Source organism: Bacillus sp. NPDC057893 (assembly GCF_042796455.1).
GTDB lineage: Bacteria > Bacillota > Bacilli > Bacillales > Bacillaceae_G > Bacillus_A.
Window position 1 is genome coordinate 952,328 of record NZ_JBHVNG010000001.1, and the last position, 115,343, is coordinate 1,067,670.

Consider the following 115,343-nt stretch of genomic DNA (forward strand, 5'->3'; position numbering starts at 1 on the left):
AAGAAGAAGTAGCGCCAGAAATTCTTTCTTTATTTCAAGGGAAGGAAACGATAGATTGGGAAGCTATCGAAGCGCAGCCGCACCTATATCGCACTATTCAACAAGAAATTAAAAATGGTACGATTGAAGTGGTTTATCAAGTAAAGGATAAAGTGCAGAAGAAGAAACAAAGAGTAGTTCAACCGGAGTTGCCGGCAAATAAATTGGAATTAGCAGCATACGAACTGAAAAGTAAAAAACAACAAGACGTACTCTATTATTTTGTAGAAAACTACAAAAGTGTATCGTTAAAAAATTTAACAGAAGAATTACAAATAACAGATGCTCCAATAAAAGCACTTGTTAAAAAGGGTCTAATCTCAGAAAAATATGTAGAAGTATACCGGAATCCGTATGACGATGATGATTTTGAACAAACAAAACCATTTCCGCTTACTGAGGAACAAAAACAAGTAATTACACCGATTTTGTCATCAATTACAAATGAAACTTACAATCCATTTTTACTATATGGTGTTACAGGAAGTGGTAAGACTGAAGTGTATTTACAATCTATAGCAGCGGTGCTCGAGAAAGGAAAAGAAGCAATTGTGCTTGTTCCTGAAATTGCGCTAACGCCCCAGATGGTAGATCGCTTTAAAGGTAGGTTCGGTTCGCAAGTTGCAGTTCTTCACAGTGCGCTTTCTGTTGGCGAGAAATATGATGAATGGCGAAAAATATTAAGAAAAGAAGTGAAAGTTGTAGTTGGTGCGCGTTCAGCTATTTTTGCTCCATTTGAAAATTTAGGAATCATTATTATTGATGAAGAGCATGAATCAAGTTATAAGCAAGAGGATAACCCAAAGTATCATGCAAGAGATGTAGCAGTGTGGAGAGGACAATACCATAAGTGTCCAATCGTTCTCGGAAGTGCAACGCCGACACTTGAATCGTTTGCTAGAGCGAAAAAAGGTGTCTATGGGTTGCTTACAATGGAAAAACGTATGAACAAACAAGCTTTGCCGACTGTAGAAATTGTTGATATGCGTGAAGAGCTTCGTGATGGAAATCGCTCAATGTTTTCAAAGGAACTGCATGAAAAAATAGCAGATCGATTAGAAAAGAAAGAGCAAATGGTTCTCTTTTTAAATAGAAGGGGTCATTCTACGTTTGTGATGTGCCGTGATTGTGGGTATGTCGTACAATGTCCGCATTGTGATATTTCGTTGACATATCACAAAATGAACCATCGTTTAAAATGTCATTATTGTAGTCATGAGGAAAATATGCCAACGGAGTGTCCTGCTTGTAATAGTACGTATATTCGTTTCTTTGGTACAGGGACGCAAAAGGTTGAAGAAGAAATCACAAAACTATTTCCTGAGGCGCGGGTCATTCGAATGGATGTGGATACAACAAGCCGTAAAGGAATGCATGAAAAATTATTAAAGGCATTTGGTGAAGAGAAAGCAGATATATTACTTGGGACACAAATGATTGCAAAAGGGCTTGATTTTCCGAAGGTGACGCTTGTTGGGGTTTTAACGGCGGATACGATGCTTCATCTACCTGATTTTCGGGCGAGTGAAAAGACGTATCAGCTATTGACACAAGTGAGTGGACGTGCAGGAAGACATGAATTGCCAGGGGAAGTTGTAATTCAAACGTATACGCCGGAACATTACAGTGTAGAATTAGCAAAGAATCAACAATATGATGTATTTTATGAGCAAGAAATGCAAATGAGGCGAATGAGACAATATCCGCCATATTACTACATTGTACTTGTAACTGTCTCTCATCCGGAATTATTAAAGGCAGTCCAAGTGACGGAAAAAATTGTCGGTCATTTACGAACGCATTGTTCAAGGCAAACAATGGTGTTAGGGCCGGTTGCTTCAGCAATTCCAAGGATAAAAGATAGATATCGTTACCAATGCATGATAAAATACAAACGGGAACCAAACTTAAAGAACGTGCTCAAAATGGTAAATGAACATTATCAAGCAGAAATGCAAAAAGAGCTACAAATCTCAATTGATTTTAATCCAACAATGTTAATGTAGCGGAGGGAAATATGGCAGTTTTAGAAATTGTAAAGCATCCAAATGAAGTGTTAGAAACACCATGCGAAAGAGTAATTAACTTTGATAAAAAGTTAGTGAAATTGTTGAAAGATATGCATGAAACAATGTTAATTGCAGACGGCGTTGGTCTAGCTGCGCCACAAGTAGGTGTAAGCTTACAAGTTGCTGTTGTTGATATAGGTGATGATACGGGGAAAATTGAATTAATTAATCCTGTTATTTTAGAAAAACGTGGTGAACAAGTAGGTCCCGAAGGCTGCTTAAGCTTTCCGGGACTTTATGGTGAAGTGGAGCGTGCAGATTACATTAAAGTACGTGCACAAAATCGTCGCGGTAAAATATTTTTATTAGAAGCGGATGACTTCTTAGCGCGTGCAATTCAGCATGAAATCGATCATTTACACGGTGTTTTATTTACATCTAAAGTGAAAAGATATTATGAAGCAGGCGAATTAGAATAGGTTTAAAAGGAGCGGTTTTTGAATGATGAAAGTAGTATTTATGGGGACACCGGACTTTTCTGTGCCGGTGCTTCGTCGTCTTATCGAGGACGGATATGACGTAGTTGGTGTTGTAACGCAACCTGATCGTCCAGTTGGTAGAAAAAAGGTTTTAACACCTACTCCTGTTAAAGTAGAAGCGGAGAAACATGGTATTCCAGTATTACAGCCGTTAAAAATTCGTGAAAAAGACGAATATGAAAAAGTATTAGCACTAGAGCCAGACTTAATTGTAACAGCGGCATTTGGACAAATCGTACCGAATGAAATTTTAGAAGCACCAAAGTATGGATGTATTAATGTCCACGCGTCATTACTTCCAGAACTTCGCGGTGGTGCACCAATTCATTATGCGATCATGAAAGGTAAAGAGAAAACAGGTATTACAATTATGTATATGGTAGAAAAATTAGATGCTGGCGATATATTAACGCAAGTAGAAGTAGAAATTGAAGAGCGTGAAACAACAGGTTCATTATTTGATAAGTTAAGCGAAGCAGGAGCACACCTTTTATCTAAAACGGTTCCTTTATTAATTCAGGGTAAACTAGAACCAATTAAACAAAGTGAAGCTGAAGTGACGTTTGCATATAATATTAAACGTGAGCAAGAGATAATTGATTGGACAAAAACAGGTGAAGAAGTATACAATCACATTCGCGGATTGAATCCATGGCCAGTTGCTTATACGACTTTGGCAGGACAAGTTATTAAAGTATGGTGGGGAGAGAAGGTCTCTATTACAGAGAAAGCTGAACCAGGTACAATAGTAGCTCTTGAAGAAGATGGATTTGTTGTTGCAACAGGGAATGAGACAGGCGTTAAAATCACTGAATTGCAACCATCTGGTAAAAAGCGTATGAGTTGTTCACAATTTTTACGTGGAACAAAACCTGAAATTGGTACGAAGTTAGGAGAAAATGAATGAGACAAAATGTTCGTGAGTTAGCTCTGGATGGCTTAATTCAAGTAGAAAAAAGTGGTGCATATAGCAACTTACTTTTAAATAATCTGATTGAAAAAAATACAATTGACAGAAAAGATATTGGTTTATTAACTGAAATGGTATATGGAACAATTCAACGTCGTGACACACTAGATTATTATTTACAACCATTTTTAAGAAAAAAGGTTGAAGCGTGGGTAAGAGTGTTGCTTCGCCTATCTTTATATCAAATGCTATATTTAGACCGAGTTCCCGAAAGAGCGGCTATTCATGAAGCAGTTGAGATTGCAAAGCGTCGTGGGCATAAAGGGATTTCAGGCATGGTGAACGGAGTATTGCGTTCAATTCAGCGAGAAGGTGTACCTTCGTTAGAAGAAATCGAAAATCCAGTAGAACGTCTTGCAATTGCAACGAGTCATCCAATGTGGCTTGTACAAGAATGGGCATCCGAATATGGTTTAGAGACAGCAGAGAAAATGTGTGAAGTGAATATGTTGCCACCTGTACCAACAGCACGTGTAAATGTTGATAAAGTAACGGTAGAAGAAGCGGTTGCGTTATTAGCTGATGAGGGGATAGAAGCAAAACGTGGCGAATTGTCAGAGGATGCAATTCAAATTGAAAGAGGAAATGTCGCACATACAGAAGCGTTCAAAAAAGGTTTCCTTTCTATTCAAGATGAAAGCTCAATGCTTGTAGCACGTGCTTTAGAACCGAATAAAGGAGATGCAGTTCTAGATAGTTGTGCTGCTCCTGGCGGAAAAACAACTCATATTGCAGAGCGTTTGGACGGAACTGGTAAGGTAATGTCGCTTGATTTACACGCACATAAAGTACGTTTAATTGAACAACAGGCGAAGAGACTTGGTTTAGAAAATGTAGAAACGATGGCTTTAGATGCTAGAAAAGTTCAAGAGCATTTTGCAAATGAATCTTTTGACAAAATATTAGTAGATGCACCATGTTCTGGATTTGGTGTTATTAGACGTAAACCTGATATTAAGTTAGGTAAAGATAAGGGTGATAGTGAAAGGTTATCAACGATTCAACTTGCGATACTAGAAAAAATAGCACCATTGTTAAAACAAGGTGGTCGCCTTGTTTATAGTACGTGCACAATTGAAAAAATAGAAAATGAACAAGTAATAAAGCAATTTTTACAAGAGCATCCTGAATTTGAATGGGATACTACGATAAAAGATCGTATGCCAGAAAAGTTAAATCCGTATATTGATGAAGGTCAAGTACGAATTTTACCGCATTATTTTGCAACAGATGGCTTTTATATTGCTTGTTTAAGAAAGAAGGTGTAGCATCATGGAAACGACTGTAAAAAAACAAAAGAAAAATCTAGAGACAAAGAAACCATCAATTTATTCTTTACAACTTCATGAAATGCAAGATTGGTTAAAGGAACAAGGAGAACCTAAGTTCCGTGCAGGACAAATTTTTGATTGGCTATATAAAAAACGTGTAAAAAATTATGAGGATATGTCAAACCTTGCTAAAGGATTGCGCGATAAATTGTCGAATTCCTTTGATATTACTACTTTAAGCACTTTAGTAAAACAAACGTCTTCGGATGGAACGATTAAATTCCTATTCCAGTTATACGATGGGTACTCTATTGAAACTGTACTAATGCGACATGAGTATGGAAATTCTATTTGTGTAACAACACAGGTGGGTTGCCGCATTGGCTGTACGTTCTGTGCATCTACACTTGGTGGGTTAAAACGAAACTTAGAGGCTGGAGAAATTGTAGCGCAAGTAGTAGAAGTTCAGCGTGCGCTTGATGAAACAGAAGAACGTGTAAGTTCTCTTGTTGTTATGGGAATTGGAGAACCATTTGATAATTATGATAACTTAATGTCATTCTTACGCATTGTAAATCATGAAAAAGGAATTCATATTGGTGCAAGACATATGACAGTTTCAACAAGTGGAATTGTTCCAAAAATTTATAAGTTCGCTGAAGAAGATATGCAAATCAATTTTGCGATTTCATTGCATGCTGCAAATACAGAGATACGTTCAAAATTAATGCCGATTAACCGTGCTTATAAGCTACCTGATTTAATGGAAGCTGTTAAATACTATGTAAATAGAACAGGGCGTCGTATTACATTTGAATATGGCTTATTTGGAGGAGAAAATGACCAAGTTGAGCACGCTGAAGAACTTGCTGCGCTCTTAAAAGGTGTAAAATGTCATGTAAACTTAATTCCGGTAAACTACGTGCCAGAACGTGATTATGTACGTACGCCACGAGAGCAAATTTTCTTATTTGAAAAGACGCTAAAAGATCGTGGAGTGAATGTAACAATTCGCCGTGAACAAGGTCATGATATTGATGCAGCCTGCGGTCAGTTGCGTGCAAAGGAGCGCAAAGAAGAGACGAGGTGACGAGATGAAAGCCGTGTTTCTATCGGATAAAGGGAAAGTTCGTCAACATAATGAAGATAGTGCAGGAGTTTTTCGCAATTTAGATGGAAATATTTTAGCGGTAGTAGCAGATGGAATGGGAGGTCATCGAGCTGGCGATGTAGCTAGCTCGATGGCTATTCAATTATTCCATGATTATTGGAAGCAAACGCATAATATGAATGAACCTAAAAAGGTAGAAAAGTGGTTACATACTAACGTTGGAATTATTAATGAGCGCATATATGCTTACTCCCAGCAGCATGTAGAATGTAATGGCATGGGAACAACGGTTATCGTGGCGATTTGCACACCTAGTTTTGTAACAATAGGTCATATAGGAGATAGTCGTTGTTATATGGTATCAGAGGGAGAAATATCGCTTGTAACGGAAGATCACTCACTTGTAAATGAACTTGTTAGGCACGGTGAAATTTCAAAAGAAGATGCAGAATATCACCCGAAAAAGAATGTTCTGTTAAGAGCGTTAGGAACAGAAGAAAAAGTCGGACTAGATGTTAAAACATTGGTGCTCGAAGAAGACGATCAATTGCTTCTTTGCTCTGATGGATTGTCTAACAAAGTCCCTATGGCTGATATGCAACAAATTTTACAATTGAATGAACAGCTCGAGGCGAAGGGAGAGCATCTCATTCAATTAGCAAATGATCGTGGTGGAGAAGATAATATCACCCTCGTTATTATTGATTATGCGGATTCGACAAACGAAAGTAGGTGAAGTGCAACGTGCTGATTGGAAAACGCTTAAATGACCGTTATAAGCTGCTGAAAATGATTGGCGGTGGAGGAATGGCCAATGTATATTTAGCTCATGATGATATACTTGGCCGAGATGTAGCGGTAAAAATATTAAGACTCGACTATTCAAATAATGAAGAGTTTATTAAACGTTTCCATCGAGAAGCGCAATCTGTTACAACGTTGTCGCATCCAAATATTGTGAATATGTATGATGTTGGGGAAGAGGATGGTATATATTATCTTGTAATGGAATATGTACCTGGACGAACATTGAAGCAATACATAATTGATCGAGGGATGTTACCGATAGGAGAAGCTCTTGATATAATGGAGCAGTTAACGTCCGCTATGGCACACGCCCATCATTTTGAGATTGTACATCGTGATATTAAACCGCACAATATTTTGATTCGAGATGACGGAGTGATAAAAGTAACAGACTTTGGAATTGCGACAGCTACAAGTGCAGCAACGATTACACATACAAATTCGGTGCTTGGTTCGGTGCATTATTTATCACCAGAACAAGCGCGCGGCGGTATAGCGAATAAACAATCAGATATTTATTCACTTGGGATTGTTATGTTTGAATTGTTAACAGGAAGACAACCGTTTTCTGGTGAATCTGCTGTTGCAATTGCGTTAAAACATTTACAAAATGAAATGCCATCTCCAAAAAGATGGAATGAAAATATTCCACAAAGTGTTGAAAATATTATATTAAAGGCGACTGCGAAAGATCCATTCCATCGATATCAATCTGCTAACGCGATGAAACGAGATATTGAAACAGCACTATACCCAGAACGAATAAATGAACAACCATTTTACATACCAGAAGATATGGAAGCAACGAAAGCGATTCCAATTATTCAACAAGAACAACTATTTCAAAATGTAAGTGATGAAACGATTGTATTAAAAGGAAGTAAAGTGGATGAACAAGTAAGAAAAGAAGAGACCAAATCAGGTAAGAAGAAAAAACGAAGTAATAAATGGCTGAAAGTTTTAATTACAACATTTTTACTTTTAGCAATAGGGATAACCTTAGCACTTACTGTTATTCCAGGCTTCTTTATTCCGAAAGATGTGAAGGTTCCTGATGTGGCTGGTATGAAATATACGACAGCTGTAAATACATTAGTTGAAAAAGGGTTTGAAGTTACTGAACCTAATCTTGTATATACAGATGATGTTGAAGCTGGAAAAGTGATAAAAACAGATCCTATAGCAGGAAGAGTAGTGAAAGAAAACTCTAAAATTACTATCTATCAATCAGGTGGGAAAAAGAAAAGTAAGATGCGTGATTTGACAGGAAAAGATTTCGATAGTATAAGAGCTGAGTTAGAAGAAAAATATAAACAAGTTACAATAAATTATATTGAAAATGATAAGCCGAAAGGTGAAATTGTAGAGCAAATACCAACACCTGATCAAATGGTTATAGAAGCTGAACAAGAACTGAAAGTTTGGGTAAGTAAAGGACCTTATCAAATAAGACCAGGTGATTTTTCAGGGTGGACTGAAAATAGTGTAAAAGGTTATTTAAATGAAAGAAAGCTCGTCTCTGATATAAAAAGAGAGTATTCAGATACGGTTGATAAAGGCCTTGTTATTTCACAGTTACCAAAGCCTGGGACACCTTTAAAAGAAGGAGATAAAGTATCGATTGTTATCTCCGATGGTCCGAAGCCTAAAGTGACGAAAACGGTAAAAGTGGATAACATTTCTATCCCATATGAAGCTTCTGCAACAGGTGATAAAAAGCCGCAAACAATAGAAATTTATAAAGAAGATATGCAGCAAAAAATGGATAAACCAGTTGAAACGAGAACAATTACTGAGTCAGCGATTATTTCTTTAGAATTTGTAATTCAAGAAGGTGCAAAGGGACACTATAAGATTGTCCGAGATGGAGTAACGATTATGGACAAGGAAGTACCATATCCAGCTCAATAATAGTGAATTCCATCGTCCTTATATAGAAGATGGAATTCATTACTCTTGCCTGTTATGCTGTCTACATCGTGGACTGTATAACAGGCAAAAATATATGATTCAAAAAGCTGTAAAAGTGATACTGTTGTAAATAATATTTCAAATTTGATGGTAGATTAAATATATGAACCTGGATATATATTTGGTGGGCTTTGAAATAATTGTTTAAAGAACTCTAGTCTATTCATATTTAATTGCAGTGTCATTTTATACAAAATAAAGGAGAATTATATGCCAGAAGGAAAAATTGTAAAAGCTCTAAGTGGGTTTTATTATGTGCAGAATGAGGAAGGGATTACACAATGTCGAGGGCGTGGTGTATTTAGAAAGAATAAAATTACACCACTTGTAGGAGACCAAGTTGTTTTTCAAGCGGATAATCCGAATGAAGGTTATGTGTTAGAAGTATTTGATCGAAAAAATGAACTTGTTAGACCTCCTATTGCTAATGTTGATCAAGCTATTCTTGTTTTCTCTGCAGTAGAACCAGATTTTAATCCAGGACTGTTAGATCGATTTTTAGTATTGATTGAATATCATAACATTAAACCGATTATTTGTATTAGTAAGATGGATTTAGTAGATGAAAAAATGAGAGAAACTGTTGAATCTTATGCAAATGATTATCGTGAAATGGGTTATGATGTGTTGTTTACTTCTATAAATACATCGGAAAGTATTGATATTCTGAAACCATTCTTAGAAGGTTGTATTTCCGTCGTTGCAGGCCAATCTGGTGTTGGGAAATCTTCAATGCTAAACGTATTACGTCCAGATTTAGAATTGAAAACTAATGATATTTCTTCACATTTAGGACGTGGAAAGCATACGACAAGACACGTGGAATTAATTACAGTTGGAAGCGGACTTGTTGCGGATACACCTGGTTTTAGTTCGCTTGATTTCATAGATATAGAGGTAGAAGATCTTACATATTGTTTTCCAGAATTGAAAGAAGCGAGCCAATACTGTAAATTTAGAGGGTGTACACACCTTGCTGAACCGAAATGCGCGGTGAAAGCTGCGGTTGAAGAAGGAAAGATTACCGAATATCGTTATAAGAATTACAAACAATTCGTAGAAGAAATTAGAGAGAGAAAGCCGAGGTATTAGTCATGATTAAAATTGCACCATCGATTTTATCAGCAGATTTTTCAAGATTAGGGGAAGAGATTAAAGATGTAGAAAAAGGTGGAGCTGACTACATTCACGTCGATGTAATGGATGGACATTTCGTACCAAATATTACGATTGGACCATTAATTGTAGAAGCAATCCGTCCGATTACATCATTACCGTTAGATGTACATTTAATGATTGAAAATCCTGATAACTATATCCCAACTTTCGCAAAAGCGGGAGCTGATATTATTACTGTCCATGTAGAAGCTTGTCCACATCTACATCGTACAATTCAGTTAATTAAATCTCATGACATTAAAGCGGGAGTTGTATTAAATCCACATACTCCAGTTTCAACAATTGAGCATGTATTAGAAGATATAGACATGGTATTACTTATGACAGTAAATCCTGGATTTGGCGGACAGAAATTTATTCATTCTGTATTACCGAAAATCAAACAAGTTGCAGAAATGGTTAAAGAGCGAAATCTACAAGTGGAAATTGAAGTTGATGGTGGTGTCAACGTTGAAACGGCAAGACTTTGTATTGAAGCAGGAGCGAATGTTCTTGTAGCTGGATCAGCAGTATACAATCAAAAAGACCGCGGTGAAGCAATTCGTGTAATTCGCGGATAAAGAATGAACCTTTATCCTAGTGAAGCTTCTAGTTCATTAAGACTTCACTATTTATACATGTTAGAGTGGCAAATAAGGAGAAAGGCAATCTACCGAATGGCAGATTGCCTTTTTACAATAGAAGGGGAAAGAAAAATGATTATTCATATTTTAGCGGGAGGACCTGCAGAATACTGCGCAGATTTTTCTCGGTATGAAAATGAAGAAGTAGTTTGGGCGGCCGTTGATAGAGGAGTGTACCGTTTGTTGAAAAGAGGAATCACTCCGGCTGTTGCGTTTGGGGATTATGATTCAGTTACTAATGAGGAATTAGCATGGATGAGGCAGCAAACAAATGAATTACATATTGTCCCACGAGAAAAAGATCAAACAGATTTAGAAATTGCAATTAGCTGGGCTTTAGAACAGAAACCAAAGTTAATTCGTATTTTTGGTGCTACTGGTGGAAGACTTGATCATGGTTTAGCAAATATTCAGATGCTTTTAAAGGGATTAGAAGTAAACATAGAAATGTGTATTGTGGACAATAAAAATGAAATAATGGTGAAAAAGTTTGGTATGTATATAATTGAAGGAAACGAACATTTTCCATACGTATCATTTGTACCAGTTACTGAAAGGGTAGAAGGTATTACACTTCACGGTTTTAAGTACCCTCTTACTAATAAAACAATAGAGTGGGGATCGACACTTTGTATTAGTAATGAACTCATTGAGGAAAAAGGTAATTTTTCATTTACTTCTGGCATATTAATGATGATAAGAAGCACTGATTGAAGAAACAATTTTGCTCCTTGCATCATATAGTGAACAAGTGGAGTAATGGGGATTAGGAGGGAAACCATGAGATTTTATACAATTAAGTTACCTAAATTTCTTGGTGGAATTGTTCGTGCGATGTTAAATACCTTCAAAAAAGACTAAAAAAAGCACCTATTACCGGTGCTTTTTCCATTGGTATAATAAAAAAAGAGCCTAGCGGCTCTTTTTTTTATTATTAAACACGTTCGATTTTGCCAGATTTTAATGCTCTAGCAGAAACGTAAACACGTTGAACTTTTCCGTCGATGCGTACGCGAACTTTTTGAAGGTTAGCGCCCCATTTACGTTTTGTAGCGTTCATTGCGTGAGAACGAGAGTTACCAGAACGAGCTTTTCTTCCAGTGATAGCACAAACACGAGCCATTTATATTTCCCTCCCTTAACTACCGTAACATACGTAATTTTTCAATGTTAGCCTTTTATGCGATGCTAAAAACACTACTATAATTTAACACAACTAAAAAGAGAATGCAACACCGTAGGAAAAAGAAATCAAGAAAAAATACTTGACACTATATGTCAATGAAGAAAAGGTGAAATCAAGAAAAATTGCTTGACATATTATAGTGATACATGTTGTATAATAACAATGGACTATTTTGCTCATCATAAAAAAATGTAATTTAAAACATAAAATATGAGAGTGAAAAAGAAAGAACGATGGAATTTTCTTTAAAAAGATTATATGATAGTAACTAAAGTAGTCTAGCTCACTTTCACCATTTATGAAGGGGGAAACGAGATGTCAATTGAAATTAAAACGAAGTACGGTCAAATTGATATTAGTACAGATGTAATTGCAACAATTGCTGGAGGTGCCGCAGTAGATTGCTACGGTATCGTAGGTATGGCATCAAAAAATCAGTTAAAAGATGGATTAACAGACATTTTACGAAAAGAAAACTTCACTAGAGGCGTTATTGTTCGTAAAGATGAAGATGAAGTACATATTGATATGTATATTATTGTGAGCTATGGTACGAAAATTTCAGAAGTAGCACATAACGTGCAGACTAAAGTGAAATATACATTAGATCAAACTGTAGGACTAGCAGTAGATTCTGTAAACATCTACGTACAAGGAGTTAAAGTAATAAACTTGTAATGTGCATTAAGGAGGAAAATCTGTGTCAATTCAAAAAATTGATGGAAAACGTTTATCACAAATGATCATTCAAGGAGCCAATAATTTAACAAATAATGTTCAGCTTGTTGATGCATTAAACGTATTTCCAGTTCCAGATGGCGATACCGGTACAAACATGAACTTATCAATGACTTCAGGCGCACGTGAAGTGAAAGCAAATCTTTCACAGCATGCTGGTAAAGTCGGCGTAAGTTTAGCTAAAGGATTATTAATGGGGGCTCGTGGTAACTCTGGGGTTATTTTATCTCAGTTATTCCGTGGTTTCTCTAAATCCATTGAACAAAAAGAAGAATTAACGACAGTTGATTTTGCTGCAGCTTTAGAAGCTGGAGTAGAGGCAGCTTACAAAGCGGTTATGAAACCAATTGAAGGAACGATTTTAACGGTTGCAAGAGAAACGGGTAAATATGCAGTGACAGTTGCGAAAAAACAGCGCGACTTTGTTTTGTTTATGGAAGACGTTGTAAAAGAAGCAAACGCATCGTTAAATCGTACGCCAGATTTATTACCTGTATTAAAACAAGTTGGCGTTGTAGATAGCGGTGGTAAAGGTCTTGTTGTTGTGTATGAAGGATTTTTAGCTGACTTAAAAGGAGAAACGATTTCTTCTAATATGCCTGCCCAACCATCTATGAATGACATGGTACGCGCAGAACATCACCGTAGTGTACAAAGCCAATTGAGTACAGAAGATATTAAGTATGGATATTGTACGGAATTCATGGTGAAATTAGAGCCTGAAAAAATGAAGGAACATAATTTCTCTGAACAAAAATTCCGTGAAGATATTAGTGTGTACGGAGATTCACTACTTGTTGTATCGGATGATGAGGTTGTAAAGGTTCATATTCATGCGGAACATCCTGGAGAACCTATGAACTATGGACAACGTTATGGTAGTCTAATTAAGATCAAAGTAGAAAATATGCGTGAACAGCATACTGCTTTATTAGATGAACCTACCATGGTTCCTGAACAAACGAATCAGCCAATAGAGAAACAACCGTATGGTATTGTAACTGTAGCTATGGGATCGGGTATTAAAACTTTATTTGAGAGCATTGGCGCAACGAAAGTTATCGAAGGTGGCCAAACGATGAATCCGAGTACGGAGGATATTGTGAAGGCGATTGAAGAGGCGAATGCTGAAAAAATCATCATCTTACCAAATAACGGGAATATCGTGATGGCAGCAGAACAAGCAGCGTCAGTTGTAGAACAAGAAGTTATTGTTATTCGTTCAAAAACAGTTCCTCAAGGTATGGCTGCAATGTTAGCATTTAATCCAGTTGGAACGCTAGAAGAGAATGAAGAAAACATGAAAGAAGCTTTAGCTCATGTGAAAACAGGTCAGATTACGTATGCTGTTCGTGATACGGAAATTGACGGTGTAGCGATTCAAAAAGATGATTTCATGTGTCTTGCAGATGGGAAAATTGTATCTACAAATGCTGAAAAAGTAGGAGCTGCAAAGCAATTACTAGAAGCGCTAATTGATGAGGATTCTGAAATCGTAACGATCCTACAAGGTGAAGATGCAACAGATGAAGAAGTGGCTGAATTAGTTGCGTTTGTAGAAGAGAACTTTGAAGATGCAGAAGTAGAAGTACATGCAGGGAACCAACCGGTGTATTCTTTCATCTTCTCTGTAGAATAAGAAAAGATTCGATTTGAAAATAAATGGGTTACTTACTTGCTAATGGATAAGAAATAGTGATATGAAATTTATTACTAGTTTTTATTCAAAAGGCTAGCATATTGATGATAGAAAAGAGCCTTGCTGCTAATAGTGAGGCTCTTTTCTTACGTATTGTACAACTTTGTTTTATACAGAGGGATTAGAGTAGTTTCTCTTAGAATGCCTATGATAGAATATATAAGGTGAAAGAGAGCGATTACAGATGTCAATGATATTAATGGATAATCAATAGAATGAATCAAAGAAAATAATGTGACGGAGCGTGAGAATCTTGAATGAAGTTGTACAAGTTCCTGTTACGGATGTAAAGGGAATCGGAGGAGAAACATCTGAATTGTTACACGAGATGGGAATTTATACAGTTTCTCATCTATTAGAACATTTTCCGTACCGCTATGAAGACTATGCGATGAAAGATCTTGCTGAAGTAAAGCATGACGAGCGTGTAACAGTTGAGGGGAAAGTTCATAGTGCTCCTTTACTTCAATATTATGGGAAGAAGAAGTCACGTCTTACAGTTCGTGTTCTCGTCGGTCGTTATTTAATTACAGCTGTATGTTTTAATAGACCATACTATAAACAAAAGTTAAATTTAGATGAAACGGTAACGATTACTGGTAAATGGGATCAGCATCGCCAAACAATTGCTGTATCAGAACTGAATTTTGGACCGGTTGTACGACAACAAGAAGTAGAACCTGTATATTCAGTGAAAGGAAAGCTGACAGTAAAACAGATGCGCCGTTTTGTTGCACAAGCATTTAAGGAGTATGGAGATTCTATAGTCGAAGTGTTACCAGATGGTTTGTTAAGTCGATATAAATTATTATCACGCTATGAAGCGCTCAGAGGGTTACATTTTCCAGTGGGACAGGAAGACTTAAAGCAAGCGCGTCGCCGTTTTGTATATGAGGAGTTTTTCTTGTTTCAGTTGAAAATGCAAACATTACGGAAAATGGAAAGGGAAAACTCGAAAGGGACGAAAAAAGAAATTTCATTAGTAGAATTGCAAGAGTTTACTGATGCACTTCCGTTTCCGTTAACTGGTGCACAACGCCGGGTTGTAGATGAAATAATGAAAGATATGACATCTCCGTACCGAATGAATCGATTATTGCAAGGGGATGTAGGTTCTGGGAAAACAGTTGTTGCTGCGATTGCTCTTTATGCGGCGAAATTGGCCCATTATCAAGGTGCTTTGATGGTTCCTACAGAAATTTTAGCCGAACAACATTATCAGTCGCTCGCGGAGACGTTTTCACATTTTGGTATGAAGGTTGAATTGCTAACAAGTTCTGTTAAAGGTGCGAGACGTCGAGAAATTTTGTCGAGATTAGAACAAGGAGAAGTAGACATCCTTGTTGGGACGCACGCTTTAATTCAAGACGAAGTTATATTTCATAGGTTAGGTCTCGTTATTACCGATGAACAGCATCGATTTGGTGTGGCGCAGCGCCGGGTTTTACGTGAGAAAGGTGAAAGTCCAGATGTGTTGTTTATGACGGCGACCCCAATCCCGCGTACGTTAGCTATCACTGCATTTGGAGAGATGGACGTTTCTATTATCGATGAAATGCCAGCTGGTAGAAAGGTAATCGAAACGTACTGGGCAAAACATGATATGTTAGATCGTGTTCTTGGCTTTGTGGAGAAAGAGATAAAAAAAGGAAGACAGGCATATGTTATTTGCCCTCTTATTGAAGAGTCTGAGAAGCTTGATGTACAAAATGCTATCGACTTACATAGTATGCTGACTCATCATTATCAAGGGAAATGCCAAGTTGGATTAATGCATGGGAGACTATCATCCCAAGAAAAAGAAGAAATAATGGGACAGTTTAGTGAAAATAAAGTGCAAATTCTTGTGTCGACAACAGTTGTTGAAGTAGGTGTGAATGTACCAAATGCGACTGTTATGGTTATTTATGATGCGGAACGTTTCGGTTTATCACAGCTCCATCAGCTGAGGGGACGTGTTGGGCGTGGTAGTGAACAATCATATTGTTTATTAATTGCGGACCCCAAATCAGAAACGGGAAAAGAAAGAATGCGCATTATGACTGAAACAAATGATGGATTTGTATTGTCAGAAAAAGATTTAGAGTTACGAGGTCCTGGGGATTTCTTTGGAAGTAAGCAAAGTGGTCTACCAGAATTTAAGGTTGCTGATATGGTGCATGATTATCGGGCGTTAGAAACAGCAAGACAAGATGCGGCGATACTAGTTGATTCAGAAGCGTTTTGGCATAATGATCAGTATGCTTCGCTGCGTACTTATCTTGATGGGACAGGTGTGTTTCAGGGAGAGAAGCTCGATTAAAAGTGGTCTGCAAAAGTTTTTGTTGCATTCTACTTTTAATGATTATATACTACTTTTAGTACCTAGTCATAAAAAATGGATGGTGCGGTATGAAAAAAAGAAGAAGTAAAAAAGAAAGACAAGAATTATTACAACAAACAATAGAAACGAATCCTTTTATAACGGATGAAGATTTAGCGGAAAAATTTCAAGTGAGCATACAAACTGTTCGTCTTGATCGTATGGAATTATCTATTCCGGAATTAAGAGAACGAATTAAGCATGTGGCTACAAAACAACATGAAGAAGATGTGAAATCTTTACCGTTAGAAGAGGTTGTCGGAGAAATTATCGATATAGAATTAGATAGACATGCGATTTCTATCTTTGAAGTAAAGGTAGAACATGTATTTAAAAGAAATCAAATTGCTCGTGGGCATCATTTGTTTGCGCAAGCAAACTCACTAGCTGTTGCGGTTATTGATGAAGAATTAGCTTTAACTGCAAAGTCCACCATTCGATATATTCGTCCTGTAAAATTAGGAGAGCGTGTTGTTGCAAAAGCACGTGTTGAAGATGTAGAGAATGATAAAGGACGGACGGTTGTCAAAGTGCGTAGCTTTGTTGGAGAAGAACTTGTTTTTACAGGCACTTTTGAAATGTATCGATCTAGTAATTATAGTGAGGAAGGTAACAACTTATGAAAATCGCAATAGATGCAATGGGCGGCGATCATGCACCAAAGGCTGTAGTATTAGGAGCAATGAAAGCTATTAAGGAATACTCAGATTTACATATTACGTTAGTAGGGAAAGAAGAGGGAATTCGTCAATATTTAACGAGTGAAGAGCGAATTACTATACTTCATACGGACGAAAAAATTGAATCGACAGACGAACCAGTAAGAGCGGTTCGTCGAAAAAAACAAGCTTCAATGGTACTAGCGGCGCAGCAAGTAAAAGACGGTGTAGCGGATGCTTGTATATCAGCAGGTAGTACAGGAGCTTTGATGGCAGCTGGATTGTTTGTTGTTGGTCGTATGGAAGGAATTGAACGACCAGCTTTATCACCTACAATGCCAACTGTTGATGGAGAAGGTTTTGTTATGTTAGATGTTGGAGCCAACGTTGATGCAAAACCAATTCATTTATATCAATATGCAGTAATGGGCTCTGTTTACGCAGAGAAGGTAAGAGGAATTAAAAATCCACGCGTTGGACTTTTAAACGTTGGAACAGAGGATGGTAAAGGAAACGAGCTTTCAAAACAGGTCTTTGCTATGCTCAAGGATGCACCAATTAATTTCGTTGGAAACGTTGAATCAAGAGATTTATTGCAAGGTGTAGCAGACGTTGTTGTATGTGATGGTTTTACGGGTAATGTAGCGCTAAAATCATTAGAAGGAACAGCACTTGCGTTATTCTCTATGTTAAAAGAACAATTAATGAGTTCGTTTACGAGCAAATTAGCAGCAGCGGTATTAAAACCAAAACTTATGGTATTGAAAGATAAAATGGATTATTCGGAGTATGGAGGAGCGGCGTTGTTTGGATTGAAAGCTCCTGTCATTAAGGCTCACGGTTCTTCTAATGACCAATCGATATTTAGTGCGATTCGTCAAACGAGAGAAATGGTAGCGAAAGAAGTAATTCCTACAATTTCAAGTGTAATGGAGAAGGAGCCGCTTCAATAAGAGGAGGATTTGAAATGGGAAAAATAGCATTTCTTTTTCCGGGCCAAGGTTCACAGGCAGTTGGAATGGGTAGACAGTTAGCGGAGAATAATAAAGAGGTTGCGAAAGTGTTTGCAAAAGCGGATGAGGTTTTGCATGATTCTCTTTCAGAAGTGATTTTTGAAGGACCGCAGGAAAAGTTGACATTAACGACAAATGCGCAGCCGGCACTATTAACAACGAGCTTTGCAATTTTAACAGCTTTGAAGGAGTATGATATTACACCTGATTTTGTCGCAGGACATAGTTTAGGTGAATATAGCGCTCTTGTAGCTGCTGGTGCATTAACATTCGAAGACGCTGTATATGCTGTAAGGAAACGTGGGGAATATATGGAAGAAGCTGTTCCAGGCGGGGAAGGTGCAATGGCAGCTATTCTAGGTGCAGATCCAGATATGCTGAAACGAGTTACAGAAGAAGTAACAAGTGAAGGATACGCAGTACAAATTGCTAATATGAATAGTACGAAGCAAATTGTTATTTCTGGAACAAAGCAAGGAGTAGAACTTGCTTCTCAAAGAGCGAAAGAAAATGGTGCTAAAAGAGCAATTCCGCTCAAAGTGAGTGGACCGTTTCATTCCTCTCTTATGAAACCAGCTGCTGAGAAATTCCAAAGTGTTTTAAATGAAATTACAATTCAAGACACGAATATTCCTATTATTGCAAATGTTACGGCAGATGTTATTACACGTGGTACAGATATTCAAGAAAAGCTAATTGAACAGCTCTATTCGCCTGTATTATGGTACCCATCTATTGAGTATATGGTGAATCAAGGGGTAGATACATTTATTGAAATCGGACCTGGAAAAGTACTTGCTGGTCTTATGAAGTCGATTGATTCTTCAGTGAAAGCATATGCGATATATGATGAAGAGACATTAAAAGATACCATTTCAAATTTGAGAGGAGAAAGCTGATGTTAAAAGGGAAAGTAGCATTAGTAACTGGTGCGTCACGTGGGATTGGTCGTGCGATTGCCATTGATTTAGCGAAACAAGGGGCAAATGTTGTAGTAAATTATGCCGGTAATGAGCAAAAGGCGAATGAAGTAGTTGATGAAATAAAGAAATTAGGTTCAGATGCCATTGCAGTAAGAGCAGATGTTGCAAATGCTGATGATGTTACTGCAATGGTGAAACAAACTGTAGATACGTTTGGACAAGTTGATATTCTTGTAAATAACGCTGGTGTAACAAAAGATAATTTATTAATGCGTATGAAAGAAGAAGAATGGGATACAGTTATTAATACAAACTTAAAAGGTGTTTTCTTATGTACGAAAGCAGTATCGCGCTATATGATGCGTCAACGTCATGGACGTATTATTAATATCGCTTCTGTTGTTGGTGTAACAGGAAACCCAGGACAAGCAAATTATGTTGCTGCTAAAGCTGGTGTAATTGGATTAACAAAAACATCAGCAAAAGAATTAGCGAGCCGAAATATTACTGTAAATGCAATTGCTCCAGGGTTTATTGCGACTGATATGACGGATGTATTAGATGAAAATATTAAAGCAGAAATGTTAAAATTAATTCCTGTGGCTCAGTTTGGAGAAGCACAAGATATCGCAAATACTGTAACGTTTTTCGCTTCTGATCAAAGTAAATATGTTACAGGTCAAACGTTAAATGTTGACGGCGGTATGGTAATGTAATAAAAGAATCGATTTCACCTAGTTTTTTTGGACAATATTTTATATAATATTTGAGGGGAGGTGAATAAAATGGCAGATGTTTTAGAGCGTGTAACAAAAATTGTCGTTGATCGTTTAGGAGTAGAAGAAACTGAAGTAGTACCAGCTGCAAGCTTCAAAGAAGATTTAGGCGCAGACTCCCTAGATGTAGTAGAACTTGTAATGCAATTAGAAGATGAATTCGAAATGGAAATTTCTGATGAAGATGCTGAAAAGATTGCTACTGTTGGCGATGCTGTGACTTACATAGAGAGTCATCTATAATGCTTAAGTGAAGTCCCGTTTTTTAACGGGGCTTCTCGGCTTATATCTGGAGGGACCTATGCCGTACCGAAAACATAGAGAAAAAAAATACGAAACAAAATATCGTGAAGCTTTTAAAGTATTTCAAGAAAAGATAGGTATTACGTTTACAGATGAAAAATTATTGATTCAAGCATTTACGCATTCATCGTATGTGAATGAGCATCGAAAAAAACCGCATGAGGACAATGAGCGTCTTGAATTTCTTGGCGATGCTGTATTGGAACTCACTGTATCACAGTATCTGTTTCAAAAATATCCGACAATGAGCGAAGGAGAGTTAACAAAACTACGTGCAGCTATTGTATGTGAGCCATCTCTGGTTCGTTTTGCAAACGAAATGTCATTTGGTAGCCTTGTTTTATTAGGAAAAGGTGAGGAAATGACGGGTGGACGTGAACGACCAGCTTTATTAGCGGATGTCTTTGAAGCGTTTATTGGTGCCCTTTATCTTGATCAAGGGCTAGAAACAGTTTGGGGATACTTAAAAGAAGTTGTATATCCAAAAATTAATGAAGGTGCTTTTTCTCATGTGATGGATTATAAGAGTCAATTGCAAGAATTGATTCAGCGTGATGGTAGTGGCAATATTGAGTATCAAATTTTGCAAGAAAAAGGACCGGCCCACAACCGAGAATTTGTGTCCCGTGTAACTTTAAATAATGAGGCATTAGGTCTTGGGAGTGGTAAGTCAAAAAAAGAGGCAGAGCAACAAGCTGCTGCAGAAGCATTGAAAAAATTAAAAGAACAATCATAAGGAATCCCCCTTTGAATGAGGGGGATTCCTTATGCATAGAATGAAACTTTCCTTTTATTTATAAATAAAAGGAGTGGGAAATCCGTATAGTAGCTTGTTTTCGTACAGACAACGTTTACAACAACGGAGAATAGGAGGAAGGCCTTTCGTGTTTTTAAAAAGATTAGAAATAGCAGGATTTAAATCTTTTGCTGAGCGTGTATCTGTCGATTTTGTTCCAGGTGTAACTTCTGTAGTAGGACCTAACGGGAGCGGGAAAAGTAATATTACTGATGCAATTCGCTGGGTACTTGGTGAACAATCTGCAAAGTCATTACGCGGTGCAAAGATGGAGGATATTATTTTTGCCGGTAGTGATACGAGAAGAGCGGTTAATGTTGCTGAAGTTACATTAACTTTAAATAATGAAGACCAACGCTTACCGATTGAATATAACGAGGTGTGTGTAACGCGTCGTGTATCTCGTTCGGGTGATAGTGATTTTTATATTAATAAACAATCTTGTAGATTGAAAGATATTATTGATTTATTTATGGACTCTGGTATGGGAAGAGAAGCTTTTTCAATTATTAGCCAGGGGAAAGTCGAAGAAATTTTGAGTAGTAAATCAGAAGAACGTCGTGGTGTATTTGAAGAAGCTGCGGGTGTGCTGAAATACAAACTTCGTAAAAAGAAAGCTGAAGGGAAATTGGCGGAAACACAAGAAAATTTAAATCGTGTACAAGATATTATTCACGAATTAAGTAGTCAAGTAGAACCACTAGAAAGACAAGCTTCTATTGCGAAAGATTATCTTGAGAAAAAAGAAGAATTAGAGAAAGTAGAAGCTGCGCTTATTGTACATGAAATTGAAGAATTACATGAAAAGTGGGAAGCGCTTCGAAATCAATTTGGGCATAATAAAGATGAAGAAGCTAAAATGTCGGCGAATTTACAAAAAAGTGAAGAAGAGCTTGAGGAATTACGCGGGCAATTACAAGCTGTTGATGAATCTGTAAATTCCTTACAAGAAGTTCTCCTTCTGTCTAGTAAAGAACTAGAAAAACTAGAAGGGCAACGCGAGCTGTTAAAGGAAAGAAAGCAAAATGCAACGACGCATTGTACGCAGCTTGAAAAGCTAATTGTTGAGTTAACAGAGAAAGCTACAAGTTATGATGACGAAATTGAAACAAGTACAGAAGCGTTAATGCAATTTGTGAATCAAGTAAAAGAATTGGAGAAGAAATTGCATGATAACGAGCAATTACTTGCGACTTTTGCTGAGAATTTAGAGGAACAAATTGAGAATTTAAAAGGTGACTATATTGAACTTTTAAATCAACAAGCAAGTCTTCGTAATGAATTATCTATGATTGAAGAACAATCAAAACAGCAAAACTCTAAAAACGAACGACTTGATGAAGAAAATGAAAAGTATGTACAGATGCGTGTGGGAATTACAGCGAAAAAGGCGAAACTTGTAGAAAGTTATGAGCAAGCGAGAGAGAAAATAGCTGGCATTATTTCTAACATACAGAAGACAGAAACGGCACTTGGGAAATGTAAGTCACAGTATAGTGAAAATGAAACGAAACTGTATCAAGCGTATCAATTTGTGCAACAGGTGAGCTCTCGGAAAGAAATGTTAGAAGAGATGCAAGAGGACTATTCTGGCTTCTATCAAGGGGTACGTGAAGTATTAAAGGCTAGAGAAGATAGGCTACAAGGTATTGAGGGAGCTGTTGCAGAACTTCTGACTGTGCCGAAAGAATATGAAATCGCAATGGAAATCGCCCTTGGGGCAGCGATGCAACATATCGTAGTACAAACAGAAGAACATGCTCGTAATGCAATTGCATTTTTAAAGCAAAATAAACATGGCCGTGCAACGTTTTTACCTCAAGCTGTTATTAAAAGCCGATCGCTATCATTTGATCAATTACGCATTGTGAACCAGCATCCATCGTTTGTCGGTGTAGCGGCAGAACTTGTGCAGTACAATAATAAATATGAGAATGTAGTTTCCAGTTTATTAGGTACTGTTGTTGTTGCGAAAGATTTACGCGGAGCAAATGAGTTAGCGAAACAACTGCAATACCGCTATCGTATTGTAACACTCGAAGGTGACGTAGTGAATCCGGGTGGTTCTATGACGGGTGGAGCTGTAAAACAGGCGAAATCCTCTTTATTGGGACGTCAACGTGAACTTGAAGAGTGGACTAAAAAACTAACTGACATGGAAGAAAAAACAACGAAGCTAGAAAACTTTGTTAAAGCAGTAAAGCAAGAGATTCAAGAAAAAGAAGTACAAATACGAGAGCTACGCCAAGGTGTAGAGACCGAACGTGTAGATGAACAGAAGCTAAGAGAAGAAATTAATCGTTTAGAATTAGATGAACATCGTATTAATGATCGTTTATCGATTTACGATTTAGAGATTGAAGGATTTTTACAAGATCAAGTAAAAATGCAAGGGCGTAAAGAAGAGTTAGAAAAGATTTTAGCGACTCTTCAAGCGGAGATTGGGGAATTAGATAGCAAAATCGTCGTTTTAACGAAACAAAAAAGTGAACAACATTCTTCAAAAGAAAAAGTTCAGAAGGAAATGACGGAGCTAAAAGTACAAGCTGCTGAACAACAACAACGTTTGTCTAATCACAAAGAAAAAGTCGAACGATTGACGAAGGAAAAAGAAGAGACTGATGCGACGCTTGTAAAAACGAAGGAAGATTTAGCGTTCTTAAAGCAAGAGATGACATCTAATTCAAGTGGCGAAGAACAAATTACGAATATGATTGAGAAGAAAGCGTATGATCGTAATCAAACTTCGGAGTTAATTCGTTCTCGTCGTGACCAACGCGTATCATTGCAAGAAAGAGTAGAGCATTTAGAGCGCGGTGCGAAAGAAACAATAGGTAAACATAAATATATTCTTGAGATGCTGAAAGATCAAGAAGTGAAAATTAACCGACTTGATGTAGAGCTGGAAAATAGATTGCAACATTTACGTGAAACATATACTATTTCATTTGAAGCGGCAAAACTTAAGTATACAATGATGATGCCTGCAGAAGATGCACGTAAAAAGGTGAAACTAATTAAACTATCCATCGAAGAGTTAGGCGCAGTAAATTTAGGGGCAATTGATGAATATGAACGTGTAGCAGAGCGCCATACATTCTTATTAGAGCAAAGAGATGACCTAGAAGAAGCGAAATCGACATTGCATCAACTTATAATGGAAATGGATGAAGAGATGAAAAAACGCTTTTCTACTACGTTCGAAGGGATTCGAACAGAGTTTCAATATGTATTCTCTGAACTATTCGGAGGCGGTAGAGCGGATTTAGTAATGACAAATCCAGAAGATTTACTAAATACTGGTATTGACATTGTAGCGCAACCACCAGGAAAGAAACTACAAAACTTAGGTTTACTTTCAGGGGGAGAGCGTGCTTTAACGGCAATTGCGCTCTTATTTGGTATTTTAAAAGTACGTCCAGTCCCATTCTGTGTACTAGATGAAGTAGAAGCAGCTCTTGATGAGGCAAACGTTGCTCGTTTTGCGCAGTATTTAAAGAAATTTAGTGATGAAACACAGTTTATTGTAATTACACACCGAAAAGGTACAATGGAAGAGTCTGATGTATTGTACGGTGTCACAATGCAAGAATCAGGGGTATCGAAGCTTGTTTCTGTTCGTTTAGATGATGGCGAAGAACTTGTTGCAAGTAGATAGGAAGGATGGGAAGTATGAGTTTTTTAAAAAAATTAAAAGAAAAAATTTCAAAACAAACGGATACGGTAACAGAGAAGTTTAAACAAGGATTAGAAAAAACGAGAAATTCATTTGCTGATAAAGTAAATGACTTAGTGTACCGTTACCGTAAAATAGACGAAGATTTCTTTGAGGAATTAGAAGAAATTTTAATTAGTGCGGATGTCGGAGTTTCGACAGTGATGGAATTAATTGATCAGTTGAAAGAAGAAGTGCAACGTCGCAACATTCAAGATCCGAAAGAAGTACAGGCTGTTATTTCTGAAAAGCTAGTGGGAATTTACAAAGGTGACAGCGACTTTAGTAATGAAGTTAATATACAAGAGGATCAATTAACGGTAGTTTTATTTGTTGGTGTTAATGGTGTGGGGAAAACGACGACGATTGGTAAGCTTGCACATAAATTTAAATCAGAAGGTAAGTCTGTCCTATTGGCGGCAGGAGATACATTCCGTGCTGGGGCGATTGAACAATTAGAAGTATGGGGCGATCGTGTTGGTGTAGAAGTAATTAAACAAGGATCAGGATCTGACCCAGCGGCGGTTATGTATGATGCTGTACAAGCGGCAAAGGCCCGTAAAGTGGATGTATTACTATGTGATACAGCAGGACGCTTACAAAATAAAGTAAACTTAATGAAAGAGTTAGAGAAAGTGAAGCGCGTAATTGAGCGTGAAGTACCAGGGGCTCCTCATGAAGTATTACTAGTTATTGATGCAACAACAGGACAAAATGGCTTAAGCCAAGCGAAAACATTCCGTGAAGCAACAAATGTTACTGGTATTGTTTTAACGAAGTTAGATGGAACTGCTAAAGGTGGTATCGTCTTAGCGATTCGTAACGAAATGGATGTTCCGGTGAAATTTGTTGGGCTAGGAGAGCAAATGGATGATCTGCAGCAGTTTGATCCAGAACAATATGTTTATGGTTTGTTTGCGAACTTAGTAGAAACAGAAGAAGTGTAAGTGAAAGAAGCGGTATTTCCGCTTCTTTTTCTATAAAAATATGTGATGTTAAGAAAAAAACTTGACACTCTTTTGTACTCCATGTAAACTAAATCATGTAAAGGGAAATCACTTAACAAAGGATGATCCAACATGCTCGAGAAAACAACGAGAATGAATTATTTATTTGATTTTTATCAATCGTTGTTAACGCAAAAACAAAGAAGTTATATGTCGCTTTATTATCTAGATGATTTATCTCTTGGTGAAATTGCGGAAGAATTTGATGTAAGTCGCCAAGCCGTGTATGATAACATTAAACGGACTGAAGCGATGCTTGAAGAATATGAAGATAAATTAGTATTACTTCAAAAGTTTCAAGAGCGACAGCGACTTGTTGCAAAGCTAAAACAGCTAATCAGCGAAGAAGAGCATGTGTATGAAGAAATGAAACAAGTTGTTGAAGCTATCGAAAAATTAGATTAGGAGGGCGGCAATATGGCATTTGAAGGATTAGCCGACCGACTTCAACAGACAATGCAAAAAATCCGCGGCAAAGGAAAAGTTTCTGAAGCCGATGTGAAAGAAATGATGAGAGAAGTTCGTCTAGCTCTTTTAGAAGCGGATGTTAACTTTAAAGTAGTAAAAGATTTTATAAAGCGTGTGTCTGAGCGTGCTGTCGGACAAGATGTAATGAAAAGTTTGACACCTGGACAACAAGTAATTAAAATCGTACAGGAAGAACTTACAGAACTTATGGGCGGAGAGCAAAGCAAAATTGCTGTTGCTAATAAGCCACCTACTGTTATAATGATGGTTGGTCTGCAAGGTGCGGGTAAAACAACGACGACAGGTAAGCTTGCGAATTTGCTTCGTAAAAAGCATAATCGTAAACCGATGCTTGTTGCAGCGGATATTTACCGTCCAGCAGCAATTAAACAGCTTGAAACATTAGGGAAGCAATTGGACATGCCTGTTTTCTCCTTAGGAGATCAAGTAAGTCCGGTTGAAATTGCGAAACAAGCGATTGCGAAAGCAAAAGAAGATCATCACGATTATGTTTTAATCGATACAGCGGGTCGCCTGCATATTGATGAAGAACTAATGGATGAATTAGCGAAAGTCAAAGAAGTTGCGAAACCGGATGAAATTTTCCTTGTTGTCGATGCGATGACAGGACAAGACGCGGTAAATGTAGCACAAAGTTTCCATGAACAGTTAGGATTAACAGGTGTTGTATTAACGAAATTAGATGGTGATACGCGCGGTGGTGCGGCATTATCTATTAAGGCTGTAACAAATACACCAATTAAATTTGCTGGTATGGGTGAAAAACTAGATGCAATTGAAGCGTTCCATCCAGAACGTATGGCATCCCGTATTTTAGGGATGGGTGACGTCTTAACATTAATTGAAAAAGCGCAAGCTACAGTTGATGAAGAGAAAGCAAAAGAACTTGAGCAAAAAATGCGTACGCTTTCGTTTACGCTTGACGATTTCCTAGAACAACTTGGACAAGTGCGTCAACTTGGACCGCTTGACGAATTGTTAGGAATGCTTCCCGGTGCAAATAAAATTAAAGGGCTGAAAAATGCACAAGTTGATGAAAAACAAATTGGGCATATTGAGGCAATTATTCGTTCTATGACTAAAGTAGAACGAGAACAACCGGAAATAATCAATGCTAGTCGTAAAAAGCGCATTGCCAAAGGTAGCGGTACAACGGTACAAGAAATCAATCGTCTAATCAAGCAATTTGATGATATGAAAAAAATGATGAAGACGATGACGGGAATGCAAAAAGGTAAGAAAAAAGGACTAGGTGGATTGAAGTTTCCATTCATGTAAGGAAAAAAGATGGCTCTGTTAAGAAAAAATACTTTACAAAGCAATAGTCTTTTTGCTAATATAATTATCTGTGTGAAATAAATTCGGAGGTGCTTTATAAATGGCAGTTAAAATTCGTTTAAAACGTATGGGAGCTAAAAAAACTCCTTTCTATCGTGTAGTTGTTGCAGATTCTCGTTCTCCTCGTGACGGACGTTTCATTGAGGAAATCGGTACTTACAATCCGGTTGCTCAACCAGCGGAAGTTAAGATCAACGAAGAAGCAGCATTAAAATGGTTAGGAAATGGTGCTAAACCATCTGATACAGTTCGTAACCTTTTCTCTAACCAAGGTATCATGGAGAAATTCCACTTATCTAAACAAGGTAAGTAATTGAGGCAATGACAATGAAAATGTTAGTCGAGACAATTGTTAAACCTCTTGTGGATCATCCTGGAGATGTAAAAGTTACACAGGAACTTTGCAACGGAGAAATAAAGTATCGATTAACTGTACATCCTGAGGATGTTGGAAAAGTCATTGGAAAGCAAGGGAAAGTCGCGAAAGCGATTCGAATGCTCTTGTATTCAGTGGGACATCATAATGATGAGAACGTCACACTGGAAATTCAATAAACGTAAAAAGGGCGAGGAGTTATTTCCTCTCCCTTTTTTAACATTTAAAGAGAAATTGCATGTTCCATATATGAAATGGAAATGCTTAATTTATATAGAAACCAGGGGTGACATACTATTTATGACAAAATGGTTTAACGTAGGGAAAATTGTAAATACTCATGGCGTAAAAGGAGAAATTCGTGTTATTTCTCGTACTGATTTTCCAGAAGAGCGATATAAAGTAGGGAACACGTTATACATATGGGATGAGAAAGGTACAGACTATCTTACAGTGAAGGTAACTGCCCATCGTCAACATAAGACATTTGATTTATTAACATTTGAAGGATACAACAATGTAGATGAAGCAGAGAAGTTTAAAGGTTCTTTAATAAAAGTACCAGAAGAGCAGTTAGGCGAACTAGCTGAAGGTGAATACTACTACCATGAAATTATTGGTTGCAACGTTGTAACGGAAGAAGGAGAAGCGTTAGGGACAATCAAAGAGATTCTATCTCCTGGTGCGAATGACGTTTGGGTGATTAAACGTCCAAAGGGTCAAGATCTGTTAATTCCTTATATTGATGACGTTGTACTTCAAGTTAACATTGAAAAAAAATTAGTAACCATTCATGTAATGGAAGGGCTACTATAATGAAAATTGACATTTTAACATTGTTTCCAGATATGTTTACGGGAGTATTTGGGTCTTCAATTTTAAAGAAAGCACAAGAAAAAGAAGCGGTAGAGCTTCGTGTTGTCAATTTCCGTGAGTATACAACTAGTAAGCATAATAGTGTAGATGATTATCCGTATGGTGGGGGCGCTGGTATGGTATTAACCCCGCAGCCTATCTTTGACGCAGTAGAAGAGTTAACGAAGGAAACAGACCGTAAGCCGAGAATCGTCTTAATGTGTCCACAAGGAGAGCGTTTCACGCAGAAGAAGGCAGAAGAGCTTGCTGGAGAAGAGCATGTTATTTTTGTATGTGGCCATTATGAAGGATATGATGAACGAATTCGTGAGCATCTTGTAACAGATGAGATTTCTATTGGGGATTACGTATTAACGGGTGGAGAATTGGCTTCTATGGTAGTCACTGACAGTGTTGTACGTCTTTTGCCAGGAGTGCTTGGGAATCAAACGTCACAAGTGGAAGACTCTTTTAGCACAGGTTTGTTAGAGCACCCACATTATACACGTCCTGCTGATTTTCGTGGTATGAAGGTACCGGATGTACTAATGTCAGGAAATCATAAAAACATTGATGAATGGCGCCATAAAGAGTCACTACGTCGTACGTACACACGTAGACCGGATTTACTGGAAGAACGAGAATTATCTAAGCAAGAAGAGAAATGGCTGGAACAGATTAAAGAAGACCGATAAGGGCTTGATATATTTTCTATTGCAACAGTCCTAGCAATATGCTATTATAACATTTGTGCTACTGAAATCAGTAGCCGTATTAACGATGTTCCGCTGTAATTTAATAAGACTTTATAAGAGCATCTGTTTAAAGGAGAGAATTTAATATGCAACAATTAATCACAGAAATCACAAAAGGCCAATTGAAAACTGACCTTCCTTCATTCCGTCCTGGAGACACTTTACGTGTACACGTAAAAGTAGTTGAGGGAACTCGTGAAAGAATTCAGCTTTTCGAAGGTGTTGTAATTAAACGTCGTGGTGGCGGAATCAGTGAAACATTCACAGTTCGTAAGATTTCTTACGGTGTAGGTGTTGAGCGTACATTCCCAGTTCACACGCCAAGAATCGCGAACATCGAAGTACTTCGCCGTGGTAAAGTACGTCGTGCTAAGTTATACTACTTACGTAACCTTCGCGGTAAAAAAGCACGTATTAAAGAAATTCGATAAGACATGTATGGGAGCTTGTAAATACACAAGCTCCCTTTTTCCAATCTATATGAAATTTTGGTATAATACGAACAGCTTACATAACTGTGGAGGGGAAAGCATGAAGAAAGAGAAGAGCTCACTTTGGGAATGGATCAAAGCAATTTTGATTGCTGTTGTATTAGCGGGCGTAATTAGACAGTTTTTCTTTGCCCCAATTCTCGTAGATGGTGTATCGATGTCGCCGACTTTACATGACCGTGATCGAATGATTGTTAATAAAATTGGCTATCACATAGGTGATCCGAAACGCTTTGATATTATTGTATTCCGAGCGACGGAAGAAAAAGATTACATTAAGCGTATTATTGGCCTGCCAGGCGACGAAATCGAATACCGTAATGATAAACTATATGTTAACGGGAAACCTTATGAGGAGCCGTATTTAGATAAGCAGAAAAAACAACTTGCTGACGGACCGCTTACATATGATTTTACTCTTGAAGAAATGACAGGAAAGAAAACTGTTCCAGAAGGTCAATTATTTGTTTTAGGCGATAATCGTCGTTTTAGTAAAGATAGCCGTTCGATTGGTACAATTTCAATGGAACAAGTGATTGGTAAAGCAAATATGCTATATTGGCCGTTAAAAGATGCACGTATTGTGAAATAAAAGAAAAAGAAGGTGGCAACATGGTAATCCAATGGTTCCCGGGACATATGGCAAAGGCTAGACGCCAAGTAACAGAAAAATTAAAGTTAATTGATGTTGTAATTGAGCTTGTAGATGCTCGATTACCTTTATCTTCTCGTAATCCAATGATTGATGAAATTATTACGCATAAACCAAGGCTTGTTGTTTTAAATAAAGCGGATATGGCGGATGATCGTCTTACAAAACAGTGGATTGCATATTTTGATGAAAGAGGTCAAAAGGCAATTTCAATTAATGCACAAGCTGGACAAGGTATGAAAGAAATTGCAGCAGCTTGTAAAGTGCTTGTCAAAGAAAAATTCGATAAAATGGTTGCTAAAGGCATTAGACCAAGAGCAATTCGTGCTTTAATTGTAGGTATTCCAAACGTTGGTAAATCTACACTGATTAATAAATTAGCGAAGAAAAATATAGCAAAAACAGGAGACCGTCCTGGTGTGACAACGGCTCAGCAGTGGATTAAAGTTGGGAAAGAAATGGAATTATTAGATACACCAGGTATTTTGTGGCCTAAATTTGAAGATGAATTAGTTGGTCTTCGTTTAGCGACGACGGGTGCAATTAAAGATTCTATATTAAATCTACAGGATGTAGCTATTTATGCACTACGTTTTATGGAAAAACATTATCCAGAACGTTTAAAAGAGCGATATAAGTTAAATGACATTCCAGAAGAAATTGTGGAGTTATTTGATGCAATTGGAAAAAACAGAGGTTGCTTAATGGGCGGCGGAATGATTGATTATGATAAAACATCTGAGCTTATACTTCGTGAGCTTCGTGGTGGAAGATTTGGGAAAATGACATTTGAAACACCAGAAGAGTTTGCAGAGCAGGTGGAAGATGTAGAAAAAGTAGAAGAAGTATAAGACGTGCGTTTGTACGTCTTTTCTTTTTGGTTACGTTTAAAAGGAGTGTAAATGAATGCAAAAAATGACTATTCAAGAAGCGGGATGTTTGCTGCAAGAAATTATGAGTGAAGAAGACGAGCGTTTTCAAATGTTAGTGAAAGATGAGAGAAAAGGTGTTCAAAAACTAATTTTGAAGTGGTATAAACAAAAAGAGTTAGCGCAAAAAGAAAGAGAGAAATTTCTAGAAATGTCAAAGTACGAAAATGAGTTACGTGAAAAAGGGCTCACGTACATTGCTGGTATTGATGAAGTGGGCCGTGGGCCGTTAGCAGGACCGGTTGTGACGGCGGCTGTCGTCCTTCCGGAAGATTTTTATATTCCAGGATTAAATGACTCGAAAAAATTAAGTGAAGCGAAACGTGAGCGTTTTTATGATGAAATTAAAGAGCATGCAATTGCGATTGGAGTTGGAATTATATCACCACAAGTTATTGATGAAATAAATATTTATCAAGCGACGAAGCAAGCGATGTTAGATGCCATTGCTAATTTATCATGTACACCAGAATATTTATTAATCGATGCGATGAAGCTTCCTACATCAATTCCGCAAACATCAATCATTAAAGGTGATGCGAAAAGTGTCTCTATTTCAGCTGCATCTATTATTGCGAAAGTGACGAGAGATCGCATGATGAAAGAGTTAGGAGGAAAGTATCCTGCATATGGATTTGAACAACATATGGGATATGGGACGAAACAGCATTTAGAAGCGATTGAAGTACATGGAGTATTAGAGGAACATCGAAAATCATTTGCGCCAATTAAAGATATGATTCAAAAATAAGCTGTATATTCACAGCTTATTTTTTATTTTGGTATATAAACATTATTATTTTCGAAAAAGAATAAAGCGATTTCAGTTTTCTGACACTTTATTGTAGACAGCGTGCCAATCATCTTATACAATGGCAATGTAATGTTTTTTAAACATTAAAAAACTTTTTGAGTAAAACAGGAAAACAGGGGAGGATGGGACTATGAATATCCATGAGTACCAAGGTAAGGCAGTCCTTAGAAGCTATGGGGTTAGCGTTCCAAACGGGAAGGTTGCATTTACAGTAGAAGAAGCTGTAGAAGCAGCGAAAGAATTAGGAACGGAAGTATGTGTAGTTAAAGCGCAAATTCACGCTGGTGGACGCGGCAAAGCTGGCGGTGTAAAAGTTGCGAAAAATTTAGAAGAAGTTCGTACATATGCAGAAAGCATTTTAGGAACTACACTTGTGACGCATCAAACAGGTCCTGAAGGTAAGGAAGTAAAACGCTTACTTATCGAAGAAGGTTGCGATATTAAAAAAGAATATTATGTAGGTCTTGTATTAGATCGTGCAACTTCTCAAGTTGTTTTAATGGCATCTGAAGAAGGTGGAACAGAAATTGAAGAAGTAGCAGAAAAAACGCCTGAAAAAATCTTTAAAGAATATATTGATCCAGCAGTAGGTTTACAAGGTTTCCAAGCGCGTAGAATCGCGTTTAACATCAATATTCCAAAAGAACTTGTAGGACAAGCTGTGAAGTTTATGATGGGCTTATACAGTGCGTTTATCGAAAAAGATTGCTCTATCGCTGAGATTAATCCACTTGTTACAACAGGTGACGGTAAAGTTATGGCGTTAGATGCAAAATTAAACTTTGATTCTAATGCGTTATATCGCAATAAAGACATTTTAGAACTTCGTGATCTTGAAGAAGAAGATTCAAAAGAAATTGAAGCTTCTAAATATGACTTAAACTACATTCCTTTAGATGGAAATATCGGTTGTATGGTTAATGGTGCAGGTTTAGCAATGGCTACAATGGATATCATTAAACATTACCATGGTGACCCGGCTAACTTCTTAGATGTTGGTGGCGGCGCAACAGCTGAAAAAGTTACAGAAGCATTCAAAATTATCCTTTCTGACAAAAATGTAAAAGGTATCTTCGTTAACATTTTTGGTGGCATTATGAAGTGTGATGTTATCGCAGAAGGTGTTATTGAAGCAACTAAGCAGGTAGGTCTTGAGTTGCCTTTAGTTGTACGTCTTGAAGGTACAAACGTAGAGTTAGGAAAGAAAATTTTAAATGAGTCTGGTTTAAATATTGTTGCAGCAGAATCTATGGCTGACGGTGCACAAAAAATTGTTTCACTAGTGGGCTAATAGAAAGCGGGGGAGAAAAATGAGCGTATTAGTTAATAAAGATACAAAAGTTATTGTTCAAGGTATTACAGGTTCTCAAGGGTTATTTCATACAAAGCAAATGATTGAATACGGTACGAAAATTGTAGGTGGTGTAACACCAGGTAAAGGTGGCACTGATATTGAAGGCGTACCAGTATTTGATACAGTAGAAGATGCTGTGAAAGCAACAGGCGCAAACGCTTCAGTTGTATACGTTCCACCCGCTTTTGCGGCTGATGCAATTATGGAAGCTGTTGATGCAAAGATTGATTTAGTAGTATGTATTACTGAAGGAATCCCTGTATTAGATATGGTAAATGTTAAGAGATATATGGCGGGTAAACATACACGTTTACTTGGACCAAACTGCCCTGGTGTTATTACACCTGACGAATGTAAAATTGGTATTATGCCAGGATATATTCACAAAAAAGGTCATGTTGGTATCGTATCTCGCTCTGGTACATTAACGTATGAAGCTGTACATCAGTTAACACAAGAAGGTATCGGCCAATCTACTGCTGTAGGTATCGGCGGAGACCCTGTTAACGGTACGGACTTTATTGATGCGTTAAAAGCATTTAATGAAGATGAAGAAACGCATGCTGTAATTATGATTGGTGAAATCGGCGGTACGGCAGAAGAAGAGGCAGCTGAGTGGGTACAAGCTAATATGACAAAACCAGTTGTAGGCTTCATTGGCGGTCAAACTGCGCCTGAAGGCAAACGTATGGGTCATGCTGGGGCAATCATTTCTGGCGGCAAAGGAACTGCTGCTGAAAAGATTAAAACAATGGAAGCTTGTGGTATTAAAGTAGCGGAAACACCAGCTGTTATGGGTGAAACATTAATCTCTGTTTTAAAAGAAAAGGGATTATTTGAGACTTGTAAAAACTACTAATCTTTTTGAAAGACACCTTCTTATTAGAGGGTGTCTTTTTACACATTTTTTGTTTACATAATAAAAATTATGGGTAAGGAGAATCAAGATGAAAAGAGAACGTTTATTGCACCTTCATTACATGTTGGCGGATCATTGGAAGGCGATGGAGAGACTACTATATGTTGATCCAGAACTGAAGGGAATATACACTTTTAGTCCGAAACAATTTGAATATTACGCTGGAATATCCCCGAAAAAATCTTCAGAACTAGTAAATTTCCTTCAGACTTCAAATCTAAAGCAATATGTATCCTATTTAGAAAAAAATCGAATATTTTATATAACCATATGGGATGAGGATTATCCGCAACTATTGCAGGAAATACAAGATCCCCCTTTTGTTTTATACGGAAAAGGAGAGAGAGATTTTCTTGGCAAGATAAATAAATTAGCAATTGTTGGAACGAGAGAACCGTCTTTATATGGAAAGGAGAGTATGAAGTTTATTTTACAACCTTTACTTGAAAAAGAATGGCTTATTGTTGGTGGGTTTGCAAGAGGGATAGATACAATTGCTCATGAAGTTGCAGTAAGGCAGCATTGCCCGACTATTGCAATATTAGGACACGGATTATCTTATATGTATCCAAAGGAGAATAGAGGTTTATATGACACGTGGAAAGATTATATATTGTTATTGACAGAGTATCCACCGCATTATGTGCCGAAAAAATGGTATTTCCCAAAAAGAAATCGAATTATTAGCGGTATAAGTAAAGGTATTTTAGTTGTAGAAGCAAAAAGGAGAAGTGGATCCCTTATTACTGCAGACCTTGCGTTAGAACAAAATAGAGAGGTGTTTGCACTTCCAGGTCCTATATTTATAGAGAGTGCAGCGGGAACGAATCATCTAATTCAACAAGGTGCAAAGCTAGTAAGAAATGCGGAGGATATCCTTGAAGAAATTTTAAATTAACCATATATTTTTATGTTTTTATTAAACAATTATTGACAAATGGTAGATTGTCGCTGTATGGTATATTCATTCTTGATTGACAAAAACAAGAGAAATCAATAAGATTGATGAAGACTTGAATCCACCTCTTAAGGAGGCACTAGCATGTCAGATTACCTCGTAATCGTGGAGTCGCCTTCTAAGGCGAAGACCATTGAAAAATATTTAGGGAAAAAATACAAAGTCGTCGCGTCCATGGGACATGTCCGCGATTTACCTAAAAGCCAAATGGGGATAGAAGTAAAGAATAACTTCACCCCGAAGTATATTACCATTCGTGGTAAGGGTCCCGTTTTAAAAGATTTAAAATCAGCGGCAAAAAAAGCAAAGAAAGTCTATCTCGCGGCCGATCCGGATCGTGAAGGAGAAGCAATTGCTTGGCATTTAGCAAATACGTTAAATGTGGACGTTGAATCAGATTGCCGAGTTGTATTTAATGAGATTACAAAAGATGCAATAAAAGAATCATTTAAATATCCTCGTGCAATTAATATGGATTTAGTAGATGCACAACAGGCAAGGCGTATACTCGATCGTCTTGTTGGCTACAATATTAGTCCTTTATTATGGAAGAAAGTAAAAAAAGGATTAAGTGCAGGACGCGTACAATCTGTAGCAGTTCGTTTAATCATCGAACGTGAAAAAGAAATTCAAAGTTTTGAACCTGAAGAATTCTGGACAATTAAAACAGAATTTGTGAAAGGGAAAGACACATTTGAAGCAAGCTTTTACGGTGTAGATGGTGAAAAAGTTCAATTAACGAACGAAGCACAAGTGAACGAAATAATCGAAAAGATGAAAGACAATGCGTTTTCGGTTGAAAATGTAACGCGAAAAGAGCGGAAGCGTAACCCTGCATTACCGTTTACAACATCTTCCTTGCAACAAGAGGCAGCGCGTAAGTTAAATATGCGAGCAAAGAAAACAATGATGCTTGCACAGCAGCTGTATGAAGGGATGGATCTTGGAAAACAAGGGACTGTAGGTCTTATTACGTATATGAGAACTGATTCAACACGTATCTCAGAAACAGCGCAAACAGAGGCTCGTGATTACATTACTGAGGCGTTTGGTGCGGAATACATAGGAACAGAGAAGAAGAAAGAAACGAAAAAGTCGAAAGCACAAGATGCGCATGAGGCGATTCGTCCTACTTCGGTAATGAGAAAGCCAGAGGAACTAAAAAGTTTCTTAAGTCGTGATCAACTCCGTTTGTATAAACTGATTTGGGAGCGATTTGTTGCAAGTCAAATGGCATCTGCTATAATGGATACTGTTACAGCGAAACTCATTAATAACAATGTTCAGTTCCGTGCAAGTGGATCAGTTGTAAAGTTCCCAGGATTTATGAAAGTGTATGTAGAGTCGAAAGATGATGTTGCGGAAGAAAAGGATAAGATGTTGCCACCGTTAGAAGTAGGTGAAACGGTATTTTCAAAAGATATAGAACCGAAGCAACATTACACACAGCCTCCGCCGCGTTATACAGAGGCTCGTCTAGTAAGAACACTTGAAGAGCTTGGAATTGGGAGACCGTCTACTTATGTACCGACACTTGAAACAATCCAAAAACGAGGATACGTTGCTTTAGATAATAAACGCTTCGTTCCGACTGAGCTTGGTGGAATAGTAATCGAACTTATTTTAGAGTTTTTCCCAGAAATTATTAACATTGAATTTACTGCCAATATGGAGCAAAGCCTTGATGAAGTAGAAGAAGGAAATGCAAATTGGGTGAAAATTGTTGATGATTTCTACGTAGGATTTGAACCGCGCTTAGAAAAAGCGGAAAAAGAAATGCGTGAAGTGGAAATTAAAGATGAACCAGCTGGGGAAGACTGTGAATTATGTAGTCACCCGATGGTCTTTAAAATGGGTAAATATGGGAAGTTTATGGCTTGTTCGAATTTCCCGGAATGTCGTAATACAAAACCGATTGTAAAAGAAATCGGTGTTACTTGTCCGAAGTGTGATAAAGGGCAAATTATTGAACGCCGTAGTAATAAAAAGAAACGTCTTTTCTACGGATGCGGTACGTATCCAGAATGTGACTTTGTATCTTGGGATAAGCCGATTGGTCGTAAATGTCCGAAGTGTGAAAGTATGCTCGTAGAGAAAAAGTTGAAAAAAGGCGTGCAAGTACAATGTATTTCGTGTGATTATGAAGAAGAACAACAAATGTGAGCGTAACTGCTCACATTTTTTTCGGGAAGAAAAGGAAAGGTGATATATATGACAACACAAGTAGTAAACGTCATTGGCGCAGGTCTTGCAGGAAGCGAAGCAGCTTACCAAATTGCAAAGCGTGGTGTCCAAGTAAAATTATATGAAATGAGACCAGTAAGGCAAACACCAGCTCATCATACAGATAAATTTGCTGAATTAGTATGTAGTAACTCACTTCGTGCAAACACATTAACAAATGCTGTTGGTGTTATTAAAGAAGAAATGCGTCTAATGGATTCTGTCATTATTCGTGCAGCTGATGAGTGCTCTGTACCAGCAGGAGGTGCTTTAGCTGTAGACCGTCATGAATTCGCGGCGAAAGTGACTGAATATGTGAAAAATCATCCGAACGTAACTGTAATGAATGAGGAAATCACTGAAATTCCAGAGGGACCAACTGTTATTGCGACAGGTCCACTTACGTCTCCGGATCTTTCTGCACAATTAAAAAAACTAACAGGTGAAGATTATTTTTATTTCTATGATGCTGCAGCGCCAATCGTTGAGAAAGACAGCATTGACATGAATAAAGTATATTTAAAATCTCGTTATGATAAAGGTGAAGCGGCATATTTAAACTGTCCAATGACAGAAGAAGAGTTTGATCGTTTTTATGAGGCTTTAATTGCTGCTGAGACAGTGCCTTTAAAAGAATTTGAAAAAGAAATTTTCTTTGAAGGTTGTATGCCAGTAGAAGTTATGGCAAGTAGAGGAAGACAGACGTTAGTATTTGGACCGATGAAGCCTGTTGGGTTAGAAGATCCGAAAACAGGGAAAACACCGTATGCGGTTGTTCAGTTACGTCAAGATGATGCAGCAGGAACATTATACAATATTGTAGGCTTCCAAACACATTTAAAGTGGGGGCCACAAAAAGAAGTGTTACAGCTAATTCCAGGACTAGAAAACGCAGAGATTGTACGTTATGGTGTAATGCATCGTAATACGTTTATTAATTCGCCTAATTTACTTCGTCCAACATATCAATATAAACAACGTGATGATTTATTCTTCGCTGGTCAAATGACTGGGGTAGAGGGTTATGTTGAATCAGCAGCATCAGGATTATTAGCGGGTATTAACGCTGCTCGACTTGTACAAGGTGAAGAGCCAGTTGTATTACCACCTGTAACTGCAATGGGAAGTATGGCAAATTATATTACTGCGACAAATGCGAAAAACTTCCAGCCAATGAATGCAAACTTCGGTTTATTTACACCGTTAGAGAAGAAAATTAAAAAGAAACAAGAGCGAAATGAAGCATATGCTACACGCGCTTTGGAAACAATTCAAAATTTTGTAAATATTTAATTAAATTTCTTGCAAAGGCTACTAAGTTGTGATACGATTTAGTAGCCTTTATTGAGGTGAGTTATATGGATGTGAATGTGAAGAAATTGTTACAATTATTCGTTGGATATTTACAAATTGAAAGAAATTATTCAAAATATACAATTGCAAGTTATCAAAATGATTTAGAACATTTTGTGCAATTTATGGAGCGAGAAGGCATATCCTCTTTTTTAGATGTTACATACGCGGATGTTCGTTTATACTTGACGACGTTGCACGATCAGAAGTTAGCCCGTAAATCTGTCGCAAGGAAAGTATCAAGCTTACGAAGTTTATATCGTTTTTTGATGCGTGAAGGTTATCAAAAAGATAATCCGTTTGCACTTGCGTCACTTCCCAAGAAAGAATTGTCAATCCCAAAGTTTTTATATGCTGAAGAGTTAGAGGAATTGTTTGAAGTTTCTGATACAGGGGCGCCATTAGGCCAAAGGAATCAAGCTTTATTAGAGTTGATGTATGCAACTGGGATTCGTGTAAGCGAATGCGTTAATTTGCAACTTACCGACATTGACTTTGCAGTGGGAACAATTTTAGTGATGGGAAAAGGGAAAAAACAAAGATATATTCCGTTCGGAAGCTATGCACAAGATGCTTTAATTACTTATATAGAGAACGGGAGAAAACAGTTAGCTCAAAAGACTGAAGAACAATCTCATATGGTATTTTTAAATGCGAAAGGTAAGCCGTTAACAGATCAGGGTGTACGTTATGTTTTGAACGAACTCATTAAGAAAGCTTCACTTACAATGCGGATAAGTCCCCATATGTTAAGGCATACATTTGCTACACATATGTTGGATGAAGGAGCGGATTTACGTACTGTGCAGGAGCTATTAGGTCATGAGAATTTGTCAACGACACAAATTTATACGCATGTCTCTAAAGAAAGATTGCGTTCTGTGTACATGAAGCATCACCCGCGGGCATAGATTGCTTTTAAGGCTATAAAAACATATAAAGGAGTTTTTTCTATGGGAAATTTCCACGCTACAACGATATTTGCAGTTCATCATAATGGAGAATGTGCAATGGCTGGAGATGGTCAGGTAACGATGGGGAATGCTGTTGTAATGAAACATACAGCTCGCAAAGTCCGCAAACTTTTCCAAGGGAAAGTTTTAGCTGGTTTTGCAGGATCAGTTGCTGATGCATTTACTCTTTTTGAAATGTTTGAAGGGAAATTAGAAGAGTATAATGGCAACTTGCAGCGCGCTGCAGTTGAGATGGCGAAACAATGGCGTGGTGATAAAATGCTACGTCAGCTAGAAGCAATGCTCATTGTCATGGATAAAACAACGATGCTCCTTGTTTCAGGTACAGGAGAAGTGATTGAACCAGATGATGGTATTTTAGCAATTGGTTCAGGCGGACATTATGCACTTGCTGCTGGTCGTGCTTTAAAGCAACATGCAAGTGAACATTTAACAGCGAAACAAATTGCGAAGGCCAGTTTAGAAATTGCAGGCGATATTTGTGTTTATACGAACCACAACATAATTGTTGAAGAATTGTAGAATCGTAAGGGAGGCATTTTATATGCATTTACATTTTACTCCGCGTCAAATTGTGGAAAAATTAGATCAATACATCATCGGTCAAAAAGATGCAAAGAAAGCGGTTGCTGTAGCTCTACGAAATCGATACCGTCGCAGTAAATTAGTTGAAAATTTACGTGATGAAATTGCACCTAAAAACATTTTAATGATTGGACCGACAGGTGTTGGTAAAACAGAGGTAGCACGGCGAATGGCGAAACTCGTTGGAGCACCTTTTATTAAGGTTGAAGCGACGAAATTTACAGAAGTTGGATATGTGGGTCGAGATGTAGAGTCGATGGTCCGCGATCTTGTCGAAACGTCTGTTCGCATTGTGAAAGAGGAAATGGTAGTTAAAGTTCAAGATAAAGCAGAAGAGCAAGCGAATCAACGTCTTGTTGAAATTTTAGTGCCGAGTCCGGAGAAACAATCTGGATTTAAAAATCCATTAGAAATGCTTTTTGGTGGTAATCAAAATTCAAACCAAACATCTGATGCACAGGAAGATGATGAAATCGAAAAGAAACGTCAAGATGTGGAAAGAAAGCTTGCGGCAGGCCTTCTTGAAGATGAAGTGATATCGATCGAAGTGACGGAACAACAGTCTTCTATGTTTGATATGTTGCAAGGAACTGGCATGGAGCAAATGGGAATGAATTTCCAAGATGCACTAGGAAGTATCATGCCGAAAAAAACGAAAAAACGTAAACTTTCTGTAAAAGAAGCAAGAAAACTCTTGACAAATGAAGAGGCACAGCGCTTAATTGATATGGATGAAGTTACACAAGAGGCTGTTTATCGTGCTGAACAGCTCGGGATTATTTTTATCGATGAAATTGACAAAATTGCTGGTAAGCAGTCGAATAGCGTAGATGTATCGCGTGAAGGTGTGCAACGTGACATTTTACCGATTGTAGAAGGATCGAATGTAGCAACAAAATACGGGTCAGTAAAAACGGATTATATTTTATTTGTTGCAGCTGGAGCGTTCCATATGTCTAAACCGTCGGATTTAATTCCGGAATTGCAAGGGAGATTTCCGATTCGAGTAGAATTAACAAAATTATCGGCGGATGATTTTGTTAAAATATTAATCGAGCCTGACAATGCGCTAATTAAACAGTACATGGCGTTATTAGCGACCGAAGGTATAGAAATTGAATTTTCAGACGAAGCTATTCGTAAGATTGCTGAGATTGCTTATCAAGTTAATCAGGATACAGATAATATTGGAGCGAGAAGACTTCATACTGTTATGGAGAAGCTCCTTGAAGATTTATCGTTTGAGGCATCTGAAATTACGTTAGAGAAAATAACGATAACACCTCAATATGTTGAGGAAAAATTAGCGACAATAGCTAAAAATAAAGATGTGAGCCAGTTTATTTTGTAATAGTGTCATCAGGTGACTCGCCCTAGTTTCCAAGTGATGAAAAAATATGTAAGTAACATGTAGGAGGAAATTTTGAAATGGAATTATTAGCAAAAACGAGAAAATTAAATGCGTTATTACAGAGCGCAGCAGGAAAGCCTGTAAACTTTAGAGAGATGTCTGACACAATGTGTGAAGTAATTGAAGCGAACGTGTTCGTTGTAAGTCGTCGCGGTAAATTATTAGGATATGCGATTCACCAACAAATCGAGAACGAACGTATGAAGCACATGCTTGCAGAGCGTCAATTCCCAGAAGAGTATACGCAAAGCTTATTCAATGTTACAGAAACATCTTCAAATTTAGGTGTGGATAGTGACTACACAGCATTCCCAGTAGAAAATAGAGAATTATTCGGTCAAGGTTTAACTACAATCGTACCAATCGTTGGTGGCGGTGAGCGTCTAGGTACACTAGTATTAGCTCGTCTTGGTCAAGAGTTCTTAGACGATGATTTAATTCTTGCTGAATACAGCTCAACTGTTGTAGGTATGGAAATCTTACGTGAAAAAGCAGAAGAAATCGAAGAAGAAGCACGTAGTAAAGCTGTTGTTCAAATGGCGATTAGCTCATTATCTTACAGTGAGTTAGAAGCAATCGAGCATATCTTCGAAGAATTAAACGGAACAGAAGGTTTACTTGTTGCAAGTAAAATTGCTGATCGTGTAGGGATTACTCGTTCTGTAATCGTAAATGCACTACGTAAATTAGAAAGTGCTGGTGTTATTGAGTCTCGCTCTTTAGGTATGAAAGGAACATACATTAAAGTGCTAAACGACAAGTTTCTACAGGAACTTGCTAAATTGAAAACAAACTAATTTATAAAAAAACTCTCCTCGGTTGAGGAGAGTTTTTTGTTTTTTTAAGAGGATGATTTTGCTTACGTAAGGCGTCATGACAACGTTCATTAGAAAACTATTAATTAACCTTCAATTCCTTGCTTAAAGGAATTGAAGGTTGGTAATACTAGAATTTGAGCGTGAAAAAAAGAAAGTTTTACATTGTTCGCATTTTCGACTTGATTGTAATATTTCAGTATGATATAGTAAGCAGTGGTGTCAGTACAAAGTACACACGTTTACTGATTTAAGTGTTGGTGCTACGTTCGTAGTTTCGCTTAGAGGTGAAGTAAACGGAGGATATCAAAAACCATTTAGGAGGAACTAAATTATGTCAGTAATTTCTATGAAACAATTGCTTGAAGCTGGTGTTCATTTCGGACATCAAACTCGTCGTTGGAACCCAAAAATGAAGCGTTACATCTTCACAGAGCGTAACGGTATCTACATCATCGACTTACAAAAAACTGTGAAAAAAGTTGAGGAAGCTTACAGAACGATGCGTGACATCGCTGCTGAAGGTGGAGACATTTTATTCGTAGGTACTAAAAAACAAGCACAAGAAGCTATTAAAGAAGAAGCAACTCGTGCTGGTATGTATTTCGTTAACCAACGTTGGTTAGGTGGAACTTTAACAAACTTCCAAACAATCCAAAAGCGTATCAAGCGTCTTAAAGATATCGAAAGAATGCAAGAAGATGGTACTTTCGAAGTACTTCCTAAGAAAGAAGTTGTTCAACTTAAAAAAGAGTTAGAGCGTCTTGAGAAATTCTTAGGCGGTATTAAAGATATGAAAGGTCTTCCAAGTGCATTATTCATAGTAGACCCTCGTAAAGAGCGTATTGCAGTTGCTGAAGCACGCAAATTACACATTCCAATCATCGGTATCGTTGATACAAACTGTGATCCGGACGAAATCGATCACGTTATTCCAGCAAACGATGATGCAATTCGTGCTGTAAAACTTCTTACATCTAAAATGGCAGACGCGATCCTTGAAACAAAACAAGGTGAAGAAACTGTTACTGCGTAACAAATTTGGAAAGGTGATAAGGGGTTCGGCCTTTTATCACCTTTTTTAAGGTATAAACACCTTTACAAAAGGTATAAATACATATTTTAGGAGGATGAAAAATATGGCAATCACTGCACAAATGGTAAAAGAACTTCGCGAAAAAACTGGCGCAGGTATGATGGACTGCAAAAAAGCTTTAACTGAAACTAATGGCGACATGGAGAAAGCAATTGACTTCTTACGTGAAAAAGGTATTGCGAAAGCTGCTAAAAAAGCAGACCGCATCGCTGCTGAAGGTTTAACTTTCATCGAAACAAACGGTAACGAAGGTTTAATCTTAGAATTAAACTCTGAGACTGATTTCGTTGCGAAAAACGAAGGTTTCCAAGCGTTAATTAAAGAATTAGCTGCTCACTTATTAGCTAACAAACCTGCTAACGTTGAAGAAGCTATGGCTCAAACAATCGAAGGCGGCAAAACAGTAGAAGAGCACATCAACGAAGCAATCGCTAAAATTGGTGAAAAACTTACACTTCGTCGTTTCGAAATCGTATCAAAAACTGATGCTGATGCATTCGGCGCTTACCTACACATGGGTGGACGTATTGGTGTATTAACAGTTCTTGAAGGTTCTACTGATGAAGCAGCTGCTAAAGATGTAGCAATGCACATCGCAGCAGTTAACCCTAAATACATCGACCGCGATGCTGTAACAGCTGAAGAAGTTGAGCATGAGCGTCAAGTATTAACACAACAAGCTTTAAACGAAGGCAAGCCTGAAAAAATCGTTGCGAAAATGGTAGAAGGCCGTCTTGGCAAATTCTTTGAAGAGATTTGCTTACTTGACCAAACATTCGTTAAGAACCCTGATATGAAAGTTCGTCAATTCGTTGAGTCTAAAGGCGGAACATTAAAAGGATTCGTTCGCTACGCTGTTGGTGAAGGTATCGAAAAACGCGAAGACAACTTTGCTGAAGAAGTAATGAACCAAGTAAAAGGTAACAACTAATACAGATTAGGGAACACATTGTGTTCCCTTTTTTAAAATAAAGATGTAAGCAATTGGAGGTTCATTATGAGTAAACCGAAATATGATCGTGTCGTTTTAAAGCTAAGCGGAGAAGCTTTAGCTGGCGAGCAAGGATTTGGAATTAACCCAGCTGTTATTAAGTCAGTTGCGGAACAAGTGAAAGAAATTGCAGAACTTGATGTAGAGGTTGCTGTTGTTGTTGGTGGCGGTAACATTTGGCGTGGGAAAATTGGAAGCGAAATGGGCATGGATCGTGCAGGAGCAGATTACATGGGCATGTTGGCAACAGTTATGAATTCATTAGCTCTTCAAGATAGCTTAGAGAATATTGGAATTCAAACTCGCGTACAAACTTCAATTGAGATGCGTCAAGTGGCAGAGCCTTACATTCGTCGTAAAGCAATTCGTCACTTAGAGAAAAAACGTGTTGTTATCTTTGCTGCAGGTACTGGTAACCCATACTTCTCTACAGATACAACAGCAGCATTACGTGCAGCTGAAATCGAAGCGGACGTTATTTTAATGGCGAAAAATAATGTGGATGGCGTATATAGTGCAGATCCATCTATTGACCCAACAGCTACGAAATACGAAACACTTACTTACTTAGATGTATTAAAAGCAGGTTTAGGTGTAATGGATTCTACAGCTTCTTCTTTATGTATGGATAATGATATTCCATTAATTGTATTCTCGGTTATGGAAAAAGGTAACATTAAACGTGCCGTTTTAGGCGAAAATATTGGAACAGTTGTAAGGGGGAAATAAATTATGGGACAACAAGTATTGAAGTCTTCAAATGAAAAAATGGAAAAAGCAGTTGCTGCTTATTCTCGTGAATTAGCAACAGTTCGCGCTGGTCGTGCAAGCTCGTCTGTATTAGATAAGGTACAAGTTGATTACTATGGTGCACCAACACCAGTTGTGCAATTAGCGAACATTACAGTTCCAGAAGCACGTTTGCTTGTAATTCAACCTTATGATAAAACTTCTATCGGTGATATTGAAAAAGCAATTTTAAAAGCAGATTTAGGCTTAAACCCTTCTAATGATGGAACTGTAATTCGTATTGCATTCCCTGCATTAACAGAAGAGCGTCGTCGTGATCTTGTAAAAGTTGTGAAAAAATATGCTGAGGAAGCAAAAGTTGCTGTTCGTAACGTACGTCGTGACAGTAATGATGACCTTAAGAAGCTTGAAAAAGCTGGCGACATTACAGAAGATGATTTAAGAGGATATACTGAAGATATCCAAAAAGAAACAGATAAATATATTGCAAAAGTTGACGAAATCGCAAAAAATAAAGAAAAAGAAATTATGGAAGTGTAATAGCGATAATTTCGCAAATATGACCCTCTTCTTAAGGGGGTCTTTTTACACTTTTAGGCATACGTCTGCTTGTTGGAGGGTATGAATGATGTTTAAAAAGTTTCCTTTTTTTAAAAGTAAAAAGGTCACATCGTTTGATCATCTCATTGAAAAAGTGAAAAAAGGATATATCCCAGAACATATTGCTATTATTATGGATGGTAATGGAAGATGGGCAAAGAGAAGAGCCATGCCTCGCATTGCTGGTCATCATGAAGGTATGCAAGTTGTGAAGAAAATCACAAAATTTGCAAGTAAGCTTGATGTGAAAGTATTAACTCTTTATGCTTTTTCGACTGAGAACTGGAAAAGACCGAAAAAAGAAGTTGATTATTTGATGAAGCTTCCAGAAGAATTTTTAGGTGCATTTTTACCAGAGTTGATTGAAGAAAATGTACAAGTCCGAGTAATAGGGCAAAAAGATCGTCTTCCTACGCATACGCGCAGAGCGATGGAAAAAGCCATGGAAGATACGAAAGAGAATACGGGATTAATTCTTAATTTCGCGTTAAACTATGGGAGTCGAGATGAAATCGTTTCTGCTGTGCAACATATGATGAAAGATAGTGAGGAAGGAAAAATTCGTTCGGAAGAAATAAGTGAAAAAATGATTTCTTCTTACTTAATGACGAGTTCTTTACCTGATCCAGAGTTGTTAATCCGTACAAGCGGAGAGCTACGTATTAGTAATTTCATGTTATGGCAAATTGCTTATTCGGAATTTTGGTTTACAGATGTGTATTGGCCAGATTTTACTGAGGAACATTTGCTAAATGCGATTACAGACTTTCAACATAGAGGGCGCAGATTCGGAGGCGTGTAGAAAGAGAGGGTTTGGTAGTGAAACAGAGAATTATTACTGGAGTGATTGCTGCCGCGCTATTCATTCCCATCGTAATTTACGGTGGCGTGCCTTTTACAGTTTTAGTGTATGCACTTGCTTCTATAGGTTTATATGAATTAATTCGTATGAACAAGCTTACGCTTATTTCGGTACCAACAGTTTTAGCTGCAGTATTATTGTGGACTATTTTAATTCCGAGTAGTGCATCAGAACTGTTTACGTGGATTGGATTAGGTAAATTAGAAATCACATTTGTGATTGTTTTATTACTTTTATCATATACAGTCCTTTCTAAGAATACATTTACTTTTGACAATGCTTCATTTTTACTTATGGCAACGACATATGTTGGAATGGGATTCTTATATTTAAATGAAACGAGAATATTAGGAATCAAATATGTGTTCTGTGCACTATTTATCATATGGGCAACTGATTCAGGTGCCTATTTCATAGGAAAAGCATTTGGAAAAAGAAAATTGTGGCCAGAAATTAGTCCGAATAAAACGATTGAAGGTTCATTAGGCGGTATTGTTTGTGGAATTGTTGTTGCACTTGTTTATAACATGTTCTTCCCAGTTGAAGCGAATGTAGGAATTTTAATCGTTCTGACGATTATCATTTCTATTTTTGGACAAATTGGTGATTTAGTGCAATCTGCCTTTAAACGCCATTATGGTGTAAAGGATTCAGGTACAATCTTACCTGGACATGGTGGTATTTTAGATCGAACAGATAGTTGGTTATTTGTGTTACCAATTCTATACTTCTTATTACAATACAATTAATAAATGAACGAGGGGTTGGAGTCATGAAAAACATTAGTTTACTAGGTGCAAGCGGATCAATCGGTACACAAACATTAGATGTGTTACGCTCGCACCCAGACCAATTCCGTCTCGTTGCTTTTTCTGTAGGGAAAAATGTTGATTATGCAGTAAAGGTAATTCAAGAATTTTCTCCGCAAATTGTCTCTGTGCAAAGAGAGGAAGATGTTTTAAAATTACAAGCTGTTTCTGGTAATACAAAAGTAGTATATGGTAGCGAAGGCTTATTAGAAGTAGCGCTGCACCCAGATACAGAAATTGTAGTGAATGCTGTTGTAGGTAGCGTAGGGTTGTTACCGACACTCCGCGCAATTGAGGCGAAAAAAACAATTGGAATTGCAAATAAAGAAACGTTAGTAACTGCAGGGCATCTTGTAATGGAAGCAGCACGAAAACATAATGTATCGTTACTTCCAGTAGACAGTGAACATTCAGCTATTTTTCAATGCTTGAATGGTGAAAATGAAAAAAGAATCTCTCGCTTAATTATAACTGCTTCAGGCGGAAGTTTTCGTGATAAAACGAGAGATGAATTGCATCAAGTGACCGTAGAAGATGCACTTCGTCATCCAAACTGGTCAATGGGTTCGAAAATTACAATTGATTCTGCTACAATGATGAATAAGGGGCTAGAAGTAATTGAAGCACACTGGCTTTTTGGTATCCCTTATGAGCAAATCGATGTTGTTCTACATAAAGAAAGTATTATTCATTCTATGGTTGAATTTGAAGATCGTAGTGTAATGGCACAGCTTGGCTCACCTGATATGCGAGTACCGATTCAATACGCGCTTACATATCCTGATAGATTACCTCTTTCGGACACGAAACAGTTAAATTTATGGGAAATGGGAACATTGCATTTTGAGAAAATGAATCAAGAGCGTTTCCGTTGTCTACGTTTTGCGTATGAAGCTGGAAAGACAGGTGGAAGTATGCCGGCTGTAATGAACGCGGCAAATGAAGTAGCTGTTGAAGCTTTTTTACAAAAGAGAATTGGTTTCTTAACAGTGGAAGACCTCATTGAAAAAGCAATGCACCATCACACTGTCATTGCACGTCCGAGCTTAGAGGAAATTCAGGAAATTGACGCAGCCACAAGACGGTTTGTGATGGAACAAATTTAGCAAAGGTGGTTATGGAATTGAATACAGCGATTGCCTTTATATTAATTTTCGGTGCACTCGTATTTTTCCATGAGCTAGGGCATCTATATTTCGCAAAAAGAGCAGGTATTTTGTGCCGCGAGTTTGCGATTGGTTTTGGTCCGAAAATATTCTCATTTGAAAAGAATGAAACGGTGTATACGATTCGATTACTGCCCCTTGGTGGCTATGTAAGAATGGCTGGCGAGGATGCGGACACAGTTGAGTTAAAACCTGGAAAAAAGGTTGGGCTTGTATTAAATGAAAAAGAAGAAGTTGTGAAATTAGTTTTTGACGGACATGAAAAATATCCAAATGTTCGTGTCATTGAAGTCGAACAAGCTGATTTAGAGCATAATCTTACAATTTCGGGTTATGAAGAGTACGAGGAAGAGCTGCAAACATTCCGAGTGAATGAAAAAGCTCGTATCATTTCTGCGGGAGAAGAAATTCAAATCGCTCCGTACAATAGACAATTTGGCTCTAAAAAATTGGGCCAACGCGCTCTAACAATCTTTGCAGGTCCTGCAATGAACTTTATTCTAGCATTTGTTATTTTTGTGATTCTTGGATTTATACAAGGAGTTCCTGTTGATAAACCGATGGTCGGAAAAGTAATGGGGAATAGTGCTGCAGAACAAGCTGGATTAAAAGAAAACGATACAATTCAAGCAATCAATGGGAAGAACACTAGTACATGGAAAGATGTTGTAACGATTGTACGTGAAAACCCAAATAAAGAAATTACGTTACATGTAAAGCGTGATAGTGAGCAATTTAATGTGAAAGTAACACCAACGCTTGATAAAGAAGGAAAAGACGAAGTTGGTAGAATTGGTGTTTATTCTCCTGTAGAGAAAACAGTGATGGGTTCTATTAAATCAGGATTTGAACAAACATACGAATGGACGAAACTAATTTTTGATTCTCTTGTGAAATTAGTAACGGGTCAATTTTCTATTAATGAGTTGTCAGGTCCAGTAGGAATTTATAATCTAACAGATCAAGTTGTAGATTATGGATTTACGCGTGTACTAAGTTTAGCGGCAGTTTTAAGTATTAACCTTGGTTTATTTAATTTATTACCAGTCCCAGCTTTAGACGGTGGACGTTTGTTCTTCTTCTTAATTGAAGCGTTACGAGGAAAACCAATTGATCGTCAAAAAGAAGGAATGGTTCACTTTATTGGGTTTGCATTATTAATGTTGCTTATGTTAGTTGTAACATGGAATGACATCCGTAAGTTTTTCTTGTAAAATAAGAAGAAGTTTATAATGAAATAGAGCTCGTAGAATAAAATCCCTCACCTAACTCGAGGTGAGGGATTTTATTGCGTGTAAGAGTAAAATGAAGAGGTGCGAATAAATGAAACAAAGTATGGTATTCAGTCCTACATTACGTGAAGTTCCAGCAGATGCTGAAATTAAGAGTCATCAATTATTACTTCGCGCAGGGTTTATGCGTCAAAATGCTTCTGGTATTTATAGTTTTCTACCATTTGGTTTAAAAGTGTTACACAAAGTAGAACGTATTGTTCGTGAAGAAATGGAGCGCGCAGGGGCAGTAGAACTATTAATGCCAGCTATGCAAGCTTCTGAATTATGGCAAGAATCAGGCCGTTGGTATTCTTACGGATCAGAATTAATGCGTATGAAAGATCGTAATGCACGCGAGTTTGCGCTAGGGGCAACTCATGAGGAAGTAATTACAGATCTTGTACGTGATGAAATTAAATCATACAAAAAACTACCATTAACATTATATCAAATTCAAACAAAATTCCGTGATGAGCAAAGACCACGTTTCGGTTTATTACGCGGAAGAGAATTTTTAATGAAAGATGCGTATTCTTTCCATGCAACACAAGAAAGTTTGGATGAAGTATATAGCAGTTTATACAAAGCGTATTCTAATATCTTTGCTCGTTGTGGTTTGAATTTCCGTGCAGTTATCGCTGATTCTGGAGCAATGGGCGGAAAAGATACACACGAATTTATGGTGTTATCTGATGTAGGTGAAGATACAATTGCGTATTCTAATACATCTGATTATGCGGCAAATATTGAAATGGCTCCTGTTGTTGCTACGTATACGAAGAGTGATGAAGCCGAAAAAGTACTTGAAAAAGTAGCAACTCCAGATCAAAAAGCTATTGAAGAAGTATCTACATTCTTAAATATTGCAGCGGAAAAATGCATTAAATCTATGGTGTTTAAAGTAGATGAGAAATTAGTAGTAGTACTTGTTCGTGGCGATCATGAAGTCAACGATGTAAAAGTGAAGAATGTATACGGAGCTTCAGTCGTTGAGCTTGCTTCACATGAAGACATAAAAGAGTTATTAAACTGTGAAGTGGGTTCTTTAGGACCGATTGGTGTTACAGGGGATATCGAAATTATCGCTGACCATGCTGTAGCATCAATTGTCAATGGATGTTCAGGGGCGAACGAAGAAGGATTCCATTATGTAAATGTAAATCCAGAACGTGATTTTAAAGTAAGTCAATATACAGATTTACGCTTCATCCAAGAAGGAGACCAATCTCCAGATGGAAATGGAACAATTCTTTTCGCACGTGGAATTGAAGTAGGTCATGTATTCAAATTAGGAACTCGTTATAGTGAAGCAATGAACGCAACGTTCCTAGATGAAAACGGAAAAACAAAACCACTTATTATGGGTTGTTACGGTATCGGTGTATCTCGTACAGTGGCAGCAATTGCAGAGCAGTTTAATGATGAGAATGGTTTAGTTTGGCCAAAAGCTGTTGCACCGTTCCATGTGCATGTAATTCCAGTAAATATGAAATCTGATGCACAACGTGAAATGGGTGGAAATATCTACAACTCATTACAAGAGCAAGGATACGAAGTATTACTAGATGATCGTGCAGAACGTGCAGGTGTTAAATTTGCAGATGCAGATTTATTCGGTCTTCCAGTTCGTGTTACAGTTGGTAAAAAAGCAGATGAAGGTATTGTAGAAGTGAAAGTACGTGCTACAGGCGAGTCTGAAGAAGTGAAAGTAGAAGAACTTCAAACATATATTGCTAATATTTTAAAATAAGAAGAGGTACCTCGTAATGAGGTACCTTCTCTTTCTTTGTAAACGTATTTTGTAAAAGAAGAAGGAAGAAATCTTTCTTTGTAGTACGTTTCAATTTATAATAGCAAATGGAAGGAGAGTGCTTATGTCATTAACAAATGAACAACAAGAGCGATTTCAAATTTTGCTCCAACAGTTGCAAATACCAGAAGACCTTATAAATCAATATTTACATGGCGGTGGAATTGAAAAGCTAGTTATTGATAAAGTGAATAAAAGTTGGCATTTTGACTTACAAGTGCCACGTATTTTGCCGACAGAATTATATGAGTTGCTAGAAACAAAGCTTAAGCAATCATTTTCTCATATTGCAAGAACAACATTTGCATTAGAAGCAGAGAATAAACAATTTACAGAAGAAGAAGTGAAGGCATATTGGCCGCTTTGTACAGAACGAATTACATTTTCACCTATGTTCGCGTACTTAAAGAAGCAACTTCCGCAGGTTAATGGCGTGAAGTTGCTATTAAATGTGAATAATGAGCTGGAATCTACTACTTTAAAGAAAAACGTTGCGAAACCAGTAGGTGATCAATACGAAGCTTTTGGATTCCCGCGTTTTCAGTTAGACACACATATAAAGCAAAATGCAGAAGAAATGCAAAAGTTTCGTGAGCAAACACAGGAAGAAGATCGTCAACGAGTTATACAGGCTATGGAAGAGATGGCTAAAAGGCAAGCTGAAGAAAGTGATGTTGTTCATGAAGGACCAGTTGTACTTGGTTATCTTATTAAGCCAGATGAAGAGATTACGCCGCTGCGTGAAATTCAAGATGAAGAAAGAAGAAAAACCGTTCAAGGGTATGTTTTCCATGTAGAGACGAAAGAACTTCGTAGTGGACGTACATTATTAACTTTAAAGATAACTGACTATACGGACTCTATTATGATTAAGATGTTCTCACGTGATAAAGAAGATATCCCGATGTTACAATCCTTGAAAAAAGGAACTTGGGTAAAAGCGCGTGGTTCAGTTCAAAATGATACATTCGTGCGTGATTTAGTTATGATCGCAAATGATATAAATGAAATAACGGGACCTTCTCGTAAAGATAAAGCAAAAGAAGGGGAAAAAAGAGTAGAACTTCATCTTCATACTCCAATGAGTCAAATGGATGCTGTTACTTCTGTTTCTAAGCTCGTTGCCCAAGCCGGAAAATGGGGGCATGAGGCTATTGCAGTTACAGACCATGCTGTTGCACAGTCGTTCCCAGAAGCATATTCTGCTGGTAAAAAGGCTGGAGTTAAAGTTCTATATGGTGTAGAAGCAAATTTAGTTAATGATGGTGTGCCGATAGCATATAACGAAGCGCATCGTCTACTTGCAGAAGAAACATATGTTGTCTTTGACGTTGAGACAACAGGGTTATCTGCTGTATATGATACAGTCATTGAGTTAGCTGCTGTAAAGGTAAAAGGTGGAGAAATTATTGATCGCTTTGAATCTTTCGCAAATCCTCATCAACCATTATCGGCGACGATTATTGAATTAACAGGTATTACAGATGATATGTTAACTGATGCACCAGAAGTGGACGAAGTGTTTAAAAAGTTTGAGGAATGGATGGGTGACCATACACTTGTTGCTCATAACGCAAGCTTCGATATGGGCTTTATTAACGTAGGTTTTAAAAAGGCTGGGATAGAAAAAACGAAAAATCCAGTTCTTGATACGTTAGAACTTGCACGGTTCTTATTCCCGGAAATGAAAAATCATCGATTAAATACGATGTGTAAAAAGCTTGATATTGAATTAACGCAACATCACCGTGCGATTTATGATACAGAAGCAACGGGATATTTACTTGTGAAGATGTTAAAAGATGTAATTGAAAAGGGATTTGAATATCACGATCAACTAAACGATAGTATGGGACAAGGGGATGCATATAAACGTGGGCGTCCAAGTCATATGACATTACTTGCCACATCAGATGTTGGGTTGAAAAATTTATATAAACTTGTTTCATATTCTCACTTGAATTACTTTTATCGTGTACCACGTGTACCACGATCACTATTAAAAAAATATCGTGAAGGCATTATAGTAGGAACAGCTTGTGACAAAGGTGAAGTGTTTGAAGCTATGATGCAAAAAGCGCCTGAAGAAGTAGAAGAAATTGCGCAGTTCTACGATTATATTGAGGTCATGCCTCCAGAAGTGTTACGTCATTTAGTAGAACGTGAACTCGTTCGAGATGAAGGACAGTTAAAAACAATAATTTCTAACCTAGTAAAACTAGGTGAGACGTTAGATAAGCCAGTTGTTGCTACTGGGAATGTGCATTATTTAGATCCAGAGGACGCGATATATCGAAAAATTTTAGTCAGTTCGCAGGGCGGAGCTAATCCGTTAAATCGCCATTCATTACCGCCTGTACATTTCCGTACAACAAATGAAATGCTAGATTGTTTTTCATTCTTAGGTGAAGACAAAGCAAAAGAAATTGTTGTGACAAATACACACAAAATCGCATCATTAATTGGTGATGTTCATCCAGTAAAAGATGATTTATACACACCGAAAATTGAAGGTGCTGATGATGAAACACGTGATATGAGCTATATAATGGCAAGAAGTATCTATGGAGATGAACTACCGGAAATTGTAGAAGCTCGTTTGGAAAAAGAATTGAAAAGTATTATTGGACATGGATTCGCCGTTATTTATTTAATTTCACATAAGCTTGTGAAAAAATCGTTAGTGGACGGTTATCTAGTAGGTTCGCGTGGATCGGTAGGTTCATCATTTGTTGCAACGATGATGGAAATTACAGAAGTAAACCCATTACCACCGCACTATGTATGTCCAAAGTGTAAACAATCAGAGTTCTTTAATGACGGTTCTGTAGGTTCTGGTTTTGATTTACCAGATAAAGAATGCCCAACATGTAATGTTCCATATGTGAAAGATGGGCATGACATTCCTTTCGAAACGTTCCTTGGATTTAAAGGGGATAAGGTACCGGATATCGATTTGAATTTCTCCGGAGAATACCAACCACGCGCCCATAACTATACGAAATTACTGTTCGGTGAAGATTATGTATACCGCGCAGGAACAATTGGTACGGTTGCGGAAAAAACCGCTTATGGGTATGTGAAAGGTTATGCTAATGATCATAACTTAACAATTCGAAATGCAGAGATTGATCGCTTAGTTGCGGGATGTACAGGTGTAAAGCGTACGACCGGACAGCATCCAGGTGGTATTATCGTTGTACCAGATTACATGGATATTTTTGACTTTTCACCAATTCAGTTTCCGGCTGATTCAATAGGTGCTGAGTGGAGAACAACGCACTTTGACTTCCACTCAATTCATGATAATTTATTGAAACTTGATATATTAGGACACGATGATCCGACTGTTATTCGTATGCTTCAAGATTTAAGTGGTATTGACCCGAAAACAATCCCAACGGATGATCCAGAAGTAATGAAAATTTTCTCTGGTCCAGAATCTTTAGGGGTAACGGAAGAACAAATTAACTGTAAAACAGGTACACTTGGTATACCAGAGTTTGGTACGAAATTCGTAAGACAAATGTTAGAAGAAACGAAACCAACGACGTTTTCAGAGCTTGTCCAAATTTCTGGACTATCCCATGGTACAGATGTATGGTTAGGTAATGCGAATGAATTAATTTATAACGGTACGTGTACACTGAGTGAAGTTATCGGTTGTCGTGATGACATCATGGTATATTTAATTTATCAAGGCTTGGATCCATCATTAGCCTTCAAAATCATGGAGTCGGTACGTAAAGGTAAAGGTGTACCAGAAGAATGGGAAGAGGAAATGAGAAATAACAATGTACCAGGTTGGTATATTGATTCATGTAAGAAGATTAAGTACATGTTCCCTAAAGCCCATGCGGCTGCTTACGTACTTATGGCTGTACGTATTGCATACTTTAAAGTACATTTCGCACTTTTATTCTATGCGGCATATTTTACAGTTCGTGCAGATGACTTTGATGTAGAGGCGATGGCGAAAGGTTCAGCATCCATACGTGTAAAAATTGATGAAATTGCACAAAAAGGATTGGATGCAGCACCGAAAGAGAAGAGTTTATTAACGGTACTGGAAATGACACTTGAAATGTGTGAGCGTGGTTATTCATTCCAAAAGGTTGATTTATACCGCTCGCATGCAACCGAATTTATAATTGATGGGGATACTTTAATTCCTCCATTTAATGCAGTTCCTGGTCTTGGTACAAACGCAGCTTTCAGTATTGTTGAAGCTCGTAAAAATGGTGATTTCTTATCAAAAGAAGACTTACAGCAGCGCAGTAAGGTTTCTAAAACGATTATTGAGTATTTAGATGGTCAAGGTTGTCTAGGAGATTTACCGGATCAAAACCAATTGTCACTGTTCTAATAGGTAGGAAAAATCTTTGCAAATCAACATTTGCTATGGTATACTATAAACCGAGATAACCATGTCATGTATATTTTGTGAAAAAGAGAGTGGGGAAACCCACTCTTTCGTGTTACTATCTACATTTTGCTTATGTAGATAGTAATGATATTTCTGTCGTATATACATATTTTGTTACAAGTTTTACTTCTTAAATTTGGTAATACTAAGACAGATATTCCCTGCTTAACGGCAGGGGCTTTTGTTAGCTAACGAGAAAGAATAAGATAGACCGTCTTTATGAACGGGATCTTTTCTTGTAAATGGTACATGGCGGCAGGAAGGAGGCTGTTTATGGATAAGAAAGTCACAGAAATTGTAGAAGCATTTGCGCAGCCAATCGTTGAAGAGTTAAATCTTGAACTTGTAGATGTAGAGTATGTGCAAGAAGGACAAGACTGGTTCTTACGCGTATTCATTGATTCTGAAAAGGGAGTCGAAATTGAAGAATGCGGTGCGGTAAGTGAACGTTTAAGCGAAGCTTTAGATAAAGAGGATCCAATTCCTCATCTTTACTTTTTGGATGTATCATCTCCTGGAGCGGAACGCCCATTAAAGAAAGAGAAAGACTTCCAGCAAGCGGTAGGAAAACAAGTGGCAATTAAAACATATAAGCCGATTGATGGTGAGAAGATGTTTGAAGGAAAGCTACTTTCCTACGACGGTACTACAATTACACTACTATTAACAATTAAAACACGTAAAAAAGAAATCCAAATTCCAATGGATAAAGTTGCAAATGCGCGACTTGCTGTTACGTTTTAGTAAGAAGGGGGATCTTCATGAGCACTGAGTTGTTAGATGCTTTGCTCGTATTAGAGTCAGAAAAAGGTATTAGCAAAGATATTATTATTGATGCGATTGAAGCAGCATTAATCTCTGCTTATAAACGCAATTTTAACCAAGCACAAAACGTTCGTGTGAGCTTTAACCCAGAAGTGGGAACAATTCAAGTTTTAGCACGTAAGGACGTTGTGGATAATGTATTTGATCCACGTCTTGAAATCTCTGTAGAAGAGGCAAGACAAATTAATCCAAACTACCAAGATGGCGATGTACTAGAAATTGAAGTAACGCCAAAAGATTTTGGTCGTATTGCAGCGCAAACTGCAAAACAAGTTGTAACACAGCGAGTTCGTGAGGCGGAACGTGGTGTTATTTATTCAGAATTTAGTGATCGTGAAGAAGACATTATGGTTGGTATTGTACAGCGCCAAGATGCTCGTTTCATCTATGTAAGCTTAGGTAAAGTAGAAGCTTTATTACCTGTAAGTGAGCAAATGCCAAATGAGCAATATAAACCACATGATCGTATTCGCGTATTTATTACAAAAGTAGAAAAGACAACAAAAGGACCACAAATTTACGTATCACGTACACATCCTGGTCTTTTAAAACGTTTATTCGAAATGGAAGTTCCAGAAATTTATGATGGAACTGTAGAAATTCGCTCTGTAGCACGTGAAGCAGGCGACCGTTCTAAAATTTCTGTATATGCAGAGAATATCGATGTTGATCCAGTAGGTTCTTGTGTAGGACCGAAAGGACAACGTGTACAACGCGTTGTAGATGAACTAAAAGGTGAAAAGATTGACATCGTTCGCTGGTCGAATGACCCAGTTGAATATGTTGCAAATGCTTTAAGTCCATCACAGGTTGTTAAAGTACTTGTAGATGAAGCAGAGAAAGCAACAACTGTTGTTGTTCCAGACCACCAGCTTTCATTAGCGATTGGTAAGCGTGGACAAAATGCGCGTCTTGCAGCTAAATTAACAGGCTGGAAAATTGATATTAAAAGTGAGTCTGATGCGAAACAACTTGGTATTGTGACAGAAGAAGATAGCGTAATCGCATTCGGATTCGATTCAGTTGAAGACGAAATCGAATAGAGGTGATGAGTATGAGCAATCGAAAAGTTCCGTTACGAAAATGTATTGCGACGCAAGAGATGAAATCAAAACGAGAGCTAGTTCGCATTGTTCGTTCCAAAGAGGGCGAAGTGTCTATTGATTTATCAGGAAAAAAATCAGGACGAGGTGCATATTTATCAAAAGATAAAGAAAGCATTATTCAAGCCCAAAAGAAAAATATTTTGGAACATCATCTAAAAGCGAAAATCGACAGTTCTCTGTACGAAGAGCTTCTTGAGCTTGTTGAGAAGGAGTCGAAATAAGTGTCTGATTGGAAATCATTTTTAGGACTAGCAAACCGCGCTCGAAAAATTATTTCGGGTGAAGAACTCGTTTTAAAAGAAGTACGAAGTGGCAAAGCAAAGCTAGTATTGCTTTCTGAAGATGCGTCAGCGAACACTACAAAACGCATCATTGATAAAACCACGTACTACAACATACCAATGAGAAAAGTAGAAAATCGACAACAATTAGGGCATGCGATTGGGAGAGACGAGCGAGTCGTTGTAGCTGTTTTAGATGAAGGCTTTGCGAAAAAGCTACGTAGCATGCTCGATACAAATTACCGGGGGTGAAGGTATGAGTAAAATTCGAGTACATGAATATGCAAAAAAAAATAATATCTCAAGTAAAGATCTTATGACAAAACTAAAAGAGATGAATATCGAGGTTTCGAATCATATGACAATGTTAGAAGATGAAGTAGTAAACAAATTAGATAATCAATATAACACTGGAGCGGAAAAACCTTCTGTTGCAGATGAGTTTGAAGTAGAAGAGAAAGTTGTTCGCAGTAAAAAGAACAGCAATAAGAAGAAGAAAAAAGGCAAAGAAAATGAAGACAAACGTCAAGATAACTTTGCTGGAAGACAACAAACGCAAATAGTAGAAACACCAGATAAAATCACTTTCTCTGGAAGCCTTACAGTAGGTGACCTTGCTAAAAAGTTAAGCAAAGAGCCATCTGAAATTATTAAAAAGCTCTTCATGCTAGGAATTATGGCAACAATTAACCAAGACTTAGATAAAGATACAATTGAGTTAATTGCAACTGATTACGGTATTGAAGTAGAAGAAGAAGTAGTTGTAAGTGAAACTGAATTTGAAACATTCATCGATGAGCAAGATGATGAAGAAAACTTAAAAGAACGTCCAGCTGTTGTTACAATTATGGGACACGTTGACCATGGTAAAACAACATTGCTTGACTCTATCCGTAATTCAAAAGTAACTGCTGGCGAAGCTGGTGGAATTACTCAGCATATCGGTGCATACCAAGTTGATGTAAATGATAAGAAAATTACGTTCTTAGATACACCAGGTCACGCGGCATTTACAACAATGCGTGCTCGTGGTGCACAAGTAACAGATATTACAATTCTTGTTGTTGCAGCTGATGACGGTGTTATGCCGCAAACAGTTGAAGCGATTAGCCATGCGAAAGCAGCTGGAGTACCAATTATTGTTGCTGTGAATAAAATGGATAAACCAGCGGCAAATCCTGATCGTGTAATGCAAGAATTAACAGAATATGAATTAGTTCCAGAAGCTTGGGGCGGAGACACGATTTTCGTACCAATTTCTGCAATTCAAGGCGAGGGAATTGACAACTTACTAGAAATGATCCTTCTTGTGAGTGAAGTAGAAGAATATAAAGCAAATCCAAATCGCTATGCAGCTGGTACTGTAATTGAAGCGCAGCTTGATAAAGGTAAAGGAACTATCGCGACATTACTTGTTCAAAATGGTACACTTCGAGTTGGAGATCCAATTGTTGTTGGAACATCATTCGGTCGTGTTCGTGCAATGGTAAGTGATATTGGTCGTCGTGTAAAAGTTGCTGGTCCATCAACTCCTGTTGAAATTACAGGTTTAAATGAAGTGCCACAAGCGGGAGATCGTTTCATGGCATTCGCTGATGAGAAGAAAGCTCGTCAAATCGGTGAATCACGTGCACAAGAAGCGTTAGTTGCACAACGTGGTGAGAAATCTAAATTCAGCCTGGAAGATTTATTCCAACAAATCCAAGAGGGCGATGTAAAAGAAATTAACTTAATCGTGAAAGCAGACGTACAAGGTTCTGTAGAAGCAATGGCAGCATCACTTCGTAAAATTGATGTTGAAGGCGTAAAAGTGAAAATTATCCATACAGGCGTAGGTGCGATTACAGAATCTGATATTATTTTAGCTTCTGCATCTAATGCAATTGTAATTGGATTTAACGTACGCCCTGATGTGAATGCGAAGCGTACAGCTGAATTAGAGAAAGTTGATGTTCGTTTACACCGTATTATCTATAAAGTAATCGAAGAAATTGAATCAGCAATGCAAGGTATGCTGGATCCAGAATTCGAAGAAAAAGTAATCGGTCAAGCGGAAGTTCGTCAAACATTCAAAGTAACAAAAGTTGGAACAATCGCAGGTTGTTACGTAATAGACGGTAAAATTACACGTGATAGTGGCGTTCGTATTATCCGTGATGGCGTAGTAGTCTTTGAAGGAAAACTTGATACGTTAAAACGTTTCAAAGATGACGTAAAAGAAGTTGCACAAAACTATGAGTGTGGTATTACAATTGAGAGATATAATGATCTTAAAGAAGGGGACATCATTGAAGCATACGTTATGGAAGAAGTGAAGCGATGATTATCGCTTCACTCTCATTCGAGTGTATGATTTACGATGTGCATTCTTTAAAAGAGAAACGAGCAATTTTGCAACGTGTGTTAACTCGTGTGAAACAGCGCTATAATGTAGCTGTTTCTGAAGTTGGGCATCAAGATGTATGGCAACGTACAGAAATTGCAATTGTTTCCGTATCCTCAAATCGTGTTGTCTGTGAAAAAGAAATGAATCGTGTACTTGAGTATATCGATTCATTTCCTGAAATTGAACGTACGATAACACATTTGGAATGGTATTGAATGAGGTGAAGAGTTATGAAATTACGTGCGAACCGTGTGGGCGAGCAAATGAAAAAAGAATTAGGCGACATTATCAGTCGTAAAATTAAAGACCCACGTATTGGATTTGTTACAGTAACAGATGTACAAGTAAGTGGAGATTTACAAATTGCTAAAGTATATATTTCTGTTTTAGGTGACGAAGAACAGAAAGAAAATACATTAAAAGGTTTAGCGAAGGCAAAAGGCTTTATTCGTTCAGAAATTGGCCAACGTATTCGTCTTCGTAAAACACCGGAAATTTCCTTCGAGTTTGATGAGTCTATCGGATATGGTCATCGAATTGATACACTTTTACATCAAATTAATAAAGACGGTAAACGTGAAGAATAATGGATAGACATTTGTCTATCCATTTTTTCAATGTAAAATAAGTTTTGCATAATTGCAATTACTACAAAAGAATAACGATGAGGTGAATATATGGAAGGTGTAGTATTATTACATAAGCCAAAGGGAATGACATCACATGATTGTGTGTTCAAATTAAGAAAGATATTGCGTGAGAAACGAATTGGTCATACAGGGACACTGGATCCAGATGTAACAGGAGTATTACCTATTTGCGTTGGGCGTGCAACAAAAATCGCGCAATTTTTGACAAGTGAAACAAAAACATACGAAGGTGAAGTGACATTAGGATTTTCAACAACAACAGAAGATGCTTCTGGTGAGGTTGTGGAGAAACAAGATGTAAATCGTGTCATTACACGTAAAGAAGTAGAAGAGGTACTAGCGGAACTAACAGGGACAATTGAACAAATGCCACCGATGTTCTCAGCTGTAAAAGTTAACGGAAAAAAACTATACGAATATGCAAGGGCAGGACAAGAAGTTGAACGTCCAGTTCGTACAATTACAATTCATGAATTTGTATTACTTGATGAACGTGAAGTTTTTGAAGGAGAAAACATTTCATTTCGTTTCCGTGTAACGTGTAGTAAAGGAACATATGTAAGAACACTAGCAGTAATGATTGGTGAAAAACTTGGATTTCCATCACATATGTCTCACCTTGTAAGAACAGCATCAGGTGAATTTTTACTAGAAGATTGCATATCATTTGAAGAAATTGAAGAAAACGTGCAAAATGGAACAGTAGAGTCTAGTTTCATCTCAATTGATGAGGCGCTAAGTAAGTTTCCAAAAATGGTTGTAGATGAAAAGCAAGCTGAAAAAATTAAGAACGGTATGTTCTTAAAGAATGAATTAGGAACAACAGCACCATTTATTACAGTATTTGATAAAAATGATCGTTGCTTAGCAATTTATGAGCATCACCCAAAACACCCTGGCATGCTAAAGCCAATGAAAGTACTTGTGAATAATCAAGAACTAAAGCTATAATGAATTATTGGAAGGATTATTACAGAAAAAGGTGAATTCAAGCGTGAAACTTATTCATTTAACTCATCCACATGAACAAAATAAAATAGAATTACCACCTACTGTAATGGCATTAGGATATTTTGATGGCATTCATTTAGGACATCAACGTGTGATTCGAACAGCGAAAAAAATAGCGGATGAAAGAGGATGTAAAAGTGCTGTCATGACGTTCCATCCACACCCATCTGTTGTATTAGGGAAAAAAGAAGCGCATGTGGAGTATATTACACCGATGCGTCTTAAAGAAGAAATCATCGCAAGTTTAGGAATTGATATCTTATATGTGGTGAAATTCGATGAGCCATTTGCTGGATTATTGCCACAACAGTTTGTCGATGAGTATATTATCGGTTTAAATGTAAAGCATGTAGTAGCAGGCTTTGATTATTCATATGGACGTTTAGGAAAAGGGAAGATGGAGACTTTACCATTTCATGCAAGAGGGGAGTTTACACAAACCGTGATCGAAAAAGTTGAATATCAAGAAGAAAAAGTAAGTTCTACTTCATTACGAAAGTTAATTCGAAACGGTGAAATGGAACAAATTCCATCTATTTTAGGGAGAGCTTACACGGTAGAAGGAACAGTTGTACACGGTGATAAGCGTGGACGTCAAATTGGTTTTCCGACTGCAAATGTAGGTTTAAGTGATGAATATCTGTTGCCATCTGTAGGTGTATATGCGGTAAGGTTGAAGGTTCATGATGAATGGCATGATGGTGTATGTAATATCGGATATAAACCAACTTTCAAAGAGAATGAGCGTCAATTATCTATTGAAGTACATCTATTTGAATTTAATAAAGACATATACGATCAAAGTGTTACAGTGGAGTGGCACATGCGTATAAGAGAAGAAAAAAAGTTTAATGGAATTGATGAGTTAGTTGCGCAAATCGCTCAAGATAAAAAGGTTGCTCAAGAATATTTTGCGAGCGTAAAGAATATACTTGCTTTTTCAAATGAAAAGTAGTATTCTATGTTATGTACTTTATGACAACCATTACTTGGCATTGCGACTCACCGATGCTTGCTAGGTAACTGGGGGTTTAATTATTAGGAGGTGAAATAGGATGGCTTTAACACAAGAGCGTAAAAATGAAATCATTGCACAATTTAGAACTCATGAGACTGATACTGGTTCTCCAGAGGTTCAAATTGCTGTCCTAACGGAGCAAATTAACACTCTAAACGAGCACTTACGTACTCACAAGAAGGATCATCATTCACGTCGTGGTCTATTAAAGATGGTTGGTAAACGTCGTAACTTACTTACTTACCTTCGTAATAGCGATATCACACGTTACCGTGAATTAATCACAAAGCTTGGCTTACGTCGATAGTCAAAGAAGCGGGAATATTCCCGCTTTTTTGTTAGGTAAAAATATATCTTCTACTCTTTATAGCTTACTTAATTTTCGGCAATACTAGAGGAAAGAATATTGTGATATACTATCCATTTACATAGAAGAATTGAATATTTTAAATTGAGAGGGGTACTTAAATGAGTCAGGAAAAGCAAGTCTTCTCGATAGATTTAGCTGGTCGTCAGCTAACAATTGAAACAAGTCAGCTTGCAAAACAAGCAAACGGAGCAGTATTAGTAAGATATGGCGACACAGCAGTTCTATCTACAGCAACTGCATCAAAAGAGCCAAAAAATGTAGATTTCTTCCCGCTTACAGTAAACTATGAAGAGCGTTTATATGCAGTCGGAAAAATCCCAGGCGGTTTTATTAAGCGCGAAGGCCGTCCAAGTGAAAAAGCAATTTTAGCAAGTCGTTTAATTGACCGTCCACTCCGCCCGCTTTTCGCAGATGGTTTCCGTAATGAAGTACAAGTTGTCAGCATCGTAATGAGTGTTGATCAAGACTGTTCTTCTGAGATGGCAGCTATGCTTGGTTCTTCATTAGCATTATCTATTTCAGATATTCCATTTGAAGGTCCAATCGCAGGTGCGACAGTTGGTCGTATTAATGGCGAGTTCGTTATTAATCCAACAGTAGAACAGCAAGAACAAAGTGATATTCACCTTGTTGTAGCTGGTACGAAAGATGCAATTAACATGGTTGAAGCAGGAGCGGATCAAGTACCTGAAGAAACAATGTTAGAAGCAATTATGTTCGGACACGATGAAATTAAACGTCTAATTGCATTCCAAGAAGAGATTGTACAAGCTGTCGGTAAAGAGAAAACAGCAGTGAAACTTTATGAAGTGGATGCTGATTTGAACCAAGCTGTACGTGAAATGGCTGAGACAGATATGCATTCTGCAATTCAAGTGCACGAAAAACATGCACGTGAAGATGCAATTAGCGTAGTGAAAAAGCGTGTAATTGAGCATTACGAAGCTGAGGAAGCTGATGCTGATACATTAGGACAAGTAAGTGAGATTTTATATAAAATTGTAAAAGAAGAAGTACGTCGTCTTATTACAGTTGAAAAAATCCGCCCAGATGGTCGTAAAGGTGACGAAATTCGTCCTTTAGCATCAGAGGTTGGCATTTTATCTCGTACACATGGTTCTGGTCTATTCACACGTGGACAAACGCAAGCATTAAGTATTTGTACATTAGGTGCATTAGGCGATGTGCAAATTTTAGATGGTCTAGGTGTAGAAGAGTCAAAACGCTTTATGCACCATTATAATTTCCCTTCATTTAGTGTTGGTGAAACAAGACCAATGCGTGGACCAGGTCGTCGTGAAATTGGTCACGGTGCACTAGGAGAACGTGCTCTTGAACCTGTACTTCCATCTGAAAAGGATTTCCCATATACAGTTCGTCTTGTATCTGAAGTATTAGAATCAAATGGTTCAACTTCACAAGCGAGTATTTGCGGTAGTACATTAGCGATGATGGATGCGGGTGTACCACTTAAAGCGCCAGTTGCTGGTATTGCAATGGGTCTAGTGAAATCTGGTGAGCATTACACAATTTTAACAGATATTCAAGGAATGGAAGATCATTTAGGTGATATGGACTTTAAAGTAGCAGGTACTGCAAAAGGTGTAACTGCACTACAAATGGACATTAAAATCGATGGTTTATCTCGTGAGATTTTAGAAGAAGCATTACAACAAGCGAAAGTTGGTCGTATGCACATTCTAGATCACATGTTATCTGTTATCGCTGAACCTCGCATTGAGTTATCTGCGTATGCTCCGAAGATTATTACAATGGCAATTAACCCAGATAAAATTCGTGATGTTATTGGACCAAGTGGTAAACAGATTAATAAAATCATTGAAGAAACTGGCGTTAAAATTGACATCGAGCAAGATGGTACAGTATTCATTTCATCAATTAATCAAGAGATGAATGAAAAAGCGAAGAAAATTATCGAAGATATCGTTCGCGAAGTACAAGTAGGCGAAATCTACTTAGGAAAAGTTAAACGTGTTGAAAAATTCGGTGCGTTCGTTGAATTATTTAGCGGTAAAGATGGACTTGTTCACATCTCTGAACTTGCACTTGAGCGTGTAGGTAAGGTAGAAGACGTTGTGAAAATCGGTGATGAGATTTCAGTTAAAGTTATCGAGATTGACAAACAAGGTCGTGTAAACTTATCTAGAAAAGTATTGCTAAAAGAAGAGCAAGAAAAAGAAGCTGCTAAAGAAGAAGTGGCTAAAGAAGAAAACGCACAAGAGCAACAATAAGTGAAAGCCAGTTTAGCTGGCTTTTTTTGTTATATAAAAAATGTGATTCATTTAGATTTTTATGTGAGTATAGGTATAGTTTTCATCATAACGCTCAAATTAACAAAGATAAGAAGAAAATGGTTTCTTTTTTTATAGTTAATGGGAGGGTTTATATGAAAGCTCGTATATTAGCGTACATATTTATATTTTCTTTATATGTGGGTTTTGGCTCTTATTCCGTTTTTGCGCAGGATAACTTGCATGAAGAGATTCAAAAGCATGTAAAACAGTACGAGATTATGCCGCAAAATGCGATGATTGATAAGATTTGGAAGGCGACGCCTGGGTATAATGGAAAACAAGTGGATATAGAAGCGTCCTATAATAATATGAAGAAAATCAAGAAGTTTGATCAAAAACAACTTGAATTTAAGGAAGTATCACCGAGTGTTCACTTAGAAGATTTACCACCAGCTCCCATTTATCGAGGACATCCAAATAAAAAAATGGTGGGATTAACAATTAATGTGGCCTGGGGTAATGAGTATTTGCCACGTATATTAGAGGTATTGAAAAAACATGATGTGAAGGCGACTTTCTTTTTAGAAGGACGCTGGGTGAAAGAAAACTTACGATTTGCCAAAATGATTGTCGATGCAAATCAAGAAGTAGGAAATCATTCTTACACACACCCTGATATGAAAACGCTGTCTACAGATGAAATACGAGATCAATTACAAAAAACGAATCGAATGATAGAAGCAGCTACAAATCAGAAAGTGAGATGGTTTGCTCCGCCAAGCGGAAGCTTTCGGGATGAGGTAGTAAAAATAGCGGATGATTTCCAAATGGGGACGATTATGTGGACTGTAGATACAATTGATTGGAAGCGGCCAGAACCGGGTGTGTTATTGCAGAGAGTAATGCGAAAAATACATCCAGGTGCTATTGTGCTAATGCATCCTACTTCATCTACAACAGAAGCGCTAGATACTATGATTAAAAATTTAAAGGAACAAGGATATAAAGTGGGGAATATTACAGAATTACTAGATGAAAAACGTGTGGATTAAATACATTTGCATGACATTCATCTCTAAACTTGTTATCATTAAATAATAGCAATTATTTAGAGAAACTGGCATTAGGAGGAAAGTTTTTGATTAAAAAATATACTTGTAAAAATGGTGTAAGAATTGTTATGGAGAATATACCAACTGTACGCTCAGTTGCGATTGGTATATGGATCCACGCAGGTTCAAGAAATGAAAATGAAAAAAATAATGGGGTTTCACACTTCCTAGAACATATGTTCTTTAAAGGGACAGAAACGCGAAGTGCAAGAGAGATTGCAGAATCATTTGATAGCATTGGTGGACAAGTAAATGCTTTTACTTCAAAAGAATATACATGTTACTATGCAAAAGTGCTAGATGAGCATGCTAAATACGCGTTAGATGTTTTAGCAGATATGTTCTTTAATTCAACATTTGATGAGGAAGAACTGAAAAAAGAGAAGAATGTTGTATGTGAAGAAATAAAAATGTACGAAGATGCGCCAGATGATATTGTGCATGATATGTTAACGAAAGCAACATATGAAACGCATCCGCTTGGATATCCTATTTTAGGAACAGAAGAAACGCTTGAAACATTTACAGGTGATACGTTACGTCAATATATGAAAGATCATTACACACCTGAAAATGTTGTTGTATCAATTGCAGGAAATATTGATGAAGCATTTTTACAAAATGTAGAGCAATATTTCGGTAATTACGAAGGAACAACAAATCGTGAACAAGTACATAGCCCAATCTTCCATTTCAATAAAGTAGCACGTAAGAAAGAAACAGAACAAGCTCATTTATGTTTAGGATATAAAGGCTTGCAAATGGGTCACGAAGATATTTATAACTTAATTGTATTAAATAATGTTTTAGGCGGTAGTATGAGTAGCCGTTTATTCCAAGAAGTACGTGAGCAACGTGGATTGGCGTACTCAGTATTCTCTTATCACTCTTCTTATGAAGATACAGGAATGTTAACACTTTACGGTGGAACAGGTAGCAAACAATTAGATACACTATATGAAACAATGCAAGAAACGTTAAATACGTTGAAAAATACAGGTATTACAGAAAAAGAGCTTGTTAACAGTAAAGAACAATTAAAAGGAAACTTAATGTTAAGTTTAGAAAGTACGAATAGTCGTATGAGCCGTAATGGTAAAAACGAATTGCTTCTTCGTAAACATCGTTCTCTTGATGAGATTATTGAAAGTGTAAACACTGTAACAAAGCAAAATGTAGACGAGTTAATTCGTAACATGTTTACTGATGAATTCTCTGCGGCACTTATTAGTCCAGATGGAAAACTGCCAAAAGGAATGAAACTTTAATCGATTTTGTAATTCATTCGCTTTCGGAAATAACCGTATCTCTTTTATATGAGATACGGTTATTTTTTTTATATATGCAGAATAGGTACTTATTATAGGATAACCTTCATAAAAAGTAGGATAGGGGGAGATTTAATGCGTTTAAGTGAATTAAGTGGCAAAGAGATTGTGGATTTAGAAAGAGCAGAAAAAATGGGAGTTTTAGGTCATGCAGATTTAGAAATTGATGAGAGAGATGGAAAAATACAAGCGCTTATTATACCTGCTGGGAAATGGGGAGGTTTTAAAAGAGAACAGCAAGAAGTGAGAGTAGAATGGAGCAAAATAAAGAAGGTTGGAAATGATATGATACTTTGCGATCTTACGAACCATTCAAGATCATAGTGAAAGATGACCATTTTGGTTGTCTTTTTTTTATCTTTATATAAAGAAGATAAATCACGTGTGCCTTTTGTTTTTCAATCACCTCAAACTCGTACATTACATATGATGTGGAGGAAAAAGAAAAAGTAGGCATTTTTCTTATAAATGAAAGAAAAAGAAGGTGAATTAGGGAATGTTGACTGAGATGCATATTGCTGTCATAGGAGGAGATGCACGGCAGCTAGAAGTAATTCGCAAGCTAGTCGAACTGGACGCGAAACTTTCATTAATAGGGTTTGAACAGTTAGATCATGGCTTCACAGGGGCAGCAAAGGAAAGTATACAAGATTTAAATTTCACTTCTTTAGATGCGATTATTTTGCCGGTTGCAGGGACGAATGCCAGAGGAGAAGTAGATACTATTTTTTCAAATGAAAAAGTTTCCATAACGAAAGAACAAATTGAAAAGACGCCAGAAAACTTCACTATATATTCAGGTATTGGTACACCTTACTTGGAAAATCTCGTATCTACTACAAATCGCAAACTTGTAAAATTATTTGATCGTGATGATGTTGCAATCTATAACTCTATTCCGACCGTAGAAGGTACACTAATGATGGTTATTCAACATACTGATTACACAATTCATGGATCGAATGTAATGGTTTTAGGATTTGGTAGAACTGGTATGAGTGTTGCAAGAGCTTTTCAATCATTAGGAGCACATGTCAAAGTTGGAGCGAGACGTTCGGAACATATTGCTCGTATTACAGAAATGATGTTTTCTCCTTTTCATATGCAAGACATAGAGAAAGAAGTAGGTAATATCGATATTGTTATTAATACAATTCCGCATCTCGTTGTGACAGCGAATGTTATTTCAAAAATGCCAGCTCATACGCTAGTTATTGATTTAGCTTCTAAGCCAGGTGGCACGGACTTTCGCTATGCGGAGAAGCGTGGAGTGAAGGCACTATTAGCACCTGGTCTTCCTGGGATTGTTGCACCGAAAACAGCAGGACAAATATTAGCGAATGTTCTTTCTCAGTTATTAATAGCAGATGCAATCGCAAAGGAGGATGATGAGAAATGAGTTTGAAGGGAAAACGAATTGGTTTCGGATTTACAGGCTCACATTGTACGTATGAAGAAGTTATGCCACATTTAGAGAAGTTAATTGCAGAAGGTGCAGAAGTACGTCCCGTTGTTTCTTATACTGTCCAATCAACAAATACTAGATTTGGCGAAGGGGAAGAATGGATTAAAAAGATCGAAGAAATAACAGGGTTTAAAGCAATTAATTCAATTGTCGGAGCAGAACCACTCGGACCAAAAATCCCGCTAGATTGTATGGTAATTGCTCCTTTAACTGGAAATTCGATGAGTAAATTTGCGAATGCGATGACAGATTCTCCAGTATTAATGGCAGCAAAAGCGACGCTTAGAAATGGAAAGCCTGTTGTGTTAGCTGTTTCGACGAATGATGCGTTGGGGTTAAATGGGGTAAATCTAATTACACCAACAAGGTGACGACAAAGCGCGAACGCTTATATGTCGCCATCTTGAGGGAGCTTAGGGTAAAGCACAAGTTCGAAATCATCGAGTCTTTGCCACTTTTCTTTCTTATAAACAGCCTTTTCTAAAACCGACTTTAGGAGGCTGTTTTTCTTTTTCGGATCATCTGTTTTGAAGTACAGGTCAAGAACATGCTCCACTTGAGGTATTGTATCTTTCTTTACTTTTTCCTTTTTTATTTCTGTTTTAATTTCTTTCTTTAAGTTTTCCATCGTTGAAGTAATTTCATTAATACGATCGGAAATTACATTTGAACGTTCTAAAAACATATCGACAGTGTAAACGCCACGCTCTAATAAATCGTGTAAATTATTTTTTTGTTTTTGGACATCCACTAATTCTTTCTCAAGCTTTCGTAATGCGACCTCATTCATTTGAATAACTTGCGTTTCTTTCAATTTGTCATCTTGCTTATGTTTTTCAAAGTCAGCTTTATAATCGATATACCATTCTTTTAAAGCCTCGAGTAAACGTTTCTCAATTAATTCAGTATAGCTGGATTTGTTTTCGCAACCACGGTGCTTACAATCCATCGTTTCCTTTCGATTTTTCGGATAACGTTGAACCATACTATAACCACATTTACTACATTTAATAATGCCAGCTAGAGGGTTTTTAATGCCATTCGTATTGTAAGGAACATGATATCTTGAGTTTAATTTTTCTTGCACTTGCTCAAACAAGCTTTCGGGTATGATAGGCTCATGTTTTCCGTCAGCAATAATCCAATCAGATTTATCTTGTCTTGCACAGCTACGTTTCACAGCATCAGGATGCTTTATTTCTTTTCGTTTTTGCCATGTTACTTTTCCGATATACACATTGTTCTTTAATATATCCAAGATGCTATAAGGATTCCAATCATTCCCTAACTTACTTTTGTAGCCAAGGTCATTTAACTTGTTCCTAATTGCACTAGCACCCATATCCTCATTTGCATACCAATCAAATATCAACCTTACAACAGAAGCCTCTTCTGAATTAATCGTTAAAGTACGCTCTCGCTTATTTAAACGATGGATATCATATCCGAACGGTGCATGTGTACCAAGGTAATTCCCAGCCTCTACACTAGCAATACGGCCTCGTTGCATACGGCGTGTAATAATCTTTAACTCCTTACGTGCCATAAACGCTTCAAATTCGCTGTATTCTTCGTCCCACTCATCATTAAGGTCATAAGTCTTCCTAGGTGTCATAATCTTCGTATTCGAGCGTTTAAACGTCTCTAAAATGATTCCTTGCTCTTTCATACCACCACGACCTAAACGGTCCATATCCATACAAAGAACAGCATCATATTTGTTATCTTCAATTTCTTCAAGTAGTGCTAACATCTCAGGCCGTTTCACTAAGCTCTCACCAGAAACGATTTCCTCACGGACAGCTAAAACATTTAAGTTCATTTCCTTGGCAATTTTCAGCAGGGTAGAGCGGTGCTTTGCTAACGTTTCGCCTTCGCCGCGTGCTTCAGCTTCTAGGTCAGCACGAGATTTACGTAGGTAGATTGCGGTTTTCATAGCGGGAGAACCTCCTTTGTTTTATTCATTATATAAAAAATCATACGAATAAATATATATATTTTGAGTTCAGAATAAAAACGTATGTTCGTTTTTGCGTAAAAATAAAAGGCGTGAGGATATCAGCCTTTTATTTTGGAGTATATTAGTGATATTGGATAAGGCTGGTTTTTTTTAAGGGAATATTATTGTATAGTAACAAATTTCTTAAAGAATTCCTTACGTTTTGCCTTATCATACACGTATGGATCGTTAAACTTTTTGACCCAAGATTTGTCTTCAACTTTTAAATCTTCAATTTTAAAGCCTAAGTATGTATTTAAAGATTTTCTATCTAAGTTGATACTGTATGTTTTTCCTTCAAATGGAACAGTCATTTTTACAACATCTAAATCTGGAAATTGTCTTAGTAATCTTGCAGGTTCACTTACAAGCATTTTTTCAATAGCATCTCCAGTTGAAAAATACTGTTTATATTGTTCTTCTGTGACATTACTATCTGGTTTTGCTGATTTAAAAGCTGAAAATGAATCATGGAATGTAATTTCTGCTTCTTTTGCATTCAATTTCATATCTTTAATAAAAGCATTGCCCTTAATGTTTTGAGCATAAGCAACAAAAGCATCTTCACTGATTTCTACCTGTTTTGGTTGTTCTTGTTGCGTTGTTTCATTTTTCTTTGTTTCATTATCTTTATTGTTTGCAGTTGTTTTTACATTTTCAGTAGAAGTTGCTTCCTTCTTTTCCTGTGGCTTGTAAGTTGAAACTGCTATAATAAGAAAAATGATAGCTAAAATAGAGGCAATACCAGTGAATTTGAAAAACTTTTTGGCATTTTGTTTTTTTCTAATAAGAAAAACAAATGATGTGACTAGTAAAACTAATGCAGCTAAAATTGTTAATAAGCATAATGTTGAAAATAGAGCATTCATTTTTAGTTCTCCTATTTTTAATTTATGTATTTAATTATTTTAATGTATTAAATGATTTTAAGCGAGCAAAATTTCCTGGAATTCCATAAATTTCTGCTATTTCTCGAGTTGAGAGGGTAGTATTTTGATGTTCAGAAATCATTTCATCAGAGAGTAGGAGTTCGACTGCAAATGTATTTGCTCTAATTTTTAATCAATCTACAGAAAATAGAGTTTTATTTCTTGAAAATGGAGTATTGGTTTTGGGTTGTAATAGAGCATACCAAAATTAAAAACTTTAGATTACTACAAAAAAAATTCTGAAATTGCTTTACCTTTTTCGAGTTGTTTAATTACTTGCTTTGTTGCAACTTGCTATTTTATCTTGATAATCAAGTGCCTGTTTTTTTGCGATCGGATTGTCATCCATTTGTTCTAATTGAGATAACGCAGAACGTGCTGTATCGCAATCCATTTTTTCAATTTCTTGTCTCTCGAATCGTTCACGGCGAGAGGCTGCCGCCCTATCGAAAGCTTCCTCTTTCTCTTTTGGATCAGCGGCTTGAAGTTTTTTTATTTGCTCCTCCTTGAATCGCTCCAATTCGGGTCCTTCTATTTTTGGTGCTGATTGATTACTGGAATCATTTTCGTCGAGTTGTTTTTGTTTTTCTTGATTCTGATGTTGTTCTGCTTTGGCTGCTTGTTCTTGCTTCGCTTTTTCTTCTGCTTGGCGTTGGACTTCAGCTTCTTGACGTTGTTGTTCTTCTTGTTTTACTTTTTCTTTTTCTTCTACCTGACGTTGTTCTTCTACATTCTTTGTTTCTTCTTGTGCGTGTTGTTCGTCTTCTTTAACTGGATTGTTAGTATCACAACCAACTAGTCCAATAGATAAAAAGAGCGCTGTAAATGGTACTAGGTATTTTTTCATTATTAATCCTCCATAAGTTAATAGAATTACGCCTGCATTCTTAATAAACGTAAGTTTTTAAACGAGCGAATCCTCCAGGAATCCCATGGGTCTCCGCAATTTCTTGAATAGATAAACGAGTATCTTTATAAGCAGAAATCATTTCATCGGTAAGTAACAATTCTACAGCAAATGTATTTGCTTCGATTTCTAAGCGATCCACTGAAAAGAAGGTTTGGTTACGCAAGAAGGGGGTATTTGCTTTAGGATGAAGTACAGCATGACCTAATTCATGTGCACAAACAAATTGTTGAGTAGTTTCGTTAATTTTATTATTAATATGAATGAATTTAAAGCGTTTATAAGTGTTGTAAAAACCAAGAGTATTCCCAAGGTCTTCAAACAACACTATAATATTTTTTCGTCTAGCAATTTCAAATGGATTTGTTGTTGCATGTTTTTCTGCGATTTTGAGTGCGTATTCTTTAATTTCCATTTCTCGCTCCGTTCAATCTTTTTTGTACTTGTTTGGAGTGAATTTTTGTTTTGCTAATTGTTTTGCCATACGCATGGAGTTCTCCAGAGAAATACGAATCATTTCTTTTGTATGTTCGTCTATTGGTTCTCCGTCAAACATTAACGCTTCATCGCTGTTTTCTAGCTCTTCTAAGGTTTTTTCTAAATCACGTGCGATATCACGTTCTTCCTTAATCGATAATTTAGATGGATTATTCGATATCATTTCTTTTGTTTGTGTTCTATCTAATAAATAATCTGTTGATACCTCAAAAAAGTCTGCGATTTTCTTTAAAGTATCATAATCTGGTTCACGCTGACCTTGCTCATAATTAGCCAATTTTCCTCTTGAAAAGCCCAAGCGATCAGCAAGTTCATATTGACTTAGTTTTTGTTTTTTTCTAAGTTCCGAAATTTTTTTTCCAAGCATAAATTCTTCCTTCTTTCTAAATAAGAATAGGCGCTTTTTATTAATTATAGAAACGTTTAGTTTCTAAATCTACAAAGGAAACGAAAAGTTTCTAATAAATATTGACAGAAACGTTTCGTTTCTATATATTGGAGGTATAAGGAAACGAAATGTTTCTTTTGGAGGTGGCATTTTGAATAAAAAAAGAAATAAAATGATTGAATTTAGAAGTAATCAATCAAGACTAATCGTAGCAAAGTATTTGAAAATTACGCCTCAAATGCTAGGGGCAATTGAACGTGGCGATAGGACGCCTTCATTAGAATTAGCTAAAAGAATAGCTGATTTTTATAAAACTACAATTGATAATCTTTTTTTTAGTTAAAAAGGAAACGAAGTGTTTCTAGGGGGTGAGAAAATGCCATCAACTAACATGGCAGTACCAACAGATCAGTCGCATAAACATATAAAAAGCACTTCAAGAGGTGACACCATGAGCCAACAAGAAGAATATGCAGCGACTTATGAATTTGGAAAAACGAAAGTCCATGTTGTGGCTCCTGAGCCGAAAGCGCAAAAGGATATTGATAAACTCCTTCAAGCATATTACAAGGCTGGTTGGGCCATTATCAAAGAAATGCAAGTGAAAGAAAACATTGAGGAATAGTTCCTCTCTTTTTACATGAAAAATAGACAAGTTACATATGTACTAAATTCATTGTAACCATTTGAAAACTAAATATGGAGGCGAACAGATATGGGAACAAGCATATACTGCAATTCAGCAATAGGGGAATTATTACAGAATGCTAGAGAATGTTGTGATAATGTTCAGCTGAAAACGAAGAAAGGGTTATCTAAGTACCTTGGCATTACACATGAACGTTTAACTCGTATTGAATCTGGACTTTCTAAACCAGAATTTGAGCTTGCGATGGATTGGTGTCATGCAACAGGAGCAAATTTGAATCAACAAGCGATTAAACATATTTATGGTGTTGGGTTACCGCCTACAGATCCACGCTTAACCCAAGATGTAAATCTACAATTGATGAACTACATTAAGCAAGCTGAAGAGGGCATTGCGGCAGCGAAGGAAATTATGAATTTACAAGTTACAACTAGATTATGGAAGCATGATGAAAAAAAGAAACATGAATACGCAGTTCATGCAAAAGAAATCTTCGATACAATCCAAGCTACTCAATGTGTAGTACAAGCTCTTGAGCAAGTGCATTTTGGCATTATGGAACAAATACAAAGAAGTTGGTTGCAAAAGGCTATGTCAGAGAACGTTATTATTCAATCGGTGGATAGCTTAATGTCTTTAACAAAAATGCTGTAAAGGAGGAAGAAAAATGACAGTAGATTATAAGCAACCTAGCTTAAGAGAATATAAGGAGTTAATTCGCTATGATGCAAAACTAACTGGTGAAATTAAAATAGCGCAAATACTTGGTGAGGATTCAAATTCAGTGGAGTTAAAGCAAGAGAAGAAGTTAGTGGGGATTCGAATCAAAATTATCGAAGCATCATTCATTTTAAAACATAAATGGGCAAAAGAAAAAGCTACCGCCTAGACAACAGTAGCTCTGTAAAAAATTCTCTAAAGCAATTATAACATTTTATTAATCGTTTGGACAAGCCACTGTGCTTGTCGTTATGACCAGAAAGGGATTGTTCCTCCCATCCCCTTAAATGATTCCTATTTCTGGTTGTAACGATGCGTACAGCATCAACTCAAATAGAAAGGAGATGTAATTCATGACATATAAAAACGATCGTCTTCATGATCTAGTTCTTCCAGGAGATTTTTCATTCGCGAATAAACTTCATAACTGTATGGCTGCATGTATTCATAACATGTTTAATGCAGAATCAACCGAAGAATCAAATCACTGGGAAGAAGAATTGGAGCGATGTATGAAAGAATTTAAAATGCTTCGTGATACAAAAGAAGAACATGAGGCATCGATGAGTTATCGTGTAGTGATTAAAGATTTAAGAGCAAGAGGAGTTAACGCCTCTTTAGTAACACGTAGAAAATAAAAAATCTATCACTTGGCAGAGTGATAGATAAATGGTTTTGCAAAAGATCTTAGGATTAATTATATCAAATTAGCATTCGTATAACAACGGAGTGTGTTGCTGAACCCTAAGGTATTTCAGCAAGCGACATCAGAGCAACACCTAATTTACTTAGTAAACCAATATCTCAAAACAGGATACAAGAATTATCGCTTATTACGTGTAGAGGACGGATTTGCGATATGTAAACGGGAGGATGAATAATATGGCAGTTTATAGACCAGTACACGTTTCATTTTGGCAGGATTCATTTGTTTTAGATCTTACACCGGAGGAGAAGTATTTCTACTTATATTTGATGACAAACAGTAAGACGTCTCAATCAGGAATCTATGAGCTTCCACTTCGTATTATTGAAACCGATACAGGATATAACCGTGAAACTGTTATGAAGCTACTAGAACGTTTTGCTGAGTACGGAAAAATTAATTACAACCAAAAAACAAAAGAGTTGTTCTTAATCAACTGGTTGAAATTCAATCCGATTAAAAATGTAAACATTGAAAAGTGTGTATTAAAAGAGATTCAATCTGTGAAGGACCAAGATTTTTTAGCTGATTTCTATGAAACATGTTTGCAATTAGAACGTGAACAAGATTTCAAAATCCCTCGTATTAAGGAGTATTTATCAATCCGTTTGGAGGGGCTTATAAGGGGCTTCCAAGACCCTAGCAAGGAAGAAGAAAAAGAAAAAGAAGAAGAAAAAGAACAACAACAAGAAGAACGCGCAAGCGCGGAAGAAGTTGTTGAGGTTAATCCGATTTCTTTTTACGAACAAAACTTCGGACTGATTACACCTTTTATTGCAGATGGTATTCATGCATGGGTAGATGATTTAAATGCAGAGCTTGTTGTAAAAGCTATGGAAATCGCTTTAGAGAAAAATACAAGAAACATGAATTACGTAAATACGATTTTAAGAGATTGGCATCTTAAGGGATTGAAAACAATAATGGACGTTGAGGCAGCTGATAAAGCATTTCGTACTCAGCGATTAACAAAAGCGCAGCAACAGACACAAGCACCTTATCAACAAAAAGGCTTATCGGAATCTACTAAAAACGTAATACAGCAGCAAGAATCATGGGAACAAAACATTCCAACGGATGAAGAACTTGCAGCGTTTAATCAAAAAAGTGGGTGGATGGTTCAATGAGTAACGATATGATTCGTAACACAGAAGCTGAACAAAGTGTTTTAGGTAGCATTATCCAAGAAGGCGATTTAATTAAAGATTGCCAGCTAAAGGCAAAACAGTTTTCTTTACCAACACACCAAGTGATTTTTAAAGCGATGAGAGAGTTAGAGGATGCTGAGGTTCCAATAGACCTTGTCGCTCTCATGGGGAAATTCGATGAAAGCTTTATGAATCAGATTGGCGGAATTGAATTCTTTGTAAACCTGACAGAAGTTGTAACAACAACTAAAAACTTCTCGTATCATGAAGGTTTAGTGATTGAAGCTTGGAAGATGCGACATGCTCAAGAGGTTGCTGGTAATTTATATAATCGTCTTCAGCATGAAAGAGATATGAGCGCTATTAGTACATCGATAGATGAATTAAGCGCCATTGAGGAGACGGGTTATTCAGATGAATTTAACCTAAAGGAAACCCTAGTTGATCTGTATAAGAACATGCAAATTGATGTAGGGGATTTAACCGGTATACCAACTGGTTATGACGACTTAAACAGAATGACCGCAGGATTGCAAGAAGGTGATTTAATTATTATCGGTGCCCGCCCTTCGATGGGGAAAACAGCATTTGTATTAAACATTGCATTCCATGCAGCAAGCGCTCATACAGCAACAGGGGTCTTTTCTCTAGAGATGGGCGAAGAACAGTTACTTAAGCGTATGATCTCAAGTACTGGAAATATAGATGCTACGAAATTAAAGAACCCTAAAAAGCTATGTAATTTAAAGGATTGGGAAAAGATTAGTCAGGCTATGGGCTTGATAAATGATTTACCATTAGAAATTTACGATAAAGCAAATGTAACGATGCAAGAGATTTACGCAAAGACTAGGAAATTAAAGCGTAAGTATCCTGATAAAAAGGTGCTAGTCGCAATTGATTACTTGCAGCTTATTGTAGGTGATTCGAAGCATAGAGGAAACCGCATGCAGGAGATTGGGGAGATTAGTCGCAAGTTGAAACTTATGGCAAGAGAGCTAAATGTATGTGTGGTTGCATTATCACAATTAAGCCGAGCTGTTGAAAGCAGACAGGATAAACGCCCATTACTATCAGATTTACGTGAGAATGGTCAAATTGAGCAAGATGCGGACTTGATCGCATTCTTATATCGCGAAGATTATTACGACCGTGAAACAGAAAATAAAAACATAACGGAAATCATTTTAGCGAAACAGAGAAATGGTCCAGTTGGTGTTGTTGAATTAGCATTCATTAAAGAATTTAGTAAGTTTGTAAATTTAGAGCGGAAGTTCAATCACCAACAGGAGGCTTAATCATGTTGTTACGTCAGGAAGTAGAGCGTAGAAAACTAGCGATCATTCGTAAATTATTGGGATTAGGATTAGCTGAAATTAACGGACAAACATTAGATCAGCTAACGTTAACGCAGCTTGAAGGAATCTTAATTGCAAGCTTGCAGGTATTGGAGGGAAAGAACAATGCCAAAGCAATTAACAATTTTTGACGTGGAACCAGTTGTATCATTTGATCCTAAGAAAGCTCATATTAACCGTTTGAATTCAAAATTACGGTATGCAGATGTGGTTGTAAAAATACCACGTCATGCCAAAGCGATTGATGAATTAAAACCAACGACAGCGCCTGATAAACGTTATGAGTTATTTGAAGATTACACAATTGGAATTTGGCGTTATAAGCGAGCGGAGGATAAAGAATTTGTATGGGAAGAAGCAGAAAAAATGTGTAAGCAAGCACGGGATGAAAAAAAGCCGATTCCAATACGGCTTCATTTATCACTTGAACAATCATTTGTTCCAGAAAATGTTGTGCGATATTTGTAGACAAACAAAAAAGCCGAGATTGCTCCCGACTTACTTCGACAAAGTAATTATAACATATGGGAGTGATCTTGGTGGGAATCAGAAAAGAAAATCTTGTAGAAATGACAGCTGAAATAGATTTGAAAATAAACGGAATATATGTTGTTAAAAATGGTCAAGTCCAACTAATAGAACCACCTCAAGGTGGATTTGGTGAACAATCATTTGTATATCAAAGTGGGAAAGTAATTCGTATGGAAGAACGAAAAACACAGTTACTTTAATCAAATTTGAATTTTATTAAAAAATTGGACTAAAAGCATCGATAATGAGATGGGAAAAAGAGCATCATCACTGAAATAAAAAAGCCCTGCACACAGGGCGTATAAAAAGATACCTTAGCAATAACGACGATTAGGGGGACGTATTAGCTAAGGTATCTGGATGGATGGCTGCATACTAAGTATGCAATCAAGAGCATTGTTGAATGTATTGGGTTATTCAACACGTTCAGAATAACACGAAATTTCTGCTAATTCATCCGGTAAATTTATCCTAAAAATATTCGGTAGGATTTTTAGGTCTAAAATATGTTCATAAATTATAACAAAAGCGTTATTTTAACTGAAAGAGCATCCAACCTTTATTTAAAGGCTCTTTGATTTTAACTTCAGATGTGTCTCTAATTGAATAGTTATCACGAAAATTTACAACAGCAGAAATTTTTTGCTTTTTATTATCTGCCACATGTCCACATAGGTGGATTTCATGTGTTCTATATTCTTCGGAAGGTTCAACTTTTTTAATTATAATATCAAGATCCTTTTCTTTTTTAAAGTAACCGATAGTTACTAGTTTAGCAGTTTTACTTACTTCCGGCCATTCTTCACTGTATTCTTTTGGAACGAATTGAGATGAAACAAAGTGTATAAATAAAATGGGGATAGTAATAAAAGCTATACATACAATGCCATAACGTAATAATTTTCTTTCCACAAACTGTCACCTACCAATGGTGTTTTGTTTAATCAAGTTAACAATCTATATATTAAACCATTATTAACCAGGAAGACATTCTTTTAGGTGACATTAGTATTACAAATTTGTAAGGTTTATTAGAAAAATTAGCTTAATGGAAAGTTGAATAAAATAGTTATTTAACCATAAATGAATAGAGCACACAAATATGTGTGCTCGTAGAAGAAATGTAATCAGAATGTCTCATGAGAAGCAAAAAAATGTAATCAGATTTTCATGAGTAAATTTTTAATATTGTATGCCTTAATTTGATTTATGAAGCATGTCACTAAAGAAAATCATCGAGTGGGATTTAGATTTAATTTAAACAAAATCCTTATTTAAAAACAAGAATCCCTAGAGTTAGGGCTCTAGGGATTCTTGTTTTGGTATATCTCACACGGTTTTATAAAAAGGTTAGAACATACTGAAGATAACATATGAATGTTTCATAAATGTATCGAAAAAGTGAACAAAATTGCTATTGCAGAAGTAGCAGAAATGAAGTTTCTAATAGTTAAGTACGTAAAAGGTGTTATTTCCAGCGGATAAAATGCGCGTGGGGCACCTAATCATTATTTTATCGGAGGAAAAGAATATGTTATGAACTTGGTTGAATGAAAAAATGAAAATTTTACTTTAAGCGAAGTTAATGAAATATATTTTTGGGGTTATATCAATGATTGTTATCTCGATGGACACTTTAACTTTATAAAAGTCCTAGAAGAAAAACACAACTATGAGGAATAGTAAGCTATAAAAGTGAACAAAATCGTTATTTTGTACATCAAGGTAGTCAGCGCAATTAACTAATGGCTTGTTGAAAAAAAAGAAGCCCCGCAGGAAATGTTACAGGGCTTCAAAAGGTTGAGTTATGCCATACTCACAAGGGGTTTTAACATGAATATTGTGGTAAACAAACCGGTAAATGTGTCCAATTGATTTAAAGATATTATTTTAAACAAAAACGCTATTTTATAAAAAAAAGAACCCTAGTTTCCTAAGGTAATGGTATAACAGCTCAATATATTTTATTCTTTTATATTTTAACGTAATATTACGTTGAAAACATCAGGTAAATGTAACCAATTGCAGAAAAAGAGCAGCTAGCAAAAGCTAGCTGCTTAATACAGAGAAGAGAAGAGAAGAACTACAGGGACAGTTAAATGAGTTCTGGCTTATCGCCTGTGTATAGTATTTGCGAATTATTAAATTTTATTCAGGAGGGATGGATTTGAAAAGATATCGCGTCGAATTTACTGAAACTAAATCTTATGAAGCATTTGTGGAGGCACCTGATTTAGATAAAGCAATTGATAAAGTACGTAATGGTCTTGTGGAGGATGAAGAACTAATTGAAAAAGATGTAATTATAGATGAGATGTACTTACAGAATAAGAGCAGCTAGCAAAAGCTAACTGCTCAGTCTTGAAGAAGATTTAAATGGTTACAGTACATTAAAGATGGGTTATCTATAGTATGGACGGGATATTGAGTTTTATTCAGGGGGGAGAAGGAAGTGAATAAATTTAAGCTGTCCCAACTTGATTTTGGTCTGCAACATCAGCATCAAATGTGTTTGTTGCGCTAACACCGCTAAAGGTATTAACGACAAATCCAACATTTGAGGAGCCCGAACCATTATAAGCTTTCGTATTTTCTTTCGGAGATACGTTATAAAAATCCCCTAAATTGAAAGAACCAGCACTATTTTGTACGACAAGGTTTGCTACAACTGATGGCATAGTACTCACCTGCTTTCCTAGAAAGTATTTAAATTAGCATATGGTGTATTCGTCTAGAGGTTCATTTGGATCTAAGAATTCGAAGTTATGGTTTGTGAAGATTTTAATGAAATAATCCTTTTGTGGGGAAAAGGACTTTATAAAATAGGTACAATTCACGTTTAGATTATTTTTGAATGTAATATAGGTATCAAGAGGAGTGAAACGCTCCAAAATGGAAATGAGAGACGTTTGCATGAAAGGGATGAGAGGAATGGCAAATGCAAAGAAAAAGAAAATAAGAAAAGCTATCGCTCGTCGTGCGATAGACGTTGATAAATACCAAGTTAACAAAGCTTGGAGAAACATCTTTGTGCAGGCTGGTATTATCAAATAAATGAAAACAGAATACAGTCCGGCTAGAAAACTAGAGGATACCAATTTTTAGAGCAGCAATAGAGCTGTTTTAAGAAATGGTGTCCTTTTTATTTTGAAAAGGGAGATGGAGAAATGAAGGTGCTAAGGGATCAATTGCGTGAGTGGAATAAGCAATCAAAACAAGCGAAGAAGAAAAACAAGAAAAAACAAAAAGAGAAATTAAGCACTCGTGGCATTGAAGATTTAATGGGTATTCACGGACCACGTTATGAACGTAGACGTGGAGCTTTAAGACAAAAGTAATTAAAAAATAAAAAGGGGTGGTCTTACATGACTAAACAATTATCTTTCTTACCAAAAATCGATAGAACGGCAACACAAGAGGAATTAGAAGGCGTGTTGGAAAGTGTACGTATACATAGACAATTTGGGATGATGCGTAAAGAAATGAAAGTCACTCCTTCTTATGAAATGCGCGAGCACGGTCCTACACATGCAGTTGGTAAGCCATTAGAAGATGTTGCCATAGCGAATATTCAACAAAGTAAACGTGAAGAATGGCTCGAAAGAATGTCATTACGTATTGATCAATTTCTAAATCGATTAGGAAACGGACGTGCAGGAAGTATCCAAAGGGATATTATTTGTAAACGTTATTTAGAAGAAGAGGATGTATGTGATTACATGGTTTATAACGAAATCGGAATGTCAGAGCGTACTTATCGCCGTTGGAAGTCTAAAGCGTTTTATAAACTAGCTTTTGCACTTGGATTAGAAGTTTACGAGACAGAAGAGACTGGAGGTAATGAATAATGAATTTTGTTCAACCAATACGTAATCCAGAGCAAATACAACAGATAAAAGAATATTTGAAAGAAAAGAGTGACCGTAATTATATCTTATTCGTGATGGGAATTAATACAGGGTTACGTATAAGTGATATTTTAAAACTAAAGGTTGGAGATTTAAAAAGCAGCCACATCTCAATGCGTGAAATGAAGACAGGTAAGCAGAAGCGTATACAGATTACAACAGCACTAAAGAGAGAACTTAAATGGTTCAATGAAAATAGAGAAGATGATGAGTACCTATTAAAAAGTAGACAAGGGAAGAATCGTCCGATTGGTCGCAGTATGGCATATAAGATATTAAGTGGAGCTGCAGCAGAGTTTGGATTAGATGAGATAGGGACGCATACTTTGAGAAAGACGTATGGGTATCACATGTACATGCAAACCAAAAACATAGCATTACTTATGGAGATATTCAATCACTCGTCAGAGAAGGTCACGTTACGTTATATAGGTGTAAATCAAGATGCAATGGATAAAGCAATGACTAGGTTTAAAATCTAATCACTGCTTATTTCTTTTTAAATCTAGGGTATTGCAGTATTTTGGAAAAACTCATGCTAAGAGTATGCAAGATTTTATACAGTTCTAGTAACAAACAAGAATCCAAAAACCGTGCTAGGATAGGAATGTATAAAAAAGTGCATAGATCCATAGAATAAAAAAAGAAGGTTTCTTGGTGAGAGTACGGTTTCCTCCCTTTTCCTTGCTACCGATAATGAGACGTTATGTTGACTAGGGATGTATTTAATATTCATTAATTTTTTAGTACTCACTATAAATTTAATACAGTAAAATGGGAATATAAGGTAATATAAATAAGATACATAGGAGGATTCGATGAGACAAATAAAATTCCTGTTTGTTTTAATAATCCTTATATTAGGAGCTTGTTCTAATGATAAGTGGTTTACCCTTAAAGGTGAGAGTGAAAATTGGATGGGTACGTACCAAGGCTATACATATGATGAAAATAATGAAGCAAGTGAACTTACTCTAATTTATAAAGGGGATCCTTCAGAAATTAAAGGTAATATTGAATATAAATATGAAACTGATGGTAGTCGAAAAGGGGACGGAAATGTTTTACTAGATCAAAACTCTATTAAAACTAAAATAATTTGTGAAGGTTGTACCATAACTAATAAAAATGATGTAATAAAGATTACTATGAGTTGGAATGATAAAATAGAAACCTTTAAACTACAATCTAAAAAGTAACTTCCGCTTTCGATAATTATGTAAATAAGCTGTCCACATGGGCAGCTTATTTTATTTTTCCGCATAGCGTAGGTTATTTTACAAAATGTTGGTGGTATCCCTATACAGTTACTCATAATTTTCGTACTGTGTAACCCAAAAGAGAAAGTTAAATGAAATCAATGATATCAAGGGATTTAGCGAAGGGGGCAGTTACACACAATATAAGATATGGGTAAGTGAATAGATAATTTAGTTTTTGGTATATCTTAATTTCAAAATACATTATAATTGATTGTATTAATAATAAGGAGTGGGAATATGAGTTTTGTATCAGTAGTTGTATCAGAGAAATTTATCACAGTTATGTCTGATGGAATGCAATCAATAGAGGTTGATGGGAAATTTATTGAATTGAGTTCTGACTATAAGAAATTCAAAAAAATTTCCGAGAAACAGTTTATTGCATTTACAGGGAGTGCAGAAATCTGCACAAATATAGCTAATAAGTATAAATTCAAATATGAGTCGTATAACTTGGAAGAAGTAGTGTTAGAGATTCAACAAGAATTGTTACAATATCCTCGTAGTGAAACTAAAAATCAATTTATTGTGGGTGGAATCCAAAATGGGAAGATATTGGCCTATACCATAAAAAATGATGGGGAAGGGCCAAAACTAGTCGATTCTGAAAATGGTATTCAACTAGTGCATATGGCAGGTAATCATTTACAAAATAAAGTTGAAAGAAATCTGATAAAGACATTTGATAAGTATTTGAAACAAGTTAATTATAATTCTATTATTGCGCAGACAATGCTTAATAATCTTGTAGCCGATAATGATCCGACTGTTAATAAAAATGTAAGACACTTAGTAATTGAATTATAAAGTAGCCTAAAAAAGGCTGCTTTTTTTATTTAACCATTTGTGGTACAAGGGAGGTAGGTGAATTGTAGTTGGCGAGAAAACGTAGTTCAGACCGTGATAAAATATTTGAAATATAAAGAGCGAGTAATGGTAAAAACCACTTATTGAGATAGAAAAGGAATTAAATTTAAAACCATCACAAACTAGAAAGTAGAAATTACAAAATAGATGGGATGCATAAAGCCATGGTGAAAATTAAAATGCTATCTTTATCTTATTCTTTTTAATTGTATACAGTTAACTATTTTTATTGTGCTATGTAACTCGAAAAGAAAGCTTTATGAAGTTATGAATATCACGGGCTCTAGCGTTTGTCGTATTTACACAAAATATAAGATATAGGTAATTCGTTGAAAAATATTGTAATATATGTATGTACTTGAAATTTATACGGGGTGAGAGAATGTGGAATCAATTTAATAACCAAATATTAGATGAAACAAAATTATGGAGATATATGGGGTTTACTAAGTTTTTAAGCCTTATAGAATACGGTTTATATTTTTGTAGAGCAGATAAGTTTGAAGATCAATTTGAAGGTTCACTTGCGGTTAATGATCAAAAGAGGTGGTTAAGCCATATAGAAGACGCAAAAAGACATTTAGACTCTCCAGAAATTGAGGAGAAAATGGAGAAATTTAAAAGGGTAATTAAAGAAACAACTTCCATGGATGCAGAAGAAATGAGAAAGTATGTAGTAATTAATTGTTGGCATATGAATGAATATGAATCAGAAGCAATGTGGAAATTATATTCTCAAAGTAGTGAAGGGATAGCCATTCAAAGTACATATGGAAGGTTGAAAGGCTGCTTGGATATAGAAGGAATTAAGCAAGAGAATTGGATGCAAAATATCTTTATGGAACCAGTTAGATATATTGATTATAATGTCGATACTACATCTGATATGCCTGATCATATTGCACCATTTCTTCATAAACGAAAATCATTTGAACATGAAAAAGAGTTAAGGGTTTTAATTTCACACCCTGCTGCGAAAACGTTTAAGCAGGAACATGTTTATGAACAGGGGAAAATTGTAAGAGTTGATTATGAAAAATTAATTGAAAAGATATATATAGCTCCGACTTTACCAGGATGGTTTGCGATTCTAGTTAAGGATGTACTAAAAAGATATGGGTTAGAGAATATTCCAGTTGTACATTCAACATTAGATGAACCTGCTATATTCTAGTGGCAGAGACGTGACCGCTTTTTGGCAGTAAATGTGCCGGTTGTTTTGGAATTAACGTGATATATTTGTATTGTGAGAAGTGGCGGAAAACATTTCTCACAAAATTCCTTATAACTGAAAATGGATCGTCATAACCGGTGGCGATGGTTGCAGATTGAATTAATAGTTGTTTCTTGATTTCATATTCAATTGTAATTCACGTTATGTATACGGAGAAGGGCTTTTGCTCTTCTTCCAGTTACTTAATATTATTGGACCAGATAAATGTAAACAACATTAGGTGATTGGAAGAAGAAAAAAACTTCATTTACCGTAATTGAAGTATAAATTAATACTTATCGAAAAAGCATCCGTTCGGTTGCTTTTTATTTTATAAGGAAGTAACTCTAATGATTGCTTATTTATGGTAATATGAATGAAAAAAGGATGGTGGATGAATGGCATTAGGATTAAGTTTAATTGTATTAGGAGTTTTAATTATCGGTATAACTACGTCCTATATAATAAGGAAAAATGGGGATATAAGTTGGATAGAAGTCCTTGCATTTCCTATAGGTTTAATTCTAAGTATGATACTCGGACACTTTGAGTTACCAGAGTTTTTAATATTAATAGGATTAGTATGTATTGTATTAGGTAGCCTTATGACAATAGGGATCAGTATTATATAGAAAAATTAAGCGCAGAGAGCATCTAAATAGGATGCTTTTTTATTTTATAATTCTTCTTCTTAATATCCATTAAGCTTGATACCCAGACATATAACATTCCTATTGCAAGTATAAAACTTAGCCAGTTAAATGTATTGTCAATAATATATATTGAAATGAAGATCGAAGAAAAATAAATGAACAATGGAATGAATATGTATAGGTCACGTTTTAAAGATTTTAAAGTTTGCATTATGTTCACCTCAATTTAATGTTACATTGAGGTATTTCAAGTAGCAATACTTATTTTATAAAGGGATTACCGTAAGGAGTGAATAGACAAATGAAAATAACTAAACAAGAACAATCAGTTGTGATTGGTACATTCATTTCAATATTGGGTGAGCAAGTAGTAAATGAACATATTAATCCTGACAAGTTAGAGAAGGCAAGTATAATTCATAATGAGCTACATGATAACACAACGCCAAAGCAAAGAAGAGAAGCGATAATTAGTTTGCTTGATAAAACAATGGATGTATTCCTTGAAAGTAAGGAGTGAGGATAATTGGACAGTGTTTTAAACGGTAAGATTGCTGTGATGGGTCTTATACCTATTGATAAGAAAGCGTATATCAAATACCTTAAGCCGCACGAGAAAGCGTACAAGAAGGCTGGGATTGATGTTAATCGATTCAAGTACTACAAACTGTATGGCGAGAACCACATGCTTTATTCTGTAGAATATCTGGAACAAACATCAATAAAAGAATTACTGGAAAGAGATAAAGGTAATAAAGTACGTTGGGTAAAGACGGATGAATGAATATAAAACCAAACAACAGAAGCGTAAGTTCTATGATAGTGGTGAGTGGAAGAGTATACGGGAACAAGTAAAGAAGCGAGACAACTATGAGTGCCAGGAATGTAAACGTAACGGTCGAGTTCAAACAGATACCAATGAGTATAGTGAGAGTGCAAAGCGTAAGAAGATTCAACTCGTTGTCCATCATATAAAAGAACTTGAACATCATCCAGAACTTGCATTAGAAATAGACAATTTAGAAACAGTATGTGTGGATTGCCATAATAAAGAACACGGTAGAACATTCAAAAAGAAACAGAATAAATGGGAAAATGATGAAAAGTGGTAAAAATGATTCGGCATAAACACCCCCCCGGTTCGAGAATTGGGCTTTTTTTCGTCTAAGGGGCACCGGAGGAGGGGGTTAACTGTCAGGTTTTTTTCGGAAATACGCACGTAAGGGGGGGTGGGTAGATGGCTGTTAGTATTGTAAGGTTAAAGGAACAGCTTATGAATAGTATTGATACGACAGATTTAGTTGAAGTTGAAAAAGTAGAACGCTATATTGATCTAGTTAAAGCATTTCGAAAAATTAATAAAACGATAACTAAAGAAGGGGAATCCGTAACAATTAAAAATGGAACTCAAGTTTTCGTTAAGGCCCACCCTCTTATAAGTGAGAGGAATAAAATTAACAGTTCTTTAATTGCATTAGGGAGAGATATAAAATTTGTTGTTAAGAATAATACCCCTAATGCAGGTTATAGCAAAAGTGATCTTACATGATTAAGCAAAAGTATGTGGAAGAATATACTGAACTTTATCGAAGTGGGAAAGTAAAGTTCAATAAAGAAAGAGAACTGTTAATTGAATATCTAGAAAAACATGTTTTAAACAGAGACGATTTGTATTTTGATGATGAAATGATTGAGGATTGTATCAACTTCGGTGAGAAGTGGTATTTTCCATTGCAGCCATTTCAAAAATTATTAATAGCATTCGTCTTTTTATTTTATAAGAAAAATGGACGTGTATTTTATCGAAAATTCCTATGGATGTTAGGTCGTGGCGGCGGTAAAAACGGTCTGATTTCTGTTATTATTCACTTTTTAATTAGTGAATTACATGGCATTCCAGAGTATAACATTTCAGTTGTAGCGAATAGTGAAGAACAAGCAAAAACAAGCCCTGACGAAGTTCATAAATGTGTGAAGAAGAATGAGGTCTTGAAAAGAGCCTTTAAAACAACGTTAACTCAAACAGTTTCAAAGGCTACTGAAAGTGTACTGAAATTTAGGACTTCAAATGGAGATACAAAAGATGGTTTGCGTGATGGTGCGGTTGTATTTGATGAAATACATCAATACGAAAGCAATAAAGATGTCCGTGTTCATATCAGTGGTTTAGGGAAAAAGAAAAACCCACGTGAATTTTACATTGGTACAGATGGATATGTTCGTGACGGTTTTTTAGATAAGCAAAAAGAAAAGGCAATGAAGGTATTAAACGGCGAAGCACGTCCGAATGCTGTCTTTCCTTTTATTTGTAAATTGAATGAAGAAAATGAAGTAGATGATCTTGATAATTGGGAGCTTGCGAATCCCATGTTATCTAAGCCTTTAAGTGAGTATGCTGAAGGGTTACTTGAAACAATTAAGGAAGAATATGAAGATTTAGAAGACGACCCGAGTAATAGAGAAGAGTTCATGACAAAGCGTATGAACTTACCTGTTACTAATTTAGAACGCTCTGTTGCAAAGTGGTCAGAAATTCTTGCTACAGACCGACCGTTTCCAGATTTACATGGACAAGAATGTATTGGTTCGTTGGACTTTGCAAGTATCCGGGATTTCGCAGCGTGTGGTCTTTTATTTAGGCAATCTGGTGATTATCTTTTTAAAACACATTCCTTTGTACGAAAAGAATTTGTTGATATTTATTATGGATATTCCAAAAAAGCAGGTGAGTTCAAAAAACAGAAGTTTGCGCCCATAAAAGAATGGGAAGAACAAGGTTTATTAACTGTTGTGGACGAGCCAACTATCAATCCTCAACACATCGTTGATTGGTTTGTAAAAATGCGTGAACAATATGGTGTTAAGAAAATTATTGCCGATAACTTCCGGATGGAAGCGATCAGACCTTTATTAGTTGCAGAAGGATTTGAAATAGAAGTTATAAGAAATCCTAAAGCAATTCATAGTTTATTAGCACCGCGGATTGAAATGGCATTTGCAAATGAGCAAATTGTTTTCGGCGATAATCCTCTTATGCGCTGGTATACACAAAATGTATTGGTTGTAATTAAAGGTGACGGAAACAAAATGTATGAAAAGAAAGGACCGGTGCGAAGAAAAACTGACGGATTCCAGAGCTTTGTGCACGCTCTTTATCGAGCAGATGAAATACAAGAAGCAACTGACTTTATATTAAGCGATATTAAGTTCTAATAAAGGGGGTGATAATCATTGGATGGTTAGGCTTAGGTTCAGTATTTAAAAGAAATAAAGAATTAGAATTTATGGTTGATCTGGATTTGATTGCTGATACAGCAAACAGGGTTCATATGAAACGATTAGCACTTGATACATGCGTATCTTTTCTAGGAAGAACGATTAGTCAATCTGAATTCAGAGTAAGAAACGGTAAAGCATTTGAGAAGAATGAGCTGTATTATCGATTAAACGTTAGACCGAACAAAAACATGACGGCCAGCACTTTCTGGGAAAGATTTATTCGTAAACTTATTTATGATAATGAATGCTTAGTTATACAAGCAGATGATGGCGATTTACTTATTGCCGATGGATTTCAACATAATGAGTATGCTGTGTATGAAGATACTTTTACTGATGTAATAGTAAAAGACTACATGTTTAAGAGAAGTTTTAAGCAAAGTGAAGTTATTCATTTAAAGTATCGAAATGATAAATTGTCTCCGCTTATTGATGGATTATTTGCAGATTATGGGGACTTATTTAGTAGGATATTAAACTCTCAAAAACGTAAAAATCAAGTTCGTGGCACGGTCGATATGGATATGATTGGTGCCAAAACAGAAGAACAAATAACGAAGTTACAAGAGTTTATCGACAATATGTATAAGGCGATTGGTACGAAAGATATCGCTATTGTTCCACAACAAAAGGGTATTAATTATAACGAAATATATAATGGTGTTGCGAATGGGCCGAGTGTGGAAGAAATAAACAAAGTAACCAGTGGTTTTTTAAATCAAGTAGCAATGGCCATCGGTATTCCGACAGCTTTATTATATGGAGAAATGGCTGATGTAGAGAAGCAAACGAAAAATTATATGCTTTTCACAGTAAGACCGTTATTAAAAAAGCTATCTGATGAAGCAAATGTTAAATTCTTTGAAATGAATGAATATCTTTCAGGACAAAAGATTATAGTTAAGGCTGTTTCTTATCAGAGTATATTTGACCTTGCAACAAGTATTGATAAGCTTATTTCTTCAAGTGCATTTACAGGAAATGAGATTCGTTCAGAAGTAGATTATGAAGATTCTGATGATCCAAACTTAAATATCCATCATATTACAAAGAACTATAAGAAACTAAATGAATCTGAAGGAGGTGAGAAATGATGGAACATTTGAACATGAATAAACTTTTAAATTTAAAACGAGATATTCGTTTTGAGGCAAAAGGTGAAAATGAGTACAAATTAACCGTTTACGGGTCAATCGGTGGATGGTTTAGTGAAAATAACGCTGAAGCAGTAAGAAGAAAGATTCAAGATGTAAAAGCAGAAAAAATTCACGTTCATATTAATTCGGGTGGAGGTTCAGCGTTTGATGGTGTAGCAATTTGTAATCAGTTAAAGCAGCATGATGCCGAAGTTATAGTTCATATTGATGGTTGGGCAGCAAGTGCCGCATCTGTAATTGCAATGGCAGGTGATAAAATCATTATGCCTAGTAATACTATGATGATGATTCATCAAGCGAGTACCTTTGAATATGGAAATGCAGATCTATTTGAAAAAACAGCACGAGATCTACGGAAGATTGATTCAGCCTTAGCAGCATCTTATAAGAAACGGTTTGTTGGAACAGATGAAGAATTAAAACAACTTTTAAAAGATGAAACTTGGCTAACGGCAGAGGAAGCAGTTGCTCTTGGTTTAGCTGATGAAATTGCTGATGAAATTGAAATAGATGATACGCAGGAAGAGGAAGAAGAGGAAGTTGTAGAAAATTTTAAAGAAGATTTAGTAGCTAAGTATACGAAACAGCCAAATAATCAAAAACCAAAAGAGCTTATTCAAGAGCCTGTTAAAACAAAACAGAATCTGAGTACGCTCTTTTTAAATTTAGGAGGAAAATAAATTATGGTAATTAAATTTAATAACTTTGAAGATAAAAAACTAGCTTTTGCAAAAGCAACGCAGGAAGGAACGCCAGAAGAACAAACAGCGGCTTTAAATTCCATGATTGAAGCACTTGCTACAGATGTTCGTTCGGATATCTTGAATCAAGTCAATGAATCTATTGTAGACCGTTCTATTATGCAGTCTCGTGGTTCTAACGTATTAACGAGTGAGGAAATGAAATTCTTCAATGCAGTCGTTCAAGATGGTGGATTTAAAGATACTGAAACATTACCTAAGACAACGCAAGAACGAATTTTTGATGATTTAGTTCAAGGTCATCCGTTGTTAGAACATATCGGATTAGAAAACTTAGGTGCTGTGACAGAATTTATCTATGGAGATCCAGAAGGTGCAGCTGTATGGGGACCATTATTCGGTGATATTAAAGGACAACTAAATGCTACATTCCGAAAAGAGTCTATCTCCCAACTTAAATTAACGGCATTTATCCCATTGGCAAATGACATGCTTAAACTTGGTCCAGTGTGGGTGGAACGATATGTTCGTACAATGATTTCAGAAGCTATGTCTGTAGGTTTAGAACGTGGATTTGTAATTGGTACAGGTAAAGATGAGCCTATCGGATTGTTAAAAGATCCAAATGGAAGTGTTGTTGGAGGAGTATATCCAGATAAAAAAACAGCAGGGACTTTAACGTTTGAACCAGGTCGCAAAACAATCAATGAATTAAAAGGCGTTGTTAAATTACTGGCTAAAAAGCTAAATCCTGATGGGAAAACTGATGCAGACAGACCAAAAAATATTGCTGGGAAAGTTGTTATGGTAACAAATCCGTTTGATACTTTTGATATCCAAGCAAATGCAACAATTCAAAATGCGGCTGGAGTGTATGTGACAAGCTTACCGTTCAATCCAACTCCTACAGAATCAGTATTTGTACCTCAAGGTAAGGTCCTGTTTTTTGTTAAAGGAGAGTATATTGCAGCAATGGGTGGAACGGAGCCAATTAAAAAATATGAAGAAACATTAGCTTTAGAGGATGCAACGCTTTATATTGCTAAACAATATGCTACGGGTAAGCCGAAGGACAAATATACTTCACAAGTTTACACATTAAGCCTTGAGGAAACACCACCAGCAACTAAATAAGGAATGATGTAAATGGAAACAGTAATTTCAAATGAAATATTACAGCAATTCAAAGATAGGATGCGTTTAGGTGATGACGAAGATGACAACCTAAGACGCATCTTATTTGCATCAAATAAAGATTTAGTCAGAGTTTGTGGCGATTATGATCTTAATAATGACGAGGTGTTCAAGGAGTTAGTCTTTGAACGTTCTCGTTATGTTTATAACGATGCACTAGAATATTTTGATCAGAATTTTCTAAGTCAGATTAATAGTTTAAGCATCGGAAAAGCTTTAGAAGAAATTAAATTGGACGGTGATTAATATGCGTCCTTTTCAATATAAAAAACCTTTAAATACAGGTGATTTTAGGAATCGAATTATTATCGAACAACCTGTAGTAACAAAAGATGAATTAAACCAGGTAATCGAAACATCTTGGCCAGAATTAAAAAAGGCATGGGCGATGATAAAAACGGTGAAAGGTTCCGAGTATATTGAAGCTTCAGCTTCACAGGCTACACGGGTGTATCGTTTTGTGATTTCATATACTTCTGGTATTACGGAAGAAATGCGAATTAATATGAAAGGCCGTATCTTTGATATTATCGAACCGCCAATGAATGATGATGAAATGTATCAAACATTGACTATTATCGCAAAGGAGCATACTTAATATGAATGATTTTGCGAGTGATCTTGCTAGGGAGTTGCAAAGGTATGCAAAAGTTGTAGAAGAAGATTTGGAAAATGAAATCGATGAAGTAGCAGATATTGCTGTAGGTAAATTAAAGCAAAATAGTCCTAAAAAAACGGGCGGCTATCGTAAAGGCTGGCGCAAGAAAAAAGAAGGGAAGGGCGTTGTTCTTCATAATACAAAAGGACAACTAACACATCTTTTAGAAAATGGACATGCGAAAGCTGGTGGAGGCCGAGTACCGAAGAAAGTGCATATTCTTCCAGTTGAAGAGTATGTAATCGACGAATTGCCAAGACGAATTGAAAGGGCGGTTCAACGATGACATTAGGTGAATTAACAAAAATTCTTGAAGCTACAGGTTATCCTGTGGCTTATTCGCATTTCACAGCAACGCCGACTAATCCTGTTCCAGCTCCACCTTATATTTGTTTTCTTGTGGACGGTTCAGCCAATCTCATGGCTGATAATAAGGTCTATCACAAGATAAATGATTTAAATATAGAGCTTTATACAAATAGAAAAGATTCAGTTGCAGAAGCCAAGCTTGAACAGGTCCTGGACAATCATGAAATACCTTATGATTCGCCATTCGAAGGGATTATTGAAACAGAAAAAATATATCAAAAATTTTATGAAACGAGGTTGATGTAAATGAATGAAAATAAGGTAACATTCGGTTTGAAAAATGTACATTATGTACCATTAGATACTAAGGATTTTTTAGTTAAATTCGGGACACCAATTCCATTACCAGGTGGAGTTGAACTAACTTTTGAGCCACGCGGTGATTTAATTGAATTCTATGCAGATGACATGCTTTATTACGCGGCAAGTAACAATCAAGGCTATGATGGAACGTTATCCATTGCGACTATTCCAGAGCAATTTGCTATTGATGCACTTGGTGAGGAATTAGACGAAACGGATGGCGTGTTAAATGAATTGGCTGATGCAAAAGGAAAACCATTCGCTTTATTATTTGAGTTTGATGGTGATGTGAATGCAACCCGCCATGTTATGTATAACTGTTCAGCAAGTCGTCCGACAATCGCATCTAAAACAAAGACAAACTCAGCTGAACCGAATACAAATGAATTGAAATTTGTTTCTAGTCCAATTGTTTTAGCACCTGGTGGAAGACCAATGGTTAAAACGAAAACGACTGCTAAAACAACACCAGCAATTTATAAAGACTGGTACAAAAAAGTGTATGTAAAAACACCAGCAGCACCAAAAGGAGCGTAATTAGATGGAAAAAACAATTGTTGTAGATGGTAAAGACGTTCGTTTGAAAAGCACAGGAGGAACGCCAGTCCGATTTAAAGCACAATTCGGAAAAGATTATTTCGCACAGCTTCTTAAGTTAGCGCCACTTGGGAAAATCGATATGGAAAATTTAGATCCAAGTAAGTTAGATAGTGTAGATTTCGAGGTATTCTATAATCTAGTTTGGACAATGGCGAAAACAGCAGATAAAGACATACCGGAGCCTATGGTGTGGTTAGAGTCATTTGATGAGTTTCCAATCATTGAAATCTTAGAAGATATTCAAGATATGATAGCTTCCACAATTCAATCTAAAAAAAGTTGTAGATAGCAATAATAATAGTCAACAAGGAGCGGATCAGGGTGATGTATTCACAACTGAAACGTTCCTTGTTTTGTGTTATAGGTGCAAACTCACAAAAGCTGATTTAGAGGATATGACAATTGGTATGTGCCTTGATTATATTGATGAATATTTAGAAATGCAGAAGCCACCACAAGAAAAAACTCGTAAAGCAACTCAAAACGACTTTAACAAATTCTAAGAAAGAGAGGTGAGAAAATGGCAGGTAGAATTAAAGGGATTACGATTGAAATCGGTGGTAATACTGAACCGTTGCAAAATGCTTTAAAAGATGTCAATAAACGTAGTAATGATTTGACTCAAGAATTAAAAGATGTTGAGCGCCTTTTAAAATTTAATCCAGGCAATGTAGAAGCGTTAGCTCAAAAACAGCAACTACTTACACAAGCAATTGAAAATACAACACAAAAGCTAGACAAATTGAAAGCGGCAGAGCAGCAAGTTCAAGCTCAATTCCAAAACGGGAAAATTTCCGAAGAACAATACCGCGCTTTTAGACGTGAAATTGAATTTACAGAAGGATCGCTTAATGGTCTGAAAAATAAACTTGGAAACATGAAGGCTGAACAAGACAGTGTAGCAAGTTCAACAAGACAATTAGAAACATTATTTAGAGCTACAGGGAAAAGTGTTGATGATTTTGCAGGGGCGTTAGGAAATCGTCTTGTGAATGCAATTAAAAGTGGCACGGCTACAAGCAGACAGTTAGGTCAAGCGATTGGGCTTATTGGTCGTGAAGCTTTAGGGGCAGAAGCTGATATTGAGAAGTTACAACGTGCTCTTAGATCTGTAGACGACGGTAATTCAATACAACAAGTTCGAAATGATTTGAGAGACCTTTCACGAGAAGCTGAAAGAGCAGGTAAAAGTTTTAAAGAATTAGATATTGGTTTAGAAAATATGTTAGGTGGAGCGATGGCGGTTGGTGGTATTCAAGGGACAATTGAAAAAGCACTTGATACTTCTAAATTAAAAACCAAAATCGATGTAACGTTTGAAGTTCCGCCTTCTTCAAAGAAATCCGTTGAACAAGCTGTTCGAGGAATTGAAGCTTATGGCGTTGATGTGGAGGAAGCACTTGAAGGAACAAGAAGACAGTGGGCTTTAAATAAAAATGTGAGCGACGAAGCGAATACAGCTATTGTAAAAGGTGCATCAGCTATAGCAACTTCTTATGCCGGTATAGACTTTACCGAATTAATTCAAGAAACAAATGAAATTGGTAATGAATTAGGAATAACTAATGATAGTGCTTTAGCTTTAACAAACGCCTTATTAAAAATGGGATTCCCACCTGAGCAATTAGATATTATTGCTGAATACGGTGGACAACTAACAAGAGCTGGGTATACAGCAGAAGAAGTACAAGCTATTATGGCAGCCGGTGTTGAAACTGGTACTTGGAATATTGATAACCTGTTAGACGGTTTGAAAGAAGGGCGTATTCGAGTAGCTGAATTTGGTAATGAAGTTCCTAAAGCTCTCAAAGATTTACTTGAAGGAACAAAGATTTCTGCTGACCAAATGCAGAAATGGGGTAAAGCTGTAGCTGAAGGTGGTAAAGGCGGTTCACAAGCTATGGTGGAAATTGCACAAGCTTTAGATGGTGTAGACGATGCAACAAAGAAAAATCTAATTGGCGCTCAAATTTTCGGTACAATGTACGAAGATCAAGGGCAAAATATTATAAATACGTTATTAGGCGCAAAAGATAAAGTTGTTGATTTGAATGTGAGTCAAGAGCAATTAAACGAAATGATAAAGAAGATGGATGCAAGTCCGGCTGTAAAGTTCCAAAAAGCAATGGGCGATTTAAAAATGGCTCTCGAACCACTTTTAGGTGTAATAGCTAATATAATTGGTGCCTTTGCAAGTTGGGTTTCAGCGCATCCAGCATTAGCAGCCGCATTAACAACGATTGCTGTTGCTATTGGAATTCTAATCGGAGCTTGCATGGCGTTAGCCCCAGTATTTGTGACCTTATCCAGTATAGCTGGAATAGCAGGTGTAAGTATTGGGGCTGTCGCTGGTCCAGTAGCATTAGTGGTAGGAGGATTTATAGCCGCCACCGCCGCAATAGTCGGATTGGTAATTGGATTGAAAAAACTGTGGGAAAATAACGAGGGGTTTAAAAATAGTATTTCTGGCGTGATAAGTGGTATACAGAGCTTTATAGATATACTCGTTTCATTAGGTAAATACTTATTTTGGACGGCCGCAGATGGCGATCACTTAAATGATTGGATTACCCATTTACCAAAAGGATTCCAAGATGCAGCTGAAATAATAGGATTAGCAGTTAGTAAAATACGTGAAGCGTGTCTTCATCTTTTTGATGCCATAAAAGCTGTTTTTTCAGGAGATTTTAGCCGGTTAGGTGAAATCTTTAAGACGATTGGTCCTTCTATAGCAGGAGCAATTATTGGTGGTCTTCCTGGTGTTCTTGTCTCTGTATCTCGTTATTTACCAGCGATAGCAGAATATTTGAATGCAAACTCAGGGATTATCCTTGAAACCATTACAAGCATTTTTACTAATATAGCTAATTTTGTGACAACAGCCTTACCGCAATTTCTTGAGGTTGGATCACAAATGATTTCAAGTCTTGTGAACGGATTAGTCGTAGCGGCTCCAATCATCCTTGAAGCGATAGTAGGGATTATAAATACAATTTCACAAATGATTGTTACGTATCTTCCTATGATTGTTCAAACTGGAATACAAATTATTCAAACATTGATCTCTGGAATTGTACAAGTCTTACCTACACTTATAGAGACAGGGCTTCAATTGATTATGACTTTAATTAATGGAATTATGCAGATGATTCCGCAATTAATTCCAATAGCTGTAACGATTATTGAAACCATTATTAATGGGATTATGTCGTTTTTACCTCAGTTAATTGAAATAGGAATAAATTTATTAGTTTCGTTAATCACAGGTATTACACAAGCTTTACCTATGATCGCTTTAGCGATTATTACAGTCATTACAACTTTGATTGAAGCAATTACATCAAATCTACCAAAGATTATTGAAGCTGGTGTTAAAGTTTTAATTAGCTTAATAGATGGAATCATTAAAATGCTACCGCAATTAATAGATTTAGCAATAAATCTTATAACGAAAATAGCAGATACATTACTAGCGAACTTACCTAAAATAATTGAATCCGGTATAAAAATTCTAATGGCTATTATAGATGGGATTGTAAAAGTCTTACCACAACTTATTAATGCAGCCTTAGATTTAATTGTTAAAATAGCATCCACATTAATTGCGAATTTACCAAAGATACTTGAAGCGGGTATCAAAATTTTGCTTATGTTAATTGCAGGGATTGTCCAAGTCTTACCACAGTTAGTTGGGGCAGCACTTAATCTTATTATCACGTTAGCAGGGGAATTAATTAGAAACTTGCCAAAGATACTTGAAGCTGGTGTTCAATTAATTTGGGCATTAATAAAAGGTATTGTAAGTATGGTGGGACAGTTAGGTTCTACAATTGTGACTGATATTATACCGAAGATTGTTGATACTTTAAGAAAGATCGACTTATTTAAGATAGGTAAAGATATAATAAGTGGATTAATAGACGGTTTAGGAAGTATGGCTGGAAAAGTGTTAGATAAGGTGAAATCCATCGGTAGCAGTATTTTAGATGGTTTTACTGGATTCTTTGACATTCACAGTCCATCAAGATTAATGAGAGATCAAGTTGGTAAGCATATTGGAGCTGGTCTTGCGATTGGTATGGAAAACTCAATCGGTATAATAAACCGTGCATCTCAAGCAATGAGCGAAGCAGCAGTACCGACAGTTAATGTTGGCAATATAGGATTACAAGCTAACGGATTATATCAAGGTCAAGGGGTAAATGGTGAATTTGCGATCCCAGGTGGTGGATTAGCAATTGAAGTGCCTGTTAATTTAGATGGACGAGAAGTTGCACGAGGTACTTATCGATATACAACTGAATATCAAGATAGAGAAAACAAGAGAAACTCAGCCTTTTAGGTTTGGGTTTCTTTTATTTTATAAAGAAACGGGGTGTCAAAATGAGCTCTTTTACATTCAACAATCAACGAAAAGAATATATCCAAATAGAAAAAGGATGGAGTCCACCAACATGGGCACCTCTAAAACGTAATTTCTTAAAAACACCTGGATATCCAGGCGCAAGATTATTAGGAACGGATACAGATCCTCGTCCACTTCCTGTCCCTGTAGGAATTATCGTTCCAGATGGAACAGGTTTAGAAACGTTAAAAGAAGAAATAGCAGCATGGTTAATTACAGAAGAAGCAGTTGAGCTAGTATTTGATGCAACTCCTGATCGAACATATTTAGCTATAATTGATGAAGATTTTAACCCTGATAATTTCGTTACGTTAGGTAAAGGTACTTTGAAATTTATTTGTCCAATGCCTTATAAATTAGGGCCTACTCGAACAGTAGATTTTCAAACAGGTGCGCTAGGGTTAACAGCAAATGTTCAAAACAAAGGAACAGTTCATTCTAATCCTATTATTGAGATTGACATTAAAAAGCCAAACACTTTTTTAGATGTATGGTTCGGTGGGGTATCCTTAAGTGATCGAGATTATTTTCGTATCGGTATGCCACTAAAAACTGTGGAAAAGCCTGTAGAAAGGAATCAACGTATAGTATGGGATGAAATGGCTACTACGGTCGGATGGAGTAAAGTCAGTGCGATGGAAGATGGTGAGCCAGTCGGCGAAATGAAATCAGATAAATATCAATTTTATTGTTCTGATTTTGGTACCGGAACAGGTAAAGGATGGCATGGTGCAGCTGTTAAAAAGAGTATACCTGGTGGCCCAGTGCAAGATTTTATTATGCAAGCCTACGTTACTTGTAAGAGTAAGAAAATCAATGAAATGGGCCGAGTTGAGATAGCAATACTCGATGAAAATAGTAAGGTACTTTCAAAAATTGCTATGAACGATCTTTATTGGCAAGCCGAACAAAATTTTGGAACAATGGTTATTGGATACGATAACAAACCAGGGAAAACAGGGTTGATTTATGAGAGCGGTGATTATCCGAATACATGGAATCAATATTTTGGTCGATTGTGGATAGCTAGAACAGGAAATGTATGGGAAGCATATATTTCAAAATTTCTTCCTGGGACAGAAAAAGATGATTCAGAACGTTTTGCACGCTGGACAGATGAAAATAACTATCACATGGAAAAAGCAGCTCAAATACAGATTAGCATTATGCAATGGCAAGATGTACCACCAGTAGAAGCGATGTCAGTTAGTGATTTAAAGTTTTGGAAAGTAAATTTAAATACGAAAAACACACCGCCTTATATAGTAGATTTTGGCGATAAAGTTGTAATTGATACTGAAAATAGTCATGTAACGATTGAAGGTAAGGATGCAATTAATATTAAGGACTTTTTCAGTAATTTTCCTGTCATTAATAAAGGTATGAATACACTAGAAATCATGCCTTCTGATATCGGAACAGCAAAGGTTAAATATAGGGAGCGGTTTAGATGAGAACACCAGGTGGAATCTTACATATTATTGATTTTAAAACGAGTCAAACCGTTTCAGCTATACAACCAAAAGATTATTGGGATGATAAACGTCATTGGGAAATCAAGAATAATATTGATACTTTAGAGTTTAAAGTATTTGATAACACTAAATATGCCGCAACACTTATGCAACAAAACTTAGTATTAAAAGAAGTAAGGAATGGGCGTATTGTTCCGTATGTAATCACTGAAGTAGAGAAAGACCCTAACGATAGATCCGTAATTACTTACGCATCAGGTGCATGGATTAATCTTGCTAAAGATGATTATATTCGTCCACAGAAAATTGAAGGCAAGACAGTAAATGAATTTATGGATATTGCTCTTGTAGGTACAAAATGGAAGCGTGGTAAAACGGAGTACGCTGGATTTCATTCTATGACTATTGACGAATTTATAGATCCATTGAGTTTCTTAAAAAAGATTGCTTCCCTATTTGAACTAGAAATTATATACCGTGTTGAAGTGGCTGGTTCTCAAATTGCAGGTTGGTATGTAGACATGGTGAAAAAAAGAGGAAGAGAAACAGGAAAGGAAGTCACGTTAGGTAAAGATTTAGTTGGAATTAAACGTATTGAAAACTCACAAAACATTTGTACAGCTTTAATTGGCTTTATCAAAAAAGAAGGTGGAGAAGTTCTCACCATCGCAGATATAAACAAAGGTATGCCATATATTGTGGATAACGATGCTTTTCAACGTTGGAATGAAAAAGGTAAACATAAATTTGGATTTTACACACCAGAAACAGAACAAGATATAACACCAGAACGTTTATTGATTCTGATGAAAACAGAGTTAGCAAAACGTGTGAATACCTCTATTTCTTATGATGTTCAAGCACAAAGTATAGGGCGTGTATTTGGACTAGCTCACGAGTTAATCAATGAAGGAGATGCAATCCGAATTAAAGATATTGGATTCACACCTAAGCTTTATTTAGAAGCGAGAACAATTGCTGGTGATGAATCATATAAAAATCCATTGCAAGATAAATATGTGTTTGGTGATTATCGTGAAATTACTGATCCAAACGAAGAACTACGAAAGATATACAATCGTATTCTTAGTTCACTAGGAAGTAAACAAGAACTGATAGATCAGTTAGATAAATTAGTGAAAGATGCAAATGAAACAGCTAATAATGCTAAGAAAGACTCCGAAGCAGCGAAAACACTGGCTGAAAAGGTTCAAGAGAATCTTAAAAATAACACGGTAGAAATCATTGAAGCTAAGAATCCACCGACAACGGGGATGCAACCTTATAAAACGCTTTGGCGTGATATTAGTAATGGGAAGCCTGGTATTTTGAAAATATGGACAGGTACGGTTTGGGAATCGGTTGTTCCAGATGTGGAGAAAGTGAAGAAAGAAACCTTAGAGCAAGTAAATACACAAATTGAATCCACAAAAAAAGAGTTGAATACCAAAGTAGCTGATGTTCAGAAAGAAGCTCAAGCAATAGCAGGGCAAATTTCTGATGTAAAAAAAGAGGTTCAGGGAAAAGTAGACTCAAATTTTGTTAAGGAACAAATTAAAGATAAAGCCGATAAATCAGGTATTTTCACAAAAGATGAGATTAATAATGGATTTATAGGTAAACAAATTTATGAAACTGACAAACAAGGAAACGTTAAAAAGTTTCAAGAAATCAGTACATCTTTTGAGCAAACGAATGAAGCTATTAGATCTAAAGCAGAGAAACAAAGTGTTACTGATTTAGGAAATAATGTAACGCAAGTATCGAAAATTGCTAATGAAGCAAAGCAGACTGCTGAGGGTACAATACAAACGATTACGGAGCTTAAAGCAACAGTTGAAAATACGGAAATTGGTGTCCGAAATTTATTACTAGAAACAGCTATTAAATCACATTTAGTGAAGACTGGGGAAAACAAACCACATACCTATTTTGATGTAGCGAAGGATGCAGCTACTTTAATGCAGGGGAAGAATCTTGCTATGAGTTTCCTATTTACAGGTAAAGTTACTGCATGGGGGACAACAAATAAATGGGTTGGTTTTGAAGTGAAGATTACTTTCGCAGACAATACATCTCAGTATTCAGGTTGCCGCGCAGAGAATCGAATAACACTAGGTAAACAGTATAACCAGGAAAGATTCACAGCGAGTTCGGTAGTAATGGATAAGCCTATTAAAGAGATTTCAGTTTACGTTTTAGCGCGTGATTTCACTGGGGACACGTTAATTGAAAAACTTAAATTAGAAATTGGTACTGTACCAACTGCATGGACACCAGCACCAGAAGATCAAGTAACAGCGACTGATTTCACTAAGAAAACAGTAGAAATCGAAAATAACATTAACGGTATTAAAAACTCCGTTTCCGCTGTTCAAAACGAACAAGGGAAGCTTACAGAACGTGTTACTAAATCAGAGCAAACCGCAGAGGGATTTAAAACTTCTATTGAATCTTTAACGAAAAAAGATAGTGAAATTAGTAATAAATTAAATACAGTCGAATCCACTGTAGAAGGTACAAAAAAGACTATTTCTGATGTGCAGCAAACAACAAGTGAACTTAAGAAAACAACAACTGAAATTAAAGAAGAAGCTGGGAAGATTTCGACAAAGTTAGAACAGGTTGATGCTCGTACTGTAGGCGGTGAAAACTGGCTAATCAATACTGGACAAAATCAAAGACCACAAACAATTGGAATGTCTGGAGGTGCACAAGTTAACAAGGCTGGTCAAGCATTCTCTGAGGATTATATGATTGTAGAATGTACAGATCATACCGACTCTTTCTATCAATTTCATTTAGATAATACTAAGATGAGTGACTATGAAAAAGGGAAAGATATGACATTCAGTATCGATTTGCAAAACGACGTTCCGATTGATCTAATGGTATTCCAGTTTATTAATGGAGCGTGGGCAGAAAATTTGCAAAATAAATTCCTTGTCGCTAATTGGTCCAGAAGATCATTTACGTTTAAGCTTGATGTGCGAGCAACTGGCTGGGGATTGCGATTAAGGTTTGAAAGAAATGAAAACTCAAAGGGTAAGAAATTCCGTTTCAAGAAAGCTAAATTAGAAAAAGGATCTGTTCCAACAGACTTTAGTAAGTCAACATATGAACTGGAGCAAAGTGTAGATGGTGTTAAAACAACTGTAACAAACGTTCAAAACAGTCAAGTTGGATTCGAAAAGCGTATGACTACAGTAGAGCAAACAGCAAGCGGATTATCTTCCACAGTTAGTAATTTAAACAATGTAGTCGATTCTCAAGGGAAGAAGCTTACTGATGCCAATTCTAAACTCGAACAACAGGCAAAGGAAATCGGAGCTAAAGTAGCAATCAAGGAAGTAGAGGATTATGTTGCTGGTTTTAAGATTCCTGATTTGAAGAATACGGTTAATCAAAATAAAACCGACTTACTAAATGAATTAGCTAACAAACTAGCAACAGAACAATACAATCAAAAGATGACTCTCATTGATAATCGCTTTACTATCAATGAACAAGGTATTAATGCAGCAGCAAAGAAAACAGAGGTATATACGAAAGAACAAGCAAACGGACAATTTGCTACCTCAGGATATGTAAGAGATATGGAATCACGTCTTACGATAACTGAAAAAGGTGTTAGTATATCTGTAAAAGAAAACGAAGTCATCGCAGCGTTCAATATGAGTAAAGAAAATATTACGTTGAATGCAAACAAAATTAACCTGGTGGGATACGTTACAGCAGCACACATCAAAGGGCAAGTCTTAGAAGGTGTGGAGTTAAGAACAGTAGCAAATACTTCTAACGGAAGATACATTTCAATCACTCAATCTAACATTAAAATGTTCGACGATACCAACAACGGTCGTCTTTATTTAGGTTTTTATGGACGAGATGATAGCGGCTTACAACCTACATTCCTTTTAGGTAGAGATAGCGGTGCAGGATACAACCTAAGCGGAACAATGTCATTTACGCAAGTCGTTCCTAAGTCTGGTGGTTCTTACGATTACGGACAAGCTACAGGAAGAATCGGTATGATTGCCTGGTATAATGCAAGCACAAATACTTTTTCGCATAACAGTTATATCGATTTCATTAGAGATGGTGGACACGCTAAGTTTTATGCTGATGGACAACTTACATTACAATCTAAAAATGATGTTTATATAGGAACAGAAGGTCTTGCTGGAACTTATGGTGGTCGTGTGTATGTAAGTGCGGCTAGCTATGCATGGATAAAGGCGAACAAAGAAGTATATATAGAATCCGGTAATGGTAACTGGACTTTTTCAAGAACCAACAAACCTAGTGAACAAAATGCACCAGGAATAAAAGACGATGGAATGAACGCTGATTTTAGGCTTGCTTACGTTCTAATGAGGTCTTCTCACGTCTCTGGTTATCAAGGTAGCCTTCAAATTAAAAGCGTTAATGGTAATGAATTTAGGGATTTAGAAGCTCGTAATATTAAAGCGGTATCCGTACAGCAGACATCAACGAGAAAAATTAAAACAGCTATTAAGGATATTGAAATTAATTCCCTTGATAAGCTTATGGGACTTAAAGCGCAACAGTATTACTTTAAGTCTGATATGGATAGATTGTACGAAATGAGAGAGAACAGAAAAGAGGGAGATCCATTACCTACTGTTAAAGATATTCCTCTACAATACGGGTTTATAGCAGAGGATTCAGATGATGTATTTACTACAGCAGAAAAGGAAGCTATCAATCTATATCCTGTAGTTTCTCTTACAATCGATGCAACGCAAAAAATATATATTGAACTTAAAGATGAGAACAAGCAATTAAAAGAAGAAATTAAAGAGGTTAAAGAAGAAACGAACCGTAGAATTGAAGTGTTAGAACAATTATTAGTTCAAAATTTAATCAATATGAAACCGGAGCAGTCATAGGCTGGTCTTTTTATTTTGTATAAAATACGGCTTGTATAACATTTTTTAAAATTTCATGTGAGTTTTTCACTCTTATCCATGTATAATAAACTCATGATAAGGGGGGCTTGTTGATGGAAGATTTGTTTAATGAAATTGAAAGAGGATTAGATGCAGGAGTATATCATTTATCTTTAGGTATGGCCTTGTGTATACCTGATATTTGTGCTGCTTTGCAATCTGAAGATGGGAAAGCTAATGGGAATAAATATAGAGAGTGGTACAACAGATATGTAGGAGATAAGTTTAGAATGTCAGCTGCTGATTGTTACTATTTTAGATGTTCTTTCTTACACCAAGGAAGTACACAACACGAGAAATCAAACTACAAAAGAATTATATTTGTTGAACCGAATCCAGCGTTCTTTTTCCATAATAATGTAATTGATGACGTGTTAAATATTGATCTAGTACAATTTTGCAGAGGCTTAATAGATTCTGCAAGAAAATGGTTAGCAGAGGTCAAGGAAGAAGAGAACTTCATTAAAAATTACTCTAAATCATTCAAGCGGTATTCAGAAGGAATGCCACCATATATAGTCGGTATTCCTGTATATAGTTAAAAATCTATTTCACGGGAGGTGCAGATTTGACTGTTGAAGAATTAATTGCAAATTTGTTGAATTTGAATCCTGATAGTGAAGTTTATATATCCTGTGAGGGCGGTTGTGTTGTTGACAGCGAAATAACGGTTAAACAGGAAGGGAACAAAGTGTTTTTAGAAATCTAATAGTAAAATAAAAAAGAGAGGTGAAATTCACCACTCTTTTTTATTTTGTATAAAGGAGTGAAAAGATGGCTGAATTAAAACATGATGATATGAAAGAACTACTTGTTGGGCTAACAAGGGTAGAAACCAAACTCGATACTTTAGGAAATGTAAAAGAAGTTGCCATTGAAGCCCAGCAATCAGCAAAGAGTGCACATATGCGTGTAGATCGATTAGATAAATTGGTGTTTTGGATTGGAACTACAGTTGTTGGGGCTATTATCACCGGTGGGATAATGGCTCTTTTTAAATTCGCTGGGAAGTGATCGTATATACGGTCACTTTTTTCATTTGAAGGAGGTGAAAGTATGAAAAATCTAGATACAGCTTCAATTAGTCGCTATGTCGTATTAGTAATTGCTGTGATTAATAGTGTTTTAAATCTTGTGGGATACCAAACGATTGATGACAAAATCACAAACGATTTGGTGGCTGTCATTAGTGGAGCTTTCACTCTGTATATGGCTTGGAAAAACAACTATTTAAGCAATAAAGGATTACAACAAAAAGATGTATTAGAAAAAAATAACTTACACTAAAAGGAGATGTTGAGTAATGGGTAAATATAGTTTACATGGTGGTCACAATAGTATTGTACAAGGTGCAAATTGCGGAAGTAGAAAAGAACATGTTATGGATCGTCAGGTAAAAGATGCGGTGGCATCTAAATTAAGAGCGTTAGGTCACACAGTTTATGATGATACGGATGAAACGGCTTCAACTCAGGCGCAAAACTTAAATAACATCGTTCGTAATTGTAATTCGCATAATGTGGACCTTGTTATTTCATTTCACTTAAACGCCTATAACGGAACAGCTAACGGTGTTGAGGTTTGCTACTACGACCAACAATCTTTAGCGGCAAAAGTATCAGCACAACTTTCAAAAGATATTGGTTGGTCTAATCGTGGGGCGAAACAACGTACTGACCTTTATGTGTTAAATAGCACTAAAGCACCAGCTATTCTGATTGAACTTGGTTTCATTGACAACGATTCAGATATGGCAAAATGGAGCGTTGATAAAATCGCAAATTCTATTGTATACGCATTAACTGGACAATCAGTCTCAGGTGCATCTAATAATTCTGGAGGCGGTAATACGAGTAATAACAGTGGATATCAATATGTAAGATCAGGTGGATTCGGCACGAATTATTTAAACGAAGCGATTCAAGCTATGGCCGAACGTGGAACAAAAGGGAAAGTTATTGTTAATCCATTAACAGGACTGGCTTATATCGAGACCGAAGTATTACCTAATCCAGAATTAGACAAGATCACTTGGTGGATGGATACTAGACCTGCTGGCAAGTGGTGGTATGAATATATTAAAGTTAACTAATCATTTTTTAACAAAAGAATAGTTTTATGAACAAAAATTATTATCTGGTTCTATATGTAGATAATTATATATTGATTTTCATCTTTACAGATGTTAGTGTAAAGGTACCGTTTCTTATTTATCTATGAACCAGTATCTGTAGAACGAATAGATTAATTTGAAAAAATCCCCTTTTGCACCTATATGCAGAAGGGGATTTTAATATTTATGAGATTTAAAATTTACTTTTAGATAACGCTTTAAGTACTGGCTTTACAATTAAACCTATTAAACGAAAAGTTTTAAATATAGAGCGTACAACCTTCATGAAGATGCTCCCCTTAAAATAAAGGACATATCTTATTCCTTTATTTCTTTTATTGCGTTTAGTGAATCTTTAAAGTATGCCAAACCATCCATTACAGATTGTTCATACCCTTTAACCTTTTCTTTATCCCTTTCGTCTAGGCCTGAAAACATGCCGTATACTGCCTTTTGATATACAATTAAGGAATCTATCAGTCCGATTTGTAAATTTGTGTACTCCTTAGGTGGGCGAAGGGATTTTATCTTCTCAGCCTGTACTTGTACTCTATCATACTGTGCTTTTAATTCGTCTTTATTTGTTAATAGTGTTTTATCTTTTTCAATTATTGGTTTCGTTGCGCGTAATTCAGATTCAAACTTATTAGCAAGTTTATACACTGCCTCTTGATACTCTTTTATAGTACTGAATCTCGTATTGTCTTCTATCTTGTCTTCCTTTTTAATTACATCTTTCTCTTTACTTACTTCTTTTTTACTAGCTTCTTCATCTTGTATTTTCTTCTCTAACTCGTCTTTCTCTTTACTTATTTTTTCTTTACTAGCCTTTTCATCTTGTATCTTCTTTTCTAACTCGTCCTTTTCTTTATGTAGTTTATCTACTTCTTCATTTAACGATTTTATAACATCCTTATCAGATCTTGTTTCAGTTTTCTTTTCTGACTCTGCTACTTGTAAGTTATCAGTTTTCTTTTCTTTTTCTATGTCATTATTTGAACAACCTATCGCTGATAACATGATTGGAAGTGCTAAACATATTAGTTTCTTGTTTTTCATTTCTCCTACCCCTTTACTTCTTATTTTGTAGATTCCCTTTATACTCTATTGTTTACGTTTTTATACCGCTTCCTTGTTTCTTTAGCGTTTCCTTGCTTTCATTACTACTTCACTTTCTAATTCCATCATTTCAAATGTATCACCGTTAAAGGATAATACCTTGAATTCCGCATATGGTGGTAAGTCTATACCTTCTTTCTCTGAACCATGCTCTATAAACTTCTTATACTTGAAGGTAATTTCTTTCTTAATCCCGTCATACTTCCATTCACCTATCATATGAGTTTGATCACGCTCTTCCTTGTTTTCACTCTCATACATGAGGAAAGAACCATCTTTCTTTAAGTCAAAACCTAGATTAAATTCACCATTTCGATATGTACCCCAATCAGCTACTAACTCTTTACCGTTTGCAGAGATATTAACAGTCCCTTCATCAGAGTCTTTCTTTTCTTTCTGTTTCTTATCCATTGCTTTCTGTTTTACCCCAGGATAATCTGCTTCAAAATCTTCGAATAAGGTTTCCAACAAAACAGGTCCGTAGTTTACCTCATTCATACCTTTTTCTAGTACTTCTTTTAGTCTTACAGTACCAATTCTACCGTCGCCGAACTTTCTAATATCTTCTTCTACTCTATTTAATCCTTCTCTACTCTTTGTTACAGCTTCTTTAATGAGGTACTCCTGCTGCTCTTCATACTTTTTCGGTGGATTCATGCTTTCTAAATCATCCAATACAAGTCTCGTATCCGTAATGGCATCAATTGTAGGCTTTGTAATTGATTTACCATCTTCCATCATTGATTTAGCTTTTGCTTTTATACTATCTATTTCTTGTTGTAAGTCTAAACGTAACTCAAATGCACGATTGACATATTCTTTTTCGGATAGTTTATTTGTACTCTTTTCTTTCTTATCTATATCATCTGTAGGAAAACCTTCTGTATCGTCTTTATCAGAGGATTGTTTGTCTGTATCTGTTTTCGTTTCTTTACTGAATGAGTCTAATTGTATGTCTTTTTTCGGTTTAGACTTTTTTTCCGCTTCTTCCTGCTTAGCCGTAATAGTTGCTAATGCACCTCTTAGTTGTTTTTCAATCTCTTCATCACTATAATGCATTCTTTTCATATCTTCTATCATTTTATCTGCTTTAAACTCTTTGTCTACCTGTCTAAACTCTGATTGAGTAAGTCCGTATGTTTCTGTTGTACAAGCAGATAATAAAATGATAGGTAAAGCTAACGTTATAAGTCTTTTTGCTTTCATTATGAATCCCCCTTGATAACTAAAGCCTTCTTATTTCAATGTTTTTATTGCTTCTATAAACTTGTTTGAAGCTTCGTTCGTTTGGGTTAATCCTCTCATAAACTCTTCGCTTGCTATGTTGTCTATGCTATTATATTGAATACTAATTGCATCTTGCATAGTCTTCATTGAGTCTAAAATAAGTTTATGAGTTTCTTCTTGTTTATAGGCTGGATCATGACTTGGTTTCAAGTTATCATACTTCTTTGTTACGTTTCTTAAGTATAATAGCGCGTTTTTATAACTATCTTTTGAAACACTTAAAGTGCTATCTTTAGTAACTATCGTAAACAGTTCATTCATAGCGCTTTCTAGTTCTTTGTTTAAGTCAAGTACAGAAGTTTTATAATCTACTGCTACTTGCATTTGGTTCTCCTTAACTGGAGTTTCTTTCGTTGTATCCTCTTTAATTATAGTTTCTTTCGCTGTACTATCTTCAGGGTGGTCTTTAGACATATCACAACCTACCCCTAATAACATAAGTGGAAGTGCTAAACATATTAGTTTCTTTGTTATCATTATGTATACTCCTTTTTGAAATTATTGTAATTAATTAACATATGGAACCATAACATAAATTACATAAATAAGATATATAAATTTTTGTCTTTAAGAAAGATTTTGAGTGTTTTACCAATATGAAAACGTGTATTACGGTTTTAGAGAATCTCATATCGTATGCTTTTTAAAAAATTTCTCCTTATCCCATCCTCAGTGTTTGGGATTTTTTATGCTTCTAAAGGTTGAGGAACGAAATAGGAACTGACTACACAATCAATGCAATACCGTAAAATTTGTTTATTTTATTAATGAAGAATATGATATACATGCTTTGAAATGAAAATAAATTTACAGCTTGTGAAATAAACATATAATAGAAGAAAAAAGAAATGTTTATATTGTCATCACCCTGTTGGCGTCAACCTCATGCGCCTAATGGCTACAAAAGACATCTACTTCGTACCATTCGGCCAAGATGCACCAGAGAAAAAACCGAACTCAATGGTAGCTCGTATGGAGTTACTTGAAGATACAGTATTAGAAGCGTTACAAGGAAAACAATTACAACCTGTTGTTGTAGAAAAATTCAGATATATGAATTAAAAAACGAAAAAAAAACGTACAATTTTTGTTGAAACCATCATTCTTACTGTAGAATATGATAAAATTAACGTTATTAAGATTAGAGGGGGCATTGTAAGCTCCTTCTAATTCTAAGTTATAGAAGGATTGGTATCTAGAAAGGGGCATAGTGATGGAAAAGCAAAAAACTTTTCATGTCGCTGTAGTTGGAGCAACCGGCGCAGTTGGTGAACAAATGTTAAATACTTTAGAGAAACGAGAATTTCCAATTGGGAAGTTAACGTTACTTTCATCTAAACGATCTGCAGGTAAGAAACTTGTATTTAAAGGCGAAGAATTTACAGTTCAAGAGGCAACTCCTGAAAGTTTTGAAGGAGTAGATATTGCACTATTTAGTGCAGGTGGATCTGTATCGAAACAATTAGCGCCAGAAGCAGCAAAGCGCGGTGCAATTGTTGTTGATAATACAAGTGCATTCCGTATGACAGAAAACGTGCCACTTGTTGTACCTGAAGTAAATGAAAATGATTTAAAAGAACATAATGGTATTATTGCAAATCCAAACTGTTCTACAATTCAAATGGTAGTAGCTCTTGAGCCAGTTCGCCAGCAATATGGTTTAAAACGAGTAATCGTTTCCACATATCAAGCTGTATCAGGTGCTGGTGCGGCAGCTATTGAAGAACTTCATGAACAATCACAAGCAATCTTAAATGGTGAAGAAGTAAAGGCGAATGTTTTACCTGTATCAGGTGACGAAAAGCATTTCCAAATCGCTTTTAATGCTATTCCACAGATTGATAAATTCCAAGATAATGGATTTACATTTGAAGAAATGAAAATGATTAATGAAACGAAAAAAATTATGCATATGCCTGAATTAGAAGTAGCTGCGACATGTGTACGTTTACCAGTTGTATCGGGTCATTCCGAGTCTGTGTACATTGAAGTAGATAAAGAAGGCGTAACAGTAGAAGAAATGAAAAACTTACTTGCAAATGCAGAAGGTATTGTATTGCAAGATAATCCAGCAGAGCAGTTATATCCAATGCCAGCTACTGCAGTAGGTAAAAACGAAGTATTCGTTGGAAGAATCCGTAAAGATTTAAATAATGATAAAGGATTCCATCTTTGGGTCGTATCTGATAACTTATTAAAAGGCGCTGCATGGAATTCTGTTCAAATTGCAGAGCGCTTAGTAAAATTACAATTAGTGTAAACGGCTAAGAGAAGGTGCAAAATATGAAAATTATTGTTCAAAAATTTGGTGGAACATCAGTACGTGATGACAATGGGCGTAAGCATGCGCTTCACCATATAAAAAAATCGTTAGCTGCTGGTTATAAAGTAGTTACTGTCGTGTCAGCAATGGGCCGTAAAGGTGAACCGTATGCAACTGATACGTTATTAAGTCTTGTAAATCAAGAGGAATCTAATATTTCTAAACGTGAGCAAGATTTATTATTATCATGCGGAGAATTAATCTCAGCAATTGTTTTCTCTAACATGTTGAATGAGAATGGTATAAAAGCAGCAGCATTAAATGGTGCACAAGCTGGTTTTGTAACGAATAATGACTTTACGAATGCTAAGATTATTGAAATGAATTGCGATCGTATACATGAAGAGTTACAAAATGTAGATGTTATCGTCGTGACTGGATTCCAAGGTCAAACGAAAAATGGAGATACGACAACACTTGGACGCGGAGGTAGTGATACTTCAGCTTCAGCATTAGGTGTTGCGCTTCATGCTGAATATATCGATATCTTCACAGATGTTGAAGGTGTTATGACTGCGGATCCTCGTATCGTAAAAGATGCGCGTCATCTTCAAACTGTAACATATAACGAGATTTGTAACATGGCTTATCAAGGTGCGAAAGTTGTTCATCCGCGTGCGGTTGAAATTGCGATGCATGCAAAAGTACCACTTCGTGTACGTTCTACGTATTCTGATAGTGAAGGTACGCTTATTGCGGCATATGATGGTGCTACAAAAGGGCAGGATGTAGAAGAACGTCCTGTTACAGGGATTGCCCATGTGTCAAACGTAACGCAAATTAAAGTGCTTGCAAAAGAAACTGCATATGATTTACAACAACACGTGTTTAAAGAAATGGCTAATGAAGGGATTAGTGTGGACTTAATTAACATTTCTCCTACCGGTGTAGCTTACACCGTAAAGGATAGTGTATCAGCGCGTGCAGTTGAGGTTTTAAAGCAACTTGGATATGATCCAGTTGTGACAGAGCATTGTGCGAAGGTTTCTATCGTTGGTGCTGGAATGGCAGGTATTCCAGGGGTTACAGCGAAAATTGTCACAGCTTTAGCGGAAAAAGGTATTCAAATTCTG

Annotated in this window: 120 protein-coding genes and 3 pseudogenes (2 of these 123 running past the window's edge); 111 read left to right on the forward strand and 12 right to left on the reverse strand. The window is 36.4% G+C overall.

Features of this window, described 5'->3' with window-relative positions; all coding sequences use genetic code 11:
* The 11 genes from priA to spoVM form a co-directional block, all read left to right on the forward strand.
* Positions 1-2,045: the 3' portion of a primosomal protein N' gene (priA, locus tag ACFVQC_RS05265; protein ID WP_377897569.1), read on the forward strand. The gene continues 361 nt to the left of window position 1, outside the view; 2,045 of the gene's 2,406 nt are visible here — the last part of the coding sequence; its start codon lies beyond the left edge, outside the window; it ends in the stop codon at positions 2,043-2,045.
* Between the two features lie 11 nt (positions 2,046-2,056).
* A complete protein-coding gene (gene def / locus ACFVQC_RS05270) occupies positions 2,057-2,527 on the forward strand; it encodes a peptide deformylase (RefSeq protein ID WP_002014496.1) in 471 nt (156 codons plus the stop codon).
* A gap of 22 nt (positions 2,528-2,549) precedes the next feature.
* Entirely contained in the window at positions 2,550-3,494 is a 945-nt protein-coding gene (fmt, locus tag ACFVQC_RS05275) for a methionyl-tRNA formyltransferase (protein WP_219919743.1), read from the forward strand.
* Complete coding sequence (rsmB, locus tag ACFVQC_RS05280) at positions 3,491-4,825, forward strand: 16S rRNA (cytosine(967)-C(5))-methyltransferase RsmB (RefSeq protein WP_002088220.1); 1,335 nt, start codon at positions 3,491-3,493, stop codon at positions 4,823-4,825. Before fmt ends, rsmB begins: the two co-directional genes overlap by 4 nt.
* A 4-nt stretch (positions 4,826-4,829) precedes the next feature.
* Positions 4,830-5,918, forward strand: a complete 1,089-nt coding sequence (rlmN, locus tag ACFVQC_RS05285; RefSeq protein WP_002146075.1) for a dual-specificity RNA methyltransferase RlmN — start codon at positions 4,830-4,832, stop codon at positions 5,916-5,918.
* Between the two features lie 4 nt (positions 5,919-5,922).
* Positions 5,923-6,675 carry a Stp1/IreP family PP2C-type Ser/Thr phosphatase gene (locus ACFVQC_RS05290; RefSeq protein WP_002146076.1) on the forward strand — a complete coding sequence of 251 codons (753 nt, stop codon included), beginning with the start codon at positions 5,923-5,925 and terminating at the stop codon, positions 6,673-6,675.
* A gap of 8 nt (positions 6,676-6,683) precedes the next feature.
* Entirely contained in the window at positions 6,684-8,657 is a 1,974-nt protein-coding gene (gene pknB, locus ACFVQC_RS05295; protein WP_377892038.1) for a Stk1 family PASTA domain-containing Ser/Thr kinase, read from the forward strand.
* A 270-nt stretch (positions 8,658-8,927) separates the two neighbouring features.
* The gene (gene rsgA, locus ACFVQC_RS05300; RefSeq protein WP_002014503.1) at positions 8,928-9,809 is read left to right on the forward strand and encodes a ribosome small subunit-dependent GTPase A; all 882 of its coding nucleotides are present in this window, start codon (positions 8,928-8,930) and stop codon (positions 9,807-9,809) included.
* 2 nt (positions 9,810-9,811) lie between these two features.
* Complete coding sequence (gene rpe / locus ACFVQC_RS05305; protein ID WP_377892041.1) at positions 9,812-10,456, forward strand: ribulose-phosphate 3-epimerase; 645 nt, start codon at positions 9,812-9,814, stop codon at positions 10,454-10,456.
* Between the two features lie 96 nt (positions 10,457-10,552).
* Positions 10,553-11,233 carry a thiamine diphosphokinase gene (locus ACFVQC_RS05310; protein ID WP_377892044.1) on the forward strand — a complete coding sequence of 227 codons (681 nt, stop codon included), beginning with the start codon at positions 10,553-10,555 and terminating at the stop codon, positions 11,231-11,233.
* 66 nt (positions 11,234-11,299) lie between these two features.
* Entirely contained in the window at positions 11,300-11,380 is an 81-nt protein-coding gene (spoVM, locus tag ACFVQC_RS05315; RefSeq protein ID WP_001213599.1) for a stage V sporulation protein SpoVM, read from the forward strand.
* Between the two features lie 73 nt (positions 11,381-11,453).
* Here the strand turns inward: spoVM and rpmB are convergent, their stop codons facing one another.
* Positions 11,454-11,642 carry a 50S ribosomal protein L28 gene (rpmB, locus tag ACFVQC_RS05320; protein ID WP_000124776.1) on the reverse strand — a complete coding sequence of 63 codons (189 nt, stop codon included), beginning with the start codon at positions 11,640-11,642 and terminating at the stop codon, positions 11,454-11,456.
* 378 nt (positions 11,643-12,020) lie between these two features.
* Here rpmB and ACFVQC_RS05325 point away from each other — a divergent pair, with 378 nt between their 5' ends.
* The 56 genes and pseudogenes from ACFVQC_RS05325 to dpaB form a co-directional block, all read left to right on the forward strand.
* Positions 12,021-12,383 carry an Asp23/Gls24 family envelope stress response protein gene (locus ACFVQC_RS05325; protein WP_000021109.1) on the forward strand — a complete coding sequence of 121 codons (363 nt, stop codon included), beginning with the start codon at positions 12,021-12,023 and terminating at the stop codon, positions 12,381-12,383.
* Positions 12,384-12,405: 22 nt separating this feature from the next.
* The gene (locus ACFVQC_RS05330; protein ID WP_002160728.1) at positions 12,406-14,082 is read left to right on the forward strand and encodes a DAK2 domain-containing protein; all 1,677 of its coding nucleotides are present in this window, start codon (positions 12,406-12,408) and stop codon (positions 14,080-14,082) included.
* Between the two features lie 313 nt (positions 14,083-14,395).
* Positions 14,396-16,444, forward strand: a complete 2,049-nt coding sequence (gene recG / locus ACFVQC_RS05335) for an ATP-dependent DNA helicase RecG (protein WP_002146083.1) — start codon at positions 14,396-14,398, stop codon at positions 16,442-16,444.
* A gap of 89 nt (positions 16,445-16,533) precedes the next feature.
* A complete protein-coding gene (fapR, locus tag ACFVQC_RS05340; RefSeq protein WP_000747352.1) occupies positions 16,534-17,127 on the forward strand; it encodes a transcription factor FapR in 594 nt (197 codons plus the stop codon).
* Positions 17,124-18,116, forward strand: coding sequence for a phosphate acyltransferase PlsX (gene plsX, locus ACFVQC_RS05345; protein ID WP_002128828.1), 993 nt, complete (start codon positions 17,124-17,126; stop codon positions 18,114-18,116). The genes fapR and plsX overlap by 4 nt, the downstream gene beginning before the upstream one ends.
* A gap of 14 nt (positions 18,117-18,130) precedes the next feature.
* Positions 18,131-19,075: an ACP S-malonyltransferase gene (fabD, locus tag ACFVQC_RS05350; RefSeq protein ID WP_002160730.1), complete on the forward strand. Its 945-nt coding sequence runs from the start codon at positions 18,131-18,133 to the stop codon at positions 19,073-19,075.
* The gene (gene fabG, locus ACFVQC_RS05355) at positions 19,075-19,815 is read left to right on the forward strand and encodes a 3-oxoacyl-[acyl-carrier-protein] reductase (RefSeq protein ID WP_377892052.1); all 741 of its coding nucleotides are present in this window, start codon (positions 19,075-19,077) and stop codon (positions 19,813-19,815) included. The genes fabD and fabG overlap by 1 nt, the downstream gene beginning before the upstream one ends.
* Positions 19,816-19,884: 69 nt before the next feature.
* Positions 19,885-20,118, forward strand: coding sequence for an acyl carrier protein (gene acpP / locus ACFVQC_RS05360; protein ID WP_002014515.1), 234 nt, complete (start codon positions 19,885-19,887; stop codon positions 20,116-20,118).
* A gap of 58 nt (positions 20,119-20,176) precedes the next feature.
* A complete protein-coding gene (rncS, locus tag ACFVQC_RS05365; protein WP_002146086.1) occupies positions 20,177-20,914 on the forward strand; it encodes a ribonuclease III in 738 nt (245 codons plus the stop codon).
* A gap of 148 nt (positions 20,915-21,062) precedes the next feature.
* The gene (smc, locus tag ACFVQC_RS05370; RefSeq protein ID WP_377897572.1) at positions 21,063-24,632 is read left to right on the forward strand and encodes a chromosome segregation protein SMC; all 3,570 of its coding nucleotides are present in this window, start codon (positions 21,063-21,065) and stop codon (positions 24,630-24,632) included.
* A 14-nt stretch (positions 24,633-24,646) separates the two neighbouring features.
* Entirely contained in the window at positions 24,647-25,636 is a 990-nt protein-coding gene (gene ftsY / locus ACFVQC_RS05375) for a signal recognition particle-docking protein FtsY (protein ID WP_002160733.1), read from the forward strand.
* Between the two features lie 132 nt (positions 25,637-25,768).
* Positions 25,769-26,101, forward strand: coding sequence for a putative DNA-binding protein (locus ACFVQC_RS05380; protein ID WP_002160734.1), 333 nt, complete (start codon positions 25,769-25,771; stop codon positions 26,099-26,101).
* 12 nt (positions 26,102-26,113) lie between these two features.
* The gene (ffh, locus tag ACFVQC_RS05385) at positions 26,114-27,463 is read left to right on the forward strand and encodes a signal recognition particle protein (RefSeq protein ID WP_002111383.1); all 1,350 of its coding nucleotides are present in this window, start codon (positions 26,114-26,116) and stop codon (positions 27,461-27,463) included.
* 100 nt (positions 27,464-27,563) lie between these two features.
* Positions 27,564-27,836 (forward strand): 30S ribosomal protein S16, encoded by a 273-nt coding sequence (gene rpsP / locus ACFVQC_RS05390; RefSeq protein ID WP_000268750.1) that lies wholly within the window; start codon positions 27,564-27,566, stop codon positions 27,834-27,836.
* A gap of 14 nt (positions 27,837-27,850) precedes the next feature.
* Entirely contained in the window at positions 27,851-28,078 is a 228-nt protein-coding gene (locus tag ACFVQC_RS05395; RefSeq protein ID WP_002088196.1) for a KH domain-containing protein, read from the forward strand.
* A 121-nt stretch (positions 28,079-28,199) separates the two neighbouring features.
* Entirely contained in the window at positions 28,200-28,715 is a 516-nt protein-coding gene (gene rimM, locus ACFVQC_RS05400) for a ribosome maturation factor RimM (RefSeq protein WP_215557379.1), read from the forward strand.
* Positions 28,715-29,449, forward strand: a complete 735-nt coding sequence (trmD, locus tag ACFVQC_RS05405; protein WP_002014522.1) for a tRNA (guanosine(37)-N1)-methyltransferase TrmD — start codon at positions 28,715-28,717, stop codon at positions 29,447-29,449. The genes rimM and trmD overlap by 1 nt, the downstream gene beginning before the upstream one ends.
* A 146-nt stretch (positions 29,450-29,595) precedes the next feature.
* A complete protein-coding gene (gene rplS, locus ACFVQC_RS05410) occupies positions 29,596-29,940 on the forward strand; it encodes a 50S ribosomal protein L19 (protein ID WP_002014524.1) in 345 nt (114 codons plus the stop codon).
* A gap of 100 nt (positions 29,941-30,040) precedes the next feature.
* The gene (gene lepB / locus ACFVQC_RS05415) at positions 30,041-30,592 is read left to right on the forward strand and encodes a signal peptidase I (RefSeq protein WP_377892062.1); all 552 of its coding nucleotides are present in this window, start codon (positions 30,041-30,043) and stop codon (positions 30,590-30,592) included.
* 20 nt (positions 30,593-30,612) lie between these two features.
* Entirely contained in the window at positions 30,613-31,503 is an 891-nt protein-coding gene (gene ylqF / locus ACFVQC_RS05420) for a ribosome biogenesis GTPase YlqF (protein ID WP_002066792.1), read from the forward strand.
* Positions 31,504-31,558: 55 nt separating this feature from the next.
* Complete coding sequence (locus ACFVQC_RS05425; protein ID WP_377897573.1) at positions 31,559-32,332, forward strand: ribonuclease HII; 774 nt, start codon at positions 31,559-31,561, stop codon at positions 32,330-32,332.
* A 193-nt stretch (positions 32,333-32,525) separates the two neighbouring features.
* Positions 32,526-33,686, forward strand: coding sequence for an ADP-forming succinate--CoA ligase subunit beta (gene sucC, locus ACFVQC_RS05430; RefSeq protein WP_002014529.1), 1,161 nt, complete (start codon positions 32,526-32,528; stop codon positions 33,684-33,686).
* 19 nt (positions 33,687-33,705) lie between these two features.
* Positions 33,706-34,608, forward strand: a complete 903-nt coding sequence (sucD, locus tag ACFVQC_RS05435; RefSeq protein WP_000115186.1) for a succinate--CoA ligase subunit alpha — start codon at positions 33,706-33,708, stop codon at positions 34,606-34,608.
* A gap of 88 nt (positions 34,609-34,696) precedes the next feature.
* Positions 34,697-35,566 carry a DNA-processing protein DprA gene (dprA, locus tag ACFVQC_RS05440; RefSeq protein WP_377897575.1) on the forward strand — a complete coding sequence of 290 codons (870 nt, stop codon included), beginning with the start codon at positions 34,697-34,699 and terminating at the stop codon, positions 35,564-35,566.
* A gap of 144 nt (positions 35,567-35,710) precedes the next feature.
* Positions 35,711-37,789 (forward strand): type I DNA topoisomerase, encoded by a 2,079-nt coding sequence (gene topA, locus ACFVQC_RS05445; protein ID WP_377897576.1) that lies wholly within the window; start codon positions 35,711-35,713, stop codon positions 37,787-37,789.
* Positions 37,790-37,837: 48 nt separating this feature from the next.
* Positions 37,838-39,142 carry an FADH(2)-oxidizing methylenetetrahydrofolate--tRNA-(uracil(54)-C(5))-methyltransferase TrmFO gene (gene trmFO / locus ACFVQC_RS05450; protein ID WP_002066796.1) on the forward strand — a complete coding sequence of 435 codons (1,305 nt, stop codon included), beginning with the start codon at positions 37,838-37,840 and terminating at the stop codon, positions 39,140-39,142.
* 71 nt (positions 39,143-39,213) lie between these two features.
* On the forward strand, positions 39,214-40,113 hold the full coding sequence (xerC, locus tag ACFVQC_RS05455; protein WP_078175468.1) for a tyrosine recombinase XerC: 900 nt from the start codon (positions 39,214-39,216) through the stop codon (positions 40,111-40,113).
* 42 nt (positions 40,114-40,155) lie between these two features.
* Positions 40,156-40,698: an ATP-dependent protease proteolytic subunit HslV gene (hslV, locus tag ACFVQC_RS05460; protein WP_002014538.1), complete on the forward strand. Its 543-nt coding sequence runs from the start codon at positions 40,156-40,158 to the stop codon at positions 40,696-40,698.
* A gap of 22 nt (positions 40,699-40,720) precedes the next feature.
* Positions 40,721-42,112, forward strand: a complete 1,392-nt coding sequence (hslU, locus tag ACFVQC_RS05465; protein WP_002146096.1) for an ATP-dependent protease ATPase subunit HslU — start codon at positions 40,721-40,723, stop codon at positions 42,110-42,112.
* Positions 42,113-42,189: 77 nt separating this feature from the next.
* Positions 42,190-42,969, forward strand: a complete 780-nt coding sequence (gene codY / locus ACFVQC_RS05470; RefSeq protein ID WP_002014541.1) for a GTP-sensing pleiotropic transcriptional regulator CodY — start codon at positions 42,190-42,192, stop codon at positions 42,967-42,969.
* Positions 42,970-43,321: 352 nt separating this feature from the next.
* On the forward strand, positions 43,322-44,023 hold the full coding sequence (gene rpsB, locus ACFVQC_RS05475) for a 30S ribosomal protein S2 (protein WP_002088178.1): 702 nt from the start codon (positions 43,322-43,324) through the stop codon (positions 44,021-44,023).
* A 103-nt stretch (positions 44,024-44,126) separates the two neighbouring features.
* The gene (tsf, locus tag ACFVQC_RS05480; RefSeq protein ID WP_002088177.1) at positions 44,127-45,014 is read left to right on the forward strand and encodes a translation elongation factor Ts; all 888 of its coding nucleotides are present in this window, start codon (positions 44,127-44,129) and stop codon (positions 45,012-45,014) included.
* Positions 45,015-45,080: 66 nt separating this feature from the next.
* A complete protein-coding gene (gene pyrH, locus ACFVQC_RS05485) occupies positions 45,081-45,803 on the forward strand; it encodes a UMP kinase (protein WP_002146098.1) in 723 nt (240 codons plus the stop codon).
* 3 nt (positions 45,804-45,806) lie between these two features.
* Positions 45,807-46,364 carry a ribosome recycling factor gene (gene frr / locus ACFVQC_RS05490; protein WP_000531506.1) on the forward strand — a complete coding sequence of 186 codons (558 nt, stop codon included), beginning with the start codon at positions 45,807-45,809 and terminating at the stop codon, positions 46,362-46,364.
* Positions 46,365-46,449: 85 nt separating this feature from the next.
* Positions 46,450-47,226 (forward strand): undecaprenyl pyrophosphate synthase, encoded by a 777-nt coding sequence (locus tag ACFVQC_RS05495; RefSeq protein WP_377892082.1) that lies wholly within the window; start codon positions 46,450-46,452, stop codon positions 47,224-47,226.
* 17 nt (positions 47,227-47,243) lie between these two features.
* A complete protein-coding gene (gene cdsA, locus ACFVQC_RS05500; RefSeq protein WP_377892084.1) occupies positions 47,244-48,035 on the forward strand; it encodes a phosphatidate cytidylyltransferase in 792 nt (263 codons plus the stop codon).
* A 23-nt stretch (positions 48,036-48,058) separates the two neighbouring features.
* On the forward strand, positions 48,059-49,201 hold the full coding sequence (gene dxr, locus ACFVQC_RS05505) for a 1-deoxy-D-xylulose-5-phosphate reductoisomerase (protein WP_002014547.1): 1,143 nt from the start codon (positions 48,059-48,061) through the stop codon (positions 49,199-49,201).
* Positions 49,202-49,218: 17 nt separating this feature from the next.
* Positions 49,219-50,475, forward strand: coding sequence for an RIP metalloprotease RseP (rseP, locus tag ACFVQC_RS05510; RefSeq protein ID WP_002146100.1), 1,257 nt, complete (start codon positions 49,219-49,221; stop codon positions 50,473-50,475).
* 109 nt (positions 50,476-50,584) lie between these two features.
* On the forward strand, positions 50,585-52,285 hold the full coding sequence (locus tag ACFVQC_RS05515) for a proline--tRNA ligase (protein ID WP_377892089.1): 1,701 nt from the start codon (positions 50,585-50,587) through the stop codon (positions 52,283-52,285).
* Between the two features lie 124 nt (positions 52,286-52,409).
* Positions 52,410-56,711: a PolC-type DNA polymerase III gene (locus tag ACFVQC_RS05520; RefSeq protein ID WP_377897580.1), complete on the forward strand. Its 4,302-nt coding sequence runs from the start codon at positions 52,410-52,412 to the stop codon at positions 56,709-56,711.
* A 333-nt stretch (positions 56,712-57,044) separates the two neighbouring features.
* Entirely contained in the window at positions 57,045-57,515 is a 471-nt protein-coding gene (gene rimP / locus ACFVQC_RS05525) for a ribosome maturation factor RimP (protein WP_002146103.1), read from the forward strand.
* 17 nt (positions 57,516-57,532) lie between these two features.
* Positions 57,533-58,639, forward strand: a complete 1,107-nt coding sequence (gene nusA, locus ACFVQC_RS05530) for a transcription termination factor NusA (RefSeq protein WP_002137928.1) — start codon at positions 57,533-57,535, stop codon at positions 58,637-58,639.
* An 11-nt stretch (positions 58,640-58,650) separates the two neighbouring features.
* The gene (gene rnpM, locus ACFVQC_RS05535) at positions 58,651-58,923 is read left to right on the forward strand and encodes an RNase P modulator RnpM (protein WP_002088161.1); all 273 of its coding nucleotides are present in this window, start codon (positions 58,651-58,653) and stop codon (positions 58,921-58,923) included.
* Positions 58,924-59,235, forward strand: a complete 312-nt coding sequence (locus ACFVQC_RS05540; RefSeq protein ID WP_001286519.1) for a YlxQ family RNA-binding protein — start codon at positions 58,924-58,926, stop codon at positions 59,233-59,235. It abuts the gene before it with no gap.
* 4 nt (positions 59,236-59,239) lie between these two features.
* Positions 59,240-61,306, forward strand: coding sequence for a translation initiation factor IF-2 (gene infB / locus ACFVQC_RS05545; RefSeq protein WP_002088159.1), 2,067 nt, complete (start codon positions 59,240-59,242; stop codon positions 61,304-61,306).
* Entirely contained in the window at positions 61,303-61,584 is a 282-nt protein-coding gene (locus ACFVQC_RS05550) for a DUF503 domain-containing protein (RefSeq protein ID WP_002088157.1), read from the forward strand. The genes infB and ACFVQC_RS05550 overlap by 4 nt, the downstream gene beginning before the upstream one ends.
* Positions 61,585-61,599: 15 nt before the next feature.
* A complete protein-coding gene (gene rbfA, locus ACFVQC_RS05555; protein ID WP_002146104.1) occupies positions 61,600-61,956 on the forward strand; it encodes a 30S ribosome-binding factor RbfA in 357 nt (118 codons plus the stop codon).
* Between the two features lie 90 nt (positions 61,957-62,046).
* Entirely contained in the window at positions 62,047-62,970 is a 924-nt protein-coding gene (gene truB, locus ACFVQC_RS05560; RefSeq protein WP_002146105.1) for a tRNA pseudouridine(55) synthase TruB, read from the forward strand.
* 43 nt (positions 62,971-63,013) lie between these two features.
* The gene (ribF, locus tag ACFVQC_RS05565; RefSeq protein WP_002146106.1) at positions 63,014-63,985 is read left to right on the forward strand and encodes a bifunctional riboflavin kinase/FAD synthetase; all 972 of its coding nucleotides are present in this window, start codon (positions 63,014-63,016) and stop codon (positions 63,983-63,985) included.
* Positions 63,986-64,085: 100 nt separating this feature from the next.
* The gene (rpsO, locus tag ACFVQC_RS05570) at positions 64,086-64,355 is read left to right on the forward strand and encodes a 30S ribosomal protein S15 (RefSeq protein WP_001229392.1); all 270 of its coding nucleotides are present in this window, start codon (positions 64,086-64,088) and stop codon (positions 64,353-64,355) included.
* Positions 64,356-64,516: 161 nt separating this feature from the next.
* Positions 64,517-66,670 carry a polyribonucleotide nucleotidyltransferase gene (gene pnp / locus ACFVQC_RS05575; protein ID WP_377892102.1) on the forward strand — a complete coding sequence of 718 codons (2,154 nt, stop codon included), beginning with the start codon at positions 64,517-64,519 and terminating at the stop codon, positions 66,668-66,670.
* A gap of 155 nt (positions 66,671-66,825) precedes the next feature.
* A complete protein-coding gene (locus tag ACFVQC_RS05580; protein ID WP_002111361.1) occupies positions 66,826-67,725 on the forward strand; it encodes a polysaccharide deacetylase family protein in 900 nt (299 codons plus the stop codon).
* An 86-nt stretch (positions 67,726-67,811) separates the two neighbouring features.
* Positions 67,812-69,053: a M16 family metallopeptidase gene (locus ACFVQC_RS05585; protein WP_002146110.1), complete on the forward strand. Its 1,242-nt coding sequence runs from the start codon at positions 67,812-67,814 to the stop codon at positions 69,051-69,053.
* A gap of 135 nt (positions 69,054-69,188) precedes the next feature.
* Positions 69,189-69,437: a YlmC/YmxH family sporulation protein gene (locus ACFVQC_RS05590; protein ID WP_002014571.1), complete on the forward strand. Its 249-nt coding sequence runs from the start codon at positions 69,189-69,191 to the stop codon at positions 69,435-69,437.
* A gap of 172 nt (positions 69,438-69,609) precedes the next feature.
* Positions 69,610-70,512: a dipicolinic acid synthetase subunit A gene (gene dpaA / locus ACFVQC_RS05595; protein ID WP_002146112.1), complete on the forward strand. Its 903-nt coding sequence runs from the start codon at positions 69,610-69,612 to the stop codon at positions 70,510-70,512.
* Positions 70,509-70,934 (forward strand): annotated as a pseudogene (dpaB, locus tag ACFVQC_RS05600) (dipicolinate synthase subunit B); the annotation flags it as partial. The gene dpaA and the pseudogene dpaB, both read left to right, overlap by 4 nt.
* Positions 70,935-70,966: 32 nt before the next feature.
* On the opposite strand, the gene ACFVQC_RS05605 reads toward dpaB, so the two are convergent.
* The 6 genes and pseudogenes from ACFVQC_RS05605 to ACFVQC_RS05630 form a co-directional block, all read right to left on the reverse strand.
* Positions 70,967-72,514 carry a recombinase family protein gene (locus tag ACFVQC_RS05605; protein ID WP_377897581.1) on the reverse strand — a complete coding sequence of 516 codons (1,548 nt, stop codon included), beginning with the start codon at positions 72,512-72,514 and terminating at the stop codon, positions 70,967-70,969.
* 185 nt (positions 72,515-72,699) lie between these two features.
* On the reverse strand, positions 72,700-73,446 hold the full coding sequence (locus tag ACFVQC_RS05610; RefSeq protein WP_377897582.1) for a hypothetical protein: 747 nt from the start codon (positions 73,444-73,446) through the stop codon (positions 72,700-72,702).
* A gap of 34 nt (positions 73,447-73,480) precedes the next feature.
* Positions 73,481-73,708: pseudogene (locus ACFVQC_RS05615) on the reverse strand (ImmA/IrrE family metallo-endopeptidase); the annotation flags it as partial.
* Positions 73,709-73,774: 66 nt separating this feature from the next.
* The gene (locus ACFVQC_RS05620) at positions 73,775-74,353 is read right to left on the reverse strand and encodes a hypothetical protein (RefSeq protein ID WP_377897583.1); all 579 of its coding nucleotides are present in this window, start codon (positions 74,351-74,353) and stop codon (positions 73,775-73,777) included.
* Positions 74,354-74,393: 40 nt separating this feature from the next.
* Complete coding sequence (locus tag ACFVQC_RS05625; protein WP_377897585.1) at positions 74,394-74,828, reverse strand: ImmA/IrrE family metallo-endopeptidase; 435 nt, start codon at positions 74,826-74,828, stop codon at positions 74,394-74,396.
* A 12-nt stretch (positions 74,829-74,840) separates the two neighbouring features.
* A complete protein-coding gene (locus ACFVQC_RS05630; protein ID WP_078177820.1) occupies positions 74,841-75,278 on the reverse strand; it encodes a helix-turn-helix domain-containing protein in 438 nt (145 codons plus the stop codon).
* Between the two features lie 172 nt (positions 75,279-75,450).
* Here ACFVQC_RS05630 and ACFVQC_RS05635 point away from each other — a divergent pair, with 172 nt between their 5' ends.
* The 10 genes from ACFVQC_RS05635 (at position 75,451) to ACFVQC_RS05680 (ending at position 80,611) form a co-directional block, all read left to right on the forward strand.
* Entirely contained in the window at positions 75,451-75,642 is a 192-nt protein-coding gene (locus tag ACFVQC_RS05635) for a helix-turn-helix transcriptional regulator (RefSeq protein WP_377897586.1), read from the forward strand.
* A 33-nt stretch (positions 75,643-75,675) separates the two neighbouring features.
* The gene (locus ACFVQC_RS05640) at positions 75,676-75,924 is read left to right on the forward strand and encodes a hypothetical protein (RefSeq protein ID WP_377897588.1); all 249 of its coding nucleotides are present in this window, start codon (positions 75,676-75,678) and stop codon (positions 75,922-75,924) included.
* Positions 75,925-76,014: 90 nt separating this feature from the next.
* Positions 76,015-76,602 carry a sporulation sigma factor-processing peptidase gene (locus ACFVQC_RS05645; protein WP_377897591.1) on the forward strand — a complete coding sequence of 196 codons (588 nt, stop codon included), beginning with the start codon at positions 76,015-76,017 and terminating at the stop codon, positions 76,600-76,602.
* Positions 76,603-76,615: 13 nt separating this feature from the next.
* Positions 76,616-76,837 carry a hypothetical protein gene (locus ACFVQC_RS05650; RefSeq protein WP_012261573.1) on the forward strand — a complete coding sequence of 74 codons (222 nt, stop codon included), beginning with the start codon at positions 76,616-76,618 and terminating at the stop codon, positions 76,835-76,837.
* A 184-nt stretch (positions 76,838-77,021) separates the two neighbouring features.
* Positions 77,022-77,306: a hypothetical protein gene (locus tag ACFVQC_RS05655; RefSeq protein WP_264539025.1), complete on the forward strand. Its 285-nt coding sequence runs from the start codon at positions 77,022-77,024 to the stop codon at positions 77,304-77,306.
* Between the two features lie 244 nt (positions 77,307-77,550).
* Entirely contained in the window at positions 77,551-78,501 is a 951-nt protein-coding gene (locus ACFVQC_RS05660; protein WP_377897593.1) for a DnaD domain-containing protein, read from the forward strand.
* Positions 78,498-79,820 carry a replicative DNA helicase gene (gene dnaB, locus ACFVQC_RS05665; protein ID WP_219919703.1) on the forward strand — a complete coding sequence of 441 codons (1,323 nt, stop codon included), beginning with the start codon at positions 78,498-78,500 and terminating at the stop codon, positions 79,818-79,820. Before ACFVQC_RS05660 ends, dnaB begins: the two co-directional genes overlap by 4 nt.
* A 2-nt stretch (positions 79,821-79,822) precedes the next feature.
* Positions 79,823-80,011 (forward strand): hypothetical protein, encoded by a 189-nt coding sequence (locus ACFVQC_RS05670; protein ID WP_016109007.1) that lies wholly within the window; start codon positions 79,823-79,825, stop codon positions 80,009-80,011.
* Positions 79,986-80,348: a cell division protein SepF gene (locus tag ACFVQC_RS05675; RefSeq protein WP_377897594.1), complete on the forward strand. Its 363-nt coding sequence runs from the start codon at positions 79,986-79,988 to the stop codon at positions 80,346-80,348. Before ACFVQC_RS05670 ends, ACFVQC_RS05675 begins: the two co-directional genes overlap by 26 nt.
* Positions 80,349-80,419: 71 nt before the next feature.
* Entirely contained in the window at positions 80,420-80,611 is a 192-nt protein-coding gene (locus tag ACFVQC_RS05680) for a DUF3954 domain-containing protein (RefSeq protein ID WP_000512853.1), read from the forward strand.
* Between the two features lie 331 nt (positions 80,612-80,942).
* Here the strand turns inward: ACFVQC_RS05680 and ACFVQC_RS05685 are convergent, their stop codons facing one another.
* Complete coding sequence (locus ACFVQC_RS05685) at positions 80,943-81,323, reverse strand: phosphoglycolate phosphatase (protein ID WP_219919701.1); 381 nt, start codon at positions 81,321-81,323, stop codon at positions 80,943-80,945.
* 1,255 nt (positions 81,324-82,578) lie between these two features.
* Here ACFVQC_RS05685 and ACFVQC_RS05690 point away from each other — a divergent pair.
* A complete protein-coding gene (locus ACFVQC_RS05690; protein ID WP_002144262.1) occupies positions 82,579-82,752 on the forward strand; it encodes a hypothetical protein in 174 nt (57 codons plus the stop codon).
* A gap of 121 nt (positions 82,753-82,873) precedes the next feature.
* Here ACFVQC_RS05690 and ACFVQC_RS05695 read toward each other — a convergent pair whose 3' ends face one another.
* Positions 82,874-83,089 carry a spore germination protein gene (locus ACFVQC_RS05695; protein WP_078177833.1) on the reverse strand — a complete coding sequence of 72 codons (216 nt, stop codon included), beginning with the start codon at positions 83,087-83,089 and terminating at the stop codon, positions 82,874-82,876.
* Between the two features lie 253 nt (positions 83,090-83,342).
* Here ACFVQC_RS05695 and ACFVQC_RS05700 point away from each other — a divergent pair, with 253 nt between their 5' ends.
* The 30 genes from ACFVQC_RS05700 to ACFVQC_RS05845 all read left to right on the forward strand — a co-directional run bounded on the left by ACFVQC_RS05700 (position 83,343) and on the right by ACFVQC_RS05845 (position 109,520).
* Entirely contained in the window at positions 83,343-83,465 is a 123-nt protein-coding gene (locus ACFVQC_RS05700) for a DUF3983 domain-containing protein (RefSeq protein ID WP_085960919.1), read from the forward strand.
* A 113-nt stretch (positions 83,466-83,578) separates the two neighbouring features.
* On the forward strand, positions 83,579-83,749 hold the full coding sequence (locus ACFVQC_RS05705) for a hypothetical protein (RefSeq protein WP_377897596.1): 171 nt from the start codon (positions 83,579-83,581) through the stop codon (positions 83,747-83,749).
* A 27-nt stretch (positions 83,750-83,776) separates the two neighbouring features.
* Positions 83,777-84,259 carry an ArpU family phage packaging/lysis transcriptional regulator gene (locus ACFVQC_RS05710; RefSeq protein ID WP_002142886.1) on the forward strand — a complete coding sequence of 161 codons (483 nt, stop codon included), beginning with the start codon at positions 83,777-83,779 and terminating at the stop codon, positions 84,257-84,259.
* Entirely contained in the window at positions 84,259-84,801 is a 543-nt protein-coding gene (locus ACFVQC_RS05715) for a site-specific integrase (protein WP_002142885.1), read from the forward strand. Before ACFVQC_RS05710 ends, ACFVQC_RS05715 begins: the two co-directional genes overlap by 1 nt.
* A 336-nt stretch (positions 84,802-85,137) precedes the next feature.
* Positions 85,138-85,518 carry a hypothetical protein gene (locus ACFVQC_RS05720; RefSeq protein ID WP_377897599.1) on the forward strand — a complete coding sequence of 127 codons (381 nt, stop codon included), beginning with the start codon at positions 85,138-85,140 and terminating at the stop codon, positions 85,516-85,518.
* A 300-nt stretch (positions 85,519-85,818) separates the two neighbouring features.
* Positions 85,819-86,388, forward strand: a complete 570-nt coding sequence (locus ACFVQC_RS05725; RefSeq protein WP_377897601.1) for a hypothetical protein — start codon at positions 85,819-85,821, stop codon at positions 86,386-86,388.
* A 442-nt stretch (positions 86,389-86,830) separates the two neighbouring features.
* A complete protein-coding gene (locus ACFVQC_RS05730; RefSeq protein WP_377897604.1) occupies positions 86,831-87,622 on the forward strand; it encodes a hypothetical protein in 792 nt (263 codons plus the stop codon).
* 437 nt (positions 87,623-88,059) lie between these two features.
* Positions 88,060-88,293: a hypothetical protein gene (locus ACFVQC_RS05735; RefSeq protein ID WP_377897607.1), complete on the forward strand. Its 234-nt coding sequence runs from the start codon at positions 88,060-88,062 to the stop codon at positions 88,291-88,293.
* Between the two features lie 322 nt (positions 88,294-88,615).
* The gene (locus ACFVQC_RS05740; RefSeq protein ID WP_377897609.1) at positions 88,616-88,834 is read left to right on the forward strand and encodes a hypothetical protein; all 219 of its coding nucleotides are present in this window, start codon (positions 88,616-88,618) and stop codon (positions 88,832-88,834) included.
* A 6-nt stretch (positions 88,835-88,840) separates the two neighbouring features.
* Complete coding sequence (locus ACFVQC_RS05745) at positions 88,841-89,098, forward strand: hydrolase (protein WP_377897611.1); 258 nt, start codon at positions 88,841-88,843, stop codon at positions 89,096-89,098.
* Positions 89,091-89,426 carry an HNH endonuclease gene (locus ACFVQC_RS05750; protein ID WP_377897613.1) on the forward strand — a complete coding sequence of 112 codons (336 nt, stop codon included), beginning with the start codon at positions 89,091-89,093 and terminating at the stop codon, positions 89,424-89,426. Before ACFVQC_RS05745 ends, ACFVQC_RS05750 begins: the two co-directional genes overlap by 8 nt.
* Positions 89,427-89,551: 125 nt before the next feature.
* Positions 89,552-89,863, forward strand: a complete 312-nt coding sequence (locus ACFVQC_RS05755) for a P27 family phage terminase small subunit (protein ID WP_340851450.1) — start codon at positions 89,552-89,554, stop codon at positions 89,861-89,863.
* Complete coding sequence (locus ACFVQC_RS05760) at positions 89,860-91,527, forward strand: terminase TerL endonuclease subunit (RefSeq protein ID WP_377897615.1); 1,668 nt, start codon at positions 89,860-89,862, stop codon at positions 91,525-91,527. Before ACFVQC_RS05755 ends, ACFVQC_RS05760 begins: the two co-directional genes overlap by 4 nt.
* A gap of 8 nt (positions 91,528-91,535) precedes the next feature.
* On the forward strand, positions 91,536-92,687 hold the full coding sequence (locus ACFVQC_RS05765; protein WP_269481492.1) for a phage portal protein: 1,152 nt from the start codon (positions 91,536-91,538) through the stop codon (positions 92,685-92,687).
* Entirely contained in the window at positions 92,687-93,430 is a 744-nt protein-coding gene (locus ACFVQC_RS05770) for a head maturation protease, ClpP-related (protein WP_269481491.1), read from the forward strand. Before ACFVQC_RS05765 ends, ACFVQC_RS05770 begins: the two co-directional genes overlap by 1 nt.
* Before the next feature lie 3 nt (positions 93,431-93,433).
* On the forward strand, positions 93,434-94,585 hold the full coding sequence (locus ACFVQC_RS05775) for a phage major capsid protein (RefSeq protein ID WP_377897617.1): 1,152 nt from the start codon (positions 93,434-93,436) through the stop codon (positions 94,583-94,585).
* Between the two features lie 12 nt (positions 94,586-94,597).
* The gene (locus ACFVQC_RS05780) at positions 94,598-94,891 is read left to right on the forward strand and encodes a hypothetical protein (RefSeq protein WP_377897620.1); all 294 of its coding nucleotides are present in this window, start codon (positions 94,598-94,600) and stop codon (positions 94,889-94,891) included.
* A 1-nt stretch (position 94,892) separates the two neighbouring features.
* A complete protein-coding gene (locus ACFVQC_RS05785; RefSeq protein ID WP_377897622.1) occupies positions 94,893-95,243 on the forward strand; it encodes a phage head closure protein in 351 nt (116 codons plus the stop codon).
* Between the two features lies 1 nt (position 95,244).
* The gene (locus ACFVQC_RS05790) at positions 95,245-95,589 is read left to right on the forward strand and encodes an HK97 gp10 family phage protein (RefSeq protein ID WP_002138037.1); all 345 of its coding nucleotides are present in this window, start codon (positions 95,245-95,247) and stop codon (positions 95,587-95,589) included.
* Positions 95,586-95,918, forward strand: a complete 333-nt coding sequence (locus ACFVQC_RS05795) for a hypothetical protein (protein ID WP_377897625.1) — start codon at positions 95,586-95,588, stop codon at positions 95,916-95,918. Before ACFVQC_RS05790 ends, ACFVQC_RS05795 begins: the two co-directional genes overlap by 4 nt.
* Positions 95,919-96,512, forward strand: coding sequence for a major tail protein (locus ACFVQC_RS05800; RefSeq protein WP_377897627.1), 594 nt, complete (start codon positions 95,919-95,921; stop codon positions 96,510-96,512).
* 4 nt (positions 96,513-96,516) lie between these two features.
* Entirely contained in the window at positions 96,517-96,864 is a 348-nt protein-coding gene (locus tag ACFVQC_RS05805; RefSeq protein ID WP_377897629.1) for a hypothetical protein, read from the forward strand.
* Between the two features lie 231 nt (positions 96,865-97,095).
* On the forward strand, positions 97,096-100,917 hold the full coding sequence (locus ACFVQC_RS05810; protein ID WP_377897630.1) for a hypothetical protein: 3,822 nt from the start codon (positions 97,096-97,098) through the stop codon (positions 100,915-100,917).
* A 41-nt stretch (positions 100,918-100,958) separates the two neighbouring features.
* Positions 100,959-102,434, forward strand: coding sequence for a distal tail protein Dit (locus ACFVQC_RS05815; RefSeq protein WP_377897632.1), 1,476 nt, complete (start codon positions 100,959-100,961; stop codon positions 102,432-102,434).
* Positions 102,431-107,368, forward strand: coding sequence for a phage tail spike protein (locus tag ACFVQC_RS05820; protein ID WP_377897635.1), 4,938 nt, complete (start codon positions 102,431-102,433; stop codon positions 107,366-107,368). The genes ACFVQC_RS05815 and ACFVQC_RS05820 overlap by 4 nt, the downstream gene beginning before the upstream one ends.
* 113 nt (positions 107,369-107,481) lie before the next feature.
* On the forward strand, positions 107,482-107,970 hold the full coding sequence (locus ACFVQC_RS05825; protein ID WP_377897637.1) for a hypothetical protein: 489 nt from the start codon (positions 107,482-107,484) through the stop codon (positions 107,968-107,970).
* Positions 107,971-107,996: 26 nt separating this feature from the next.
* Positions 107,997-108,137, forward strand: coding sequence for a hypothetical protein (locus ACFVQC_RS05830; RefSeq protein WP_377897638.1), 141 nt, complete (start codon positions 107,997-107,999; stop codon positions 108,135-108,137).
* 65 nt (positions 108,138-108,202) lie between these two features.
* A complete protein-coding gene (locus ACFVQC_RS05835; protein WP_064056995.1) occupies positions 108,203-108,442 on the forward strand; it encodes a hemolysin XhlA family protein in 240 nt (79 codons plus the stop codon).
* 42 nt (positions 108,443-108,484) lie between these two features.
* Entirely contained in the window at positions 108,485-108,715 is a 231-nt protein-coding gene (locus ACFVQC_RS05840; protein ID WP_377897640.1) for a phage holin, read from the forward strand.
* Positions 108,716-108,731: 16 nt separating this feature from the next.
* Entirely contained in the window at positions 108,732-109,520 is a 789-nt protein-coding gene (locus ACFVQC_RS05845) for an N-acetylmuramoyl-L-alanine amidase (protein ID WP_377897641.1), read from the forward strand.
* Positions 109,521-109,859: 339 nt separating this feature from the next.
* On the opposite strand, the gene ACFVQC_RS05850 is transcribed toward ACFVQC_RS05845, so the two are convergent.
* The 3 genes from ACFVQC_RS05850 to ACFVQC_RS05860 all read right to left on the reverse strand — a co-directional run bounded on the left by ACFVQC_RS05850 (position 109,860) and on the right by ACFVQC_RS05860 (position 112,424).
* On the reverse strand, positions 109,860-110,600 hold the full coding sequence (locus tag ACFVQC_RS05850; protein WP_377893812.1) for a DUF7018 domain-containing (lipo)protein: 741 nt from the start codon (positions 110,598-110,600) through the stop codon (positions 109,860-109,862).
* A gap of 81 nt (positions 110,601-110,681) precedes the next feature.
* Entirely contained in the window at positions 110,682-111,866 is a 1,185-nt protein-coding gene (locus ACFVQC_RS05855; protein ID WP_377897643.1) for a DUF3994 domain-containing protein, read from the reverse strand.
* A 30-nt stretch (positions 111,867-111,896) separates the two neighbouring features.
* Entirely contained in the window at positions 111,897-112,424 is a 528-nt protein-coding gene (locus tag ACFVQC_RS05860) for a hypothetical protein (RefSeq protein ID WP_377897644.1), read from the reverse strand.
* A gap of 396 nt (positions 112,425-112,820) precedes the next feature.
* On the opposite strand from ACFVQC_RS05860, the pseudogene spoVFB reads away from it, so the two are divergent.
* From spoVFB to dapG, 3 genes and pseudogenes are all read left to right on the forward strand, one after another.
* A pseudogene (gene spoVFB, locus ACFVQC_RS05865) lies at positions 112,821-113,009 on the forward strand (dipicolinate synthase subunit B); the annotation flags it as partial.
* A 151-nt stretch (positions 113,010-113,160) separates the two neighbouring features.
* Positions 113,161-114,207 (forward strand): aspartate-semialdehyde dehydrogenase, encoded by a 1,047-nt coding sequence (asd, locus tag ACFVQC_RS05870; RefSeq protein ID WP_002014577.1) that lies wholly within the window; start codon positions 113,161-113,163, stop codon positions 114,205-114,207.
* Between the two features lie 23 nt (positions 114,208-114,230).
* Positions 114,231-115,343 carry the 5' portion of an aspartate kinase gene (gene dapG, locus ACFVQC_RS05875; RefSeq protein ID WP_002137918.1) on the forward strand. Its footprint extends 120 nt past the window's final position, so the window shows 1,113 of its 1,233 coding nt (coding positions 1-1,113); its start codon is at positions 114,231-114,233; its stop codon lies off the right edge, out of view.

What these genes read in the sequence shown, in the direction of transcription:
- def (WP_002014496.1), top strand. Translation starts at nt 2,057, where the DNA reads ATGGCAGTTTTAGAAATTGTAAAGCATCCAAATGAAGTGTTAGAAACA.
- fmt (WP_219919743.1), top strand. Translation starts at nt 2,550, where the DNA reads ATGATGAAAGTAGTATTTATGGGGACACCGGACTTTTCTGTGCCGGTG.
- rsmB (WP_002088220.1), top strand. Translation starts at nt 3,491, where the DNA reads ATGAGACAAAATGTTCGTGAGTTAGCTCTGGATGGCTTAATTCAAGTA.
- rlmN (WP_002146075.1), top strand. Translation starts at nt 4,830, where the DNA reads ATGGAAACGACTGTAAAAAAACAAAAGAAAAATCTAGAGACAAAGAAA.
- ACFVQC_RS05290 (WP_002146076.1), top strand. Translation starts at nt 5,923, where the DNA reads ATGAAAGCCGTGTTTCTATCGGATAAAGGGAAAGTTCGTCAACATAAT.
- rsgA (WP_002014503.1), top strand. Translation starts at nt 8,928, where the DNA reads ATGCCAGAAGGAAAAATTGTAAAAGCTCTAAGTGGGTTTTATTATGTG.
- rpe (WP_377892041.1), top strand. Translation starts at nt 9,812, where the DNA reads ATGATTAAAATTGCACCATCGATTTTATCAGCAGATTTTTCAAGATTA.
- ACFVQC_RS05310 (WP_377892044.1), top strand. Translation starts at nt 10,553, where the DNA reads ATGGCAGATTGCCTTTTTACAATAGAAGGGGAAAGAAAAATGATTATT.
- spoVM (WP_001213599.1), top strand. Translation starts at nt 11,300, where the DNA reads ATGAGATTTTATACAATTAAGTTACCTAAATTTCTTGGTGGAATTGTT.
- rpmB (WP_000124776.1), bottom strand. Translation starts at nt 11,642, where the DNA reads ATGGCTCGTGTTTGTGCTATCACTGGAAGAAAAGCTCGTTCTGGTAAC.
- ACFVQC_RS05325 (WP_000021109.1), top strand. Translation starts at nt 12,021, where the DNA reads ATGTCAATTGAAATTAAAACGAAGTACGGTCAAATTGATATTAGTACA.
- fapR (WP_000747352.1), top strand. Translation starts at nt 16,534, where the DNA reads ATGAAAAAAAGAAGAAGTAAAAAAGAAAGACAAGAATTATTACAACAA.
- plsX (WP_002128828.1), top strand. Translation starts at nt 17,124, where the DNA reads ATGAAAATCGCAATAGATGCAATGGGCGGCGATCATGCACCAAAGGCT.
- fabD (WP_002160730.1), top strand. Translation starts at nt 18,131, where the DNA reads ATGGGAAAAATAGCATTTCTTTTTCCGGGCCAAGGTTCACAGGCAGTT.
- fabG (WP_377892052.1), top strand. Translation starts at nt 19,075, where the DNA reads ATGTTAAAAGGGAAAGTAGCATTAGTAACTGGTGCGTCACGTGGGATT.
- acpP (WP_002014515.1), top strand. Translation starts at nt 19,885, where the DNA reads ATGGCAGATGTTTTAGAGCGTGTAACAAAAATTGTCGTTGATCGTTTA.
- rncS (WP_002146086.1), top strand. Translation starts at nt 20,177, where the DNA reads ATGCCGTACCGAAAACATAGAGAAAAAAAATACGAAACAAAATATCGT.
- ftsY (WP_002160733.1), top strand. Translation starts at nt 24,647, where the DNA reads ATGAGTTTTTTAAAAAAATTAAAAGAAAAAATTTCAAAACAAACGGAT.
- ACFVQC_RS05380 (WP_002160734.1), top strand. Translation starts at nt 25,769, where the DNA reads ATGCTCGAGAAAACAACGAGAATGAATTATTTATTTGATTTTTATCAA.
- ffh (WP_002111383.1), top strand. Translation starts at nt 26,114, where the DNA reads ATGGCATTTGAAGGATTAGCCGACCGACTTCAACAGACAATGCAAAAA.
- rpsP (WP_000268750.1), top strand. Translation starts at nt 27,564, where the DNA reads ATGGCAGTTAAAATTCGTTTAAAACGTATGGGAGCTAAAAAAACTCCT.
- ACFVQC_RS05395 (WP_002088196.1), top strand. Translation starts at nt 27,851, where the DNA reads ATGAAAATGTTAGTCGAGACAATTGTTAAACCTCTTGTGGATCATCCT.
- rimM (WP_215557379.1), top strand. Translation starts at nt 28,200, where the DNA reads ATGACAAAATGGTTTAACGTAGGGAAAATTGTAAATACTCATGGCGTA.
- trmD (WP_002014522.1), top strand. Translation starts at nt 28,715, where the DNA reads ATGAAAATTGACATTTTAACATTGTTTCCAGATATGTTTACGGGAGTA.
- rplS (WP_002014524.1), top strand. Translation starts at nt 29,596, where the DNA reads ATGCAACAATTAATCACAGAAATCACAAAAGGCCAATTGAAAACTGAC.
- lepB (WP_377892062.1), top strand. Translation starts at nt 30,041, where the DNA reads ATGAAGAAAGAGAAGAGCTCACTTTGGGAATGGATCAAAGCAATTTTG.
- ylqF (WP_002066792.1), top strand. Translation starts at nt 30,613, where the DNA reads ATGGTAATCCAATGGTTCCCGGGACATATGGCAAAGGCTAGACGCCAA.
- ACFVQC_RS05425 (WP_377897573.1), top strand. Translation starts at nt 31,559, where the DNA reads ATGCAAAAAATGACTATTCAAGAAGCGGGATGTTTGCTGCAAGAAATT.
- sucC (WP_002014529.1), top strand. Translation starts at nt 32,526, where the DNA reads ATGAATATCCATGAGTACCAAGGTAAGGCAGTCCTTAGAAGCTATGGG.
- sucD (WP_000115186.1), top strand. Translation starts at nt 33,706, where the DNA reads ATGAGCGTATTAGTTAATAAAGATACAAAAGTTATTGTTCAAGGTATT.
- dprA (WP_377897575.1), top strand. Translation starts at nt 34,697, where the DNA reads ATGAAAAGAGAACGTTTATTGCACCTTCATTACATGTTGGCGGATCAT.
- topA (WP_377897576.1), top strand. Translation starts at nt 35,711, where the DNA reads ATGTCAGATTACCTCGTAATCGTGGAGTCGCCTTCTAAGGCGAAGACC.
- trmFO (WP_002066796.1), top strand. Translation starts at nt 37,838, where the DNA reads ATGACAACACAAGTAGTAAACGTCATTGGCGCAGGTCTTGCAGGAAGC.
- hslV (WP_002014538.1), top strand. Translation starts at nt 40,156, where the DNA reads ATGGGAAATTTCCACGCTACAACGATATTTGCAGTTCATCATAATGGA.
- hslU (WP_002146096.1), top strand. Translation starts at nt 40,721, where the DNA reads ATGCATTTACATTTTACTCCGCGTCAAATTGTGGAAAAATTAGATCAA.
- codY (WP_002014541.1), top strand. Translation starts at nt 42,190, where the DNA reads ATGGAATTATTAGCAAAAACGAGAAAATTAAATGCGTTATTACAGAGC.
- rpsB (WP_002088178.1), top strand. Translation starts at nt 43,322, where the DNA reads ATGTCAGTAATTTCTATGAAACAATTGCTTGAAGCTGGTGTTCATTTC.
- tsf (WP_002088177.1), top strand. Translation starts at nt 44,127, where the DNA reads ATGGCAATCACTGCACAAATGGTAAAAGAACTTCGCGAAAAAACTGGC.
- pyrH (WP_002146098.1), top strand. Translation starts at nt 45,081, where the DNA reads ATGAGTAAACCGAAATATGATCGTGTCGTTTTAAAGCTAAGCGGAGAA.
- frr (WP_000531506.1), top strand. Translation starts at nt 45,807, where the DNA reads ATGGGACAACAAGTATTGAAGTCTTCAAATGAAAAAATGGAAAAAGCA.
- ACFVQC_RS05495 (WP_377892082.1), top strand. Translation starts at nt 46,450, where the DNA reads ATGATGTTTAAAAAGTTTCCTTTTTTTAAAAGTAAAAAGGTCACATCG.
- dxr (WP_002014547.1), top strand. Translation starts at nt 48,059, where the DNA reads ATGAAAAACATTAGTTTACTAGGTGCAAGCGGATCAATCGGTACACAA.
- ACFVQC_RS05515 (WP_377892089.1), top strand. Translation starts at nt 50,585, where the DNA reads ATGAAACAAAGTATGGTATTCAGTCCTACATTACGTGAAGTTCCAGCA.
- ACFVQC_RS05520 (WP_377897580.1), top strand. Translation starts at nt 52,410, where the DNA reads ATGTCATTAACAAATGAACAACAAGAGCGATTTCAAATTTTGCTCCAA.
- rimP (WP_002146103.1), top strand. Translation starts at nt 57,045, where the DNA reads ATGGATAAGAAAGTCACAGAAATTGTAGAAGCATTTGCGCAGCCAATC.
- nusA (WP_002137928.1), top strand. Translation starts at nt 57,533, where the DNA reads ATGAGCACTGAGTTGTTAGATGCTTTGCTCGTATTAGAGTCAGAAAAA.
- rnpM (WP_002088161.1), top strand. Translation starts at nt 58,651, where the DNA reads ATGAGCAATCGAAAAGTTCCGTTACGAAAATGTATTGCGACGCAAGAG.
- infB (WP_002088159.1), top strand. Translation starts at nt 59,240, where the DNA reads ATGAGTAAAATTCGAGTACATGAATATGCAAAAAAAAATAATATCTCA.
- ACFVQC_RS05550 (WP_002088157.1), top strand. Translation starts at nt 61,303, where the DNA reads ATGATTATCGCTTCACTCTCATTCGAGTGTATGATTTACGATGTGCAT.
- rbfA (WP_002146104.1), top strand. Translation starts at nt 61,600, where the DNA reads ATGAAATTACGTGCGAACCGTGTGGGCGAGCAAATGAAAAAAGAATTA.
- truB (WP_002146105.1), top strand. Translation starts at nt 62,047, where the DNA reads ATGGAAGGTGTAGTATTATTACATAAGCCAAAGGGAATGACATCACAT.
- rpsO (WP_001229392.1), top strand. Translation starts at nt 64,086, where the DNA reads ATGGCTTTAACACAAGAGCGTAAAAATGAAATCATTGCACAATTTAGA.
- pnp (WP_377892102.1), top strand. Translation starts at nt 64,517, where the DNA reads ATGAGTCAGGAAAAGCAAGTCTTCTCGATAGATTTAGCTGGTCGTCAG.
- ACFVQC_RS05580 (WP_002111361.1), top strand. Translation starts at nt 66,826, where the DNA reads ATGAAAGCTCGTATATTAGCGTACATATTTATATTTTCTTTATATGTG.
- ACFVQC_RS05590 (WP_002014571.1), top strand. Translation starts at nt 69,189, where the DNA reads ATGCGTTTAAGTGAATTAAGTGGCAAAGAGATTGTGGATTTAGAAAGA.
- dpaA (WP_002146112.1), top strand. Translation starts at nt 69,610, where the DNA reads ATGTTGACTGAGATGCATATTGCTGTCATAGGAGGAGATGCACGGCAG.
- ACFVQC_RS05605 (WP_377897581.1), bottom strand. Translation starts at nt 72,514, where the DNA reads ATGAAAACCGCAATCTACCTACGTAAATCTCGTGCTGACCTAGAAGCT.
- ACFVQC_RS05610 (WP_377897582.1), bottom strand. Translation starts at nt 73,446, where the DNA reads ATGAATGCTCTATTTTCAACATTATGCTTATTAACAATTTTAGCTGCA.
- ACFVQC_RS05620 (WP_377897583.1), bottom strand. Translation starts at nt 74,353, where the DNA reads ATGAAAAAATACCTAGTACCATTTACAGCGCTCTTTTTATCTATTGGA.
- ACFVQC_RS05625 (WP_377897585.1), bottom strand. Translation starts at nt 74,828, where the DNA reads ATGGAAATTAAAGAATACGCACTCAAAATCGCAGAAAAACATGCAACA.
- ACFVQC_RS05630 (WP_078177820.1), bottom strand. Translation starts at nt 75,278, where the DNA reads ATGCTTGGAAAAAAAATTTCGGAACTTAGAAAAAAACAAAAACTAAGT.
- ACFVQC_RS05640 (WP_377897588.1), top strand. Translation starts at nt 75,676, where the DNA reads ATGCCATCAACTAACATGGCAGTACCAACAGATCAGTCGCATAAACAT.
- ACFVQC_RS05645 (WP_377897591.1), top strand. Translation starts at nt 76,015, where the DNA reads ATGGGAACAAGCATATACTGCAATTCAGCAATAGGGGAATTATTACAG.
- ACFVQC_RS05650 (WP_012261573.1), top strand. Translation starts at nt 76,616, where the DNA reads ATGACAGTAGATTATAAGCAACCTAGCTTAAGAGAATATAAGGAGTTA.
- ACFVQC_RS05655 (WP_264539025.1), top strand. Translation starts at nt 77,022, where the DNA reads ATGACATATAAAAACGATCGTCTTCATGATCTAGTTCTTCCAGGAGAT.
- ACFVQC_RS05660 (WP_377897593.1), top strand. Translation starts at nt 77,551, where the DNA reads ATGGCAGTTTATAGACCAGTACACGTTTCATTTTGGCAGGATTCATTT.
- dnaB (WP_219919703.1), top strand. Translation starts at nt 78,498, where the DNA reads ATGAGTAACGATATGATTCGTAACACAGAAGCTGAACAAAGTGTTTTA.
- ACFVQC_RS05670 (WP_016109007.1), top strand. Translation starts at nt 79,823, where the DNA reads ATGTTGTTACGTCAGGAAGTAGAGCGTAGAAAACTAGCGATCATTCGT.
- ACFVQC_RS05675 (WP_377897594.1), top strand. Translation starts at nt 79,986, where the DNA reads ATGCCAAAGCAATTAACAATTTTTGACGTGGAACCAGTTGTATCATTT.
- ACFVQC_RS05695 (WP_078177833.1), bottom strand. Translation starts at nt 83,089, where the DNA reads ATGCCATCAGTTGTAGCAAACCTTGTCGTACAAAATAGTGCTGGTTCT.
- ACFVQC_RS05700 (WP_085960919.1), top strand. Translation starts at nt 83,343, where the DNA reads ATGGCAAATGCAAAGAAAAAGAAAATAAGAAAAGCTATCGCTCGTCGT.
- ACFVQC_RS05705 (WP_377897596.1), top strand. Translation starts at nt 83,579, where the DNA reads ATGAAGGTGCTAAGGGATCAATTGCGTGAGTGGAATAAGCAATCAAAA.
- ACFVQC_RS05710 (WP_002142886.1), top strand. Translation starts at nt 83,777, where the DNA reads ATGACTAAACAATTATCTTTCTTACCAAAAATCGATAGAACGGCAACA.
- ACFVQC_RS05715 (WP_002142885.1), top strand. Translation starts at nt 84,259, where the DNA reads ATGAATTTTGTTCAACCAATACGTAATCCAGAGCAAATACAACAGATA.
- ACFVQC_RS05720 (WP_377897599.1), top strand. Translation starts at nt 85,138, where the DNA reads ATGAGACAAATAAAATTCCTGTTTGTTTTAATAATCCTTATATTAGGA.
- ACFVQC_RS05725 (WP_377897601.1), top strand. Translation starts at nt 85,819, where the DNA reads ATGAGTTTTGTATCAGTAGTTGTATCAGAGAAATTTATCACAGTTATG.
- ACFVQC_RS05730 (WP_377897604.1), top strand. Translation starts at nt 86,831, where the DNA reads ATGTGGAATCAATTTAATAACCAAATATTAGATGAAACAAAATTATGG.
- ACFVQC_RS05735 (WP_377897607.1), top strand. Translation starts at nt 88,060, where the DNA reads ATGGCATTAGGATTAAGTTTAATTGTATTAGGAGTTTTAATTATCGGT.
- ACFVQC_RS05740 (WP_377897609.1), top strand. Translation starts at nt 88,616, where the DNA reads ATGAAAATAACTAAACAAGAACAATCAGTTGTGATTGGTACATTCATT.
- ACFVQC_RS05750 (WP_377897613.1), top strand. Translation starts at nt 89,091, where the DNA reads ATGAATGAATATAAAACCAAACAACAGAAGCGTAAGTTCTATGATAGT.
- ACFVQC_RS05755 (WP_340851450.1), top strand. Translation starts at nt 89,552, where the DNA reads ATGGCTGTTAGTATTGTAAGGTTAAAGGAACAGCTTATGAATAGTATT.
- ACFVQC_RS05760 (WP_377897615.1), top strand. Translation starts at nt 89,860, where the DNA reads ATGATTAAGCAAAAGTATGTGGAAGAATATACTGAACTTTATCGAAGT.
- ACFVQC_RS05770 (WP_269481491.1), top strand. Translation starts at nt 92,687, where the DNA reads ATGGAACATTTGAACATGAATAAACTTTTAAATTTAAAACGAGATATT.
- ACFVQC_RS05775 (WP_377897617.1), top strand. Translation starts at nt 93,434, where the DNA reads ATGGTAATTAAATTTAATAACTTTGAAGATAAAAAACTAGCTTTTGCA.
- ACFVQC_RS05780 (WP_377897620.1), top strand. Translation starts at nt 94,598, where the DNA reads ATGGAAACAGTAATTTCAAATGAAATATTACAGCAATTCAAAGATAGG.
- ACFVQC_RS05785 (WP_377897622.1), top strand. Translation starts at nt 94,893, where the DNA reads ATGCGTCCTTTTCAATATAAAAAACCTTTAAATACAGGTGATTTTAGG.
- ACFVQC_RS05790 (WP_002138037.1), top strand. Translation starts at nt 95,245, where the DNA reads ATGAATGATTTTGCGAGTGATCTTGCTAGGGAGTTGCAAAGGTATGCA.
- ACFVQC_RS05795 (WP_377897625.1), top strand. Translation starts at nt 95,586, where the DNA reads ATGACATTAGGTGAATTAACAAAAATTCTTGAAGCTACAGGTTATCCT.
- ACFVQC_RS05800 (WP_377897627.1), top strand. Translation starts at nt 95,919, where the DNA reads ATGAATGAAAATAAGGTAACATTCGGTTTGAAAAATGTACATTATGTA.
- ACFVQC_RS05805 (WP_377897629.1), top strand. Translation starts at nt 96,517, where the DNA reads ATGGAAAAAACAATTGTTGTAGATGGTAAAGACGTTCGTTTGAAAAGC.
- ACFVQC_RS05810 (WP_377897630.1), top strand. Translation starts at nt 97,096, where the DNA reads ATGGCAGGTAGAATTAAAGGGATTACGATTGAAATCGGTGGTAATACT.
- ACFVQC_RS05815 (WP_377897632.1), top strand. Translation starts at nt 100,959, where the DNA reads ATGAGCTCTTTTACATTCAACAATCAACGAAAAGAATATATCCAAATA.
- ACFVQC_RS05820 (WP_377897635.1), top strand. Translation starts at nt 102,431, where the DNA reads ATGAGAACACCAGGTGGAATCTTACATATTATTGATTTTAAAACGAGT.
- ACFVQC_RS05825 (WP_377897637.1), top strand. Translation starts at nt 107,482, where the DNA reads ATGGAAGATTTGTTTAATGAAATTGAAAGAGGATTAGATGCAGGAGTA.
- ACFVQC_RS05835 (WP_064056995.1), top strand. Translation starts at nt 108,203, where the DNA reads ATGGCTGAATTAAAACATGATGATATGAAAGAACTACTTGTTGGGCTA.
- ACFVQC_RS05840 (WP_377897640.1), top strand. Translation starts at nt 108,485, where the DNA reads ATGAAAAATCTAGATACAGCTTCAATTAGTCGCTATGTCGTATTAGTA.
- ACFVQC_RS05845 (WP_377897641.1), top strand. Translation starts at nt 108,732, where the DNA reads ATGGGTAAATATAGTTTACATGGTGGTCACAATAGTATTGTACAAGGT.
- ACFVQC_RS05850 (WP_377893812.1), bottom strand. Translation starts at nt 110,600, where the DNA reads ATGAAAAACAAGAAACTAATATGTTTAGCACTTCCAATCATGTTATCA.
- ACFVQC_RS05855 (WP_377897643.1), bottom strand. Translation starts at nt 111,866, where the DNA reads ATGAAAGCAAAAAGACTTATAACGTTAGCTTTACCTATCATTTTATTA.
- ACFVQC_RS05860 (WP_377897644.1), bottom strand. Translation starts at nt 112,424, where the DNA reads ATGATAACAAAGAAACTAATATGTTTAGCACTTCCACTTATGTTATTA.
- asd (WP_002014577.1), top strand. Translation starts at nt 113,161, where the DNA reads ATGGAAAAGCAAAAAACTTTTCATGTCGCTGTAGTTGGAGCAACCGGC.